This is a genomic window from Streptomyces sp. CB02400, from assembly GCF_001905725.1.
Taxonomy (GTDB): domain Bacteria; phylum Actinomycetota; class Actinomycetes; order Streptomycetales; family Streptomycetaceae; genus Streptomyces; species Streptomyces atrovirens.
Genome location: NZ_LIWB01000005.1, coordinates 1 through 112,894 on the forward strand (window position 1 = coordinate 1; position 112,894 = coordinate 112,894).

Below are 112,894 nucleotides of genomic sequence, written 5' to 3' on the forward strand. Positions count from 1 at the left end.
CGACTGGCCCGGTCCATCGCCCAGAGCCTGCGTGAGATCACCGAACGGCTGCTACCCGCACGGCGGTTACGCTCCAACCCTCGCGTGATCAAACGCAAGATGTCCAACTGGGCCCTCAAACGAGCCAAGCACCACGGCCCACCACGGCCAGACACCCCGACGGTCCGGCTGGTCGAGCCGACCAGAGCCACTTCAACCAGCCGGAAAACAACCTAAATCACCGGTATTGGCACTAGGGGGCGTCTTCGAGGGCCTACGTCTTCCACGGCACCGTCACCACTGCAGCGATCCGCCCATGGCTCCGGCCTCGATCCTCCGACCTCCTTCAGCCGGCGTGGTCGGGGTTCCGGCGCTGCGGCAGTAGCTGGCTGAGGGCAATGAGGAGAAGTCCTGCCAGCAGAAGAGTGTTTCCGCCGAAGAAGCGGACCTCCCAAGAAACGCTCGGCAGGATGTGAAAGTAGAAGAGACTGTGCAGAAGGACGGACGCGCCCACGAGTAGGGCACCGAAGCCGTGGAGCCGGGGCCTGGTGACGTGACGGCGCGCCGTCGGCAGGAGCCACCCTGTCCGGAGCGTGCTGATTCCCGATGCGACCGCCAGCAGACCTATGAGTACGCCCGTTCCTACCACCCACGCCATGGGGCCGCTCCGCTTCCATCAGGTGAGGTCCGGAACGAGAGTAACGTCCGGTCCGAAGGTGCCCACATGCTCGCCGGACCCGGTAGTACCTGACCATGGCGGTACCAGGCAATCCCCGCGCGTCTTCACTGCCGTCGTTGCACCGACGCCGACCGGTGCCCTCAGCCGGTCGCCTCACCGGTGCCTATCACTTGCATGACTCTTGGTCGCACTCCTCACTGTCCTCAGCCGACCCCATTCGGCACAGGGCTCCATCGACTGTCCAAGATCCGCCGGACAGGGTCGGCCAGCAAGAACCCACCGATCACGTCCGGAAGGACAACAGCTACTCACTGGAGTTCGCTGAACCGTTCGGTCGCTCGCGTGCGTCCGGCGACGATGATGGTGTCGTCCGCTTCGACGACAGTCTCGGGAGTGGCGTAGGTGAAGCCCTCCCCCGGGCGCTTGATGGCGACGACTGTGATGCCGTAGCGGGTGCGGACGGCGCTGTTGGACAGGGGGAGGCCGATGATGTCGGTGGGCGGGTTGGTTTTGACCATGGCGAAGTCGTCTTCGAACTCGATGTAGTCGAGCATGCGGCCCCGTACGAGGTGGGCGACCCGCTGCCCCATGTCGTGTTCGGGGTAGACGACGTGGTGAACACCGAGCTGGGTGAGGATGCGGCCGTGGGCCTCGCTGGTGGCCTTGGCCCAGACGCTCTCGATGCCGAAGGAGATCAGCAGCGAGGCGGTGAGGATGCTGGCTTCCAGGTCGGTGCCGATGGCGACGACGGCGCGCTCGAACTCGTGGACGCCGAGCTGGCGCAGGGCGTCCTCCTTGGTGGAATCGGCCCGCACGACGTGGGTGAGAGACCCGGAGAGGGCCTGGACGACTTCGGCGCTCTCGTCGATGCCGAGGACTTCGGTGTCCTCGTCGACGAGTTCCAGGGCCAGCGCGCGGCCGAAGCGGCCCAGGCCGATCACGACGACGGAGCTCTCCGGGCCTGTGCGCCGCTTCTTGGGGCTGGATTTCCTAACCAATGACGGGTCGCTCCTCGGGAAGGTCGTACAGGCGGACGCGACTACGCAGGGCGAGCGCGGAGGCGACAGTGATGGGGCCGAGCCGACCGATGAACATCAGTGCGACCAGGAGCAACTGCAGACCGACAGACAGGCTCGCGGTGATGCCGGTGGACAGTCCCACGGTGGCGAAGGCAGAGGTGGTCTCGAACAGTGACTGGTCCAGGCTGTGGTCGCTGAAGACCACGAAGGCCAGGGTGGAGACGGCGACCGCGGCCACGGACAGCAGCACCACGGTCAGCGCCTGACGCTGGAGGTCACCGTGCAGGCGGCGGTGGAAGATGTTGACCGCGCCCTCGCCGCGGATCTCGGCGTACATCACGAAGAACAGCACGGCGAAGGTGGTGACCTTGATACCGCCGGCGGTGCCGGCGCTGGCCCCGCCGACGAACATCAGCACATCCGTGCCCAGCCAGCTCGCGGGGTTCATCTGGGAGGTGTCGAGGCTGTTGAACCCGGCGGTACGCGGCATGACGCCCTGGAAGAACCCGGCCAGCAGTTTCCCGGGGATGTCGAGGGGGCCAAGGGTGCCCGGGTTCGACCATTCGATCGCGGTGATGAAGGCGCTGCCGCCGACCAGGAAGATCCCGGAAGCCCACAGCACGATCTTGGTGTGCAGGGACCAGGCCCACGGCCGGCGCCAACGGCGGCGCAGCTCGAACAGCACCGGGAAGCCCAGCCCGCCGGCGATGACCGCCAGCGCGATGGGCAGGCAGATCCATGGATCGGTGACGAAGCCCATCAGGCTGTCGGAGTACAGCGCGAATCCGGCGTTGTTGAACGCCGAGACGGCATGGAAGACGCCCAGCCACACCGCCCGCGGCCAGGGCTCGTCATAGGCAGTGGCGAACCGCAGGGTCAGCACCAGTGCGGTGACCGCCTCCAGCAGCAGGCTGACCTTGACCACGCCGGTCACGACCGAGCGGACGTCGCCCAGCCCCAGCGTCTTGGTCTCCGCGGCGGCCGTCAGGCGTGCCTTGAGGCCGATGCGGTGGGAGACCAGCAGGACCAGCAGGGAGGCGAAGGTCATGATGCCGAAGCCACCTACCTGGATGAGCGCCAGGATCACCGCCTGCCCGAACCCGCTCCAGTAGCCGGGCGTGTCCACCACGATCAGACCGGTCACACACACCGAGGACGTGGCGGTGAACAACGCGTCCACCGCACCCGCGCCGCCCGGCCCTGCCTTGGCGACCGGCAGCATCAGCAGACCGGTTCCGACCGCGACAGCGGTGGCGAAGCCGGCCACGACCACCTGCGCCGGATGCCTGAGACGCGGCCACTGGCGCGTCACCACAACAAGCCCTCCGCTCGGCGGGCGGGCACCACGATTGTTCGCACTGGGAGACGATAGACAACACCCACACGGTTCTCGGCAACAGACCCTGTGTCGTGCCCACCCGGTAGAAACTGGCCAGGCAGAAGTGGAGCGCTGCGCTCCTCCTGCGGCGACGGTGACTATCGCCCTACCGACATCAGCTTGACCAGCCGATTCAGAACGGCCGTTGAGCCGATAACAGAGGGCTTGGGCGGTGGAGCAGGGGTGCCGCCTAGCCGACTCACCACCCCGTCCGGCTCTACCGGATGGCCCCGGGAGGGCCGAAACGGATTTCCCGGCTCATCCGTCTCGGCCTCCCGACATCTGGTGCCCGATCCAACCGTCCCTCCGACCACTGGCCGGCTTCGGGCAGCCACGGCCCTGGCCCGTGAGGCTTGTGTGTCAGGCAGTGGCACCGGTGTTGGTGCTCTTGCGGCGGCGCACGATGAACATGGTGCCGACTCCGAGGGCGACGGCGACGCCGCCCGCGAGGGTGATGGCCGGGAGTGCGGAGTTGGAGCCGGTTTCGGCGAGGCGGCCCTGCGGGTCGATCTGGGTATTACCCACCGGCTTGGTCGGCAGCGGCTTGCTGCCGCCCTACGGCTTGGCGTCACCGGTGTCGGCCGAGGTGGAGCCGGCGGCGAGGATGTCGAACTCGTAGTAGCCGTCGTCACCGGAGTAGACGCAGTTGCCCTCGTCGTCGGCGTACATGCCGATGCTGATGGCGAAGCACTCGCCGGAGCGCTTCATCCGTCTCACCTGGAAAAGCAGGCTGCGGACGCAGCCCGCGAACACCGACATCCGACTCCTGAGGTAAGGGGTACCCAGGCGCCGTGGCGACCAGCCCCGCCACCAGCCGGGCATACGCGTGCAGATCCGCATGCAAACAGGGTGGGACGAGTTACGGGAGGCGGCCAGCGCGGTCGTGTCGATTACTTCGCTTCGCGGTTGAACTGCGGCCGTCGACCAGCGGTAGCCGAGCACGGTCGCAAGGGCGACACAACCGTGGCCATATCCCTCTAATGGAGTCGAAACACCTGGATCGTCCTTGGGTAGGCCCTGACCGGCCGAACAGCCAGGGCCTTTGGACCTAGGAGGATGAGCTTGCATGACCAGAAGCGACTTGGATCTTGATGAGCTCCCGCCCTGCGCCCTCGTGGTCGAGAATGGGCAAGTCACCCCGGTCGGGAAAGTGATCCTCGCCAAGACGGCCGAAGAGCTGATCGCCTTCTGCCGACAGGCGAAAGACCCGCAGGCGGCACTCCAGGCGCTTCCGGGACTCATCGCCAAGCACGTGGCGGAGATCGGCAGCCGGCGCGGCAACGTCGCGCCCGGTCAACTGGGCTCGGGGCAGGGAATGGGGGTTCCGGCATGACGCTCGTGTCCCGTGAGCGCCTCTTCGCCACGCCGCTCCACTTGCACCAGGGCGACGCCCGACAGCCGTTGGGCATCATGCCGCGCCGTGACGGGGACCACTTCGTCGCCACCTACGACCCCGAGCGGGCTTCCCTCGACGCTGCGGCCATGCTGGCCCGCGTGCGCCTCTCCTCCGAAGGCATCGCAGTCTCCGAGGTGATCCTCGTAGATCACGACCCGGACCTGACGGCCTTGTACCACGCAGCTTCGAAGCTGCTACTGGACGTAGAAGTCACCAGCGGACCACGGATCACCGAACCCGTCGTAAAGGTGATCAGTCAGGATCCGACGCAGGCGGTGTACGTCATCCCGGAGGACTGGGACCTGTCCGACGCCCTCGACAGACTGCCCATCGCCTTCGCCACCGCTCGGCCAGAGATCGCTCGCTACCTGGAGCGGATCGAGCAGGCGAAGAAGGACACGGAAGGGAAGATCGACGAAGCCCTGGACATGGTGACCGCACTCATCCTGGAGACGGACGACCCGCGCGGCGTCCTCGACGAGGTGGTGCGCATCTGCCGCCAAGTCCGAACCGATCGGTCGGCGGGTGGGGCTCCCGCCGAGGCGGCCTGAAGCAGGCGCACGTTCGCCTGTGTAACGCACCCTGTCAGGTGATGCCGCCGCGCCCCCTCGCTGCCCGTGGGAGAAATCTGGGAGAGGATCTTCTCCCGGAACCCCTCCGAGGCCACCTCAGACCTACGAAGACCGACGAGCTGACCTGCACAATCATCGATGATGGCAGCTAGGGCGCGTGCGTGTCCTTCGTTCGGGACGAAGAGGTCGTGGGTTCAAATCCCGCCACCCCGACGCTGGTCAGAGGCCAGGTACTGAATTCAGTACCTGGCCTCTGTCGTGCGTACAGCGGCCCGGGACGACGAGCCGGCCCGCACCTCGGCATGGAGCAGGACCGCCCCGCGGTTTCCCGGCAGGGGTGATGCCCGGAGGGGAGCGGTCGCGTCCGGACAGCGCACCCGCACGCCCCCGTACGCACCCCCGAGCCGACCCTGAGGCGTCCCTGAGGCGTCCCTTATGCCTCCCCCAGCTTTCCCCCATTCCGGCCCTGAGATGTGTCAGGAATCTTTGACAGGTGCTCGCGGGCACTGTCAGCCTTTTCTGACAGGTACGACGGAAAGGGGCCGCGATGCCCGAGGTCCCACCTCCGGCACCGACGGGCGACGAGTTGCTGAGGGTGCTCTCCGCACTCGGCAATCCGCACCGCATGCGGATCGTCGCGGCGCTGCTGGAGCGCCGGAACTACGTCAGCGCGCTGGCTCGCGAGATCGGCATGAGCCGCCCGCTGCTGCACATGCACCTCCAGCGGCTGGAGGCGGCGGGACTGGTCGTCGGCACGCTCGAACTCGCTGAGGACGGCAAGACGATGAGGTACTTCGACGTCACGCCGTTCTTCTACGAGTTGACCCCCGGCGTCATCGCTCGAGCGGCCGCCACGCTCACCGAGGCCGAGAAAGAGGAGACGAAGTGAATGCGGAACAGGTGACGCTCGCCGACAGCACCGGAACAGTGGGCGCGCTGGTCGGGGCCGTGGGTGCGGCCGGGCTCTTCTCCCTGCTGATCGTGATCGTCTGGCAGATCGCCGCCACTTGGCGGGCCCGGATGCTGGCCGCACGCGAGCAGCAGTACAAGGACCTCGCGGCCAAGTACGCCCGACTCCTGGAGGACACCGTGGAGTTGCAGCGCCGCATGGCCGACGAACAGCGCCAGACCCTCGACGAGCTGACACAGACCCGGCTCGCGGTGTCCTCGATGGAGAAGATGATGCGTGAGATCGAATAGACGCTGACGGCACGCGTACGGCCGGGAGCGGCAACTCCCGGCCGTACCGAGGAAGAACACACCCCGGACACACACCCACCCGCACTTCACGGCAGGTCGCGACAACCTGCAAACGCCGTGACGCGGGCCCGTGCGCCCTGACGCCGGCCGTCGAGACGGACCGGCGGCGCGCTCCCCACCAGAAGGAGACTACTCATGCGTGCGCTGCTCCAGCGCGTCGCCCGTGCGCCCGGCGGGCGACGCGGCAAGTGGCTGGTCCTGGCCGCCTGGCTGATCCTCACCCTCGCCCTCGGCCCGCTGGCCGGCAAACTCGGCGACGTCGAGGAAACCGGCCCCAACGCCTTCCTGCCGCGCGGCGCCGAGTCCGCGCGGGTCAACACGGAGCTGGAGAAGTTCCGTACGGACACGGTGATGCCGGCCGTCGTCGTCTACACCGGCGACGGTGCGAAGGCCCGGGCGAAGGCCACCGCCGACCGCGCCGCCTTCGCTCGGTACGTCCTCGCGGGCCGGGCGGTCTCGCAGCCGATCCCGTCCGAGGACGGCAAAGCCCTGATGACGATCGTCCCGCTGGACGGTGAGGACGGTCTCACCGACAAGGTCGACGAGCTGCGTGACGTGGCCGGTGCCAACGCGCCGCCCGGCGTGGACGTCGCGGTCGGCGGCCCGGCCGGGTCCCTCACCGACTCGGTGGCGGTCTTCGACGGCCTCGACACGACACTGCTGCTGGCCACCGGTCTGGTGGTGGCCGTCCTGCTGCTCCTCACCTACCGCAGCCCCGTCCTGTGGCTGCTGCCCCTGATCTCGGTGGGCTTCGCGGCCGTCCTCACCCAGGTCACCACGTACCTGCTGGCGAAGCACGCCGCGCTCCCGGTCGATCCGCAGAGCTCCGGCGTCCTCATGGTCCTGGTCTTCGGCGTCGGCACCGACTACGCCCTGCTCCTCATCGCCCGCTACCGCGAGGAGCTGCACCGCCACGAGGACCGCCACGAAGCGATGCGCGTCGCGCTGCGTCGCTCCGGGCCCGCGGTCCTGGCCTCCGCGGCCACCATCGCCGTCGGCCTGTCCTGCCTGGCGTTCGCCGACATCAACTCCTCCCGCTCGCTCGGGCTGGTGGGAGCGGTGGGCGTGGTCTGCGGCTTCCTCACGATGGTCACGGTGCTGCCCGCGCTGCTGGTCATCGCCGGCCGCTGGGTGTTCTGGCCGTTCGTTCCGCACGAGGGCACGCCCGCCCGCAAGCCGCGCACGATCTGGTCCCGTGTCGGGGCCGCCGTCGCCCTGCGCCCCCGCTGGTCGTGGCTGATGTCCGTCGCCGTCACCGGTGTGCTCGCGCTCAGCACGGTCGGCATCGGCATGGGCCTCACCCAGGCGGAGATGTTCCAGGACGAGCCCGAGTCGGTCGTGGCACAGGAGAGGATCTCGTCGCACTACCCGTCGGGCGCCTCCGACCCGGCGGACGTCATCACCCGTACCGACCGGACGGCCGAGGTCGAGGCCGCCGTGTCCGCGGTGGACGGGGTGGCCCGCGTCGAGGAGGGCGGCGACCGCACGCCGGACGGAGAACTCACCGCCCTCACCGTGGTGCTGGAGGACGCGCCCGACAGCCAGGCGGCCAAGGACACCATCGACGACCTCCGCGAGGCCGTGAACCCGATGGACGCCCTCGTCGGTGGCACCACCGCCGAAACCCTCGACACCCAGCGGGCCGCCGACCGCGACCTCACGACGGTCGTCCCGATCGTGCTCCTTGTCGTCCTGGGCGTCCTGGTCCTCCTGCTGCGGGCGCTGGTCGCTCCGCTCCTGCTCCTGGCCACGGTCGTGCTGTCCTACCTGGCGGCCCTCGGCGCCTCGAACCTGCTCTTCGAGCACGTCCTGGGCTTCGCGGGCGTCGACTGGTCGATCCCTCTGATGGGCTTCGTCTTCCTGGTGGCCCTCGGCATCGACTACAACATCTTCCTCATGCACCGGGTGAGGGAGGAGACCGGGAGGCTGGGCCACGAGCACGGCGTCCTGGAGGGTCTGACCAGCACCGGAGGCGTCATCACCTCCGCCGGCATCGTCCTGGCCGCAACCTTCGCGATCTTCGCGGGCCTGCCCCTGGTGACGATGGCCCAGATGGGCGTCCTCGTCGGCATCGGCGTCCTCCTGGACACCTTCCTCGTGCGGACGGTCCTCGTACCCGCCCTCGCCCTGGACCTGGGCCGCTGGTTCTGGTGGCCGGGCAGCCTCTTCCGCACCCTGCCCCGCACCGGACGGGACACCTCCGCGAGCGCCACCACGCGAGACCGGGCCCACGAGGCGGTGTGAAGCCCGCCGACGCCTCGGCCGACCGCCTACGACGCGGGGCTGCGGCACGCGGGGGCCCCTCCCGCGCGCCGCGTTCCCCTCCGGTGGAGGGAAGGACAACGGTGATCGGAGCCGGGGCGACGGTCCCGGGCACCGGGCTCCCCGTCCGGTCACCCGTCCGGGTTCGGGGCGCTCCCTTTCGGGGCGATCAGTCCCGTCTCGTAGGCGAGGACGACGGCCTGGACGCGGTCGCGCAGGTCCAGCTTCGACAGGATGCGGCCGACGTGGCTCTTGATCGTGGTCGGGCTGAGGAAGAGCCGGGAGGCGAGTTCGGCGTTGCTGAGGCCCGTCGCGAGCAGGCGGAGCACCTCGAGTTCCCGCGGGGTCAGGGCGGACAGGTCACGGTGCGGGGCGACGGTCCGCGGTTCGTCGTGTCCGGCGAAGCGTTCGATCAGGCGGCGGGTGATCGTGGGGGCGAGGAGGGCGTCGCCCGTCTGCACCAGGCGCAGGGCGGCCACCAGGTGTTCCGGGGAGACGTCCTTGAGCAGGAAGCCGCTGGCGCCGGCCGTGAGCGCGGCGTAGACGTAGTGGTCGAGGTCGTACGTGGTGAGGATGACGACCCGGGTCCCCTGCGGGCCGTCACCGCCGAGGATGCGACGGGTGGCCTCGATGCCGTCCGTCTCCGGCATCCGGATGTCCATGAGGACGACGTCGGGCCGCGTGCGGCGGACCGCTGCGACGGCCTCGGCCCCGTCGGCCGCCTCGGCGGTCACCTCGATGCCGTCCGCGGCCAGGATCATCGAGAAGCCGGTGCGCACGAGGGCCTGGTCGTCCGCGATGACCACGCGCAGCGGTGGCCGGTCCGCCGTCATCCCGTACTCCGTGGGATACGGGCCGTGACCCGGTAGCCGCCGGCGGGTGTCGGCCCGGCCGTCAGCTCACCTCCGTAGACGGCCAGCCGCTCACGCAGCCCCAGGTGGCCGCGGCCGTTGCCCTCCACCGGCGGGGAGTTCTTCACGCCGCCCGTGTCCGTGACCTCGATCCACAGACCGGTGTCGGTGCAGCCGATGGAGAGGGACGCCTCCGCGCCGCGCGCGTGTTTGACGGTGTTGGTCAGCGCCTCCTGCACGACGCGGTACGCCGCGAGGTCCACGCCCGCCGGCAGCGGTTGCGGCGGCAGCGACACCGTGACGCTCACGGGCGTCCCGGCGGCGCGGACCCGCGCGACCAGCGCGTCGAGCTGCGCGAGCCCGGGCTGGGGCTCCAGGTCGTCGGGCTTCTCCTGGTCCGGGGCCGCCAGCAGGCCCATCACATGGCGCAGTTCGGCCATGGCGGCCCTGCCGCCCGCCTCGACGGCCAGCAGCGCCTCCTTGGACCGCTCCGGCATCACGTCCATCACTGTGCGCGCCGCGCCCGCCTGGATCACCATCACGCTCACATTGTGGGTGACGACGTCGTGCAGTTCGGCGGCGATGCGGGCCCGCTCCTCCTCCACGGCCCGGCGCGTGGCCCGTTCCTGAGCCTCCTGCAATTCGGTGACCTCGTCCCGGCTGGAGGCGAGGCGCAGTTGCAGGAAGCGGACGAGGCTGGCCAGCATCCCGGCCACCAGCAGGACGAATCCCGGACTGGACCACCCCGGGAGCACCGGGTCCGCGTTGCGGAAGGCGACACCGGACAGTACGGCGGCGATCACCAGGACCGCGATCGACAGGATCCGGTACCGGCTGTGCACGACGGCGCTGTAGGCGGCGACGACGCAGGCCAGGACGGTGATCCAGGAGGCGGCGGCGCCGACGGCCAGGCCCGCGCCCATCACCGTCGCGAAGACGGCCAGCGGACAACGGCGCCGGAGCACGAGCGGCAGCGTCGACAGGACGACCAGGAACCAGGGCGCGGAGGAAGGGAATTCCTCCGCGGGCACCAGGCCCGGGGCGGGCAGCGGTGGGGCGGGGACCCCGGTGCCGACATCGATCCCGGGCGGGCCGACGGTGATCGGCCCGCCACCGGGGTGGCGGGCCTCGACGGACAACGCGATGCCGGTCAGGACGACCGCCAGCACCGCATCGGCGCGTACCGCCCGCCCGGACAGCGGAGCGGCCTTCGCCTCGGGGCGCAGCGCGTCGATGAGCTGCCGCCGTCTGTCGCGCAGGACTTCCGTCTCCATCCGCACATTGTGCTGGGCTCCGCGTCCGGCCCGCGTCCGCCTGACTGACCAGGGCATCGTCCTCGGGTCCTCGTCCTCGGGCAGGAGTCCGCGGCCGGGTGGTCCGGAGGAAGGGGCCGACAGCGGTCCCGCGGCCGACGCGCTCCGCCGGTGGCGGCTCCTAGGTTCACAGGGCCGACGACGGCATGCGTCTCCCACGACCGTAAGGACGGGCCTCCCGCATGACTCAACTGATCGAGCTGAAGGGCGTGGCGAAGCGCTACGACGGCACCGGCGCGCCCGCGCTCGGGCCGCTCACGCTCAGCGTCGCCAGGGGTGAGGCCCTTGCCGTGACGGGGCCTTCCGGCAGCGGCAAGTCCACCCTGCTGAACCTCGTCGCGGGCCTGGACCGACCGACCGACGGCACCGTGACCGTGGCCGGCCGGCGGATCGACCGGCTGAGCGAGCACGCCCTCGCCAGGTTCCGTCGTGAACACATCGGCATGGCCTTCCAGTTCTTCAATCTGCTCGACGACCTCACCGTCGCCGACAACATCCAGCTCCCGGCCCGGTTGACCGGCACCGGCCGGCGCGAGGCCGCGTCCCGCGCGGACGAGCTCATGGAGATGCTGGGCATCCGCAGGCACGCCCGCGTCCATCCGAGCCGGCTGTCCGGAGGGGAACGCCAACGGGTCGGCGTCGCACGGGCGTTGGTCAACCGGCCCGAGCTGCTGCTCGCCGACGAGCCCACCGGCGCGCTCGACACCGCCTCGGGGCACGACGTCCGCGAGCTGCTGAGGGATCTGCACCGCGGTGGCCAGACCATCGTGCTGGTGACGCACGACCTGTCGCTGGCCGAGACGGTCGCGAGCCGCGCGATCCACCTGGTCGACGGTCGCCTCGCCCGTGACACGCGTGCGCGGGCCGTCCGATGAGCCCGTTCGGCACCGGTGCGCTGGGCCGGGTCGTGCGCTCCGGGGTGAGCCGACGACGCGTGCAGACCGTCGTGATCGCCCTCGCCACGATGCTGGCCGTGGCCTCGGCGGTGGTGTCCGGGTCGCTGATGGTCGCCGCGTCCGCGCCCTTCGACCACGCCTTCGACGAGCAGCGGGGCGCGCACATCACCGCACAGTTCGATCCGGCCGGGGTGAGTGCGGAACGGTTGGCGCGAACGGGGCGGCTCGACGGCGTCACCGCGAGCGCGGGGCCGTTCCCGTCCACGGCGTTCCGCCCGGTGGACGCGACGGGCTTCCCGCTCCCGACGCTGGCCCTGGTCGGGCGCTCCGGTCCGGGCGGTGACGTGGACCGCGTGGAACTGAAGTCCGGCCGGTGGGTGGGCGGTTCCGGTGAGATCGTGCTCGGTTCGTCGTTCGAGAGGCCGGGGGTCGGGATCGGCTCCGTGCTCAGGGCCTCGGACGCCGCGAACGCACCGGCCCTCCGCATCGTCGGCTTCGCCTTGTCGGCCGGCGGGACCGCCGACGCGTGGGTGACACCGGCGCAGGTCGACGTGGTGGCGTCACAGGGCCACCACCCCGTCACACATCAGATGCTCTACCGCTTCGACTCCGCGGACACGGGACGGCAGATCCTCGCCCACCGGGCGGAACTCGTCTCCGCCACGGGCTCCGGGGCGCTGCTGGGTACGCGGTCCTGGCTGGACACCAGGCGCGCCGCGAACCAGGGTGCGGCGGCGACCGTCCCGTTCGTGACGGCTTTCGGCGTGCTGGGCATCACGATGTCGGTGATCATCGTCAGCAGCGTGGTCAGCGGTGCGGTCGGCACCGGTCTGCGCAGGATCGGCGTCCTCAAGGCCATCGGCTTCACTCCGCGCGAGGTCGTCCGTGCCCACATGGGCCAGGCGATGGTTCCGGCCTGCGTCGGCATCGTCGTGGGCGTCGGTCTCGGCAACCTCCTGGCGGTGCCGATGCTGGCGGAGACGGAGGCGGTGTACGGCACCGTCTCCCTCTCGGTGGCCTGGTGGGTGGACGTCGCGGTACCGGCCGCCGCCCTGCTCGTCGTGGGGCTCGCGGCGCTGGTTCCCGCGCTGCGGGCCGGACGGCTGCGCACGGTCGAGGCCCTCGCGGTCGGCCGGGCCCCGCGCACGGGGCGCGGGCGGTGGGCGCACCGGGCGCTGGGGCGGCTGCCGCTGCCGCTGCCGGTGAGCCACGGCCTCGCCACCCCGTTCACGCATCCGGTCCGTGCCCTCGCGACGCTGCTCGCGGTGGCGTTCGGCACGGCCGCGGTGACCTTCGCGGTGGGACTGACCTCGTCCCTGAGCGTGGTCGGTACCTCGCAGGACCCCGAGGGACGTGCCGCGGTCACGGTCACGACGTTCCGGCCGAACGCCGTCGCTCCCCCGCCGCCGCCACCGGGCGTGGGCGGCGGGGCGGGCCCGTCTCCCGCGAGCGGCGGCACTCCCGGTACGTCCACGCCCGAGCGGGCGGACCCGGCGAAGGTCCGGGCCGCCGTCGAGTCCCAGCCCGGCTCGGCGTCCTACTACGGCAAGCTCCGGGCCGAGGTCGTCGTGGCCGGCGCCCCCGGCTCGGTTCAGGCCGACCTCTACGAAGGCGACGCGCGCGACGGCGGCTACGAGCTGCTCTCCGGCCACTGGATCACCGGTAGGGGGCAGGTCGTGGTACCCACCCGCTTCCTGGAGCGGACCGGCACCGAGGTCGGCGACACCGTACGGGTGAGCTACGGGAAGGAGCACGCCGGCCTGAAGATCGTGGGTGAGTCCTTCGACACCTCGGGCGACCGGCTGAGGATCCACGCGGACATGGCCGACTTCCCCTCCGCCGAGCCCAGTACGTTCCTCGTCGAGGTGAGGTCCGGCGTCTCGGCGGACGATTTCGCCCGGCGGCTCGCGTCGGTCGTACGGCCGCTGGGGGGTGACGCCACGACCGTCCCCCCGGCGGAGCGGGAGGGCGTCATCCTCGTCATGAGCGCGATGGCCGTGCTGCTCACCCTCATGCTGGTCGCCGTGGCCGGCCTCGGCGTCCTCAACTCCGTGGTCCTCGACACCCGGGAACGCGTCCACGACCTGGGCGTCTGCAAGGCGATCGGCATGACGCCGCGGCAGACCGTGAGCCTCGTGCTCGCCTCCGTGGCCGCGACCGGCGGGCTCGGCGGGCTGGCGGGCGTGCCGGCGGGGTACGTGCTGCACCGTCTCGTCATGCCGGTGATGACCCGCGCCGTGGGCACCGCCGTGCCGTCGTCCGTGCTCGATGTGTACGGGCCGGCCCGGCTGCTCCTGCTGGGACTCGGTGGCGTCGTACTCGCCGTGCTGGGCGCGCTGGTCCCGGCGGGCTGGGCGGCCGGGACCCGTACGGCCACCGCGCTGCGCACCGAGTAGCACCATGACCGCTCGGCGGCCCGAAGCAGCCGCCCGGCGCCGCGGCGGAGCCGGGCACGGTACGGGGAGCGAGGTGCTTGACCCTCACGTGGCGTCATGCCGCATGGTCGGGGACATGGAGGGACACCTGACCGTGGGACGCGTGGCCGGGCTGGCCGGCGTGAGCGTCCGCACGCTGCACCACTACGACGAGATCGGCCTCGTGGAGCCGTCCGCGCGGACCGCGGCCGGGTACCGGGCCTACTCGGCCGGTGACGTGGAGCGGCTGCGGGAGGTGCTCGGCTACCGGCGCCTCGGCTTCGGACTGCGCGAGATCGCGGCTCTGGTGGACGATCCGGCCGTCGACGCGGTCGCGCATCTGCGGCGGCTGCGCGGCCTGCTGCGGGAACAACGCGATCGCGCTGCCGCCATGGTGGCGGCCATCGACAAGGAACTGGAGGCACGAGCCATGGGCATCAGGGCGACTCCGGAGGATCAACTGAAGATGTTCGGCGCGCAGTTGTACGAGTCCATCGGGTCGGCGTACCCGGCGACGCGGCGCACCGAGCCGCGGATCGCCGCACGGATCTGGGAGGCGCTCGGGGACGCCCGGACGGTACTGAACGTCGGGGCCGGCACCGGCTCCTACGAGCCGGCGGACCGCGAGGTCACGGCGGTGGAACCGTCGGCGGTGATGCGGGCGCAGCGTCCCGCGGGTGCGGCGCGGTGCGTGGCCGCCAGTGCGGAGCGCCTGCCGTTTCCCGACCGGTCCTTCGATGCCGCGATGGCGGTCAGCACCGTTCACCACTGGCCGGACCCGGTCGCCGGGCTGCGCGAGATGCGGCGGGTGGCCCGGCGCGTGGTGGTGTTCACCTACGACGCCAGTACGCCCGGCTGGCTCGAGCGGTTCTGGCTCACCCGCGACTACCTGCCCGAGTTCGCCGGCCTTCTGACCGACTGGCCCTCGCCGGCCGACATGGCCCGCGCGATCGGGGGCCGCGCGGAGCCGGTGCCCATCCCGTGGGACTGCGCCGACGGCTTCTTCGAGGCCCACTGGCGCCGGCCCGAGGCGTACCTGGACGAACACGTGCGCCGCGCGGTCTCGGTATGGACCAGAGTCGGGACGCGGGCCGAGCAGCGGGCGGTGGACAACCTCCGCGACGACCTCTCCTCGGGCCGGTGGGCCGAACGCAACGGGGACCTCCTCGCCCTCGACGAGGCGGAGTTGGGCCTGCGGCTCCTCGTGGCCTGAACCACCGTGCGGAAGCACCGCGAAGGCGCCGGCCCACCGGAGCCGATGCCCCCGCCACGACAGCGACCGGCCTGAAGGTCCCCGCCCTGTCGGACGTCGCCCACGCCGTCCACCGGTTCGCACCGCTGCGGGGGCCGGAAGCCCCGGAGGACCTCGGCCCACCTCAGGGACAAGGCTCCTGGGTCGCCGCCTTCTTCCGCGTGCCCGTGGATCCCGTCCGGGTGCGGGTGAGCCCGTGCCCGTCGGCGTGACGCGCGTCACTGCCCGGGTGCTTCGGGCCGGGCATGCCCGATCATGGCCGGATGGACGCTCGTTTCCTCGGCATCCCCGAGCTGGCCGAAGTCCCGTCCGTGGCGGTCGTGATCGACGTCATGCGTGCCTGCACGGTGGCCGCCTGGGCCTTCGGCCAGGGGGCGGAGAAGATCGTTCTCGCCGGGTCGCTGGACGAGACCCTGGCGCTCAAGGCTCGCCACCCCAACTGGGTGGCGCTCAAGGACGGCGCGCCGGCGCCCGGGTTCGACATGGTCAACTCGCCGGGCCTGCTGCGGTCCGCCGACCTCGGCGGACGGACCGTTGTGCAGAAGACCACGGCGGGGACGGTCGGCGCCCTCGCGGTCAAGGACGCGTCGCTGGTGCTGTGCGCCGGCTTCGTGGTCGCGGAGGCGACGGCTCGGCTCCTGCGGACACGCGGGTGCGACAGTGTCACGTTCGTGGTCACCGGCGAGGACGGGCGGGCCGACGAGGACCTGGCGTGCGCTCAGTACATCGCCCGGAGGGCCACCGAGGCCGGGAGGACGGACGCGGCCGAGTTCCTCCGCCGCGCCGGCGAGTCACGAGCCGCCACCGAGCTGACGGAGGGCGTACGCCGAGGAGCCCACCCCGATGACGTCGCACTCTGCCTCGAACTCGACCGGTTCCCCTTCGCCATGGTGGCGACCTCGGAGGACTCGCTGATGGTCCTGCGTCCGTACGCCGTGCCATCGCCGGCCGACGGGGCTTCGGCTCATTCGCCGGTGGCCTTCGGTGCCCGTCGGCACGGTTGAGGGGTGGGGCGTGACTCGGGGCAGCGATCTGCCGGACCACCAGGTGGGCGGCGTACTCCGGGTGTCGTGTGCGTGGGCAGCGGCGCGGGTTGCCGCCGTGTCCGGGTTCCGCGTCTCGATCGAGTGGCCGCGGAAGGAGACGGGGACGAGGGGGACACCATCGAGCTGCGCTCCGCCGCGCCCATCATGATCGACCGGGTCTCGCACACCGGCTCCTGCCAGGACTGAGCGACACAGCCGGAGAGCGTGTCGGTATCGGAGACCGTCATCGCCAGCGGCATGGCCGTCCTGGGAACACTGCTCGGTTCAGCTGCTCGGCCCTGTCGGCCTCCGGCTCCTGTCGCGTGTGCCCCGCAGGAATCCGGCGGATCGCAGAACACACGCCGGGATACGCTCACAGCCCTGACAAAGGTCAACCGCGTTGCCGCTGGGGGGATTCGTGGGGAACTCGTCGTCTGGTTCCGTACCGCGCAGAGTGACGAGCGCGGCGTTCGCCGCCGTACTGGTCGCTGGGGGAGCGGGGGCCTGCGGAGGTGAAAGCGGGAGCGGTTCCGGGAAGGGGGAGCCGTCCGGGGTGACGCCCGCGACGGCCGTGGCCGAGGCGGCGGCGAACTCCGCGGACATCGTGTCGCTCCACTACCGGATCACCGGGACCGTGCCGGAGACGGGCCGGCTGGAGGCCGACGCGTTCATGAAGACGGATCCACCGGCGATGAGCATGGAGATGAGCGCGGCCGGTCGGGAGGGGAACGGCCCGCTGCCGGTCCGGTTCGTCGACGAGGTGATGTACGTCGGCGAGGCGGTGAAGGGCAAGCGTTGGTTCAGGGCGGACCCGGCCGCGTGGGGAGGCCTCACCGTGGACAATGACTCCCACGGCGTACTGCCCCGTCAGCTGGAGAGCAGCCCGGTCGTGCAGTCCACCCTCCTGACCGGGTCCAAGGATGTGCGGGTGGTCGGGCCCGAGACGGTCGACGGCACCAGGACCACGCACTACAAGGGAACGGTCACCTCCGACGGGCTGCGCGCCGCCCGTGACGCCGCCCCGGACACGGCGACCCGGGAACGTCTGATCGAAGGCCTCGACCAGTTCGTGGGGCTGGGCGTCCCCGACACCCTCACCATGGACCTGTGGATCGACGGCGACAACCGCGCCAAGCGGTTCCGGTGGCAGGCCCGAGCCGACGGCGACGGCGGGCCGCTCGACCTGACCGTCACCTTCCTCGACGTCGACCGGCCCGTGACCATCGAGGCCCCGCCGGCCGAGGACACCACCGCTCTCCCGGACGACGCCCGGGAGGGCTGAGCCCGAGCCGGCGAGGGGCCGCCACGCCGCGAACAGCAGCCAGGGGTCACCTCGTCGGCCCGCCGGTGACCGGAGCCGTCGACCACCGCGTCCGCGAGCGGCCGGGCGGGGCGGGGAAGGCGCCAGGGGACGGAACGGCCCGTGGCCGGCGGAACGCGGGCGGGGACGGGCCGGGTGTACTAGCGTTCGGAGGAGCGGAGGATCTTGCTGGGGGAGAATCGGTGAGCGCTCGGATTCTGGTGGCCGAGGACGACGAGAAGCAGGCCCGGCTGGTCCGGATCTATCTGGAGCGGGAAGGCAACGCGGTGCAGGTCGTGGGTGACGGCCGGGCGGCGTTGGAGAAGGCCCGCTCGTCGAAACCCGATCTCATCGTGCTCGATGTGATGCTGCCGCTGGTCGACGGGCTCGACGTGTGCCGCATCCTGCGGGCCGAGTCCGACGTCCCCATCCTTCTCCTCACCGCCCGCACCACCGAGGAGGACATGCTCCTCGGTCTCGACCTGGGCGCCGACGACTACCTCACCAAGCCCTACAGCCCCCGCGAGCTGACCGCGCGGGTACGGGCGCTGCTGCGCAGGTCGCGGAAGGCCGCCGGGTCGGCGGAGCCCGCGGTGCTGCGGGTCGGCGCGGTGGTGCTGGACACCGCGCGCTTCGAGGTCCGGGTGGCGGGGCAGCCCGTGGTGCTGACCGCCAAGGAGTTCGCCATCCTGGAGGCGCTGGCCCGGGAGCCGGGCAGGGTCTTCACCCGGGCGCAGATCATCGAGCGGGTCTTCGGCTTCGACCACGACGTGCAGGAGCGGACCGTCGACGCGCACGTGATGAACCTGCGCCGGAAACTGGAGGCGGACCCCGGGCGCCCACGCCATCTGGAGACGGTGTACGGCCGGGGCTACCGCCTCAACGACGGTCCGGACCCGGCGTCCTCCTGACGTCCGCACGTCCGCCGCCCGGGGCCATGGGCAGTACGACGGTGAACGTCGTGCCCGCCCCGACGGTGCTGCGCACCTCGATCGTGCCCCGGTGGTCGGTGACGATCTGGCGGGCGATGGACAGGCCCAGGCCGCTCCCGCCGGTCGCCCGGCCCCGGGAGGCGTCCGCCCGCCAGAAGCGGTCGAAGAGGTGCGGCAGGTCCTCCGCCGCTATCCCCTTGCCGGTGTCGCGCACTTCCACGACGGCCAGTTCGCGCCGGGGTGTCAGGGCCAGGGTCACGCTGCCGCCCGCCGCGGTCGCCCGCACCGCGTTGCCGACCAGGTTGCCGACGACCTGACGCAGCCGGTCGGGGTCGGCGGTCACGAACACGGGGCCGGGCGCCTCCAGTTCGAGCGTGACACCCGCCGCGTCGGCCTGCGCGCGGTGGGCCGTGCGGCCGGTCTCCAGCAGCTCCCTCAGATCGACCTCGGTGGGGTGGTAGGTGAGCGCGCCGGCCTCCGCCAGTGCGAGGTCCTGGAGGTCGTCCACGATCCGCTGCTGCAGCAGCGCCTCCTCGTGCAGGGAGGCGAGCAGTTCGGGGGTCGGTTCGACGACGTCGTCCCGCAGTGCCTCCAGATAGCCGCGCAGATTGGCCAGCGGGGTGCGCAGTTCGTGCGCGATGTCGCCGATGAGGCGGCGCTGGCGCTCCTCGCCCGCCTGGAGGGAGTCGGCCATGCGGTTGAAGGCGCCGCCGAGTTGCGCGATCTCGTCCCGGCCGGAGACGGGGACCCTGCGTTCCAGGTCGCCCTCCCCGAGGCCCTTCGCGGCCAGTGTCATGGCCCGGACGGGGCGCAGTACGGCCCTGCTCAGGAGCAGGGCGCCGAGGACGGCGGCGAGGGCGACCCCCATGGCGACGGCCACGGTGGGCGCGGCGGCCAGGGTGGGCGGTGACTCGTCGCGGACGCCGAGGCGGATCTCCAGGCGGGGCGGGGCGACGGAAGCGGTCCGTTCGCCGAACGCCCGTTGCAGACAGGCGGTGGGCCGCCGCTCGGTCCCGCACGGCTGGACCGCGTCGACGTCCCGTGCGGTCGGCGGGTTCTCCCCCGGCTTCGGCTCGGGGCACTGCGCGGGCCGCCGGCCGGTGCTGATCCGGGGGACGCCGATGTCGTTCGCGGTGGCCGTCAGCTCCGCTCCGGCCCCGGTCAGACAGGCCGCGTACGCCACCGTCGCGCGGTAGTCGGCGATCGCCGTGGCGGTGAGTTTCACCGAGGTCCGCGGCGCCTGGCCCTCCGGGAACCGCAGGACGGGGCGCGGGTCGACCAGGACCGCGGGCCGGCTGCTCGGCGGGCGGGGGTCGCGGCCGGCGAGGGCGTCGGAGTCGGCGAGCAGGACGTCCGTCTCCGTGACGACCCGGATGCGCTGGCCGGTGTCCCGGGCGAGCCCGGCCACCGTGGGCGACAGCCCCTCCCAGGTGCCGTGCGCGAACCCGTACGCCCGCAGTGCGCCGGTGATCCGGGAGACCTCCTGTTCCCCGGCCGTGACGGTCTCCTGGACCTGACGGTTGGCCTGACGCAGCGTCAGCCATGCGGTCGCGGCGGTGGCGGCCAGCGCCACCAGCATGAGCATGCCGAGGACGCGAAGCCGAAAGCTCACCGTGCCTCCCTCGATCGTTTCCGGAATTCAAGAGGGCGCCATCGGCCAACGCCCATCAGGAATGGCTCATTCCTATCAATTTGATGCTTTTGGGTCCCTCGTAAGCGAAAAGCGGCCACTCCACAACGGAATCATTTCTTCACCTTAATTCGGGTGTGATCGTACATACGGCCGCTCGCATCCCTGCCGATGCAGAGGCCACCGCCTTCGCTCCGGCCTCGTCCGGCGGCGAACGCGGCAGTGACAACACGACACACAGGGGGTACATCATGAAACGACTCGCGGCATTCGTGCCCGTGCTCGCGGCCGTCGCCGTGGCGGTTCCGCTGTCCCTGGCGACGCCGGCCGCCGCGCACGCCTCGTGCGGCACGAACGTCTCCGACAAGGACGGCAGCTCGTGGGGCAAGACGGCCAACGGGGCCAACGAGCGCAGCGGTTCCAGCACCGGCTGCACCATCAAGGGCGTCGCCTACAACACGCAGTCGCTGGACTACCACTGCTACACCGTCGGCAACGACGACTACACCTGGACGTACGTCAGAAACGACTCCACCGGTGTCACCGGCTGGATCCGTGACGACCTGCTGAGCGACGGCGGCAGCTTCGTCTACTGCGGCTTCTGACGGTCCCTTCGTCACACCGGGCACCACGCAGTGATGCGCGCCGCCGGGTGTCCCCGACCGGGGGCACCCGGCGGCTTTCATGTGCCGGCCAGCGCCTCCGTCGGGGACAGCCTGCTCGCGCGGACCGCCGGGTACAGGCCGGCGATCATGCCGATGGCCAGGGTCGAGGCGATGCCCGCCAGGCTCGCCCACGCCGGGACCACCGTCGGCCAGCCGCGGCTGAGGGCGTATCCCGCCGTGATCAGTGTCCCCAGGACCGTTCCGCCGAGGCCCCCGATGAGGGACAGCAGCAGTGACTCCGTCACGAACTGCGTACGGATCTGGCCCTTGGTCGCCCCGAGGGCGCGCCGCAGTCCGATCTCGGGACGCCGTTCCAGTACCGAGATGACCATGGTGTTGCCCACGCCCACGCCGCCGACGAGCAGGGCGACCCCGCCCAGACCGAGCAGCAGCCCGGTCAGCGCCGACTCGGTGGCCTCGCGGGCCGCGAGCGCGTCGGAGGGCCGTGAGATCCGTACCTCGCCCGGCTTCTCCGGGTACGCCGTGGCCGGGAGCACCGCCCGTACCGCCGCTACCCGGCTGTCCTCCGCGCGGACGTACACCGTCGACGGATGCCCGTCGAAGTCCAGATAGGTCCGGGCCGCCGACCATCCGACCAGGGCGGCGCCGTCGAGCTCCGGTGCCAGCGGTACCGGATCGAGGACGCCGATCAGCGAGAACCAGCGGCCGCCGAGCCAGACCCGGGTGCCGGGCGTGTACACGTCGAGCCGCTGGGCGGCGGTGGCGCCGAGCACCACCGCCGGGTACTCGTCGGTCGCGGAGTCCAGCCAGCGGCCCCTGCGGACCTGCCCGCCGACGGCCGGCAGGAGATCGGTGCCGGCCGCGAGCACGGTCAGGGAGCCGGTCCGTCCGATGGCGATGTGGTCGTTGCGGTAGACGTGCGCGTCGGTCGCGCCGGTGGCGGCCACCTGCCGCACCGGCGGGATACGACGGACCATCGAGACGGCCTCGTGGGGCAGTTCGGCCTTCTCGCCCGTCAGGGACTCGCCCGGGGCCACCCGCAGCAGATTCGTGCCGAGGGCGTCGAGCCGCCGGTCCACCTCCGCCTGTCCGGAGCCGGAGATGCCGACCACCGCGATCATCGCGGCGACACCGATGGCGATGCCGAGCGCCGAGAGGAAGACCCTCAGCGGACGCGTCCGCAGCCCCGTACCGCCGAGCCGTACGACGTCCGCGGGCCCGAGCCGGACGGCCCGCAGCCGGTCGCCCGGTTCCCGCCGGGAGAGGCCGGGGGTGCTGTCCGTCATCGGGTCACCCCGATCGACGGACCGGCCGGCGGGCCGGTCGACGTGTCGGCGGACGGGCCGGTCGACGTATCGGCCGACGTGTCGGTGACCACGCGTCCGTCGCGCATCTCGATGCGTCGCGGGAGCTGCGCGGCTATCTCGCGGTCGTGCGTGATGACCACGACGGTGGTGCCGGCCGCGTGCAGTTCGCGCAGCAGGGCGAGTACGGCCGCGCCCGACGCGGAGTCGAGGTTGCCGGTCGGCTCGTCCGCGAGCAGCACCGAGGGTCCACCGACCACGGCACGGGCCACGGCGACCCGCTGCCGCTCACCGCCGGAGAGCTGGTGGGGCAGGTGCCGGACGCGGTGGCTGAGCCCGACCCGGGCCAGCGCCGCCGCGGCCCTGGCCCGGCGCCGCCGCATCGGCACGCCCGCGTAGAGCAGTCCGTCCGCCACCGAGTCCAGGACCGGTACCCCGACCGCGAGGTGGAACTGCTGGAAGACGAAGCCGATCCGGGTGGCCCGCAGCGCGGAGACCTCGCGGTCGGACAGTCTCGCCACGTCGTGGCCGTCGACCAGGACCCGGCCCGAAGTGGGCCGGTCCAGGCTGCCCATGAGGTTGAGCATGCTGGACTTGCCGGAGCCGGACGGGCCGACCACCCCGACCAGTTCCCCGCGTCCGATCCGCAGACTCACGTCGCGGACCGCGGCCACCGGGCCCGGATACGTCTTCGAGACGGCGTCGAACTCGACGACGGCCCGGTCTCCGCCGCTCATTCGGGAATCCTCACCTTCAGTCCCGCGCGCACCGCGGAACCGCTCACTTCCACCTTGCCGTCGGCGAACAGTCCGGTCTTCACGGCGATGAAGCCGCCGTCCGCCGTCTCCAGCCCGTGCCCGCCCTCCGCGAGCGCCACCAGCGCGGCGACCGGCACGGTCAGCACGTCCTTGGCCTCGCGTCCGACGTACTCGACGGTGACGGGGCCGCTCTCCAGCCGGCCCACGGACTTCTGGTCCTCGATGGTGACGGTCACCGGCACGGTCGCCCCGCCCTGCCCCGAACCGTCCTCACCGGAACCGCCCTCGGGCGCACTGGCCTGCCTGCCCACCGACGCCACCTCGCCCCGTACGGTCCTGCCGTCGGGCAGCCGGACCCGGACGGCCGCGCCGCGTACGGCCCAGGAGGCGTCGGCGGCCGAGGCGTCGACGACGACCTTGCGTGCCGTACCGGTGTACGTGAGGGCGTTCTCGGCGACGGTTTCGCCCAGCCGGACGCCCGGCCGGCCGATCCGCACCTTGTCGGCGGAGTAGATGACGTCCCCGATGCCGACCCTGCCGGTCTCGGGCATCCCGAGCGACTTCTGCCACCGCTCGACGGCGTCCGCCGTCCTGGCTGTGAACGTCTCGTCCACCGTGAAGCCGGTGTAGCCGAGCGCGGCCAGGTTCGTCTCGAACTGCAGGACGTCCATGCCCTTGAGTTCCGTCACCGCGGCGGCCCCCGTGTCCGTCGGCGTCGGCTGCGCGGAGGGGCTCGCGGCGGCGCCGCCACCGGTCCCGCCGTCCGTCTTGCCCTCGCCGGAAGCCGCGGTGTCACCCCCGGACGTGGTGGCGGCCCCGGGCGCGGTGGCGCCCCCGGACGCGGTGGCGGTCAGCCCCAGGTCCCGGTACATGGGCAGCGACCCGTACAGCAGCACCACCGGGCGGTCGTCGACACGCAGCAGTGTGTCGCCGCGCTTCACCGTGGTCCCCGCCTCGGGCAGCCCGGTCACGGTCCCGGTCGCCTTGACCGGCAGGGGTATCTCCGTGCCGTACCCCAACTGACCGTCCACCTCGGTGCGTTCGGTCAGCGTGGCCCGGACCACCTCGACCAGCGAACCGGTCCGGGGCGGTGCGTCCGCGCCCTCGTCCTCACCACCGCCGAGGCCCAGGGCGCCCACCACGGCGACCGCCGCCACGACGACCACGGCCAGGGCGATCAGCGCCGTACGCCGTCCCCGTCCGCCGCGTGGCGGTTCGGACACCGCCTCGGACTCGTCATCGATCCGTGTCACCGTATCCGCCACGGTCAGCCCTTGCCGGGGCCCGGGTTCTCCGGAACACCCACGATCGGACCGCAGATCCGGATGGCCCGCTTCGCACCGGCGGAGCTCTGGTCCCATTCACCCTGTCCGAGGCCGTCGGGGCCCGGGTCGGGGAAGTCGGCGGCGCCGTTCTCCTGCATGCACTTCGCGTACTGCTGCTTCACCTTGATCTGCTCGGCGGTGAGCTTGGCCTGGTTGCCCTTCTCGATGCTCTCGGGCACGGCCGCCAGGTACTCGGCGCACTTCTCCGTGGCCGCCCGGAACTTCGCGTCCTTCTTCAGGTCCAGGTTGTCACCGAAGTCGATGGTCCCCTTCTCGTCCGGGTCCGGGGCGTCGACCCCGTTCTCCCGCAGGCACTTCACGTACTCGCGCTGTGCCCGCACATAGGCGGCCACGTCGTCCCCGCCGCCCTGCGCGTCCGACCCGGCGGACGGCGTGGCCGCGCCGCCGCTCGCGGCCGTCGGGATGTCCGAGTCGCCCTCGTCGCCCCCGCAGCCGGTCAACGCCAGCGCCACGACCGAGGCCGCCGCGGCCAGCAGTACCCGATTCGCCCTCACCGGTTCTCCCGCTCTCCTGCCGAACCCGTCCGCGGACGCGGCGGGCAGACCGACCGTAGGACGGCACCGATGAAGAACTCTTGAAGAACCTGTCAGCCGTTCATGCGACCGCGGGCGGGCATCACGGCCGGCCCGCTCAGCGCGCCCCGCGTTCCTCCAGGACCGTTCTGAGGCTGCGCAGGGCGTAGTGGACGCGGGACTTCACCGTGCCCTGGGGGACGCCGAGGGTGGTGGCCGCCTGCTGGGTGCTGCGGTCGGCGAAGAAGGTGGCCTCCAGGACCTCGCGGTGGGCGGGGGACAAGGCGCCCAGGGCGTCACGCAGGACGATGGACGACAGCACGCGGTCGACGTCGTCCGCCTCGGCGCCCAGTTCGGCGAGCCAGGTGACGCCGCCGATCTCCGCGGGCCGGGCCGTGCGCATACGGTGCGCGTCGATCACGATGTTGCGGGCGACACGGAACATCCAGGGGCGTACGGCCATGCCCTCGCCGTCGGCCAGGTTCCGCTTGGCCCAGCAGCGCAGCAGCGTCTCCTGGATGACGTCCTCCGTGTGGTGCGTGTCGCCGCCCAGCATGCGCAGCACGTACGCGTAGAGCGCCGGACCGTGTTCCACGTAGAGGTCACGCATCGCCCGCTCCTCGGGTGAGGGCGCGTTCGCCGACCCGATGACCGTCACGTTCATGGTGTGCTCCCGCTCCTTGGGGTGTCCGGGCCCGGTCATGGGGGGACCGCGGGCCGGGGCCTCCATGGGACGGAGTCTCACTGGGAACGTTCCACATTCGTTTGACGTGCGGTTTACGACCCCGTACATCGGGACGTCAGCTTCTCCAGCCGCCTGCGGACCCGGCGGGCCAGGTCGGCGTGGCCGGGAGGCAGCAGGCCCTCGCCGTGCAGGCTGTCGCACAGGCGCAGGAGTTCGCGTCCGTGGGTGACAGCGGTTCGGTCGTCGTCCAGCCGTCGCCAGGCGGCGGCCGCCCGCGCCACCGCCGCGGGGGCCTGCGCGTCGCCGGTCCGGCACAGGGTCCGGGCCACGTCCAGGGCCAGCACCGTGGCCTCGCGGTGGTCACCGCGCAGATGGGCCAGGTACGCCTCCATCGCCCGCGCCTCCAGGGTGTCCGGGTGCTCGGCGCCCAGGGAGGCCGTCAGGTTCTCGCGGAGCGCGGTCGCGGCGGCGGACGCCTCGTCGAGCCGGCCGTCGGCCGTCAACGCGTTGATACGGGTGATGGGTTCGGCCAGGTCGGCCGGCAGCGGAGCGGAGGGCGGCGCCCCCGTGGCGGGCCGGTCCGAGGCCGGATCCGTGGGGATGACGACTCGGCTGGAGCCGTCGGGGGCGACCTGGAGGACGAAGTGGGTGGTGCCGGGTCCGTCGTTCACCGTTGCCTCGACCGGGGCGCCCCGCTGCTCCGCGTACTGCCGCAGCCGGTCCAGCACGGCCTCGTGCACGGACCGGCCCGCGTCGGGGACCAGGGGCTCCCCGTCGATGCCGGCGAACCCCTCGTCGGAGATGTGCACTTCGAAGCGGACCATGGCTGCTGTCCTCCTCACACGGGCGGAGCGGAATCGATGGGAGACGGGCCTCCCCATACCCGGAGCAGCGGGAGCAGCAGGACACCGAGTCCGCCGACGACGCCTCCCGTACCCGCGCTCATGGGTGCCCGCCTCCTTCCTCTCGCCTTGAACCGAAGTGACCGGACAGCCCGTTGTGGCGTCCGAGCGATGTCCGACGGGCTCGACGGAATCCGAAGGATCCAACGAGTCCGGGGGCGCATTGGTTCACGCCGATGGGAAAAATGCGTTCATACCGACGCCGACAAGAAGATACCGGGGCGGCCGAGGCCGCGCCGGACGGCCCCCCGCGACGCTTCGGCCCGGGAGTTGAACCTTCCTCACCCGCCTCCCGTTGTACGGGTGCCCGGCCGCTGCCTTCCCCCTATGCCGCGGCCGGGTCCTGATCGAAGGAGAATCGAAGGAGACGTGTGTCGGACGGTGCGGACTCAGCCCAGTCGGGCGAGTCGCTCGCGGACCTTCTCGGCGTCCGCGTGGTCGCACTCCGAGAGGATCGCCAGCGCCTCCAGCCAACTGCCGCGCGCCGCCTCGGACTCCCCGGCACCGAGCTGGGCGTCCCCGAGGTTGCCCAGGGTGTGGCCCTCCCCCCACCGGTTGCCGATGTCCCGGTGGGTCTTGAGCGCCTGGTGGTAGTGCTCGACCGCCTCGTCGTAGCGGTGGAGCCGGCGGTGCACCGTGCCGAGGATGTCCAGGGTGATGCCTTCGACCCAGCGGTTGTCGTGGGCCCGCAGGATGGCGAGCGCCTGCTCCAGGCAGTCGACGGCCTCGTCGAACCGGCCGAGCCGCTGGTAGGCGTCGCCCAGGTTGGACAGTGCGATGCCCTGGCTCCACACGTTGCCGGTGGCCCGGGCGATGGCCAGTCCCCGGCGCGTGTACTCGACGGCCTTGCGGAGGTGGCCGGCCTGCAGGTACGCGTCGCCCAGGTTGGCCACGGTGGACGTCCGGCCCGCCGCGTTCCCGAGGTCCCGGAAGATGGCCATGGCCTCGCGCAGCGGACCGATGGCCTCCTCCAGTCTGCCGGAGTCGCGCAGCGCCGCCGATCTGTCCGCGAGTGCCTGGGCCTCGCCCTTGCGGTCGTGGGCGGCGCGGGCTGCGGCCAGTCCCGTGGTGGCGGTGTCGAGCCATTCGTGCGTATGACTGCGGAGGTAGAAGAACCCCCACAGGACGGCGGGCAGCCGCCATGCGATGCCCGGCTGCCCGGACCCGGCGGCCTGGTGCACCGCGCCCACCAGGTTGGGCCGCTCGGTCTCGCACCACTCCAGGGCCTCCTCGCGCGTGGTGAACACCAGCGGCCGGCACCCGTCCGGCAGCGGTTCCAGCGGGATCCGGCGGCGGTTGGGGGTGATGTGCGGGTAGGTGGCGTCGGCGGTGTGCAGGTACCAGGTCAGCAGCCGCTCGACGGCGTCGTCCCGCTCCCGCGCCGTCTCCTCGGCGCGGGCCCGTTCGGCGGCGTAGACGCGCAGCAGGTCGTGCAGGGTGCAGCGGCCCGGGAAGTGTTCCGTGAGCAGGTGGGCGCGGGTGAGTTCGCCGAGCAGGCCGCGGGCCTCGCGCGGCGGGAGCCCGGCGAGCGCGGCGACGGCGGGTACGGAGATGTCGGGCCCGCAGTGCAGGCCCAGCAGGCGGAACAGCCGGGCGGCCGGGGCGGACAGCGCCTTGTACGACCAGGAGAAGACGGCCCGTACGTCGGTGGTGATGTCGTCGCCCCCGGCGAAGGCGTCGAGGCTGCCGTGGCTGTCCCGCACCTCCTCGGCGATGGCGCTGAGCGGGAAGCCGGGGCGGACTCCGGCGTGGGCGGCGACGATGGCCAGCGCCAGCGGCAGCCGGCCGCACCGCGCGATGATCTCGCCGGCCGCCCGCGGCTCCTCCGCCAGCCGGTCGGTGCCGAGGCGGGCGGCGAGGAGGTCGAACGCCTCGGTGGGCGTCATCTGGTCCAGCGTCAGCGGGTGCGCCCCTTCCCCGGCGATCAGGCCGGACAGCCGGCTGCGGCTGGTGACGATGACCAGGGAACCCGGGGAGCCGGGCAGCAGCGGGCGGACCTGCTCGGTGTCGCGGGCGTTGTCGAGCAGGACCAGTACCCGCCGCCGCGCGAGCACGCTGCGGTACAGCGCCACCTGGGCGTCGAAGTCGCCGGGGATCCGCTGCGGGGGGACACCGAGCGCGTCGAGGAAGACACGGACGGCTTCGTCGGGCGTCATGACCGAGCCGGTCGGGTCGAAGCCGCGCAGATTGATGTAGAGCTGCCCGTCGGGGAAGCGGTCGGCGACCTCGTGGGCCCAGTGCACGGCCAGGGCGGACTTGCCGATGCCGCCCATGCCGCCGATCGCACTGATCACCAGAGTCGCCGGCGGGCTGCCGTCCTCGGGCAACAGGGCGCGTATCCGCTGGAGTTCCGCCTGCCGTCCGACGAAGGCCGGCAGGTCGGCGGGCAGTTGCGCCGGGCGGGTGGCCGGGTACTCGACGGGGTCCGGGAAACCGCGCTCGGCCGGGGGGTCCGGTCGCGGGGACGGGTCGGTGGCCGGGGACGAGCCGGCTGCCGGGAACGGGAACGGGCCGCCTGCCGGGAACGGGGCCGGCGTCGGACCGGGGAGAAGGGACGGGTCGGCCGTCAGGATGCGGTGGTGCAGGTCCTTGAGCGGTGCGCCCGGTTCGATGCCCAGCTCGGTCACCAGGGCGTCCCGTGTCCTGCCGTAGGCCTCCAGTGCGCCGGCCTGCTGGCCGGACCGGTACAGCGCCAGCATGAGCAGCCGGCACAGCTGCTCGCGCAGCGGGTGTCTGGCGGCCAGCGAGAGCAGCTCGGGAACGACCGTGTCATGGCGTCCGAGCGTGACGTCGATGTCCAGCCGGGTCTCCAGCGCGGTGAGCCGTTGCTCGTCCAGCCATGAGCACTCCGACTCCGCCAGCGGGCCGGGGAGGCCCGCCAGTGCCGGCCCCTGCCATGCGCCGAGCGCCGCGTGCAGCAGTTCACCGGCGGCGGACAGTTCGCCGGCGGCGTACCGTCTCTTCGCCTCCGTGACCCGCTGTTCGAACACGGCCAAGTCCAGGGAGTCCTCCGGGACCCGGATCGCGTAGCCGTCGCCGACCGAGACGATCAGTGCGGGCGGCCGGCCCGGCTCCCGTCCGGGTTCCAGAACCTTGCGCAGGCGCGACACATAGGTCCGCAGGACGGACACGGCGGCCGCCGGAGGCTCCTCGCCCCAGACGGCACGGATGAGTTCGCCGAGGGCGACCGGACGCCCCCGGCCCAGCAGCAGCGTCGCGAGCACCACGCGCTGCTGCGGCGATCCGAGGTCCAGCTCCTGTTCACCGCGCCACGCCCGAACCGGCCCCAGCACGGAAAAACGAACGGAAGTTTCATATGCAGGCACACTCGGACTCTATTGACCGACCACTCCGCCATAACCGCTTTGACGGAATGCGCCATTCCATGCCGAATGCCACTTCCGTAAAGATTTCCGCCGCAGGATCCTGCTTCCTCCCGGGCATCGAGCCCCGCCCCCTCAGGGAACGGTGACGACGACCTTGCCGCGGGCGTGCCCCCCTTCCACCTCACGCACGCCCTCGGCCGCCCCGGCCAGTGGGTACGTCCGGTCGACCACCGGCGTGAGGCGGTCGGACTCGATGAGCGCGGTGACGGCGAGCAGGTCCTCGTGGACGGGACCGGCCGGGGCCGCCGGGAGGATCACCCGGAGCCGCTGCCGGACGACCGTGTTGACCGCGAGGAGTTTCAGCATGGCCCCCATCGCACCGAACACATGGCCGGGTGAGCCGCCGCCGTTGCCCACCAGGGTCCCCGTCGGGGTGAGCACCCGGCGCAGCCGGCCCAGCGGGTGGTTGCCCACGTTGTCCAGGATGACGTCGTAGCGTGCGCGGCCGTCGGTGAAGTCCTCGCGCGCGTAGTCGATGACGTGCTCGGCGCCCAGTGAGCGCACCAGGTCGGTGTTGCGGGCGCTGCACACGCCGGTGACCTCGGCGCCGAGGGACGCGGCGATCTGCACGGCGAACGTGCCCACGCCGCCGCCGGCCCCGTTGACCAGCACCCGCTGCCCCGCCCGCACCTGCCCCACGGTCCGGATGCCGCGCAGGGCCGTCACCGCCCCCACCGGAACGGCCGCGGCCTGTTCGAAGGTCAGGTGCGCGGGCTTGGGGACCAGGAGGTCCTCGGCGGTGCACGCGTACTCGGCGAAGGCGCCCGGGCAGAAGCCCAGCACCTCGTCGCCGGGCCTCAGCCCCCGCACACCGGCGCCGACCGCCTCGACCCGCCCGGCCGCGTCGATCCCGGCCACACGTGACTTCGGGCGGGTCAGCCCCACGTCCCCGGTCAGCCGGGCCGCGTACGGGTCACCGCGCAGCATGTGCCAGTCGTACGGGTTGACCGCGGCGGCGTGCACCCGCACCAGTACCTGCCCGGCCCCCGGCTCGGGGCGGTCGATGTCTGCCACTTTCAGGACGTCCGGCGGGCCGAAGCGGTCCTGGACGATCGCCTTCATCCGGATCTCCCCTCACGGATGTACAGGTGTACGGCGTACACCCACCATCATGGGTGTACGCCGTACACCTGACAAGGGCCAGGAAGGATGTCAGGGCAGCAGCCGGGCCAGACCGTCCAGCGTGAGATCCAGGGCGAACTCGAACTCGTACTGGTCGTCGCAGCCCGAGCCGACGACGGACCCCTCGTCGTGGGTGACCGCCATGGCCAGTTCGGTGATGTGGGGGTAGCGCGCGGCCATCTCCTCGGGCGGCAGCGCGTCCGGGTCCGGCTCACGGCCGGCACCGTCCTCGAACAGCTCCTGGGAGAAGCCCAGCAGCCGGCTGCCCATGACGTGCATCGCGTGATGGACCAGGTCGAGCGAGAAGCCCCCGGCCCGGAAGATCCCGATCATCGAGTCCAGGTACTCCATCACCACGGGGGTCGGCGCGGCCCGCGCCTTCATCCGCGCCTCGATGACCCCGGACGCCCACGGATGGCGCAGCAGCATGCGGCGGGCGGAGAGCACCCGCAACCGGACGGCGGTCTTCCAGTCGGCGTCCGCGACCGGTGGGTCGATCTCACCGACGAGGACGTCGATCATGCCGTCCAGCAGCTCGTTCTTGTTGGCCACGTGCTTGTACAACGCCATGGGCACGACACCGAGCACCTGCGCCAGCTTCCGCATACTGAGCGCGTCGACCCCGCCCTCGTCGGCCAGGGCGACGGCGGCGGACAGGACCCGCGCCCTGCTCAGGGGGGTGCGGGTCCGGTGGACGGCATCGGCTTGCCTGGCGATCTCCACCATCCCCTCTCGTACGGACCAGTACGGATCGGTACAGACCGGTGCGGGCCAGTACGGACCAGTACGGGCCGGCCCCGGTGTACGGCGTCCACCCTAGGCGCCCGCGCCCGCCCCCACCTCGTCGGGGGCCGCCCACTCCACGAACTGGACGACGATCCCGTTGGGGTCGGTGACCTGGAAGAGCCGCTCCCCCCACGGCTCCTTGCGCAGCGGCATGGTGATGGTCACCCCCCGCTCCCGCAGCCGCCGTTCCTCGCCCTCGATGCCGGTGACCGTGAAGGCCAGGATGATTCCGGCGGCGTGTCGGTCGCGCTGGTCCGCGGGCAGGACATCGGTGCCCCGGCGCAGCAGGACGATGTCGACGGCCGCGTCGCCCCGGGTCAGTGAGGCGAATCCGTCGGCGGCGGCGATCTCCTTGTAGCCGAGGTGGGCGGTGAAGAACTGCCGCGAGGCGGCCACGTCGTCGACGGTGAGCGACACGGTGGAGACGGTGATCTGCACGGCTGGGGTTTCGGTCATGGGTGCAGCGTGCCGGTGCCGAGGACTGGTGCGCTTGTGCAGGGTGCGGCAGTGTTGTGGCCGGTCACGTTGCCGACCGCGGTCACCGTCTGGTGTGGTGGTTCGGGGGACCGAGGCTCGGGAAGGATCGACGACATGATCATTTTTGGCACCAAGGGGTACCTGTACCAGCTCGCGATACTGACGCTGGTGTGCGCGCAGTGCGGGAACCCCGCCGCGCACACGCTCAGGAAGCGGGTCACCAAGTTCACCCTGTTCTTCGTCCCGCTGTTCCCGGTCTCGACGAAGTACACGACGCAGTGCACCTTCTGCGGCGCGGAGCAGAAGGTGACCAAGGAGCAGGCCGAGCAGCTCCAGGCGCAGGCGATCGGCGGCGGACAGGGCGGGCAGGGCTACGGACAGCAGTCGCAGCAGCAGCCGTACCAGTCCTAGCCGGCCGCGCGGTCCTGTCCGACCGAGGTCCTAGCCGCTCCACGCCTCGTCGTACGGGTCCTGCGGGACCGGGACCGGTTCGGCGCGGGCGACCTCGAAGTACGGGACGGGGCCGTCGTTGACGGGATCCTTCGTACGGCGCGGGGTGTAGCGGCCGGTGACCTCCAGCCAGGTGTCCGGCTGGAGGACCGGAGGGATCTCGCCGGTGAGGGCGATCTTGACCGGCTGGGCGTCGGCAGCGCAGCAGTTGAGGCCCATACGGACCAGATACGGGGTACCGGTGCCGTCCAGGGCCACGAAACCGGTGACGGAGATCGAGCGGTCGCGCAGATGACGGCCGTGGTCGTAGACCGCGCGGGCCGCGTACTCCCCGACCCCGAGACGCAGCGGCCCCCGCTCGGGCAGCTCCGGATAGCCGAGGGGTTTCTGCAGGGCCGTACCGGTGTGGGTGGCGCTGTAGGAGCCGAGGGCGGGCGGGGCGACCAGGATCAGGGCGAAGAGGGGGAGGGTCAGCAGCCAGGAGACACGGGGTTCCCGATGCGCCTCCTTCGAGTCCTTCGATTCCTTCGAGCGCGGTCCGCGACGCCACTCGTACCAGACCGTCGCCGCCGCCGTCGCGATCAGTACCGCGCCCGACAGCAGGAGCAGCGGGCGCAGGCCCGCCTTGACGTACCGCAGGTGCAGATCGGTCAGGCCGGCGTGCAGCACGGTCGCGCCGAGGAGGAACAGCAGGGCCGCCTGGGCCTGGTGGTTCAGGGCCGGCTTCACAGCAGCACCGCTCCCGTCAGGGCCGATACGACCACCGCCAGGGCGAAGGTCGCGGGGGCGAAGCGCAGGGCGAAGGCGCGGCCGAACGTGCCCGCCTGCATGGCGAAGAGCTTCAGGTCGACCATCGGTCCCACGACCAGGAAGGCGAGCCGGGCCGTCAGCGAGAACTGGGTGAGCGACGCCGCCACGAACGCGTCCGCCTCCGAGCAGATCGACAGCAGCACCGCCAGGACGGCCAGGGCCAGCACCGACAGCACCGGGCTGCCGGCCGCCGCGCGCAGCCACTCCGCCGGGACCACCGCCTTCAGCGTGGCCGCCGCCATCGCGCCGACCACCAGGAAGCCGCCCGCGTGCATCACGTCGTGCCGTACCGAGCCCCAGAACGCCGCGCCCCTGCTCCGGCCGTCGTACGACGAACGGGAGGGCGGGCGCAGCCAGTCGGTGCGGCCGAGGCGCTGCCACAGCCAGCCCATCGCACACGCCACCAGCAGGCTCGCGACGAAACGGGCCGGCACCATCTCGGGGTTGCCGGGGAAGGCGACCGCCGTCGCCGTCAGCACGATCGGGTTGATCGCGGGGGCGGAGAGCAGGAACGCCAGGGCCGCCGCAGGGGCCACTCCCCTGCGCACCAGCGCGCCCGCCACCGGCACGGACGCGCACTCGCAGCCCGGCAGCACCGCCCCCGCCGCGCCCGCGACGGGTACGGCCAGCGCGGAGCGCCTCGGCAGGGCGCGGGCGAAGAACGACGGCGGGACGAACACCGCGATCGCCGCCGACAGCAGGACGCCGAGCACCAGGAAGGGGAGGGCCTGGAGGACCACCGCCACGAACACCGTCATCCAGCTCTGCATCACCGGCGCGGCCAGGGCGCGGCGGACGGGGTCCTGGAACATCACGGCCGTGAGGAGGACGAGGGTGAGGAGGAGGGGGGAGGTGAGGTGGCGGGACTCCTCGTCGTGCGTCTTCTTCTCCCGGCCGCCGTCGGGTTCTTCCGCTCCGCGCGGGGGTGATGTGGTGATGGCCACGGGCCGGGTGCACCTCCGGATGCGCGCGAGAGAGCGGGGCCACGCTCGGGTCCCTCCCCCCTTGGTACGGAGGGCGGGACGCGGCCGTTCAGAGGTGACCTGGAACCACCCGTTACCATGAGGCAGTCTCTTCCTCTGTGGTGAGCCTCCTTCCCAACCCGGCCCTGCCCAACGACCCGTCGGCGCACATGGTGGTGTGCGGCGACGACGGGCTGGCGCACCGGCTCGCCGCCGAACTGCGCGGGGTGTACCGCGAGCAGGTGACCCTCGTCGTACCGCCGTCCGGGCGCAGCGGCCGGCAGCCGATGGCGGGACGGGCCCGCGCGGCCTCCGCCGCCCTGCTCGACCGGGTCGTGACCGCCGTCAACCGGGGCAACGGCGGGTCCGACGACACCTTGGCGCCCGGCGAACGGGTCGTGGAGGCCGCCGAGCCGACCGAGGCCGTGCTCGCCGAGGCCGGGGTGGAACACGCCGCCGCGCTGGCGCTGGTGTACGACGACGACGAGACCAACATCCGTGCCGCCCTGACCGCCCGCCGGCTCAACCCCCGGCTGCGGCTCGTCCTGCGGCTCTACAACCGGCGGCTGGGGCAACACATCGAGGAACTACTCGATCAGGCAGCCGAGTTGGCGGGCGGTGGCAGTGGCGGCGGTGGTGCGGCGGGACGTGGCGGGGCCGACGGTGCCGGTGGGGCCGACATCGCCACGACCGTGCTGTCCGACGCCGACACGGCCGCGCCCGCGCTGGTCGCCACCGCGCTCGTCGGCACCAGCAAGGTCGTCGACGCGGAGGGGCTGTTGCTGCGGGCGGTGGAGCGCCGGCCTCCGGGGCCGGGCGAGGTGGCCGACCCGGGGCTGTGCACACTCGCGCTGCTCTCCGCGACCAGCAACGACCCCGCCGGGGCCGAGGGTTCGGAGGACAGCGGCGAGCAGGGACCGCAACTGCTGCCCGACGCGGCGGCGGTGGCGGCGGCGACCGGACGCGGGACGGTGGTGCTGGAGCAACTGTCCTACTCCGGCCCGCCGTTGCCCGCCGGTCGGGGCGGACCGCCGTTCGCCTCGCTGTTCTCGCGGCGGCTGCGGTGGTCGCTGGCGGGGCTGGTGGCGGCGGTGATCGCGCTCGCCGTCGCGCTGACGGTGGTGACACAGGACAATCCGCTGCACGCCACGTACGTCACCCTGCTCGACCTCTTCGCGATCAACGAGCCCGCGCACCACGAGACCACCGGGCGGCAGGTGCTGCAACTGCTCTCCATGCTGGTGGGGCTGCTGCTGCTGCCGGTGCTGCTGGCGGCGGTGCTTGAGGCACTGGGGACGTTCCGCACGGCGTCGGCGCTGCGGAAGCCGCCGCGCGGGCTGGGCGGGCACGTGGTGCTGCTCGGACTGGGCAAGATCGGGACGCGGGTGCTGACGCGACTGCGGGAGCTGCACATCCCGGTGGTGTGCGTCGAGGCCGATCCGGAGGCGCGGGGGATGGCCGTGGCGCGGCGGCTACGGGTTCCGGTGGTGCTGGGGGACGTCACGCAGGAGGGGGTGCTGGAGGCCGCGAAGATCCATCGTGCGGACGCGTTGCTCGCACTGACCAGTGCGGATACGACGAATCTGGAGGCGGTGCTGTACGCGCGGTCCGTACGGCCCGATCTGCGGGCGGTGCTGCGGCTGTACGACGACGACTTCGCGAAGGCGGTGTACCGGACGTTGCGGACCGCGCATCCGTCGGCGCTGACGCGGAGCCGGAGTGTGTCGCATCTGGCGGCGCCGGCTTTTGCCGGGGCGATGATGGGGCGGCAGATCCTGGGGGCGATACCGGTGGAGCGGCGGGTGCTGCTGTTCGCGGCGGTGGTCGTGGGCGGGCATGCGCAGTTGGAGGGGCGGACGGTGGGGGAGGCGTTCCGGGCAGGTGCCTGGCGGGTGCTGGCGTTGGACACGGCGGGGTCCGCCTCCGGCGGGGAGGAAGTGCCGGGTTCCGGGCTGGTGTGGGACCTCCCTGATACGTATGTGCTGCGTGCCGAGGACCGGGTGGTGCTGGCTGCCACCCGGCGGGGGCTGGCGGAGTTGCTGGGGCGGCGGGCGCGGCCGCGGAGCGCGACGTAGCGCGTGCCGCGTGCGGTTGGGCGGGGGTCGGCTTCACTTGCCCGCGTTCGCGAGGTGCCCGGCGCTGCCGCTGGGCGGGGGGGGGTGGGCTTCACTTGCCCGCGTTCGCGAGGTGCCGCTGCGCCCACCCGTGCCGCCCCAGCGGCACGATTGCCCGCAGCTGCGGAGGCACGGCTTCCCGCAGCTGCGGAGGCACGGCTTCCCGTAGTCAGGCGGGGAGGTATTTCGATGCGAACTCGAGTTCCAGGTGGATCTGTTTGATGCGTTCGTCCACTACCAGGGAGCCGTGGCCCGCGTCGTAGCGGTAGACCTCGTGGACGGCGTCGCGGGACTCCAGGCGTTTGACGTAGTTCTCGATCTGCTGGATGGGGCAGCGGGGGTCGTTGACGCCCGCCGAGATGTAGACCGGGGCCTTCACACGGTCGACGTAGGTGATGGGTGACGACGCCTCGAAGCGGTCGGGGACCTCCTCCGGGGTGCCGCCGAGCAGCGTGCGGTCCATCGCCTTCAGCGCTTCCATCTCGTCGTGGTACGCCGTGACGTAGTCGGCGACCGGTACCGCCGCGATGCCCAGCGCCCACGCGTCCGGCTGCGTACCGAGGCCGAGCAGGGTGAGGTAGCCGCCCCAGGAGCCGCCGGTGAGGATCAGCCGGGCCGGGTCGGCGAGACCGGAGGTGATCGCCCACTCCCGCACCGCCGCGATGTCCTCCAGCTCGATCAGGCCCACCCGGTGCTTCAGCGCGTCGGTCCAGGCGCGGCCGTAGCCCGTGGAGCCCCGGTAGTTGACGCGGACCACCGCGTAGCCGTGGTCGACCCAGGCGGCCGGGCCGGCCGCGAAGGAGTCGCTGTCGTGCCAGGTGGGGCCGCCGTGGATGTCGAAGACGGTCGGGAGCGGGCCGGTCGCGCCGGCCGGCTTCTGGACGAGGGCGTGGATACGGCCGCCGGGCCCCTCCACCCACACGTCCTCCACCGGGACCGACCCGGGCGACTTCATCCCGGGCGGGTCGAGGACCACTCCGCCCGCCGTGGACCGCACCGCCGGCGGCTGGGCCGCCGACGACCACAGGTACTCCACGCTGCCGTCGGGCCGGGCCGTCGCACCCGAGACCGCGCCGCGCGGGGTGGGGATCTCCACCAGCCGGCGCCCGGCCAGGTCGTAGCGGAACAGCTCGCCGCGGGCCTCGAAGCCGTGCGCGATGAGCAGCCCCGTGCCGTCCGGGTACCACTCGGCGCTCACGTCACCGGGCAGCTCCAGCGCGAGGTCGGTCTCCTCCCCCGTCGCCACGTCCCACACCAGCGGCTCCCAGCGTCCGCGCCGCTGGTGACCGATGAGCAGCCGGGTGTCGCCCGTCACCGGCGCGAAGCCCAGCACCTCCAGTCCCAGCTCCCGGGTGCCGCCCTCGGTGTCGTCGAGCTCGGCGACCGTCGTACCGTCGGGCCGCAGCACCCGCAGCGCGGAGTGCATCGCGTCACCGTGCTCGGTGTGCTCCACGGCGATCAGCGAACCGTCGTGGGAGAGGTCCCCGACGCCCGCCGACTCACGGTGCCGGTAGATCTCCACGGGCCCCTCTCCCGTACGGGCCAGGTGGATCGTCGTACCGTCCTCGTCCGTGGAACGGCCCACGACCGCCGTACGGCCGTCCCGGCCCAGCGCGAGACCGGCAGGGTACGAAGGGTCGAGGCCCGGTGCCGCGAGCTCGTCCTCGCCGCCCGAGAACCGCTGCCGGCGCCACACGCCGAACTCGTCGCCGTCCTTGTCGTCGAACCACCAGATCCACTCGCCGTCCGGCGAGAGCACGCCGTCCGTCGTGCCGTTGGGCCGGTCCGTCACCTGCCGCTGCTCGCCCGTCGCCCGGTCCCAGGCGTACAGCTCGTACGTCCCCGTCGCGTTCGACACGAACAGGGAGCGGTCGGGGGCGTCCTCCGCCCAGTCGGGCAGGGACACCCGGGGCGCCCGGAAGCGCTTCTCCCAGTCGGGCATGCCCGCGCCCTGTTCCACTCGCTCGGTCTGGTGGTCGGCCCGGCCCGGCGCGTCGGACCCGTTGCTCTCAGTCATGACCCCATACTGCCTGTCCGGAAGGGCATCGCGCCGCCGAGGTCCCCAGCCTGTGGACAACTTCTTCCCGATCCTTCACCGGCCCCTCGTGGAGGGCGCCCGCCGCACGGTTACCCCGCGGGCCGGGAACCACCCGGGGACCCGTACCGTTGAAGGCGTGTACCGGTTTCTGCTGACGCCCCGCTGGTGGGGGATCAACGTCTTCCTGCTGCTCTCCATCCCCTTCTGCGTCTTCATGGGGTCCTGGCAGCTGGGCCGGTTCGAGGACAGGGTGGACAACCACCGCGACGCCGAGGCGCGCATCGCCACGGACAAGCGGGAGGCGGCCAGACCGCTGGACGACCTGCTGCCCGTGACCAAGGCCACCTCCGGCAAGCAGGCCACGGTGAGCGGCCGGTACGACACCCAGCTCCTCGTGCCCGACCGCAAGCTGGACGACAAGGACGGCTACTACGTCCTGACCCTGCTGCGCACCGACACCGGCCGGGTGCTGCCCGTCGTCCGGGGCTGGCTGCCCGGCACCCCCGACCCGGCGAAGACGCCCGCGGCGCCCACCGGTGAGGTCACCGTCACCGGCGCGCTCCAGGCGTCCGAGACACCGGGCAGCAACGGCGTCAGCGCCCGCGGCGGCCTGCCCGAGGGACAGACGGCGGCGATCAGCTCGGCGTCGCTGGTGAACCTCGTGGAGTACGACGTGTACGACGCCTGGCTCACGCTCAACCGCGGCGACTCCGGTATGAAGGCCGTGCCGGCGACCGCGCCGAGCGGCACCGGCCTCGACCTGAAGGCGTTCCAGAACCTCGGCTACACCGCCGAGTGGTTCGCCTTCGTGGGCTTCGTGATCTTCATGTGGTTCCGGCTGTTCCGCCGCGAGCTGGAGTTCGTCCGCGACGCGGAACTGGGCCTGGTCCCGGACGAGGACGGGGACAGGGACAACGGGAACGAGGACGGGAAGCGGGAACCGGAGCGGCCGAGTCCGTCAGCGGTCTGACAACAGGCCGACAACGGACCGGGGCCCGGAGTCCCGCCCCCGCCGTAGGGTCACACCGCCGACAGCAGCCCCGTGAAGTACACCGTGCCCGCGCACGCGTTGCTCACCGTCGTGGTGGCCGAGCCCGAGCCCGTGGACGACGTGTACGTCACCGCCACACTGCCCTCTCCCGTGCCGTCCTCCCTGACCAGCTGGGTGACCGTGCCGCCGTCGGTGCCCGCGGACGCGCCGGTCGTCGTGGTCGGTTCACCGGTCGGTGTCGGGTCGGGCGAGGGGCCGCCGGTGCCGCCGCCCGTGCTGTCGCCCGGAGCCGCGCAGGTCTCGGAGGGCACCCAGGCGAACTTCACCTCGTACGCCGCACCCGGCTTGAGCACCAGCTCCGCGACCTCCAGGGAGGGGTCGGGCAGTCCGGCCGCCGCGTCCCCCGCCACATGCCGCGCCGAGCTCACCTTGGTGACGTCGGCCGCGCCCTGCGGGGTCGGGGTCACGGTCCCGGCGCCCTCGACGGTACAGCTCGCGGTGGAGACGTTGACGACCCGGAAGGAGCCGTAGACCGCGCCCGTGGACTCGGGAGCGGCACTGGACGCGGTCGCCGGGCCGAGCTGGGCGGCGGTGCAGGCGGGCACCCCGGCGGCGAGGCTGGCCGAGGGGTCGGCCCCCTCCGTCGCACCCGTGCCGGAGCCGGTGTTCGTGCCGCCCTTGTCCTGTTCCTTCTTGTCGCCCTTGTCGGTCCCCTCGACCTGGTCCGAGGCGCCGCCCGCGGTGCTCTCCCCGCTCTCCGGGTCCTTGCCCTGACCGGTGCCGCCCTGCGCCTGCGCGGCGTGGCCGACGGCGGAGGGGCTGGCGTCGGAGTCGGTGACGCCGGAGACGTGGACGAGGGCGGGGACGGCGGTGCCGAGGAAGAGGGCGGCGGCGGCCACGCCGACGAGGGCCTGGCGCTTGCGGGCCCGGCGGGCGGGGACGGCCCGGCGCAGATAGTCCAGGGTGCCGTCGCCCGGCTCCACCTCCCGCACCGCGCGGTGCAGCAGGGTGCGCAGTGCCAGCTCGTCCGCGTCGAGCCCCTCGGAGCCCTGTTCGTCCAGGCCGTCGTTCACAGTTCCGTTCCCAGCGTGCGTGTGCTCCGGCTCGTTCCCGTCGCCGGTTTCCCGTACGTCCTCGGGCGCGGGCACGCCCTCGGACTCCCGCGCGGCGTCGGACGGACGCGAGCCCTCCGGCCCGCGCTCCTCGCGCCGCGCGCCCCTGCCCTCGCTCATGCCGGCGCCTCCATGGCCAGCCGCAGCGCCGCGATACCGCGTGAGCCGTACGCCTTCACCGAGCCCAGCGAGATGCCGAGGGTCTCGGCGACCTGCGCCTCCGTCATGTCCGCGAAGTAGCGCAGCACCAGCACCTCGCGCTGGCGGCGCTGGAGGCCCTTCATCGCCTTGATCAGCGAGTCGCGCTCGAGCTGGTCGTAGGCGCCCTCCTCCGCGCTCGCCATGTCGGGCATGGGCTTGGAGAGCAGCTTGAGGCCGAGGATGCGGCGGCGCAGCGCGGAGCGGGACAGGTTGACGACCGTCTGGCGCAGATAGGCCAGGGTCTTCTCCGGGTCCCGGACGCGTTTGCGGGCGGAGTGGACGCGGATGAACGCCTCCTGCACGACGTCCTCGCAGGAGGCGGTGTCGTCGAGGAGGAGTGCCGCGAGGCCCAGCAGCGAGCGGTAGTGCGCGCGGTAGGTCTCGGTGAGATGGTCGACGGTGGTGCCGGCCGCCACGACGTCGTCGGTGCCGTCACGCTGTCCTGGTATGCGGGCGGGGCGCGCTGCGGGCATGGGCGCGATCACCGGCATGCCGCCGCCGGACGCGCCGGGCATGCGGGGTCGGCGAGCCTGACGGGGCGGCCGTAGGGCCGTGCCGCGCGGCGCTGTGAAGTCGAGTACCTCAGCCACGCCAGTTGGACACGCTTCCCCTCGTAAGGGTTGTACGTGCCGGGCGTCACTTTTGCGGCGGCCGGTGTGGCCGGCCGCCCGCCCGCGTCAGGCAGCACCACCGACAGCACATCAAATGCCCTCATGCGTCCCGCTCTTCCCCTGTGTCCCATATGAACGGACGTCCCCACGCCCGGTTCCGGACGTCCCCACGTCCGGAGAGCAGCGCCCCCACGCCCCCCGGTAAGGGCGACCGCAAAGACGCTCCCCGCCCTCCGCGCGGTTGCGGAGAACGGGGAGGTGAATCCTCGTACAAGCCTCGTACGGGCCTTGCTCAATCCTCCGTCGCCGAAACGGCCTGATCAAGAGGCATCCGACCGGGAATCCGGCTCACAAGACTTACACAGATCCTACAAACGAATCCTGTGCGATCCAGAACTTTTTACCGTTCAACCGCCACGAGTTCGGCGATCTGAGCGGTGTTCAGCGCCGCCCCCTTGCGCAGGTTGTCCCCGCACACGAAGAGCTCCAGCGCGGTGGGGTCGTCCAGGGCCCGTCGTACCCGCCCGACCCAGGTCGGATCGGTGCCGACGACGTCGGCGGGGGTGGGGAACTCCCCCGCGGCCGGGTTGTCGAACAGGACCACTCCGGGCGCGGTGGCGAGGATCTCGCGCGCCTTGTCGACGGTGACCTCGCCCTCGAAGCGGGCGTGCACGGTGAGGGAGTGCGTGGTGACCACCGGGACGCGTACGCAGGTGACCGCCACGGGCAGGGAGGGCAGGCCGAGGATCTTGCGGGACTCGTCCCGGACCTTCATCTCCTCCGAGGACCAGCCGTCCTCGCGCAGCGACCCGGCCCACGGTACGACGTTCAGCGCGACCGGCTCCGGGAACGGCCCGGTGTTGTCCCCCACGGCCCGCCGTACGTCACCGGGGTGGGTCCCCAGCTCCGTGCCGGCCACCAGGGAGAGCTGCTCGCGCAGGGTGCGCACGCCCGCGTGCCCGGCGCCGCTGACCGCCTGGTACGAGGAGACCACCAGCTCGCGCAGCCCGAACTCGGCGTGCAGCGCGCCCAGCGCGACGATCATCGACAGGGTGGTGCAGTTCGGGTTGGCGACGATCCCGCGCGGACGCCTGCGCACGGCGTGCGGGTTGACCTCGGGGACGACGAGCGGCACGTCCGGGTCCATCCGGAACGCGCCCGAGTTGTCGACCACCACCGCGCCCCGCGCGGCGGCGACGGGCGCCCACCGCTCGGCGACCTCGTCGGGTACGTCGAACATCGCGACGTCGACCCCGTCGAAGGCCTCCTCGGTGAGCGCCACGACCTCGACCTCCTCACCGCGCACGGCCAGCTTGCGGCCGGCCGAGCGCGGGGAGGCGATGAGCCTGATCTCGCCCCAGACGTCCGCCCGCTGGGACAGGATCTGGAGCATGACCGTGCCGACGGCCCCGGTCGCTCCCACGACCGCGAGCGTCGGCCGCCCGGAACGTCCGGATCCCTCGGTCCCGGCCATCAGCGGCCGGTGCCTCCGTAGACCACGGCCTCGTCGCTGTCGGAGTCCAGACCGAACGCCGAGTGCACGGCGCGGACGGCCTCCGGCACGTCGTCCTTGCGGGTGACGACCGAGATGCGGATCTCGGAGGTCGAGATCAGCTCGATGTTCACACCGGCGTCGCTGAGCGCCGTGAAGAAGTCGGCCGTGACACCGGGGTTGGTCTTCATGCCGGCGCCGACCAGGGAGATCTTGCCGATCTGGTCGTCGTAGCGCAGGGAGTCGAAGCCGATGGCGCCCTTGTTCTTCTCCAGCGCGTCGATGGCCTTGCGGCCCTCGGTCTTCGGCAGGGTGAAGGAGATGTCCGTCAGGCCCGTGGACGCGGCGGACACGTTCTGCACGACCATGTCGATGTTGATCTCGGCATCGGCGATCGTGCGGAAGATCGAGGCGGCCTCGCCGGGCTTGTCCGGCACACCGACGACCGTGACCTTGGCCTCGGAGGTGTCGTGCGCGACACCGGAGATGAGAGCCTGCTCCACCTGCTTGTCCCCTTGCTTCATCGGCTCGCTGCTGACCCACGTGCCCTGCAGTCCGCTGAAGGACGAACGGACGTGGATCGGGATGTTGTACCGGCGGGCGTACTCCACACAGCGGTGGAGCAGCACCTTGGACCCGGAGGCCGCGAGCTCGAGCATGTCCTCGAACGCGATCCAGTCGATCTTCCGGGCCTTGCTCACCACGCGCGGGTCGGCGGTGAACACGCCGTCGACGTCCGTGTAGATCTCGCACACCTCGGCGTCGAGCGCTGCGGCGAGGGCGACGGCGGTGGTGTCGGAGCCGCCGCGGCCGAGCGTGGTGATGTCCTTGGTGTCCTGGCTGACGCCCTGGAAACCGGCGACGATGGCGATGTTGCCCTCGTCCACCGAGGCCTTGATCCGGCCCGGCGTGACATCGATGATGCGGGCTTTGTTGTGGACCGAGTCGGTGATGACACCTGCCTGGCTGCCGGTGAAGCTCTGGGCGTTGTGGCCCAGGTTTTTGATCGCCATGGCCAGCAGGGCCATGGAGATCCGCTCTCCGGCGGTCAGCAGCATGTCGAGCTCGCGCCCGGCAGGGATCGGGGAAACCTGCTCGGCGAGATCGATCAGCTCGTCCGTCGTGTCGCCCATCGCGGAAACCACGGCGACCACCTGGTGGCCGTTCTTCTTGGCTTCCACGATCCTCTTGGCGACGCGCTTGATGCCTTCGGCATCGGCTACGGAGGAGCCTCCGTACTTCTGCACGACAAGGCCCACGTGCGCTCCTCGCTCAGTCCGTCGTTTTCCACAGTCCGCCCACATATGTGTGCGCTGCGGTCGGCTCAGTCTATCGAGCGCCCGAAAAACCCCTCCGCGATATCGCATGGTGAGACTCCCCGGCGCCCGTGCAGGGGGCTCATGCCCATCCCGACGCGCCCCACTCGGAAAAGTGCCCCGCGTCACACACGGGCTCAGTCGACGAGGTCCTTGAAGGTTCGGTGTCCGAGGTGAGACCGGGCGTGCCGCCGGGTGCCGGCACCGCATGATCACTCCATGGCGGAACCCGTGGAGAGATCGGACGAACTGCCGCAGGCGGCGAAGGACAACGACCCGGCGCTGGTGACGCGGCTGCTGGAGGCGGGCGTCGGCGTGGACGCGATCAGCCGGGAGGGGCGGACATCGAGGACCGGGACTTCAAGGGTAGGTCACCCCTGGAGTGGACGGCCGCATCCGGTCAGGTGGCGGCGGTGCGCCTGCTGCTCGGCCGCGGCGCCGAACCCACGGCGAGGGCCTTGGCCGACGCGAGCGCGAGCGCGGAGAGGCGCCCGGAGCGGGCCGAGGACTACGTACGCGTCCTCGACGCCCTGCGTGCCGCCGGAGCCGTCGACTCCGAGGGGCGGTGAACCACTGACCCCGTTGCTCCGCACCCCGCTCAGGCCGCGCCCACCGTTCGGTCGCCGTACTCGATCGTCGCCGTACGAGCGGCCCGCTCGCGGGATCCCCACTCGGCGTCGGACGCCTCGGGCCGGCTCTCACGGATCCGACGCTCGACGTCGGCCCAGCCGCTGTACTGGCTGGTCACGCCTCCGTGCCCTCCGCCACCGCGTAGCCGGGCACGGACGGCCACCGGACGGTCAGCACCACCGACTCCTCCTCCGCGAACCAGGAGTGGTCGACTCCCCGTCCCCACACGACGTAGTCGCCCTGCTCTTCCAGGAGGACACTGCGGCCGGGGAGTTCGACTCGGAAACGGCCGCTGACGAGGACCAGGAGGGCCGTGCGTTCCTCGCCCCTCACCCACCGCGTTCGCTCGTCGCCACGGGGGTGGACACCCCACTTGATCTCCACCGCCTCGCTGTGGCGAGGGTCCCCGGCGTCCTTGAAGTGCCCGAGGAGCCAGCCCCGGTCCAGCGCCGCGTCCTTGCCCGCGTTGCCCACGTACACGCTGTCGGTCATGTGACCGGGCGGACGCCCAGCGGACCGCCGATCTCCTCCGCCATGACCTGGCCCGCCTCGAACTCCAGGGTGTCGTCGCCCATGCCCTGGTCGGTGTCGAGGCCGTCGAGTTCGGCCAGGGGCTGGTTCAGGCGGACGTGGGCCACCACCGACTGCAACGCCCGCAGGGTCGCGGAGGCCGTGGTGCCCCAGTTGGAGAAGTAGGAGAACTGCCACCACCACAGGGCCTCCGTGGTGCGGCCGGCCTTGTAGTGGGCCATGCCGTGGCGGAGGTCGGTGATGACGTCGGTGAGGTCGTCGGAGATGCGGGCCGGGACCGGGGCCTTGCGGGGCTCGTAGGGGTCGAAGACCTCCGAGTAGACGTCGACCGGCTCCAGCATGCGGGCGAGGTTCTCGCGGAGTTCGTCCACGTCGGCCTCCGGGCCCATGTCGGGCTCGTAGCGCTCCTCGGGGACGATGTCCTCGTGCGCGCCCAGGCGGCCGCCGGCCAGGAGGAGCTGGGAGACCTCCAGGAGGAGGAAGGGGACCGCCGAGTCCGGCTCGTCGCCCTTCGCGACCTCCGTGACGGCGACCAGGAAGCTCTCGATCTGATCCGCGATCTGGACCGCGAAGTCGTCCGGGTTCTGGTCGGTCGCGTGCAGCGTGGCATCAGACATCTAGGAGTCGTCTCCCCTCGAAGGCGCGGCCGAGGGTGACCTCGTCCGCGTATTCCAGGTCGCCGCCCACCGGGAGGCCGCTGGCCAGGCGGGTGACCTTCAGGCCCATGGGCTTGATCATGCGGGCGAGGTACGTCGCCGTGGCCTCGCCTTCCAGATTCGGGTCCGTGGCCAGGATCAGCTCCGTGACCGTACCGTCGGCCAACCGCGCGAGAAGTTCTCGTATACGCAGGTCGTCCGGGCCCACCCCGTCGATGGGGCTGATCGCGCCGCCGAGGACGTGGTAGCGCCCCCGGAACTCACGGGTGCGCTCGATCGCCACGACGTCCTTCGGCTCCTCCACGACGCAGATGACGGCCGGGTCGCGGCGGGTGTCGCGGCAGATGTTGCACTGCTCCTCCTGCGCGACGTTCCCACAGGTCGCGCAGAAGCGGACCTTCGCCTTGACCTCCATCAGCGCGTGCGCCAGACGCCGTACGTCCGTCGGTTCCGCCTGGAGGATGTGGAAGGCGATCCGCTGCGCGCTCTTGGGACCGACGCCGGGCAGCCGCCCCAGTTCGTCGATGAGGTCCTGGACCACGCCTTCGTACAACGGACTGCCGTCCCTTCCTGGTGTTCCTTCAGTACGTACGGTAAAGGCCCGCGGGCCGTCTTCGAAAGGTTCGAGGGTTCGAGGGTTCGAGAGGTCAGAAGGGGAGACCGGGGAGGCCGCCGCCGCCCAGCCCCTGGGCCAGCGGGCCGAGCTTCTGCTGCTGAAGGGTCTGGGCGTTCTCGTTGGCCGCCTGGACCGCCGCGACGATCAGGTCGGCGAGGGTCTCGGTGTCCTCCGGGTCCACCGCCTTCGGGTCGATCACGAGGCCGCGCAGCTCGCCGGAGCCGGTGACGGTGGCCTTCACCAGGCCGCCTCCCGACTGCCCGTCGACCTCGGTCCTCGCCAGCTCCTCCTGGGCCCGGGCCAGGTCCTGCTGCATCTTCTGGGCCTGCTGGAGCAGCTGCTGCATGTTCGGCTGGCCACCACCGGGGATCACGATTCGGCTCCTTGGTCGGTCCGTCGGTAAGGGTTTTACCGTTCGGCACGAGCCTACGTGGTCGCGGGGGCCGCTGCCCCGACACTCTTTCGAGTGAGTCACGGTGGGGGCCCTATACCTGATCACGGCCATCTTCCGGACGAAAAAGAGCCCGAACCCCCGGCGCCGCCACCCATTGGGCGGTAGGAAGGGTCAGGCGCGTGAGCACCTGGCGTCACACTTCATGGACGGACAGTACGCGGAATCAGCAGGGGTCAGTAGGGAGATACCGGGTGGGTCAGCCGGAGATGCAGCCCGAGGGTCGGCCTCAGGACGGGTGGGGCGAAGGGGCGGCCGGGCCCTGGCCGGACGACCTGGAGGGGCGGGAGTTCCCGCTCGGGGACTGGGGCGAGCCGGCGGCCCGGCTGGACGAGCTGTACCGGTGGGTGGAGCGCGGCGCGCTGGACACGGCCGCCTGGTATCTCGCGGACCGGGTGTGGAAGCGGCGGTGCGCGTGGGCGCTGCGGGCCGGGACGGCCGTGGGCGCGCTGACCGGGGCCGCGCTGCCCCTGCTCGACCTGACCGGGGTGGCCGACGGGTCCGCGCCCTGGGGTTATCTGGCGCTGCTGCTCGGGGTGGCCTGTGTGGCCGGGGACCGGTTCTTCGGGATGACGTCCGGCTGGATGCGGGACGTGGCGACCGCGCAGGCCGTGCAGCGGCGGTTGCAGGCGTTCCAGTTCGACTGGGCGTCGGAGTGCGTGCGCGAGGTGCTCGGCCCGGCGGACGGCACGGCGAGCGAGGCGGCCGAGCGGTGCCTGGCGGTGCTGCGGCGGTTCTCGGAGGACGTCACCGAGCTGGTGCGGGTCGAGACGGCCGACTGGATGGTGGAGTTCCGTACGGGGGGCGCGCCGCTGGGCATCCAGACGGCGGTGGCGGGCGCGGGACGCCCGGAGGGTTCCCTCCCGCACGGCCGCTTCCCGTCCCCGCAGGGACCGGCCCGCCCCAACATGCCGCGCCAGCGTCCGCCCGAGCCGCGCTGAGCCGACTGTCCGCCCGAGCCGCGCCGAGCCGACTGTCCGCCCGAGCCGCGCCGAGCCGACTGTCCGCCCGAGCCGCGCCGAGCAGGCTCGTCACGGCGTGTCCCGTGCGCACAGCTCCATCCCCTCCGGGGTCCAGCACGGCAGATGGCCGTGGGTGCGGATCACGTCCTGGCCGACGCCGCGCGTGAGGTACGTCAGGAAACCCGACGCCAGTGAGTTCGCCGGCGGCTGCCCGTAGGTGTAGGCGTACTCGATCTCCCGGTACGGGTAGGAGCTCGTCCCGTGCTCGATGGCGTCGACGGACGGGACCTCTTCGTCGAGGTCCAGCCGGTGCAGTCCCTTCGCCCGGGAGGCGCGGGCGTGTTCGCTGTAGCCGATCGCGCCGGGGATGTCGGCGACGGTTTCCAGCACCTGTTCGGTGGAGTCGAGTTCGCAGCGGATGACGGGGGCGTTCGGGTCGTCCTTGTGCACGCAGTCGACGGAGGAGTGGGCGATCTCGCCCCGGCCCAGCACGCGGCGCTGGAAGACCTGTCTCGTGCCGGAGTTGGCGTCCCGGCTGACGAGGTGGACCGCCAGGTCCGGGCCGCCGAGCTCGCTCCAGTTCGCGATCTCGCCCCGGTAGAGGCGTCGTACGTCCTCCGTCGACAGGTTCCGCAGCCCCACGGCGTCGTTCACCACCAGCGCGAACACCGACACCGCCACCTGGTTCCCGCGCAGTTCGGGCAGCCCGCCCGGCTTGGGTCCGTCCGACAGGACCACCAGCGGCGGCGAGCCGTTCTCCGCCTCCGCCCCGGCCGCCGCCAGGTCCCGTATCCCGGCCGTCGACCCGTGCGGGTCCACCTCGATGCGCGGGTCCTCGTCCGCGCAGTCCCGCTCGTACTTCTCCGCGACCTCCCGCAGCACCGGCGCGAACGCCGTCGATCCGGTGAGGGTCAGGGTGCCGCCCCGGCAGCCGATGGGCGGCGGGCTGTCGTCCTGGGCCACGACGATCACCGCGAGCGCCACCACGCACAGCGTGAGCGTGATGGTGATCAGCCGCGCCGCCCGGCTGAACAGCGGGGCCTTGTCGTCCGGGGTGGCGCTGCGGTTGCGGTGCACGTCGCCCTCGCTGAGGTCGCCGCTCAGCTGGATCCCGTCGCCCACGCGCCCGCCGGAGAGCAGCACCAGCAGCTTGTAGTAGGCGCCCCGGTTCAGCGGGACGCGCGGGAGGCGCAGGGTGCCGTCCTGGTAGCCGAAGCCGCGCTCCTGGGTGAAGTGCTCGAGGAGGTGGCTGGTCTCCGAGGGCTGGGTGACCGAGACGCCGAGGATGGTGCGCTCACTGAACTCCACGGTCAGGCCGTGGCTTCCCGGGCTCTGGTAGTCGTCGCGGACGATGGTCTGCGAGCCGTCGTTCTCGATGCGCAGCAGCACCATGCTGGCGTGCGTCATCCCCGCCGCCGCCGTGTCGAACCAGCCCTCCCGCCGGCTGGTGCGGCTGGACCGCTGGCCGTCACCGATCGGGACGTCCAACTGCACGCGGTAGCCGATGCGTTTGCTGCGCGGCACCCGCCGCTCGTACCAGACCATGACGGCGGAGGCGACGACACCGAGGATCGCCGTCGCCACGGCCACCAGGTTCTCCGCGCTCAGCCACTCCATCGTGCCGCCCCCGCCACCGCCCGCACGTCCGACCGGGCAGTCACCGTACGGCCGTACGAAGCGGTCGGCGGTGTTCGTCCTCGGGAGTTCGCCGAACGTTCAGCCCCGCGTGTAGGTGAGCTGTTCGCCGCTGCCGGTGGTCACGCGCTGGAGCGAGCCGCCGGGGAGCAGGGTGACCTCGCTGGCGGAGCCCGGGGTGCAGGCGCCGCTCGGCTGCCCGACCGTCACGGAGGACGGGCCGAGCTCCAGCCGGTCTCCGGAGCCGCCGGTGAGCCGGGCCTCGAAGACGCAGTGGTAGGTGCCGTTGCCGGTGGGCCCGTCGGCGACGAGGGACATGACCGTGTCGCCGACCTCGCCCTGCCGGATGGTCAGCCTGCGGGTGTGCTCGCCGCTCGCGTTGTCGATGGTGGTGGACCAACTGCCCAGGTAGTCGGCGGGAACGGTGCCGTCCGCGGGGGCGGAGGCGCTGGGCCGCTGGGTCTCGTCGGGAGTGGTGGGGGCGGAGCTCCGCGGTGCGCCGCTGGGCGACGGGGGCGCGGTGGGGTCGTCGCCGGCGCGGTTGTCGGCGGCGCCGCCGCTCATCAGCCCGTACACGGTGCCGCCGGCGGCGAGCGCGACGACCAGCGCGATCACCACGAGCAGCACGGTGGAACGGTTGTCCCGGCGCGGCTCGGACACCGGCCCGTACGGCGGCGGCCCGTGGGGCGGGGTGTGGCCGACGGCGGGCCCGCTGTAGGGGTAGCCGTACGCGGGCTGCTGGGGATGCCCGTACGGGCCCGGTGCCGAGGGTTGGGCGGGGGCGCCCTGACCGGCCACGAGGGTGGGCAGGTGGTCCGCCCCCGGCTGCCCGGGCGGGGGCGGGGAGGCGTTGCCGGCCACGGGCGGCCCGACGGAGTCGTCGGCGGCACGGGCGTGCTCGGGGGGACCGGCGTGGTGGCCCGCCCCGGGCGGCACCTGCTGCCCGGCGGCGGGCGCACTCGGATACCCCGGTTCGGGAGACACCGACTGCCCGGCGGCCGGCACCGCGGGAGCACCGGGGTGCCCGGCGGGGCCGCCCCGCGCGGGCGCGTCGGGTCCGGTCGGCCCGGGTGGCGTGGAGGGCCACGCCGCCGGTGCCGAAGCGGCGGCGTGGCCGCCCGGCTGCCCGGCGGGCGGCGTACCGGGGGCGGCTGCCCCGCCCGGCCCGGGCGGTACCGGTGGCCAGGCGGTGGGAGGCGTACCCGCCGGTGTGGGTGGCGCCGGGGTTTCCGGGTCCTCCGCGTCCAGGAGGCGGACCGCGTGGCGGCCGAGCTGGGCGACCAGGGCGCTCGGCAGCCAGGGGTCACGGGAGCGGCCACCGACCACGGTGTCCTCCGCGCCGGTGCGCTCCAGCACCCGGTCGAGGGTGGGCCGTGCCGCCGGGTCCTTCTTCAGGCAGTCGCGTACGAGGTCGGCGATCCCCTCGGGCACACCGGCCAGGTCGGGTTCCTCCTGGGCGATGCGGAACATCAGCGCGTGCACACCGCTGTTGGCGGTGCCGAACGGGAGCGTGCCGGTGGCGGCGTAGGCGAGCACCGAGCCGAGGCAGAACACGTCGCAGGCCGGCGTGATGCGGTCACCGCGCACCTGCTCGGGTGCCATGAAGCCGGGCGAGCCGACGAGCGCGCCGGTGCGGGTGAGCCCGCCGTCGGTCACCGTCTCCAGCGCCCGCGCGATCCCGAAGTCGATGACGCGCGGACCGTCGATGGTGACGAGCACGTTGGACGGCTTGAGGTCCCGGTGGATGATCCCCGCGGCGTGGATGTCCTTCAGCGCGTGCGCGAGACCGGCGGCGAGGATGCGTACCGACCGTTCGGGCAGCGCCCCGTGGTCGTGCCCGACCACCTGCTGGAGGCTGGGCCCGGCCACGTACCCGGTGGCCACCCACGGCACGGGCGCCTCGGTGTCCGCGTCGAGGACCGGGGCCGTCCAGTCACCGCCGACCTGCCGCGCGGCGTGCACCTCCTGGCGGAAGCGCGCCCGGAACTCCTCCTGCTGGGCCAGCTCCCGGCGGATCAGCTTGACGGCGACGGTGCGTCCCCGGTCGGAGCGGGCGAGGTAGACCTGCCCCATGCCGCCGGCCCCGAGCCGGGCCAGCAGCCGGTACGCCCCGATTCCCGGCGGATCCCCGGGCCCGAGCTTGTCCATCGCCACGCCGCCTCCCCCCGATGAGCAACATCCCGAGGATAGTGCGGGGCCGGTACCCGGTGAGCTGGGCGATGTCTACGGTTCCGTAACAGGCGGCCCGAGTGTGTCCAGCACCGTGGACAGGCGTTCCAGCGCCTCCACCGCACGGGCGAGTTCCGCCTCCCCGTACGCCGCTCCGTACGCCTCCGCCAGCCGCTCCGCGAAGGCCGCGTGGCCGGGGTCGATACGGCTGATCGCCGTGTGACCCCGCTCCGTGGGGGCGAGGAGTTTGGCACGGCGGTGGGCCGGGTTGGGCCGGTACTCGGCGAGTCCGCGCTCCACCAGCAGGTCGGCGATGCGCTGCACGCTCTGCCGGGTGATGCCCATGGCCCTGGCGATCCCGGAGACCGGCAGCGGCTCGCCGAGGACCGCGCCGAGCACCTGCCACCAGGCGGCGGTGAGCCCGGCGGGCCGGGCCAGCTCCTCGGCGACCGCGAGGAACTGGCCGTTCAGCCGGAAGGTGCCGAGCGCGCCCCTGCTGAGCAGGTCCTGGTGTTCCCCGCTCACCGGGCCGTGGCCTTCGCGTACTCGGCGTACGCCTCGGGGTCCGAGTCGTGGAACAGCCGGTACCAGGCGTCGTTCACCGTGTCGTCGTGGACGCCGAGCAGCCGGAAGATCTCGCGGGCGAAGGCGACGGGCTCGGTCGGCCCGGCGGTGACGAGACCGCCGTCGGTGACCGCGTCGGCCTCGACGTACCGGTCGCCGCCCGCGTAGCCGGTCGCGGCGAGGTAGAAGGAGACGGCGCTGGTGTGCGCACGGGTGTCGAGCAGCCCTTCGCGGGCCAGCCCGGCGGTGGCGCCGCAGATCGCGGCGACGGGCACCCCGGCGTCGAGGAAGGCACGGGCGGCGCGGGCGAAGGGGGCGAGGTCGTCGCCCTCGTCCCAGCGGTCGGCGCCGGGGAGGATCAGCAGCGCGCTGTCCTCGGGCCGCAGTTCGTCGAGCGCGAGGTCGGACAGGACGCGGAGTCCGCCGATGCCGGTGACGGGCTCACCGGCCGGGGTGACCGTGCGCACCTCGTAGCCGGCGCGTGCGAGGTGCGCGGTGGCGTGACCGGTCTCCCAGTCGGCGAAGGTGTCGTAGAGGGCGAGATGCACGGGCTTGCGGGTCATGACCGCTCCCTTGTGAGTACACCGGCAGATGACAGCATATTGTCATTACGACAGCTTCCTGTCAATCACTCCTGTCGACACCCTGTCGCGGAAAGTCCCCCACCGCAGACAGGCCGCCGATGTCGCGGCCCCGCGGCCCCGGCCTACCCTCGGCCCCATGACCCCTCAGCCGAACCCCGAGGTCGGGGCCGCCGTCAAGGCCGCCGACCGTGCGCATGTGTTCCACTCCTGGTCCGCGCAGGAGCTCATCGACCCGCTCGCCGTCGCCGGGGCGGAGGGGTCGTACTTCTGGGACTACGACGGCCGGCGCCACCTCGACTTCACCAGCGGCCTCGTCTACACCAACATCGGCTACCAGCACCCGAAGGTCGTCGCCGCGATCCAGGAGCAGGCGGCGCGGATGACGACGTTCGCGCCCGCGTTCGCCGTCGAGGCACGCTCGGAGGCGGCGCGGCTGATCGCCGAGCGGACCCCGGGCGACCTGGACAAGATCTTCTTCACCAACGGCGGCGCCGACGCCGTGGAGCACGCCCTGCGCATGGCGCGGCTGCACACCGGCCGCCCCAAGGTGCTCTCCGCGTACCGCTCGTACCACGGCGGCACCCAGCAGGCGGTCAACGTCACCGGTGACCCGCGCCGCTGGGCCTCCGACAGCGGCACGGCCGGGGTCGTGCACTTCTGGGCGCCGTTCCTGTACCGCTCCCGCTTCTACGCCGAGACGGAGGAGCAGGAGTGCGCGCGGGCGCTGGAGCACCTGGAGACGACGATCGCCTTCGAGGGGCCGTCGACCGTCGCCGCGATCATCCTGGAGACCATTCCGGGGACGGCGGGCATCATGCTGCCGCCCGCCGGCTATCTCGCCGGGGTCCGCGAGATCTGCGACAAGTACGGGATCGTCTTCGTCCTCGACGAGGTCATGGCCGGGTTCGGGCGGACCGGGAAGTGGTTCGCGGCGGACCTGTACGACGTCGTCCCGGACCTGATGACCTTCGCGAAGGGCGTGAACTCCGGGTACGTACCGCTGGGCGGTGTCGCGATCTCCGGGGCGATCGCCGACACGTTCGGGAAGCGGCCGTACCCGGGTGGTCTGACGTACTCGGGGCACCCGCTGGCCTGCGCCGCCGCCGTCGCGACGATCAATGTGATGGCGGAGGAGGGTGTCGTCGAGAACGCGGCGACCCTCGGCGCGTCCGTCGTCGGGCCGGGGCTGCGGGAGCTGGCCGAGCGGCACCCGAGCGTGGGCGAGGTGCGCGGGACCGGCATGTTCTGGGCGCTGGAACTGGTGCGGAACCGGGAGACCCGCGAGCCGCTGGTGCCGTACAACGCGGCCGGTGAGGCGAACGCCCCGATGGCGGCCTTCGCCGCCGCCGCGAAGGAGGCCGGGATCTGGCCCTTCGTGAACATGAACCGCACGCATGTGGTGCCGCCGTGCAACGCGAGCGAGGCGGAGCTGAAGGAAGGGCTGGCGGCGCTGGACGCGGCCCTGTCGGTGGCGGACGGCTACGTGGAGTGACCACCACGTGAGGCCGGTTCGAACGGGCGCGGGGGGGTTCTCCCCCCGCGCCCGTTCGAACACCCCGGGGCCCGTCCGAACGCGTAAGGTGGCGTGCCCGTGGACATCCGCGTGCACGCCACTCGAACGCGACGAGGGAGACGCCCCGACCATGCCCGGCTTCAGCGGCGGCGGTGCCGTGACCCGCAGCACACTGCGGCAGCAGATCGCGGACGCGCTCCGTGACGAGGTGCTGGCCGGGCGGCTCCAGCCGGGGCAGGAGTTCACCGTCAAGGAGATCGCCGATCAGTACGGCGTGTCCGCGACCCCCGTCCGGGAGGCGCTGGTCGACCTGTCGGCGCAGGAGCTGCTCGACGCCGACCAGCACCGGGGTTTCCGGGTGCACGAGTACTCCGCCGACGACTTCCGGAGCATGATCGAGGCCCGCACCCTGGTGACCGACGGGATGTTCCGCGCGCTGACCGACGGCCACCTGGTCCACCTCCGGCCGGACGAGCCCCGGGTCGCCGCCGCCCTCGCCGGGGTGCGCAGACGCGGCGAGGAGGCGCAGCGCGCGGCCCTCGCCGGGGAGGTCACCGTGCTGATCGGCTACGACCTGCGCTTCTGGCGCGAACTCGGGTCCGTGTTCGGCAACCCGTACCTCACCGACTTCCTGCACCGGCTGCGCGTGCAGACCTGGGTGTGTGTGGTGCAGCATCTGCGGCGGCTGCCCGATCTGCGCGGGCACCTGTGGGCCGCACACACCGATCTGGTCGACGCGCTGTCGCGCCGTGACACCGATGAGGCCCGCGCGGTCGTCGAGTCGTACAACACGCACGCGCTCTCCCTCGTGGAGGGGCTGACGGGCGGCGGGATGGGTAAGGGACCTGCACAAGAGCCGGCACGGGGGGAGCGGCCCGCGCCGGGCGCCGATACGCTTCCCTGACCACGACGACCGTCCCGACGACCGTGCTGTGTGAGGAGCCCTCTTTGGCCTGTGACCTGTGGCTGGTACCGCTCGTCGACGTGTTGTGCCACACGCCCGACAACCCGTTCGCCGAGGAACTCGCGCAGTACAACGCGGTGCTCGCCGAGGCCGGCCTGCCACCGGTGCCGGTGTACCAGTACATGCCGGGACTGACCGGCGAGGTGGCCCCGGTCGCGGGTTTCGACTACGACGCGCTGCACTTCCTGCGGCGGGTGTACCTGCTCCAGGTGTGCGGGCTGCCGGTCACCCCGGTGGACGAACTGGGCGGTGACTACGAGCAGTTGCTGGAGATGTTCGAGGCGACGGCCCAGCAGTCCCACCTGGTCTGGCACTACGACCACGCGGGCGCGTACGTCCCCGTCGACTTCCCGCACCCCCTCGCCAACGACGAGCTCCTCGCGGGCGGCGGCCCCTTGGGCTCCTCCCACGCGCTGCTGCGGGAGCTGGAGCTGGTCGCCCCGTCCATCGGCATCGACCCGGCGAACCCCCCGGCCGCACCCGAACCCCCGCGCGGCCCGACCGAGCTGGAGGAGCCGGCCGTCCCCGCCCCGTACGACCCCAGCCCCTTCGCCCGCGAACGCCACGTCTGGCTGGGCCTGCACGCGGCGGCGACACGGAGCCTGGCGCAGGGGTCGATGATCGTGTTCAGCTGAGGCTCACTGCAGTGCGGAGAGCCCCTTCCGCAGGTCCTCCGCGTTCATGATCGGGGTCACCTCGACGCGGGCGTTCATCTCGGTGAAGAACGGTTCGCCGGCCGGGGGCAGTTCGGAGCTGTCCGCCAGGTCGAAGACCAGCAGGGCCGTACGCTGCCCGCCCACCGGTCCGAAGTACGCCGCTTCCGGCTGGAGCCGGTCGAGCGCGCCCTTCACCACCTCGGGCATCCTCCCGCTGCGGATGAGCTCGTTCGCCTTCTCCGTGTCCATGGTCGCCTTGAGCAGCACGCGCATCGCACTCACCTTCTTCTGGTCGACGCACGCGGCATCCACGGCTTCAGGCTATGCCCGTTCACCGGCGCCCGCGCGGGCGCCGGTGAAGGGCGGGTCCGGCTACAGGAACGAGTTGATCTCGATCGTCTCGTCGCGGCCCGGACCCACGCCGATCGCGGAGATCGGGGCGCCGGACATCTCCTCCAGGGCCTTGACGTACGCCTGGGCGTTCTTCGGCAGGTCGGAGAACGACTTGGCGCCGGTGATGTCCTCGGACCAGCCCGGCAGCATCTCGTAGACCGGCTTCGCGTGGTGGAAGTCCGTCTGCGAGTACGGCAGCTCCTCGACGCGCTTGCCGTCGATCTCGTACGCCACGCAGACCGGGATCTGCTCCCAGCCGGTGAGGACGTCGAGCTTGGTGAGGAAGAAGTCGGTGAGGCCGTTGACGCGGGTGGCGTAGCGGGCGATCACCGCGTCGAACCAGCCGCAGCGGCGGTCACGGCCGGTGGTGACACCGCGCTCGCCGCCGATGCGGCGCAGCGCCTCGCCGTCCTCGTCGAACAGCTCCGTCGGGAACGGTCCCGCGCCGACGCGGGTCGTGTACGCCTTCAGGATGCCGATGACCCGGCTGATCTTCGTCGGGCCCACGCCGGCGCCCGTGCAGGCGCCGCCCGCGGTCGGGTTGGACGAGGTGACGAAGGGGTACGTGCCGTGGTCGATGTCGAGCAGCGTGCCCTGGCCGCCCTCGAAGAGGACCACCTTGTCCTGCTCCAGCGCCTGGTTCAGCACCAGCACCGTGTCGGCGACGTACGGGGCGAGCTTGTCCGCGTAGCCCAGCAGCTCCTCGACCACCTGGTCGACGGCGATCGCGCGCCGGTTGTAGAACTTGGTGAGCATCTGGTTCTTGACGTCGAGGGCCGCTTCGACCTTCTGGGTGAGGATCGACTCGTCGTACAAGTCCTGGACGCGGATGCCGACACGGTTGATCTTGTCGGCGTAGGTCGGGCCGATGCCCCGGCCGGTGGTGCCGATCTTGCGCTTGCCGAGGAAGCGCTCGGTCACCTTGTCCACCGTCACGTTGTACGGCGTGATGATGTGAGCGTTTCCGCTGATCAGGAGCTTGGACGTGTCGACGCCTCGCTCGTTCAGCCCGCTCAGCTCGGAGAACAGGACCGACGGGTCGACGACGACGCCGTTGCCGATGACCGGCGTGCAGCCGGGGGAGAGGATCCCGGAAGGGAGCAGGTGGAGGGCGTACTTCTGGTCACCCACGACTACCGTGTGGCCGGCGTTGTTGCCGCCCTGGTAGCGCACCACATAGTCGACGGAACCACCGAGCAGGTCCGTCGCCTTTCCCTTGCCTTCGTCACCCCACTGAGCACCGAGCAGCACAAGTGCGGGCACGCGCGTACACCCCTTCCGGGCGGGGCATGTCCAAGGTCGAGGGCGCACACGGAGGATCACCGCCGCGTGCACCGCCGCGACCACCGTTGGCCGCCAACCGTCGGACCGGATGCCCCGGAATAGACGAAGCCCCTGGCGCAATAGCGCAAGGGGCTCTTGCACAAAGATGCTACCCGAGGAAGCGAGGCATGGCCGAGGTGGCGACTTCCAGGACCTTTTCCGCGACGTCCGATCAGCTCCTGGTGGTCGTCGATCCGGTCGCCCGACGGGCGGACGGCGAGTCCGTCCGGATCGCGAAAGACGTGCTCAGCGCGGGTGCGGCGGGCACGAAGGTGTGTCTGCCGGACGGCCCGGAGGAGTTCGCTCGGATGCTGGCGCGGCGCGGGTCGCGGCGGCCGGTGGTGGTGGGCGACGACCGGGCCCTGGTGCGGGCGGTGACGCTGCTGCACCGGCAGCGGGAGCTGGCCGACTGCGCGCTGTCCCTGGTGCCGGTGGGGGGCACGGTCTCCCTCGCCCGGTCGCTGGGGGTGCCGGCGGGTGCGGTGGCGGCGGCGCGGGCGGTGCTGGACGGGGCGGAGCGGCGGATGGACCTGCTGGTGGACGACAGCGACGGGGTGGTGCTCGGCGCCCTGCGGATCCCGCCGCTCGGCGGCACGGCACGGGTGCGGGAGGCGGGCGGTGGGGCGGGGCGCCCGTGGCTGCGGACGTGCCGGTCGCTCGTACGGACCCTGGTGCCGGCCAGGCCGTCCGGTTCCGTCTCCGACCCCGAGGCGGGACCGACGCGGCTGCGGGTGGAGGTCGACGGGGAGACGCTCGTCGATCTGGGGCAGCCGGTGGAGGGCGTCTCGGTCGTGCCCGGTGCCTCCGGGGCGGCGCGGGTGGAGGTGCGTCCGGCGTCGGTGGGGGCGGAGGCGTCCCCGCTGTCGGCGGAGGGCCGCACGGTGACCGTGTCGGGCGCGCACTTCCGCTATCGCGCGGACGCGGCGGTGTCGGGTCCGGTGCGGACGCGGACGTGGGTGGTGCGGGAGGGGGCCTGGGGGCTGACGGTGCCGGTGCGGTAGCGGCCGCGTCGGGTCAGGGAGCCTTGAAGCCGGTCGTGTCCAGTACGCAGCCGAACGGGGCGGGGATCGACAGCTTCTCGCCGAACGGCTTGGTCTCGCGGGCCTCGTACCCTGTGGCGGAGGGCATCGAGAAGACCGTGGCCTGCTCCTCCTGCATGTCGAGGATGAGATAGACGGGAACGCCCGCCTTGCCGTACGTCTGGACCTTGTCGGTCAGGTCGTCGTTCCGGGTGGAGGACGAGGTCAGTTCGGCGACGAAGGAGAGAGCTTCCCCGTCCAGGTGATTGCTCGTGCTCCGGCTGACACCTCGGTGCGCCGCGTGGATGTCGGGCCCATACGCGCGCTCCACGCCTGGAAACACGTACAGGAAAGGACCGTAACTGATCCGGTGGTCCTCAGGGAGATACGGCCGAAGCTGCTCACACACCAGCTCCATGACGTCGAGACAGAACGCCTTCGACCACGGCGACACGACGATGTTCCCCCTGATGATCTCGGCTTTGAAGCCATCGCGCAGTTGCAGCTCATCGAGGAGGTCCAGCATCTCCTCGAAGTCGCCGAGCTCGGTGCCGTTTGTCGTCGGTCGCTCTGCCATGACTGTCATGATGCGCCCTCCCCTGGAGACGGACCAGCCACCACTCAGCGCAGCGGATCGACTACTCCCGCCCGAACCGCTCCTCCCGGTGCACCCGCCAGCGCTCCATCATCGTCTCGATCTCCTTCTCCACGAACTCGAAGAAGGCCAGCGTCTCCGCCAGCCGCCGCCCCGCCGGGGTGTCCGCGCCCAGGCTGGTGACGCCCTCCCGGAGGGCGTCCTCCCAGCGCTTGAGGACGGCCTCGCGGTTGGTGAGGGCCTCGTACCACTGGTCGCCGTGGACCCGGTACCGCTCCCGGCGTGAGCCGGGCTCGCGTTCGCGGGACACCATGTGCACCTGGGACAGGTAGCGCACCGCGCCGGACACCGCGGCCGGTGAGACCTTGAGCTGTTCGCCCAGCTCGGCGGAGGTCATGACCCCGGCGTCGGAGGCGAGCAGGGCGCCGAAGACGCGGGCGGGCATGCGCGACATGCCGGCCTCCACCATCTGCGCCGCGAAGTGCTCCACGAACCGTGAGACCGCCTCCGGGTCCCGGGCCGTCCCGCTCGGTTCCGCCATGCTCCGATCATCTCCCCTGCTCAGGCGCCATGGTTGCCGTGGACGCCGTGGATCAAGTCTAGCCGCCGATTTATACGCTTCCTTAACTTCACAAATTTCTGAAAGAAGCGTACGTTCCGAAGCATGACGAAGGCCATCACCGTGTCCGGACTGCACAAGTCGTTCGGCCGGACCCACGCACTGGACGGTCTCGACCTGAACGTCGAGACCGGCGAGGTCCACGGCTTCCTCGGCCCCAACGGCTCCGGGAAGTCCACCACCATCCGCGTCCTGCTCGGCCTGCTGCGCGCCGACTCCGGTGCCGCCCAGGTGCTCGGCCGGGACCCGTGGACGGACGCCGTGGAGATCCACCGTCGTATCGCCTACGTCCCCGGTGACGTGACACTGTGGCGCAACCTCTCCGGGGGCGAGGTCATCGACCTGTACGGGAGGCTGCGCGGGGGCCTGGACCCGCACCGCCGCGCCGAACTGGTCGAGCGGTTCGAGCTGGACCCGACGAAGAAGGGCCGGACGTACTCCAAGGGCAACCGGCAGAAGGTCGCCCTGGTGGCGGCGTTCGCCTCCGACGTCGACCTGCTGATCCTGGACGAGCCGACGTCCGGTCTGGACCCGCTGATGGAGGAGGTCTTCCAGCGCTGTGTCGCCGAGGAGCGGGAGCGCGGGCGGACCGTGCTGCTGTCCTCGCACATCCTCAGCGAGGTGGAGGAGCTGTGCGACCGGGTCAGCATCATCCGCAAGGGGAGCACCGTGGAGAGCGGTTCGCTCGCCGAGCTGCGGCACCTGACCCGGACGAGCGTGAGCGCCGAACTCGCCGGGCCGCCCAACGGGCTCGCCGGGCTGCCCGGCGTGCACGACCTCGACGTGCAGGGGCGGCGCGTCCGGCTCCAGGTCGACACCGACAAGCTGGACGCGGTGCTGCGCTCGCTGAGCGAGTCGGGCGTGCGGTCGCTGACGTCCACCCCGCCGACGCTGGAGGAACTGTTCCTGCGGCACTACCAGGACGAGGTGACCGCCCGATGAGCGCCGCCGCCTTCGCCGTACGGCCCACGAGCTCGCGCCAACTCGCCGGCACCGGGATCCTGCTGCGCTTCGCGCTGCGCCGGGACCGGGTGATGATCCCGGTCTGGGTCGCGGTGAACGCGCTGATGGTGCTGTCCATGCCGAACACGCTCAAGGGGCTGTACGGCACTCCCGCCGAACGCGCCGACCTGGCCACGCAGATGGCCGGCAACTCCTCGCTGCGCGCCATGGTCGGCCCGGTCTTCGGCGACTCCCTCGGCGCGCTGACCGCCTGGCGGGCCGGGGTGTACGCGGGGGCGCTGGCCGCCGTGGTCGGTCTGCTGGTCGTCGTACGGCACACCAGGGACGAGGAGGAGAGCGGACGTCAGGAGATGGTGGCGTCCGGAATGGTCGGGCGCAGGGCCTCGCTGACGGCGGCGCTGCTCGCGGCGGCCGTCGCGAACGGGGTGCTGGCGCTGCTGGTGACGGCGGGGCTGGCCGGGCAGGGCGCGGCGGGCGCGCTGGCGTTCGGGCTCGGGATCGCGGGCGTGGGCATGGTCTTCGCGACCATGGCGGCGATCGTGGCCCAGTTGACGGAGAGCGCGCGGCTCGCGCGGGGGCTGACGGCGGCGGTGCTCGGGGCGGCGTTCGTGCTGCGGGCGGCCGGCGACTCGGCGACCGACGATGGTTCGTCGCCGCTGACGTGGGCGTCACCGCTCGGCTGGCTGACGAACCTGCGGGCCTTCGCCGGTGAACGGTGGTGGGTGCTGGGGCTGTTCGCGGGCGCGGTGCTGGCCCAGGGGGCGGTGGCGTACGCGCTCGCCGGGCGCCGGGACCTCGGCATGAGCTTCCTGCCGAGCCGTCCGGGGCCGGCCGCCGGGCGGCTGGGCGGTGCGGGGGCGCTGGCGTGGCGGTTGCAGCGGGGCGGTGTGCTCGGCTGGAGCATCGGGTTCCTGCTGGCGGGGCTGGTGTACGGCGGGATGGCGGAGGGGGCGGCCGATCTGGTCGGCGACAACGAGGGCGCCCGGGAGATCTTCCAGCGGATGGGCGGTCAGTCCGGTCTTACGGACGCGTTCCTCGCGGCGATGGCCGGGATGCTGGGGCTGGTGGCCGCGCTGTTCATCGTGGCGTCGGTGCTGCGGCTGCACGGCGAGGAGACCTCGGGGCGGGCCGAACCGGTCCTCGCGGGGGCCGTCGGACGGCTGCGGTGGGCGGCCGGGCACCTGGCGGTGGCGTTCGGCGGGGCGGCGCTGCTGATGCTGCTCGCGGGGGCGGGCCTCGCGCTCGGCCACGGTGAGCGGGCGGGCGCGGTCCTGGGGGCGTGTCTGGTGCAGGTTCCGGCGGTGTGGGTGATCGGCGGGGTCGCGGTCCTGCTGTACGGGCTGGCGCCCCGGGCGGCGACGGCGGCGTGGGGCGTGGCCGGTGCGGTGCTGCTGATCGGCTGGGTCGGCCCGGCACTGGACGTACCGCGGGCGGTGCTGGACCTGTCGCCCTTCGGTCATCTGCCGAAGCTGCCGGGCGGGGGCATGGAGTGGTCCCCGGTGCTGATCCTCACGGCGCTCGCGGCGGGGCTGGTGGCGGCGGGGCTGGCCGGGCTGCGGCGCAGGGACATGACGGCGTGACGGAACCGTCAGTCGACGTACCGCTTGAGTTCCTCGGTGTCGAGTTCGATACCGAGGGGCGCCGGCAGAGAGAGCTTGTGACCGAAGGACTTCTTGACGGTGCTCTGGTAGCCGTCGGTCGGGGACGGGTCGCTGAAGAGCGTGACGGAGCAGTCGTCGCGATCGATCAGCAGGTAGTACGGGATGCCCGCGTCGGCGTAACCTGCGGGCTTCTCCTCACGGTCCCGACGGTGGGTGTCCGAGTCGTAGGACGTGACCTCGACCGTCATGATCACGCCTTGTGTTTCGGCCCAGTCCCCCTTCCCGGCGAACGTACCGCGAGGCGCAAGCACGGCGTCCGGGAGAGCACGACCCTTGCGGTACTTCTCGACCTTCAGCCCCAGCTCCCCGCCTCCGTACAGCCACAGGCCGCTGCCCGCCAGAAGGAAGCACTCCTGCAGCCACCGGATGACCTCGCTGTGATTGCCGTCCGTCATGCCCTTGATCCCGACTCGTCCGTTGATGAACTCCAACCTGACGGCGTCGAACCTCTTGGCCACGTGGGCGGCGAGCTCCTCGAACTCCTCCACGGACATCTGAGCCATGTGCTGCGTCATGACCGTCATGGTGCCCTCCTTCGCAGGCGCTCACCAGCCTGCCGGACCACGGACGGGCGCCCGGGCGGATCGGTGACGTGGATCACCCGAACGGGTGATCACCCCACGTCCACGGCCAGCCCTTCGAGCCCTCTGATCACGAAGTTCGGCTTCCGCCGCGGCTCCGCCGCCAGCCGCAGCCCCGGCGCCTTCTCCAGCAGCGCCGTCATCGACGCCGCCAGCTCGATACGGGCCAGCGGTGCGCCGATGCAGTAGTGGATGCCGGCGCTGAAGGAGATGTGCGGGTTGTCGCGGCGGGTGAGGTCGAGGCGGGACGGGTCGGTGAAGACCGCCGGGTCGTGGTTGGCGGAGCCGAAGAGCATCGCGATCTCCGCGCCCCTCGGGATCACCTGCCCGTCGATCTCGATCTCGTCGAGGACCCAGCGTTCGAAGAGCTGGAGCGGGGTGTCGTAGCGCATCAGCTCCTCGACGGCGGAGGGGACGAGGGAGTGGTCCGCGCGCAGGGCGGCGAGCTGGTCCGGGTTGCGGAACAGGGCCCACCAGCCGTTGACCGTGGAGTTCACGGTGGCCTCGTGGCCCGCGTTCAGCAGCAGGACGCAGGTGGAGATCATCTCCTGCTCGGTGAGCCGGTCGTCGTCCTCGTCGTGGGCGGCGATCAGGCCCGAGATCAGGTCGTCGCCGGGGTTCTCGCGGCGCTCGGCGATCAGGCCGCGCAGGTAGTCGGAGAACTCGACCGACGCCCGGACCGCCTTCGTCGCCGTCTCCTCCGGCGGGTTCAGCTCGTACATTCCGCAGATCTCCGCCGACCAGGGGCGCAGCGGCGCCCGGTCGGACTCCGGGATGCCCAGCATCTCGGCGATCACCGCGACCGGCAGCGGCTCGGCGACGTCCTTGAGCAGGTCGCCGCCGCCCGCCTCGACCAGCGCGGACACCAGGTCCTCCGCGAGCCGCGTGACGTACGGCTTGAGGCGCTCCACCGTGCGCGGGGTGAACGCCTTCGACACCAGGCGGCGGATGCGGGTGTGGTCCGGCGGTTCGAGGTCGAGCATGCCGTGGTCGTTGAGGGTGTGGAACGGTTCGTGCTCCGGCGGCGGGGCGGTGCGGCCGAACTCCTCGTGGGTGAAGCGGTGCTGGTACGTCCGTCCCAGGCGCCGGTCGCGCAGCAGTGCCGAGACGTCCGCGTGGTGCGCGACCAGCCACTGGTCCGTCGGCTCGAACCAGTGCACCCGCCCGCGTTCGCGCAGCTCGGCGTAGGCGGGGTACGGGTCGGCGACGAACGCGGGGTCCCACGGGTCGAACGCGAGGTCGTCAAGGGCTGCCATGAACGGACGATAAGTCCTCGGCCAGGCCTGTGCCCAGACGCCCGGGCGGGACGCGTACGGCACAGCCGCACCGAGGTCCGATGCCCGCGGTGCCACGGGATGTGATCGACGAGCCGGCCCAGCGGGTCGGCCCGTGCCCGGGGGTCTCCTCGTACTGATGGTCCTCACGGTGTCCCGGTCACCATTGTGCGGCTCAGCGACGCAACGCCTCCGCCGGCTGGATCCGTGCTGCACGCCACGCGGGATAGAGCCCCGCGATGACGCCCGTCGCCAGTCCGATGGCAGGTGCCGCTGCTGCCGTCACCGGATGGATCACTGGTGTCCAGTTGCGGAACATGGCGACGATCACCACGGTCAAGACCCCCAAGGACGTACCGACGAGACCTCCCAGCGCACCGAGCGCGCCGGATTCCGCGAGGAACTGCACGGTGATGTGGCGTCCGCGCGCGCCCAAGGCCCGGCGCAGGCCGATCTCCCCAGTGCGTTCCAGGACGGCCACCAAGGTGGTGTTGGCGATGCCCACGGCACCGATCACAAGGCAGATGGCCGCCAGGAGGAGGAACAGCTGGTTCAAGTCGTCACCGACCTGCCCCCGCAGCGTCTTGGGGTCCGGCGGTGGGACGGCTTTGAAGTACTCGGGATGATCGGGGCGCAGCGCCGTCGCAGCCTCTTCTGCGATCTGGGGAGCCGCGCCGAGGCTGGTCGTGATCAGCATCTTCCCGCCGCCGGCCTCCGGCCGGCCCCAGATTCGTTCCGCTGTGGTACGCGGTACAACGACCGACAGCAACAGGTCGGCCTTCCGGTCCGTGTCGGCCACGACACCGGTGACGGTGAACGGCTGGCTGCCGATGAAGATCGCCGGGTGGGTCTCCAGAGTGGTGATGCCTAGCCGATCGGCGACTCCCGCGCCGATGACAGCTACCGGCGCCGCCAGTTCCGAGGCATAGGCGTCATAGACCCTTCCCTCGGCCAAGCGAGTACCCGCCGCGGCGAACACTCCGGGGGAGGCGGCCACGACATCGATGGAGTTCTGGGCACCGTCGCTGCCGGCGATGGCGGAGGAGCGTACAAGCTCGCCCGGCGCCAGCCTCACCGGCCAGTACACTCCCGCGTGCTCGACACCGTTCAGCCGCTCGATGCGCGCGTCAGCGTCCGCAGGAAAGGCAAGCCCGGCGAACTCGTCCTGTTCATGGGCTATGTCTTCGACGGTCACCTCAGTCGCGCTCAAGGCGTTGAACCGGGTATCGATCTGCGACGAGGTAGTGGCCGTCAGTCCGAGGACCGCGACGAACGTGCCCACACCGAGGACCGTGCCGAGGGCAGTCAGCGCGGAGCGCCCCGGACGCTGAAGCATTCCGGCGAGGGATTCGGAGAGCACGTCACGCCAGGCGAACACGGAAGGCTTGATACAGCCCGTACGTCGCACGCGCCTCACCTCGCCACCTCAGACATCTCTGTGTCCGACACGCTCAGTACGCCGTCCCTGATCGTCACCGTACGCCTGGCACGGGCGGCGACCAGGGGATCATGAGTAATCACCAGAACCGTCATGCCATCCGCGTGCAGCTCCTCCAGCAGGGCCAGCACCGAGTCGGCATTCGCCGTGTCGAGGTTTCCGGTCGGTTCATCGCACAGCAGCAAGGAGGGCTGAGTCACCAGTGCCCGTGCAATGGCCACCCGCTGCCGCTCACCGCCGGAGAGCCGTGTCGGAAGAGCCTCGATTCGATGGCCTAGTCCCACCTGTTCCAGGGCCTCGCGGGCTCGGGCCGTCCGCTCCCGACGGGGGAAACCGCTGTAGACCAGGGCCAGCTTGACGTTTTCCAACGTGCTGCGCTGCGGCAGCAGGTGGAAGGTCTGGAACACAAACCCGATGCGCAGGCCACGCAGCGCGGTGCGGTCGGCATCCCGGAGCGTGCCGGTGTCGACACCATCCAGTAGATACATCCCGCTGGTGGGCGTGTCCAGCAGACCGGCGATGTTGAGGAATGTGGACTTCCCCGATCCCGACGGGCCCACGACAGCGACGAACTCACCGCGTTCGACGGTCAGGTCACAGGGCCTGAGGGCCGCCACGGGGGGCGGCCCCGGGTAGGTCAGTCCGATTCCGCGGAACTCGATGACCGGATCGGCCGCCGCCCTCTCGGCGACAGTTCCCGTCATGAGGACGTCCTCTCACGAGACACTCCCGTGATCACCTGATCACCCTCGGCGAGCGAGCCGCCCGCACCCGGCGTAACGGCCACGAAACCGTCTCCTGCCGTGCCCGTCCGTATCTCTATACGACGCCGGTCACCATTTGTACCGACCACGGTCACGGTGGTCCGTCCGTCCGCTCCGGAACTGATCGCGGTGATCGGTACGACTAGCGCCTTGTCGTCCGTCGACGCCGCGATGACAGTGACGCGTACATCCTGGCCCGTCAGGTCGGCCTTCAACGGCTCGTCAGGGGTGACCTCCACGCGCCAGCCCACCGCTCCCAAGCCGCCCTGTGCGGTCCCGTCCTTTGCGCCCTGCCCTTCTTCCTCCGACGAGGCAGACGTCAGACGCGTGTCGGAGACGAAGGTGACCTTGCCCTTTGCGGACCTTCCGGTCACCTCCGAGTAGATCTCGGCCGAGCGTCCGGGATGTATGAGGTCCTTCTGATACTCGGGAACGTACGCCTGCACGACGAGTCTCCCTGCGGACAGCGTCATTGCAGTGCTGGCCGCCTCACCACCGACCTTTGCGGCCACCGAGTTCACCCGAGCCGGGAAGCTCTTCAGGAACACCACCTCGGCGACAGGCAGCATCGGTCCCGCGGCGGCCTCGGCGGCAGCGAGTTCCTTCCGCGCGGCTGCCAGGTCCTCCCGCGCGCGGCGCACGGCTTTCCGTGAACTGCCACTGTCGTCGCCGGCTGTCTCCACGGCGGACGACTCGGCCCCTGGTCCCGGCTCCGGTGTCGTCGCCGACGCGTCCTCAGCGTCCTCCAGAGCACGCTCGGCGGCAATGACCCGACTTCGGGCGTCCGCGACCGGGTCACCTTCACCGTCATTCGCGGGCAAGGGGTCGTAACCCACGGATTCGTAGAAGAACGTGAGCGCAGTCTTCGTTCCGGGACCGAAGTAGCCCGCCGCGTCGGGCGCGGTCTCGTGGCCGAGTTCCTCCAAGGCATCCTGCAATTGCCGCACGTCGTCGCCTGTGGTTCCCGGACGCAGGTCACGGTAGGCGGGTAGGTCACCCTCCAAGGTGAACACAGGTCGGCCGACCACCTCCATCAGGACCTGTCCGGCCTTCACTGCGTCCCCGGCCCGCACCGGAATCTTGGTGATCACCGGTCGCTCAGCGCCTCCCCCTGCGGGCGCTTGGGGAATCACTTCGACCGTCTGGTCCGCCACCACATCACCACGGGTGATGACCGATGACCTGAGCACCCGGCGTTCCACGGGTGCGGTCAGCACGTCCGACGGGGGCGCCGCGGCTTCTGCGGCCAACTGCGCGGGGGACTTCACCAACAGTGTCGCCCCCAGCCCTCCCAGAGTCATGAGGGCGGCACCCACGGCAACGACGACCACCCACCGGCGCCTGCTGGCCACCCCGCTGGATGTCGGTTCGGGTCCTGTCGGCTCTGAAGCGTTCAGCTGATCCCCATCTACCGCGATATCCGTCTCCTGAGCCATCGCCGTCCTTCGTCGCATCACTGGTGCACTCGGGTCAGCCGCCGACAATGTCGCTGTCCGCGTCCGCGGAGCACTCTCCTGTGGCAGTCCGGAACCCGGCCGATTTGTACTTCGCTTCCTCGTCACCCACTGGCTCGACGTTCCCCGTCTTCGGATCGAGGTCTGGATGCTCAGGGAAGCCGTTCCCGCGTACGCAGGAACTGAGCTTCTCCGCTTCGGCCACGAAGTCGGCCGGAGCCAACGTGCCGCCGGGAAGCAGGTTCGCGCACTTCGCCTGGGCAATACTCCGGAGGCCGGCCTCGTTCTCGTCCTTGCGTGTGCGGGGCGGTCCGCCGTCGCGTTCCTCCAGAACAACGCCGTTCTCGGGGCAGCGGTAGTAGGCCGGCGTTCGGGGAAGAGGGCTTCTCCTCCTTCGCCTCAGGGGCACCGCCGCCGGGACAGCCGGTGGCGAGCAACGCCACCGCCACGTATCCGAACGTGACCGATTGAACGGGCATGAGGACTCCGATGAGAACCAAGGAGGTAGCAGGCACAGGAACTCGGCCCGTCGGGTGTTCCGCTGGAGAGAGCCGACCGTGAGTCAGCCGCAACGTTCCGGCCGGAGCGTCCGATTTTAAGCCGCCGAAATGTGCTCGTCCACCGCCACTTGTGAGCCGTGGACAGCCAGCCTCGACTGTGATCAAATCATGTCCCTGTCACGAGATACTCGCAACTAGTCAGATGTAGGGGTGGGAGATGAACGGCAATCAGCGCATGAGACGCGTCTCGTCGCTCGCGGTGGCAGCGATCGCGGTCGGTGGGTTCACGCTGGGCGTAGCGACACCGGCGGCTGCGGCAACCCACAACAACGGCACATTGGAGTCGAGTGAGTTCGGCCTCTACTACAACTCAAGTCTAGGCGGATGCGTCTTTGACCTCGGGGCGGCGGAGAACGACTTCGCCGACTTCCGCTTCAAGGACCCGTCTTCCGTCAACTGCAGCGGCGAGGGACAGTCGACGAACGACAACACTGCGTCGTACCGGAACAGGGCCAGCTACACCTGGTACGTCTGGACCGATCACTTCCAGGAGGGCACTCGGGGATCGCTCCCTGGCGGCTACTCCGGTAACGCCTCATCCACGTTCAAGAACGAGATCTCCTCGGCCTCGTGGTACATCTTCTGAACCGATGCCGCATGGTCGCCGTCGGCGCCGTCCTAGCCCTGGCGGGCTGCTCTGCCACTGGCTCCGACGGCGCCGACGGGAGCACCGAACCACGTGTCGATGCCACCCCGACGATGCTCAAAACCGCAGGTGTCAGCTTTCCGTTGGACGCCTACGAGGCTACTCCCGAACAGCACAATACGCTCACTCGGGCGCAAGGCGTCCTCACCAGCCAATGCATGGCACGGTTCGGTTTCACCTACCAGGCCCCAGAGCAACCAACGCCATCCGCAAGCAAGTCGAACGCCCGCATATTCGGTCTGGTGGACCTGGACACTGCCGCCCAGTACGGATACCTCAACCCTGAGATGGCGAACACGCCGGCAGAAGCACCCGCGACGGAGGCGTTGTCCAGGGCAGAGCAGCTGGCTCTCAGCGGCGAGGAAGACCTGGACCCTGCCGACCTTCCTTCGAACCTGGAGGAGGCGGAAAGGACCAGCGGAAGCGATCTGCGGTTCAACGGGAAGCAGGTACCCATGGGCGGATGCGTCCGTGAATCCTTCCTCAAGCTCTACGCACGCAAGGCGAACGAGGTCGACATCCTCTTCGTGTTCAACCTCAAGAGCGAGGCCGAGTCGAAGGCGCGTGAGGACTCCCGGGTTCGAGCGGCCGACAAACGCTGGTCGACGTGCATGGCGAAGGCGGGATACACGGTCACCGACCCCATGAAGGCGGCCGAACAGATGGGCATCGCTGGGCCCGAGCTGTCCAGTCCCAGGGCAGTAACCGCCGCCAAGGCAGACGTGCGCTGCAAGCAGCAGGTCAACCTGGTAGGAGTGCGCTACACGGTGACGAAGGCCTATCAGCAACAGCTGATCGAGGAACACGCGGAGACACTCGCCCTCGTCAGGGAGCAGTTGAAGAGCAGACTGTTGCTGGCTGCCTCGTTGACGAACTGAGTGGCGTCCCTCTTGCTCACGATGCCCCTAGTCGGGAGCCAGCACCTTTGAGAAGTCTCGAGGTGAGCGATTCGCCTGTCGAGTACCGGATGCGACGACTTGTCGGCTTGTGGTGGTGACGGGTCCTGGAAGCAGTGCAGGCACGGCTATCGGTGACCATGTGGGTGTCGAATCCGTATGAGCACCGAGCGAGTCCATGCCTGCCCGCCCGTCTTCCCGCATGCCGTCCTGCCTGGAACAACTGGGGAACGTTTCCGGCCTCGTCACACGGAAACCGCCACTGAACCGCGGACGTAAATGAATGAAGTGCCCGATCCACAAGCGCGTCGCGGGATCCGTCACCCGTGGACGACCCGCTGACCGGCCTCATCCGCCCGCCGCACCCCACAACCATCCTCCTCGGCCTGGCCGCAGTGGACGGTGACGCCCTGGACAGGGCCATCGACCGCTTTCTCCAGGAATGCAACAGCCCACCCACGCGCCGACAAGCGATCGCCATCGACGGCAAGACGCTCCGAGGCTCCCGCATCAAGAACCAGCCGGCACGCGCACCGGCACCAGGTCACCCGTCGGCCGCCAGCAACGGCCCGGATTGGGAAGTCGCCGACCAGCTCCTTCTTCTTGGTTTCCACGCTGATCACCGGCTGGCCGGCGTCCCGGTGATCGCGTGCCTGCTCGTTGAGGTAGCGGAACTGCCTGGACTCAACCGGTTGTTGCAACACCTTGATGATCAGCAGGCCCTTAGGCGCCGTACCTTCTCGCCAAGACCTGCTCCCATGTGTGGGGGTGGCGCCCCTCTCCCGGTTCGGCAACCGGGGCAAGTACGTATGGTGCGAACTCGGTGCCGATCAACCCGGCGTCACCAGCCGCGCCTCGTACGCGAACACCGCCGCCTGGGTGCGGTCGCGCAGGCCCAGTTTCACCAGGATGCGGCTGACGTGGGTCTTGATCGTCGACTCGGCGACCACCAGCCGTCCGGCGATCTCCGCGTTGGACAGGCCCTGCGCGATCAGCACCAGCACCTCCGTCTCCCGCTCGGTGAGGTCGCCGTACGCCGCCTGCGCGGACGGCATCAGGCGCGGGGCCTCGGACAGCTTGGAGAACTCGGTGATCAGGCGCTTGGTGACGGTCGGTGCGAGCAGCGCCTCGCCGGCCGCGACGACCCGTACGCCGTCGGCGAGCTGGCGGGCGGAGGCGTCCTTGAGGAGGAAGCCGGAGGCGCCCGCGCGCAGTGCCTGGTAGACGTACTCGTCGAGGTCGAAGGTGGTCAGCACCAGTACCTTCGCCGCGCCGTCGGCGGCGACGATCTCCCGCGTCGCCTCGATGCCGTTCAGCTCGGGCATGCGGATGTCCATGAGGACGACGTCGGGAGCGAGCTCGCGGACCCGCTCCACCGCCTCCCGGCCGTTGACGGCCTCGCCGACGACCTCGATGTCGGGCATCGCGCCCAGCAGGACCGAGAAGCCCTCGCGCACCATCATCTGGTCGTCCACGATCAGGACACGGATCGTCATGCGTCACCTTCGTTCACCGTGGCGACCGGCAGGAACACGGCGACCTCGTAGCCTCCGTCGTCCGTCGGTCCTGCCGTCATCTCGCCGTTCAGCATGGTGACCCGCTCGCGCATGCCGGTGATGCCGTGGCCCGCGCCGGGCGAGGGTTTGATCAGGTTCGGCGCGGGTGCCGGGTCGTTCACGACGCGCACGCCGAGGCCGCCGAGGACGTACCCGATCTCCACGCGGGCGCTCGCGCCGGGCGCGTGCCGCAGGCTGTTGCTCAGCGCCTCCTGCACGATCCGGTACGCCGACAGCTCCACGCCCTGCGGCAGCTCCCGCACCGCACCGGTCACCACCTTCTCCACCCGCAACCCCGCGTCGCGCACATTGACGAGCAGGGCGTCCAGGTCGGCGAGGGTGGGCTGCGGGGCGTCCGGGGCCTCGTAGTCCTCGGCGCGGACCACGCCGAGGATGCGGCGCAGCTCGGTGAGGGCGGCCACCGCGTTCTCCCGGATGGTGACGAAGGCGCGCTCCAGCTCCGGCGGCGGGTTCTCCACCCGGTACGGCGCGGCCTCGGCCTGGATGGCGACCACCGACATGTGGTGGGCCACCACGTCGTGCAGCTCGCGGGCGATGGTGGTGCGCTCCTCCAGCGCCGTGCGCCGGGAACGCTCGTGCGCGGTGACCGTCTGCTGGGCGGTCACCTCCTGCTGGGCGGTGCGGCGGACGTGCCAGAGACAGACCACGAGCAGGGCGAACGCGGACGTCACCATCATGGGCGCACTGTTCGTGTAGTAGTACGACCCGCCGAGGACTCCGTCCGAGAGGAAGGCGTACACGCCGGTCAGGACCCACATCCAGGCGGCGGTGCGGGGCCGGGTGCGCAGCGCCACGACGACCAGCACCGCCAGGTGGCCGACGAACGCGCCGGGCATCCACGGCCAGTCGCCCTGACCGCTCTTGATCAGCGCGACCACCGGGGTCACCGCCAGGGACAGCCAGAACGCGCCGACCGGCCGGACCAGTGTGGTGAGCACCGGGAGCGCGCACAGCAGACCGATCAACAGGGCCATCACGTCCCCACCGGGCAGGCCGCTCGACAGCGCACCGGCCATCAGGGCGATCAGCGCCAGCACCCCCACCACCGCGTGCGGGAGGTGCTGCGCGGCCGACCGCAGCCGGCCGGACAGTCGACGGACGAACGGGCCGTCCGTGCGCCGGGGTGGCAGCGGGCGGTAGGCGAAGGGGTCGTGGAACAGGTCCTGGCGCAGCCCGCGCAGGGTGCTCCGGGCCGCCTGGTACTCCGGGCTGCGGGTCCCCGCCCCGGCCCCGCGCGGGGCCGCCGGGGGCTGCTGGTGAGTCGTCTCGGTCACGCTCACACGGTAGGCCGACCGGGTGAGTGCGGTCGTCCCCGCTGAGAGGGGTTCCCGGGCGTCCGTCTCAGGTACTACGCGGGCCACGGCGGGTTGCTCCCCCTGTCCCGGGGTCAGTATCCCGAGGGACGCACCAGCCCCGACTCGTACGCGAACACCGCCGCCTGGGTGCGGTCCCGCAGGCCCAGTTTCACCAGGATGCGGCCGACGTGTGTCTTCACGGTCTGCTCGGCCACCACGAGACGTACCGCTATCTCCGCGTTGGACAGGCCCTGCGCGATCAGCGCGAGCACCTCCGTCTCGCGTTCGGTGAGGTCCCCCACGCGCTGCTTGAGGGGGCTGCGGGGGCGGGCGTCCAGCCGGGAGAACTCGGCGATCAGCCGGCGGGTGATGCCGGGCGCGAGGAGGGCGTCCCCGGCCGCCACCACCCGTACCGCCTCGGCGAGCTGGTCGGCGGAGGCGTCCTTCAGCAGGAAGCCGGACGCCCCGGCGCGCAGCGCCTCGTACACGTACTCGTCGAGGTCGAAGGTGGTCAGGACGAGGACCCTGACGTCCGGGGTGGCGGTGGTGATGAGGGCGGTGGCCTCGATGCCGCCGAGTTCGGGCATGCGGATGTCCATCAGGACGACGTCCGGGGCGAGTTCGGCGACCCGCGCGACCGCGTCCGCTCCGTTCACCGCCTGGCCGACGACCTCGATGTCGGGCTGCGTGTTCAGCAGCACGGTGAAGCCCTGCCGGACCATCTGCTGGTCGTCGGCGATCAGTACGCGGATCATGCGGTGCCGTCCTGGGGAGGGGGTTCGGTGGCGGGCGGGGCGGAGGCCGGGAGGTAGGCGTCGACCTTGTAGCCCTTCCCGGCCCAGGGGCCGGCCGTCAGTCTGCCGCCCAGCATGACGGCCCGTTCCCGCATGCCGAGCAGCCCGTGTCCGGCGCCGGCGGACGGCGGTGCCTCCCGGGTCGGGCCGGTGTTGACGACCGTCACCCGCAGCCCCCGCGGATCGTAGGCCAGGGTGACGTGGGCACTCGCGCCGGGCGCGTGCCGCAGCACGTTGCTCAGCGCCTCCTGCACGATCCTGTACGCCGACAGCTCCACGCCGGGCGGCAGCGGTCGGTGCTCCCCGCTGGTCCCGGTGGTCACGGTCAGTCCGGCGGCGCGGGTGTTCTCCACCAGCGATTCGAGACGGTCGAGGGTGGGCTGCGGGGCGTCCGCGCGCTCGCCGGGGGCGGGGTGTTCGGAGCGCAGCACGTCCAGGACGCGGCGCAGCTCGGTCAGCGCCTCGACGGCGTTCTGCCGGATGCCGGCGAGGTTCTCCCTCAGCTCGTCGGGCGGGTCCTGGACCAGGTGCGGGGCGACCTGCGCCTGGATGGAGATCACCGACATGTGGTGGGCGACCACGTCGTGCAGCTCCCGGGCGATCCGGCTGCGTTCCTCCAGGAGGGTGCGGCGGGCGCGTTCCTCGGCGGTGAGGGTGGTCTGCCGGCCGAGTTCGGCGCGGGCCTCGCGGCGACCGCGCAGGGCGGTGCCGAGGACGATGGCGACGGCGAACAGCATGACGGCGGTCTGGCCGGTGGGTGAGTAGTTCCACGCCCCCCAGAGGCCCTGGAGCACGTAGGTGAGCAGTCCCGTGACAGCGAGCGCCTCGACGGACACCCGGGTGGGCACGCGCAGGGAGAGCAGCAACAGCACGAACAGGTGGGCCGCGATCCCCCAGGGGGCCCAAGGCCACGGAAAACCGTCGATCTGACCGGCCATCAGCATGCGGCGCAGCAGGACGGCCCCCACCAGCGTGGCGATGAGCGACAACCACAGCGCCGGAACCGGACGCCGCAGCGCGAGGACGGCCGCACCGCTCTGTCCGGCCGCGACCAGCACGGAGCCGCCCTGGGGGAGCCTTCCGTACCCCAGGAGTTGGTTCAGGTCGCCGAGGAGGATGAGGAACGCGGCCAGGCACACGAATCCGTGCGGTACCCAGCGCAGCCACATCGACGGGGGCAGGGGGTCCGAACGCACCGTCAGCAGGTCGTCCCGCAGCACCCCCAGCCACCGCCGGACGAGCTCCACCCCCATGTTCGCCATGCGGTTCACCCTAGACATGCCGTACGTCCTTCGTCGCCGGCCGGTGGGTGCGGACCACCCGGGACCGCCCGCGTCGCCGCCCGCCCCTGCCCTGCTCCCACGAGCGGAACGCCGCCCAGCAGACCGTGAGGGCGAGGACGAACACCGGCAGCCACAGCAGCCGGGCGGCGACCCAGCCGAGGCCGTCGGGGACGGTGTGCAGGCCGGGGAGACGGCCGGCGAGGAGGCCGGTGGCGGTGGTCGCCATGAGGGCGGTCTGGTGCCAGAGGAAGACCGTCATCGCGGAGAGGTTGACCAGCGCCACCGCCGCCCACGCGACAGGACGCCGCATCGCCGTGCGCAGCCGGTCCCGCAGCAGCAGTGCCAGCCCGCACTGGGCGAGGCCGAAGGTGACGGCGGCCAGCGTCGGCGGGTTGAGGTTGGAGACCCCGGCGCCCGGGACGCCGACCATCGACGCCGGGTAGCCGGCCCAGGCGACGAGCGCGGCCGTGACGGCCGTACCGGAGAGGAGAAGGACCCAGCCGGTCCTACGGCGTTCCAGCTCGCCGCGTGTCCAGGCCGCGCCCAGGGTGTACGGCACCAGCCAGCCGGCCGCCAGGTTCAGCCAGCCGAGCCCGTCGGGGGCGCCGAGGCCGAGGCGGAGCAGGTCGACGTGGAGGACGACGGCGAGCGGCCACAGCGGATGGAGCCGGGCGATGAGCGGGGTCGCGGCGGTGAGGGCGGCGAAGACCAGCAGGAACCACATCGGCGACAGGGCCAGCTTCACCAGCGTGCGCACGGTCGCGTACTCGGCGCCGGAGAGCAGCAGGGCGGTCGCGACGACCGTCCACAGGGTGAGGACGGCGGCGACCGGTGTGAACAGCCGGGCCAGCCGGCCGTGCAGCCAGCGGTGGTACGGGATGCCGCGGGCGCGGGCGGAGGCGTACCCGCGGGTCGCCACATGCCCGCCGACCAGGAAGAACACGGCGAGGGTCTGGAACGCCCAGGAGACGGGTGCCAGCCACGGCAGGTGCTGGAGCGGGCTGGCCGTGTGCAGGGTGCGGCCGTCCGCGACGAGGGCGGTGACCAGCCAGTGGCCGAGGACGACACCGAGGATGGCTCCGGCGCGCAGGGCGTCCACGGCACGGTCACGACGGCCGGGGGTGGCGGCGTCGACGCGTCCGGCGGCGTCACGTATCGCGGTGGTGAGGCGGCTCATGAAGTCACCGCCCGGGTCTCGCCGAGGACGATCCGGGTGAGGTTGGCCAGGGAGGTGGAGCCGGGGGCGAAGTAGTCGCTGTGGCCGCCGTCGCCGGCCGCGAAGACCCGGGCGCCGAAGGCCGGGGAGACGGGGTCGGTGCCGAATCCGACGGTGGTGCCGAGGAGGTCCGCGCTGAGGTGCGGGACGTTCCCGACCCAGTCGTCGGTGCCCCGGGCGGCCCAGATCCTGGCCCGGGTGCGCAGGCCGGCGGCGGTGTCGGAGCCGGTGCCGGGGCTGCCGAGGAGCGCGATGTCGTCGACGTCGAGACCGTCGGCGGCCTCGGCGCAGACGACGGAGCCGTAGGAGTGGCAGAGGAGGGAGATGCGGGCACGCTGCCCGGTGACGTCACGCAAGTCGCTGACGAGCTGCCGCAGTTCGGGGGCGGCTTCCTCCGCCCGGTCGGTGGTGGCGACGGTGGCGCTGACGGTGGCGGGGGTCTCGTAACCGAGCCAGGCCACGACGGCGGCCCGCGTACCGAGCCGCTCGTGCAGGGCGAGGGCGGCGGCACGGAACCGCCCGTAGGTGTCGATGCCGGTGTCGGAGCCGGGGACGAGGACGGCGACACGGTCGGCGTGCGCGAGATCACCGAACACCTCGGTGACCAGCCCGGCCCCCCGCCCGTCGAAGTCCAGCAACTGCCGCCCGGCCAGCGCACGATCGGCCCCGGCCCGCCGCCGGTCCCCGTACTCGGCGGCCATGCGGGCGGCTTCCTCGGCGTTGGCCCGGTTGGCGGCGTAGACCGCGTCGAGGTTCGCCGCGGAAGGCCCGGCGACCACAGCGGGCGGAGGCGCAGGCACCCGCGCCCGAGCCGCCCCGGCCAGCGGCACGGCAACGGCCCCGGCAACAACCAACGCGAGCAACCCACGCAAACCCCGCGATCCGCGCGATCCGCGCAACCCCCGCGACCCGCGGGCAGCCACTGCCGTTCCCCACGTTCCCGCGGACAGCCACGCGCCTCGTTCCCGCGTTCCCGCGGACAGCCGCATGCCTCGTTCCCGCGGGCAGTCGTGCCGCTGGGGCGGCACGGGTGGGCGCGACGGCACCCCGCAAGCGCCGGGCCGCGCAACCCCACTCCCGGCCCGCACCCACGCGGGGCACCCCTCACGCTCACGCACCATGATGGCCGTACCCCCCTCCGCCCGCCCATCGGGCTCACCGGAAAGGGAAGTTACGGAGCGTCGCGGGTAACCCGCGTCCCACCAGGGGACTCACCTGCGGGGTAGCTCTCAGGTACTAGGGGTATGACCGGGCCGAGGCCCGACCCAAGCTCACCAGGCCAGTTGAGCGATCTCCTCCGCCACCACCGCACACGCGTCCGCCCCCGGGTCGATCAGCGGAAAGTGCCCCACGTCCTCCAGCAACGTCACCCCCACCACCTCCCCCGCCTTCGCCGCCGCCTCCGCGTACGTCTCGGCGACCGCCTGCGGAACCACGTCATCGGTACGCCCCTGCACCAGGGTCGTGGCGATCCCGGTGGGCAGCAGCAGCCCGGGATCGGCATGCGGCCGACGCTCGGCGAAGTGATCGTCGCCACCGAGCAACTGCCGCGCCGCGCCCCCGCACACGCCCAGCTTGTCGGCGACCTCGAAGTCCGCGATCGGCGCGAGGGCGACGACGCCACGCAGCGGCGCGGGCCCGTCCGTCCGCCAGGGGGAACCGGCCGGCAGGACGTGCCGCGCGGCGGCCCACAGCGCCAGGTGACCACCGGCCGAGTGACCGGTGAGCACGACCCTCCGCGGGTCGGCCCCCGGCACCTGCTCCCGTATCAGCCCCGGCAGCGCGTCCATCGCGGCGGCGACGTCGTCGAAGGTGTCGGGCCACCTCCCCGCGACCGGATCACCACCGCCCGACTCCCCCGCCCCGCGCCGGTATTCGACACTGGCCACGGCGAAACCCCGCCCGGCCAGGAAGGCCGCGAACGGGCTGATGTGGCGCCGGTCGTACGGCGCCCGCCAGGCACCGCCGTGCAGCACGACCACCACCGGCGCGGGCCCGCCCTCCCCACGCGGCGCGTAGAAGTCGACGATCTGGTCCGGGTCGTCGCCGTAGGCCGCCGTGGCGTCGGGGTCCACGGGCGGATGGGAGAAGGCCGACTCCTCCTCGGCGGCGGCCCGGGCGGCTGCGACGTCGTCCGTCATTGCTCCAACCTCTCAGCGACAGAACACGGGTGACGGACCGACGGGAACGCGGCCGTTTGGCCGGGACGGTATCAGCACGCCCACATGCGCCGACATGCGGATGTCACGCTCGGTCAGCGGGCCCGGGAGGTGACCGCCGTACGACGTCACCCCCCGGCCCCGGGGGGCTACGCCAGCACCTCCGCCAGCACCCGCGCCGCCCGCTCCACGTCCGCGAAGCCGACGTACAGCGGGGTGAAACCGAACCGGAGCACGTCCGGGTGGCGGAAGTCCCCGACCACACCCCGCTCGATCAGCCGCTTCATCACATCCCCGGCGTCGGCACAGCGCAGGGCGATCTGGCTGCCCCGCTCCCCGTGCGCACGCGGCGTCACGCACTCGACCCTGCCCTCGGGGACGTACGTCCCGACGCACTCCAGGAAGAAGTCCGTCAGCGCGAGGGACTTGGCGCGCACCGCCTCGACCGTCACCCCGTCCCAGACCTCGAGCGCCGCCTCCAGGGCGAGCATGGAGAGGATGTCCGGGGTGCCGACCCGCCCGCGCACCGCGCCCGCCGCCGGCTCGTACCCCGAGCGCATCCCGAAGGGCTCGACGTGCGAGTTCCACCCCGGCAACGGGGAGTCGAAGCGGTCCTGCAGGTCCGCGCGCACGTACAGGAACGCCGGTGAACCGGGCCCGCCGTTCAGGTACTTGTAGGTGCAGCCGACCGCCAGGTCCACGCCGTGCTCGTCCAGGCCGACCGGCAGCGCGCCCGCGCTGTGGCACAGGTCCCAGACCACCACCGCCCCCGCCTCGTGCACGGCGGCCGTCAGCGACGGCAGGTCGTGCAGCCGGCCGGTGCGGTAGTCGACGTGGTTGAGCAGCACGGCGGCCGTACGGTCACCGAGCGCACCCGGCACCTCGGACGGGGCCACCGGACGCAGCGTGCACCCGGTCATCCGGGCCGCCGACTCGGCGATGTAGCCGTCCGTGGGGAAGGTGGTCGCGTCGACCACGATCTCGTCCCGCGCCACGTCGCCCGCCCGCGCCAGCCGCACCGCGCCCACCAGCGCCTTGAACACATTGACGCTGGTCGAGTCGCCGACCACGATCTGCCCGGCCGCAGCCCCGACCAGCGGCGCGATCCGGTCACCGATCCGTTCCGGCGCCGTCCACCAGCCGCCCTCGGTCCAGGACCGGATCCGCAGCTCGCCCCACTGCCGGCGCACCACGTCCTCGACCCGGCCGGGCACGGCGACGGGCAGCGCGCCCAGCGAGTTGCCGTCGAGGTAGACCACATCGTCGAGGACGAACTCGGCCCGCTTGGCGGCCAGTTCGTCGGAGGCGTCCAGCTTCTCCGCCTTCGTCGCGAGCTCAGACATAGGACCGCGCCGTCCACAGCTCGGGGAACACGCTCTTCTGCGCCCGCTTCTCCAGCCAGGCCACCCCTGCGGAGCCTCCCGTACCGGCCTTGGCGCCCATCGCGCGGCGGGTGGCGACCAGGTGGTCGTTGCGCCATCGCCACACCAGTTCGGCGACATCGGTCAGCGCCTCGCCGAGACGGGCGACCTCGTCCCGCCCGTCGCCCGCGTAGACGGCCGTCCAGACCGCCTCCACCTCCGCCGACGGCTCGTGCTTCCGTGACACGTCGCGCCGCAGCACGTCCTGAGGGATCGCGTGCCCGCGCCGGGCGAGCAGCCGCAGGACCTCGTCGTACAGGCTCGGCTCGTGCAGCGCCTTCTCCAGCTCGGCGTGCACGCGCGGCGCGCCCCGGTGCGGGACCAGCATGGACGCGGACTTGTCGCCGAGCAGGAACTCCATGCGCCGGTACATCGCCGACTGGAATCCGGAGCCCTCGCCGAGGGCACCGCGGTAGGAGTTGAACTGCGCCGGGGTGAGTCCGCTCAGCGGCTTCCAGGAGGCGTTCAGCGCCTCCAGCTCCCGTACGGACCGCTTCAGCGCGTCGACCGCGACCGGGACGTCGTCCTGGCGCAGCGCCTTCGCCGCGGTCTCCCACTCGTGGACGATGACGGTGAACCACAGCTCCATGACCTGGGTGGTGACCAGGAAGACCATCTCTCCGGGATCGTCGGAGAGGGTGTGCTGCAGGTGGGTGAGGACATCGGCCTTGACGTAGTCCTCGTAGGGGGTCGTCCCCTCGAAGTCGAGATGCGGGGTCTCGGGCTGCTCGTGAGCCTCGTGGGACATCGCTGTCTCCTGTACATGTACTCCGGGTAGCGGTCCGCCCCTGCCGTTACCGGCACGGGGGCCCCGGTCCCCACGGTGCATCCTGCGCAACCGTCCCCCACGACCGCAAGGCCCGCCCGCTCACGGACGGGCCCCGGAGACATCACAGGTCAGCCAGTCAGCCGATCAGCCGGTCAGCCCAGGACCTGGGCCGCCGTCGGCGAGGAGTCCTTCAGGAACTGCGCGCAGCGCTCGTGCTCCTCCTGCTCGCCGATCGACTGCGCGGCGCGGGCGAGGGCGTGCAGGGCGCGCAGGAAGCCGCGGTTGGGCTCGTGCTCCCACGGCACCGGGCCGTGGCCCTTCCAGCCGTTGCGGCGCAGCGCGTCCAGTCCGCGGTGGTAGCCCGTACGGGCGTACGCGTACGACTCCACGACGCTGCCCCGCTCGAAGGCCTCGTCGGCCAGCCGGGCCCAGGCCAGCGAGGAGGTGGGGTACCGGGCCGCGACGTCGGCGGGCGTGGTGCCGGACGCGAGCAGCTCGCGCGGGCCCGGGTCGTCGGGGAGGTGGGTCGGGGGCGGACCCCCGAGGAGGTTCTCGTGAATCGACATGGGTCCAGTCTCGTACATCAGCGGGGCCGGCTCCCGTCCTCCTCCCCCGCCTCCAGCGGAGGCACCGCCACGCTGCCGTGGGTGTGGCACTCGGGGTGCTTACAGTCGGGTGCCGGGCGGCGTACGGTCGTGAAGGCGATGGCGGAGCCCACCACCAGGACGGCCGCGCACAGGACCATCGCCCGCCGGAACGCGTCGTCGAAGGCGCCGGGGAGCCGGTACGCCTCCGGGCCCATCCCGGCGAGCAGCGGCAGCGCGGCCACCGCGACCAGGCCGGCCGCGCGGGCGGCGGCGTTGTTGATGCCGCTGGCCAGGCCCGCCCGCGCGGTGTCCACGGAGGCGAGGACCGTCGCGGTGAGCGGCGCCACCAGGGTGACCATGCCGAGACCGAGCACCAGCAGCGCGGGCAGCACCTCGGTGGCGTACGAGGCACCGGGCCCGACCCTCAGCATCAGCAGCATCCCGGCGGCGCACAGCAGCGGCCCGACGGTGAGCGGGATGCGCGGGCCGATCCGGTCGCCCAGCTCACCCGAGCGGGCGGAGAGCAGCAGCATCAGGGCGGTCGTGGGCAGCAGGGCCGTACCGGCGGCCAGCGCGGACCAGCCGACGACGACCTGGAGCTGGAGCGCGGCGAGGAAGAAGAACCCGCCGAACGCCGCGTACACGCACAGCGTGACCACGTTGACCGCCGAGAACTGGCGGGAGGCGAAGATGTCCGGCGGCATCATCGGGGCCGGGCGGCGCTTCTCGACGAGGACGAACGCGACCGCGGCGGCCGGCCCGGCGACCGCGGAGACGGCGACCAGCAGGGACCCCTCGTCGGCCTCGATCAGCGCGTACGTCACCAGGGCGAGGGCGATCGCGCCGAGCGCGGCGCCGAGAACGTCGAAGCGGCCCTCGGCCTTCCCGCCCGTCGACTCCGGCACATGGCGTACGGCGACGGGGACGCAGAGCAGGGCGAGCGGCACGTTGAGCAGGAACACCCAGCGCCAGCCGGGGCCGTCCACCAGCCAGCCGCCGACGAACGGGCCGACGGCCGCGCCGATGCCGCCGAAGCCGGACCACAGGCCGACCGCGCGGCCCCGGTCGTCGGGGTGGAAGGAGGCCTGGATGAGGGCGAGCGAGCCGGGGGTGAGCAGCGCCCCGCCGACGCCCTGGAGGGCACGGGCGGCGATGAGGATCCCGGCGTTCGGGGCGATGCCGCACAGCAGGGAGGCCGCCGCGAACCACAGCACGCCGACGACGAACACCTTCCGCCGCCCGAACCGGTCGCCCAGCGCCCCGCCGAGCAGGATCAGCCCGGCCAGCGTGACCATGTACGCGTTGACGGTCCACTGCAGTGCGGCGAGGTCGGCGTCGAGGTCGCGGCCGATGCGCGGGAGGGCGACGTTGACCACGGTCGAGTCCAGCAGGGCCATGCTGGAGCCGAGGACCGTGGTGAGCAGGATCCACTTGCCCTGCGGGGAGGACAGCCGGACGTCGGGCATGCGGCGAGCATACGGAAGAGCCCGGCACCGCGTGCGGTACCGGGCTCACACTCCAAGAGGTGTTACTTGAGGCGGGTGCCCGTGGAGCGCAGGTTCCGGCAGGCCTCCACGACGCGGGCCGACATCGACGCCTCGGCCAGCTTGCCCCAGGTGCGCGGGTCGTAGGTCTTCTTGTTGCCGACCTCGCCGTCGACCTTCAGGACGCCGTCGTAGTTGCGGAACATGTGGTCGGCGACCGGACGCGTGAACGCGTACTGGGTGTCGGTGTCGATGTTCATCTTCACGACGCCGTTCTCCAGCGCGGTGAGGATCTCCTCCGGGGTGGAGCCGGAGCCGCCGTGGAAGACGAAGTCGAACGGCTGGGAGCCGGCCGGCTTGCCGTACTTGGCGGCGACGCCCTCGTTGAGCTCCTTCAGCAGCTCGGGACGGAGGACGACGTTGCCCGGCTTGTACACGCCGTGCACGTTGCCGAAGGACGCGGCGAGCAGGTAGCGGCCCTTGTCGCCGAGGCCGAGGGCCTCCGCGGTGCGGACCGCGTCGTCGACCGTGGTGTAGAGGGAGTCGTTGATCTCGTGCGTGACGCCGTCCTCCTCACCGCCGGTCGGGGTGATCTCGACCTCCAGGATGATCTTCGCGGCGCGGGCGCGCTCGAGGAGCTCCTGGGCGATGGAGAGGTTGTCGGCGAGGGTCTCCGCGGAGCCGTCCCACATGTGGGACTGGAACAGCGGGTCGCGACCGGCCTTGACGCGCTCCTCGGACACCGCGAGCAGCGGACGGACGTACCCGTCGAGCTTGTCCTTCGGGCAGTGGTCCGTGTGCAGGGCGATGTTGACGTCGTACTTCTCGGCGACGATGTGCGCGAACTCGGCGAGCGCGACCGCGCCGGTCACCATCTCCTTCTTGTGCTGGCCGCCCAGGAACTCGGCGCCGCCCGTCGAGATCTGGACGATGCCGTCGCTCTCCGCCTCGGCGAAGCCGCGCAGTGCCGCGTGCAGGGTCTGGGACGAGGTGACGTTGATGGCCGGGTAGGCGAACTTCTCCGCCTTCGCCCGGTCGAGCATCTCGTTGTAGACCTCGGGGGTTGCGATGGGCATCTGTCCGCTCCTTATGCGTGCGGTGTGGCGTACTGCGTACGGTCGGCCCTGACCTGGAACCTTGGATGCGACGTCATTGTCGGGGCCATCTTCCCAGACTTGTCCGGCCGGTCGACGGCGCAGGTCAAGTCGTTATGCGGCGGGATGCCGGACCCGGCGGCCTCAGTCGAGGCCGAGCTCGTCCTTGTCGTAGGCGAACAGGTACGGCACCCCGGCGCCCTCCTGGATCTTCTCGGCGGCGCCGGTCGCCCGGTCGACGATCGTCGCGACGGCCACGACCTCCGCGCCGGCCTCGCGCACGGCCTCGACGGCGGTGAGCGGGGAGCCGCCGGTGGTGGAGGTGTCCTCGACGACGAGGACGCGGCGGCCCTTGATGTCCGGGCCCTCGACGCGTCGCTGCAGCCCGTGCGCCTTGGCGGCCTTGCGGACGACGAAGGCGTCCAGCTTCCGGCCGCGCGCGGCGGCGGCGTGCAGCATGCTCGCCGCCACCGGGTCGGCGCCCATGGTCAGCCCGCCCACCGCGTCGAACTCCAGCTCCGCGGTCAGGTCCAGCAGCACCTGCCCGACCAGCGGGGCGGCCTCGCCGTCGAGGGTGATGCGGCGCAGGTCGACGTAGTAGTCGGCCTCCAGACCGGAGGAGAGGGTCACCTTGCCGTGCACCACGGCCTTGTCCTTGATCTGCTGCAGCAGCGCGCCACGTACGTCACTCATGACAGCCAGCTTAGAGGCGGGTCCAGGTCCAGGTCGTCGAGGCCTCCAGCGGCTCCAGCGGGGTGACCAGGCGCGGGTGGGTGTTCAGCCCGTTCGGCGGCCCGGTCTGCGGCTCCACGCAGACGGCCTCGCGCTGCTCGTCGTAGACCACGACCCACTCCTCCCGGCTGGTCACCTTCAGCTCCAGCCGCCCCGGCCAGGTGAGGGTGACGTCGACACCGCCGGGCATCCCGAAGCAGTCGTCCCACGGTCCGGGCTTCGGGTCGACGCGCTGCCCGGTCGGCAGATGGTCGTCTCCGCGCTCCTCCTGCCAGGCGGGCGCGAAGTCGATCGCCACGTCCTCGCCGCCGAGGCTGCGGTTGAACCACGGGTGCCAGCCGATCTGCGCCGGGAAGGACGACTCGTACGTCTCCACGCTCATCGTCAGCGTCAGGGAGTCCCCGGTCAGCGCGATCTGCTGGGTGACGCGCCCGGAGTACGGCCACGGCTCGACGAGGTCGTACGTCATCACGGCCTCGTCGGTGCTCGTACGGGCGGTGCGCCAGGCGGCGTCACGGGCGGTGCCGTGGATGGCGTTCGGCGGGGCGTTGAGCGGCATCTGGTGCACGACGGCACCGTCCCGGAACCGTCCGTCCCGGATCCGTCCGCACCAGGGCACCATCGGGAAGCACCCGAACCGCTCCCCCTGCCGCAACAGCTCGACGCCCCCGACCCGCAGCCCTCCGACCCGCCCGCCGTTCCCCGGCAGCACGGTCACCTCCGCGTCACCCGCGGTCAGCGCGATCTCTCCGTTACTCACGCAACGACCCTACTGGGACGATCAAGAGGGCGTCGCCAGCCGCGGCCAGTCGTGCCGCCGGCCGGGGCCCGGTCTTCGCTCACCGGCGCTCACCGGGCGCCGTCGCGCCCACCCGTGCCGCCCTGCGGCACGACTGCCCGCGGGAACGCCGCAGCTGCGGCACGATTACCGCGGAGGCGTCGCAGCTGCGAGCAGTCGTGCCGCTGGGGCGGCACGGGTGGGCGCGGCGGCACCCCGTAAACGCCGGGCCGCGCGAACACCCCCCGCCCGACCCCGACGCAACGGCAGCTCAGCGACGTCGGCGGAGCGCCCTGATCGCGACGACCGCCGAGGCCACCGCCAGCGCCGCCGCCGGCGCGGCCCACCGCAGAGGTGTGCCGGAGGCGACGGTCTGCGGTGCGGGAACGGGCGCGTAGCGGCCGCGCGGCGGAGCGTGGTCCACCTCCTCCGCGCTGCGGCCGATCATCGTCCGCCGGGCGTGCGCCGCCTCGGCGACGGAGTCGTCGTCCTCCTCGTCGAGGGAGGACGACGGAACCTCCACGTCGAAGACGGACGACGACGGCGGCGGAGCGTCGTCCGCGTCCGGCGTGGTGTCGAAGTCGGTCGTGGCCTGGGGTTCGAAGTCCCCCGTCGACAACAGCTCGGGCGACTCCGGCTCGCCGGAGCCCCGCTCCGCCGCATCAACCCCCAGATTCTCCGCGAAGCGATTCAGCAGGCGGGCCACCGCCGAGGCCACCGCGTCCGCCGGGAATTCCGTGACCCGGCCGTCGGCCGTCGCCGTACCCCCGACCGTGAGAGCGGTACCACCCTCCACGGACCGCAGCCGCAACCGCAGCGCGAGCTTCACCGAGCCGCTGCCACGGGCCTCCGCCGCGTCGCCCTCGACGGCATAGGAACCATCATCCCGCGCGGACACCCGTACGGCCCCCCGGTAGGTGACGGAGTGGCTGCCCACGCGGATCTTCAGCCGCCCGGCGACGGGATCCGCCCCGGCGTCGTGCTGGAGCCCGGGCACCGCCCGGGCGACCCGTGCGGGGTCGTCCAGCACCTCCCTGAGCCGCTCCGCCTCGACCGGAACGAACACCTCGTGCTCCATGACTGCGGAGCCTACCCACGCGACGCCGGACCGCACCCCCGTCGGCGGGAAGTCGCGGCGCGTCGGCACGGAACGTAGTAGAGGGGCTCAGCCGGTGTACCGGGGGTGCACCAGCGTGGACGGCGGCAGACCGGTGACCCGGGTGCGCTCCGCCGCCCGCACGTCCGCCGCGAGGGAGGCGTCGGTGAGCGTGCGCGGACGCGGCCCGGCGGGGTCGAGACGCGGTACCGGAACGTTTCGGGCGGCCAGCACGAACCCCCAGTCGCGGTGGACGTGGGCGGTGGCCGTGGCCCCCCGGTCGGGCCCGGCGGCGAAACCGGCCCGCCGGCCGCCCACCTGGTACGCGGCGGTACGCAGCCCCGCCGCGCGGAGCGTCGAGTCCACCGTCCAGAAGTCGCGGGGCCGGGTCGCCACCGCACCCCCGTGCACCACCAGCCGCCCGCCGGGCGCCAGCACCCGCCGGACCAGCCCGTAGAACTCCTGCGAGTACAGCTTCGTACTCGCGGTGATCCCGGGATGCGGCAGATCCGAGACGACGACGTCGTACGCCGCCGGGGGCGCCCCGCGCAGCCAGTCGAAGGCGTCCGCGGTGGTCACCCGTACGCGCGGATCGTCGAGGGCGTGCGCGTTCAGCGCGGACAGCGCCGGATCGCGGCGGGCCAGCCGCACCACGCCCGCGTCGATCTCGACGACGTCGACCCGGCGCACACCGGTGTGGCGCAGCACCTCGCGGACGGCCAGCCCGTCACCGCCGCCGAGGACGAGCACGCGCGCGTGCGGCCCGTGCATGGCGGGGTGCACCAGCGCCTCGTGGTACCGGAGTTCGTCCCGGCCGCTGATCCGCAGCCGCCCGTCGAGGAACAGGTTCAGGGGCCGCCCGTCCCGCCCGCCGGTGAGCAGCACCTCCTGGACGTCCGTCTGCAGGGCCACCCGTACGTCGGAGCCGTACATGGCGTGCCGGGCGGCCCGTTCGAAGTCGTCGACGAGGACGGCGGCCGAGGCGAGGATCGCGAGCACGCACACGTTGGCGGTGACCAGCAGCCGGCGGGCGCGCCGCGTGAGGTCCTGCCGGAACAGCCCGAGCACCAGCGCCCCGCCGACGACCGCGTTGACGGCCCCCGTGATCAGCGCGCCGGTCAACTGGCCGAGCAGCGGCAGGAGGAGGAAGGGGAAGGCGAGCCCGCCGACGAGCGCGCCGACGTAGTCCGCGGCGGACAGGTCGGCCACCGCGCCGCCCGCGTCCTGCCGGCGGATCCGCTGGATCAGCTCCATCAGCAGCGGCACCTCGGCCCCGATCAGCAGCCCGGTGGCGAGGGAGAAGGCGACCAGCAGCGAGCGCGGGCCGCTCGCCCACACGCCGCCCCAGTCACCCGTCCAGGCGAACACGGCGTACAGCGCCATCGCACTGCATCCGCCGACGAGGGCGAGGGTCGCCTCGACGGCGCCGAACCCGGCCGCCGCGTGCCGCCGCAGCCGTTTCGCGGCGAGGGAGCCGATGCCCATCGCGAAGACCATCACGGACAGCACGACGGACGTCTGGGCGACCGAGTCACCCATCAGATACGTGGCCAGCGCGACCAGTTCCAGCTCGTACACGAGTCCGCAGGCCGCACAGACGAACACGCCCGCGAGGACCAGGAACCTCCCCGTGCCCTGCCGCACCGGCAGCCGCAGCGCGCTCCCCGCGTCGCCGCCGGGGCCGCCCGGCCCGTCCCAGGACTGCGCGGAGCCGGGCGGTGCGGGGGCCTGCGGTTCGATCACTCCAGCGACGTTACGTTACGCCTCCACCGCACAACGTCACCCACACGTGTGGTCTTTGTTTACACCTGCCCGATATTGGTACGAGCAATGACTTCCTCGATCCCCGACCCTCGGCCCCGGCCGGCCTCACACCGCCGACCTCACCCGTACCCCCACCCTCGTCCGCGTCGCCACGAGCTGCCCGTCCTGCGGGTAGGCGTGCCAGGTCCGCCAGTGCACCTGGCCCTCATGACTCTGGGCGAGCATCGCCGTGAACGCGTGCGGACTGCCGGGGAAGACCCCGGCGAGACCCTGCGGATGGTCGGAGACCAGGGCCAGCAGCTCCTGGGCGCGGCCCGCGAAGGACCCCGGGGAGAGCATCTCCACCCGGGCGGCGAACTCGTACTCCCAGTCGTCCACCCGCTTGGCCACGCCCAGCGGAAGCGGCGTACTGCTGCCCGGAATACACGCCACCGTCTCCGAGCAGAGCCCCCGCTCCTCCTCGAGCAGCACCTGGTGGGACGCGCCGAGCAGTCTCAACTGAACCTTTCTTCCGGCCAGTTCGAGATCGAGGGTGGCCAGCGCGGGAAGCGGCTCGCTTCCCAGGGCCCAGGCGAGGTCGGCCGCGCGCGTGTCGGAATAGGAGGTGTTCAGGGTCGTGAGCATGGATCGGCTCCGCTGGCACACAAGGAGAGGGAGATAGGGGGTCGCGCACCCCGGTCGCGCCGGGGGACTCGGCCCGTCAGCCCGGTCGCCCGGCCGGAAGAAGGGTCCGCGGGGAGTCCGAGGGCTGCGTCGGTGATTTATAGGCAATCATGAACTGTGGTGCCACCACAGCGTTTTTACCCAACTTCGTGGCCTTTCCATCCCTTGGGGGGCTCCCCAGCTCAACTGTTCAACCCCGGCGTGCGCCCCGAGGTGACGGCGTACGCCGGTGGACCGCGCCCCGGAACGGCACAGCGGGGCCCGCCCCAGGTGCGGACCCCGCTGCCGCGGATACGTCATCCCCCGATGCGGAGGCGGGCTGCCCCGTGTCAGCCGCCCCCTCCACCGCATCCGCCGCCCCCGCAGGACGACCCGCCTCCGCAGGACGAGCCACCACCGCAGGACGATCCCCCGACGGAGCCCGACGAGCAGGACCCGCCGCTGCCTCCGCCACCGCCCGCCCACCAACTGTCGCGGCCCCTGCCGCGACGGACGGCGCCCACCCGCCGCGCGGGCCTGCGCGCCGCGCTCACGACCGCGACCAGCAGCACGAGAAGCACCACCAGGATGATGCCGATGACCATGGCGTCACCCTCCTTTCGTTCCCCCGTGATCCCCCGAAGCGGCCCCCCGTGGGCGCCTCGCTCACGCGTGTGACCGGGAGATGCCCTCCACCCGCGCGGCCCAAAGCAGAGTTGAGGAACTTCTGAGGGTCCTGTCGGAGAAACGACTTCTGACCTGCGGGGAAGGGCAGTTCGGGGACCGCCCGGGTCTCACCGGGCCGGTCCGTGGCCTCCGCCGTTGGGGTGGGATGTGTGGCCCCGCCCGGCACGACGGGTTATCCATCCGTGCGGGTGTCCCGAGATGCCCGCGTGCCGAAGAGAACGGAGAATCCCTCATGCGCGTTGCCCTGCGCCTGGTCGTCCCGGTCCTGCTCGCCACCGCCGGTGCGATGGCCTCGACGGCTCCCGCCACCGCGGTGGCCGACCCCGTCGCGACGATCGCCTGCCTGACCGAAGCTCCCGCCGCCGCCACCGCGCTCGTCGACCCGGCGGCCCTTCGCGACCCGGCGGCCCTCCTCGACCCGGCCGGGGCGCCCGGGGTGTCGTGCCTCGCCCCCTGACCCGCCCTCCCGGCGGACACCCACCCGCGAAGGCGGGTTGAGGAACCCCGGGGCTTCGGCGCAGGATGGCCGCCATGACCTCCAGCGCGCGCCCTCTCCTGAACCGCCGGCTCGCCGAGTTCGGAACGACGATCTTCGCCGAGATGTCCGCCCTGGCCCTGCGGACCGGATCCATCAACCTGGGCCAGGGCTTCCCCGACACCGACGGCCCCGAGGAGGTCAGGGAGGCCGCCGTACGGGCCCTGCGGGACGGCCGCGGCAACCAGTACCCGCCGGGCCCCGGCATCCCCGAACTGCGCACCGCCGTCGCCGCGCACCAGCGACGCCGTTACGGCCTCTCGTACGACCCCGACACCGAGGTCCTGGTCACCGCCGGCGCCACGGAGGCCATCGCGGCCGCCCTGCTCGCGCTGCTGGAACCCGGCGACGAGGTGATCGCCCTGGAGCCGTACTACGACTCCTACGCGGCCTGCGTCGCCATGGCCGGCGGCCGACGCGTCCCCGTCACCCTCCGCCCCCACGAGGGCCGCTTCCACCTCGACCTGGACGAACTGCGCGACGCCGTCACCGACCGCACCCGCCTGCTGCTGATCAACACCCCGCACAACCCGACCGGCACGGTCCTCACCCGCGAGGAACTGACGGCGATCGCCGAGCTGGCGGTGGAACGCGACCTGCTCGTCGTCACGGACGAGGTCTACGAACACCTGGTCTTCGACGACGCCGAACACATCCCCCTGTCCACCTTCCCCGGCATGCGCGACCGCACGGTGACCATCTCCAGCAGCGGCAAGACATTCTCGTTCACCGGCTGGAAGGTCGGCTGGATCACGGCACCCCCGGAACTGGTCACGGCGGTCCGCTCGGCCAAGCAGTTCCTCACCTACGTCTCGGCGGGCCCCTTCCAGTACGCGATCGCCGAGGCCCTCGCCCTCCCCGAGTCGTACTTCACCGGACTCCGGGACGACCTGCGGTCCAAGCGCGACGTCCTGGCGGCCGGCCTGGAGGAAGCGGGCCTCACGGTCCACCGCCCCTCCGGCACCTACTTCATCACCGCCGACATCCGCCCCCTGGGCGAAACCGACGGCATCACCTTCTGCCGCGCCCTCCCGGAACGCGCGGGCGTCGTAGCCATCCCCACGTCGGTCTTCTACGACCACCACGAGATGGGCGCCCCCTTCGTCCGCTTCGCGTTCTGCAAGAAGCAGTCCGTGTTGGAGGAGGCCACCCGCCGCCTCAAGGCCGCCGGAACCCGCTGAGCACGGTCACTCGGCCTCGGGCGATCCCCTCTTCACGGCCAGGTGCGCTCGATGCGGTCACGTCGTACCGCGTAGGCCGCGGGACCGCCCCTGGCCACGGCCCGGTGGATGGCCTCACGGTGTGCGTCGAACCGCCCGACCATCTCGGCGCTGGGCAGCTGCTGGTTGTCGAGGTAGAAGAGCACCGCTTCCCGTTCGAGCACCGGTCGGATCTCCAGGTCCCGGCTCTTGATCCGGCCGTCCTTCGAGATCGGCACCCATGACTGGTCGAGGCCGTGAGCGATCCAGTCCTCGTCGGCGATGTCCTGCGCGTCGTCGGGGAAGACGTCCCCGATGCGGTGGACGGTCCAGCCGCACGCCCTCAGCCCTTCCGCGACGCGACGTCCGAGATTGCGGTCGAGGAAGAACTCAGGCGGCAAGGCGCACCACTGCCCTGCACAGCGCGTCCACCTGCTCGGGTGTCATGTCGAAGTCGTACGCGATGTCCTCGACGCTCTCCCCGGCCTCCCAGAGGTCGGTGATGGCCTTGACCGCGACGCGGTTGGCGGCCACGACGGGCCGCCCGTGCCCGAACCTCGGGTCGATCACCACGGGGACGGACTCCGGGTACTGCCTGAGCCGCAGACTGGAGGGGAAGTCGTCGTCGGGCTCCCAGTTCAGGTAGCGGAGGTAGCCGGAGACCACCTCGTGGATGGGCGCCTGACCGTCCCGGGCCCTGCGGAGGTCCCCCAGCCCGTGCTCGACGAAGATGTCCACGCCGTCCGTCGCGATCCGCTTCGAGACAAGGCCGTAGGGGGTGTCGAAGGCGTCCCGTACGGCGGTGGCCGCTTCCCTGATCTCGCTCATCCGCAGCCCCAGGGTGCGGAGGGAGCGGAGAACGTGCGCCTCGGCCACCGCGATGAACGGCACCGAGGGCTGTCCCTTGCGAGGCAGTGGTTCCACCTGGTGGACCAGCGGTGCCCCGGCGGCCCTGCCCTTCAGCCACGAGGTGAGCGTCGACTGCGGGATCTCCAGGTAGGAGGCCGTTTCCGTGGGGGTCAGAAGTCCGTCCCTGAACCGGTCGGTCATGCCCCACCTCCTCCGTCTGTCGAGTCCGCTGCTCGATTTCGCATCGTCGCACATCAGGTTTCCCGTCCGGAGGCCGATCGCACACCCGCCTGTCGGCTCAGCAGGCGGCATGGAGACGGCTCTCCGGCCGGCAGCCTCGGCACCGGCCGGGTTCCGGTGCGCGGAACGCCTTGTCGCAGCCGTCGCAGGTCTGGAAGGGGAGGACGGCCGGGCGTTCGTCACGGTGTGTCGGCGAGAGGGGGGCGACGGGTAGTGGTGTCTCGCGCAGGCGGTAGGCGAGGATGCCCGCCGGACGGGTCAGGAAGTGACCGGGGAGGCCTTCGGTCAGCAGCTTGACGATCCGCACCGTTCCCAGACCCGCCGCGAGCCACCGGGAGACGGCCGGCGCCAGCCGTGCGGCCTCCTGTACGGACAGGACGAGGCGGGGGTCGACCCGACACAGTGCGGTGAGTACGGCGAGGGCCTGGGGGTCGGCGCCTCGTCGCCCCCTGAGCAAGACGGTGTGGGCGGAGGTGTCCACGGAGGCGCCGGCTCACCTGTGAAAGCCGGCCCGTCCACGCCGAAGTCGCGTAGGCGCGAGGCGTCTTCGGCGTACTAGGTGCTGTCGCCCTGCCGGTGAGTAGTCGTACTCATGCCGGAACGAGCCCTCCGGGTCACTGTGGTGATCACCGATCCGTACCGGCTTGAAGGGCCTTCGATGCCGACTTCCTCTCGCTCACGTCTGCGGCGACTTCCCGTGCTCGCCACGGACGGTTGGCTCGCCCGGGGCTATCTGACCGTGTTCGCCTTCGGCGTCCTGGTCATGTTCCTCTTCCCGGAGAGCCCTTACGCCATGGGACCCATGCTGCTCACGGCGCCCCTCTCCTTCCTGCCCGTGCTCCTCCCCTTCGGGCCCGGTACCGGGGGAAGCCCGCCGGTCGAGGTGCTGGCCACCGGCCTCTGGTTCGCGTGGACCCTCCTGTGTGCCCTCGTGAACGCCGCCGCGCTCGGCGCCCTCGCCAGGAAGTCGGACCGGGCACCCTCCGTACGTCCTCGCCCGCGGGCCCCACGGGCCCCGCGGGCACTGCTCGCGCCCGCCGTGGACAACTGGCTCGCGCGCGGCTATCTCGCCGTGGTCGCGGCGGCGCTGGGAACCTTCCTGTACGCCGTGTTCGTGTCGTCGGACCCGGGGTTCGCGGGGATATGGCCCATCATGGCCGCGGCACCGCTCAGCTTCCTCGCCCTGCTGGTGACGGCACCCGTGGAGTACTCCTCGCCCACCTGGCTGAGCTCACTGGTCTTCTCCGCCGGTGTGGTCCTGTCGGGACTGGTCAACGCCGTACTGATCGGCCTGCTCGCACACAGGCTGAGGGCCCGCCCCGCAGGGAGGTGAGGCAGAAAAGAGCCCGGTCCGGACAGTGGCTGTCCGGACCGGGCTCTCGTCACGCCATGCCTGAGGACGGACTACTCGTCGTCCTCGGGCTTGTCGTCCGTCTCGTTGATCTCCTGCTCCAGGCCGAGCTGCTCGACGAGCCACTTGTCGAACTCGATCGCGGCCCGCACCCAGCTGACCGTCGACGAGACGAAGTGCTCCAGGCTGACGCCCATGCCGATCAGCATCTGGGCCTCACCGATGAGACGGACCGTGCCGTCGTCGTGGGTGTGGGTGTAGACCTTGGGCCACAGCGTGCGCCGGTTCCAGTCGTCGACGGACTCGAGGAGCTGGGGCTTCTCGTCGATCTGGTGCGGCCGGTCGTAGAACGTCCGGACGGAGAAGATCTGCTGGTCGCCCTCGCCACGGAACATGAAGTAGGTGCGGAACTGCTCCCACGGCGCCGCGAGGTCACCCTCGTCGTCGACGACGTACTTGAGCTCCATCTGGTCGAGGAGCTGCTTCACGAGGTCCTGATCCGGGACGACGGGGCCCGCCGGTCCTTGGGGCTGCGGCTCGGGCTGGCCCCCGAAACTGGGAATCGAGGACGGGTCGATGGACATACTGGGACACTCCTACGTCGTCTGGCGTCCGGCCGTCGCTGAGACCAGACGTACCACCCACCCTCTCTCTCTTGCCCCGTGCCGGGCAACCTGCCCCGGCCGACAGCCGCCGTCGAATCAGCCGTCGGTGGGAGGGCAGGGGTCCCGACCCGGCCCCTCGGCCGGGTCGGGACCCGCGGGCTACAGGGTCTTGCCCGTCGCCGGGCCCACCAGGAGGCCGTCCTCGAAGCGGTCCACGCGCACCGTGTCGCCGTCCTTGATCTCGCCGGCCAGGATCTCCTTGGCGAGACGGTCGCCGATGGCGGTCTGGACGAGGCGGCGCAGGGGGCGGGCGCCGTAGGCGGGGTCCATGCCCTCCTCGGCGAGCCACTCCAGCGCCTCGGGGGTGACGTCCAGGGTGAGGCGGCGTTCGGCGAGGCGGCGGGAGAGGGACTCCAGCTGGAGCTTCGCGATGCGTGCCAGTTCGGGCCCGGTGAGGGCCGAGAAGACGACCAGGTCGTCGAGGCGGTTGAGGAACTCGGGCTTGAAGGAGGCCCGGACCACCTCCAGGACCTGCTCCTTCTTCTCCGCCTCGGTGGTCACCGGGTCGACCAGGTACTGGCTGCCCAGGTTGGAGGTCAGGACGAGGATGGTGTTGCGGAAGTCCACCGTGCGGCCCTGGCCGTCGGTGAGGCGGCCGTCGTCGAGGACCTGGAGCAGGATGTCGAAGACCTCGGGGTGGGCCTTCTCGACCTCGTCGAGGAGGACGACGCTGTAGGGGCGGCGGCGGACGGCCTCGGTGAGCTGGCCGCCCTCCTCGTAGCCGACGTAGCCGGGGGGCGCGCCGACGAGGCGGGCGACGGAGTGCTTCTCGCTGTATTCCGACATGTCGATGCGGACCATCGCCCGCTCGTCGTCGAAGAGGAAGTCGGCGAGGGCCTTCGCCAGCTCGGTCTTGCCGACGCCCGTCGGGCCGAGGAAGAGGAAGGAGCCGGTGGGGCGGTCGGGGTCGGCGATGCCGGCGCGGGACCGTCGTACGGCGTCGCTCACCGCGCGTACGGCCTCGGTCTGGCCGATGAGGCGCTTGCCGAGTTCGTCCTCCATGCGGAGCAGCTTCTGGGTCTCGCCCTCCATCAGGCGGCCGGCCGGGATGCCGGTCCAGGAGGCGACGACGTCGGCGATGTCGTCGGCGCCGACCTCCTCCTTGACCATGGTGTCCCTGGCGGCCTCCTCCTCGGCCTCGGAGGCGGCCTCCAGGTCGCGTTCCACCCCCGGGATCTCGCCGTAGAGGAGTTTGGAGGCGGTGTCGAAGTCGCCGTCGCGCTGGGCGCGTTCGGCCTGGCCGCGGAGTTCGTCGAGCTTCTCCTTCAGCTCGCCGACCCGGTTGAGGGACTGCTTCTCCTTCTCCCAGCGGGCGTTGAGGCCGCGCAGTTCCTCCTCCTTGTCGGCGAGGTCGCGGCGCAGGCGCTCCAGGCGTTCGCGGGAGGCGGCGTCGGTCTCCTTGCCGATCGCCATTTCCTCCATCCTCAACCGGTCCACGGCGCGCTGGAGTTCGTCGATCTCGACCGGCGAGGAGTCGATCTCCATGCGGAGGCGGCTGGCGGCCTCGTCGACGAGGTCGATGGCCTTGTCGGGGAGGAAGCGGGAGGTGATGTAGCGGTCGGAGAGGGTGGCGGCGGCGACGAGGGCGCTGTCGGCGATCTGGACCTTGTGGTGGGCCTCGTAGCGGCCCTTGAGTCCGCGGAGGATGGCGATGGAGTCCTCGACGGTCGGTTCGGCGACGAGGACCTGCTGGAAGCGGCGCTCCAGTGCCGGGTCCTTCTCGATGCGTTCGCGGTACTCGTCGAGGGTGGTGGCGCCGACCATGCGGAGTTCGCCGCGGGCGAGCATGGGCTTGAGCATGTTGCCGGCGTCCATCGCGGAGTCGCCGCCGGCGCCGGCGCCGACGACGGTGTGGAGTTCGTCGATGAAGGTGATGATCTGGCCGTCGGAGTCCTTGATCTCGGCGAGGACGGTCTTCAGCCGCTCCTCGAACTCACCCCGGTACTTGGCGCCGGCGACCATGGCGCCGAGGTCGAGGGCGACGAGCCGCTTGTTCTTCAGCGACTCGGGGACGTCGCCCTTGACGATGCGCTGGGCGAGGCCTTCGACGACGGCGGTCTTGCCGACGCCGGGCTCGCCGATCAGCACCGGGTTGTTCTTGGTGCGGCGGGACAGGACCTGCACCACGCGCCGGATCTCCTGGTCGCGTCCGATGACGGGGTCGAGCCTGCCCTCGCGGGCGGAGGCGGTGAGGTCGGTGCCGAACTTCTCCAGGGCCTTGTACTGGCCCTCGGGGTCGGCGGTGGTCACCCTGCGTGCTCCGCGCGCCTTCTGGAAGGCGTCCTGGAGCTTCTTCGCGGTGGCGCCCTGCCGGGTGAGGACCTCGCCGGCGGCTCCGCCCTTGGCGGCGGTGCCGATGAGGAGGTGTTCGGTGGAGAGGTACTCGTCGCCGAGGTCGCGGGCGCGGGACTGGGCGTCCGCGATGACGGCGAGCAGTTCACGGTTGGGCTGGGGTGGTGCGACGGTGGACCCGGTGACGCTCGGCAGGCCGGCGAGGACGCGCTCGGCCCCGGAGCGTACGGCGGCCTGGTCGGCGTCGACCGCGGCGAGCAGGTCCGTGATGTTCTCGTTCTCCTGCCCGGCGAGCAGGGAGAGCAGCAGGTGGGCGGGGGTGAGGTCGGGGTGTCCCTCGGTCACGGCCCGGTTCCCTGCGGCCTGGATCGCTTCCCGGCTCCGGTTGGTCAGCTCGGCGTCCACGTGTCCGTTCTCCTCCTTGCGGTGACCCTTCAGCGGCCTTCGCGGCTGACTCGGTCAGCGTACACAAACTTGAGTCTATTCCACTCAAGGTGGCGGACGGGAGTGCGGCGGGGACTAAGTTCCGGTCCATGGCCACCTCGTACTCGGTAGATCCGGGCGATCCGGACGCGTCGTATCTCAGCTTCTGGCGCGAGAAGCACCTGTGCACACTGACCACCCTCCGTCCGGACGGCACCCCGCACGTGGTGCCCGTCGCGGTGACGTACGACCCCGTGGCGCGCCTTGCCCGGGTGGTCGCGAACAAGTCGAGCGCGAAGGTGCGGCACGTGCTGGCGGCGGGGGACGGTGGCGCCCTCGTCGCGGCGTGCCAGGTGGACGGCCGGCGGTGGGCGACGCTGGAGGGGCGGGCGGTGGTCCGTACGGAGCGGGAGCGGGTCGCCGAGGCGGAGCGGCGGTACGCGGAGCGCTACGGGCGGACGCCGCGGCCGAATCCGTCGCGGGTGGTCATCGAGATCGCGCTCACGCGCGCGATGGGGCGCGGGTGAGGCCTGCCCTGCGGTTCGTACACCGAGCGATGACTTCCGGCCATCGCGCGATCGGGTCGATACCCGGAAATGTCCCGGAAAACTGCAGCGGCGTCACCGTGTTCAGGTCACGGTGACGCCGCTGCGGGGGGAAGCACCTGCGCGATCTTTTACGACGGGGGAATCGCGTCAGGCACTGCGGGGGGTGGCCGAGATGGTCCGGGGGACAGGGGAGTCCGACTCCACCTGCCGGTGGTCCCGCTGGTCCAGGTTCACAAAGATCATTCCGTACCGGATGGCACACCGTACGGGCTTCGGTGCCCCCCTGGGCCGCCGCAGGCACCGGTACGCCCGTACGTCCCCGTCCTCGTCGCGGGTGACGACGACCGGCTCACCGAAGACGGTCACCATCAACGAGTCACCGCTGTGGGGGATGGCGGTGACCAGATCGATGAAGTGCCATCCGGACCGGTAGGCGGTCGCCATCTCCCGGCGGAAGGAGCGGTCGTCGGGTGGAGTAGTCATGTCAAGCCCACACGCTGTCATCCGTACGCGCGGGGCCGGCCCACACACTGTCGGCCATGACCGCGTCCTCGGCGACGATCGGCGCGACGATCGGCGGCCACACGCTGTCCGCTCTGACGTCCACCTTCGCCTCGGAGAGGCCGCCCGCTATTCCGAAGGCCACACCGACGGAGAAGGCGGCGACAAGCACCGAGCGAAGCATTTTCTTACTCATAGTCGGCTTCGTCCTCACTTGAAGGTCCCCTCTGTCCCCCGTCCAGTACGACGATGGCTCATTCGGGCACATCATGGCCACACGATCGGTGCATCATGTTCCTGCATGTTCAGGACCCTGTGGGGTGGAGATTTGGGAACGAAACAGACCAAGGCGGCACATCCTCACGCGGTGACCGAGCTGTGCGAGGAGGGGGTGCGACTGTACGCGAATGCCCTCCGCGCGGGACGTATCGCCCGCGCCGACGTGGAGCCCGCGCCCTGCTTGATGGACTTCGCCCTCCTTCATCCCGATCCCGACGACGCGCAGTGGTTGCGTCCGGTGCTCCCCTCCATCGCGCTCTCCCAGCGGTTGAGCCCCATAGAGCGGGAGATCACCGAACGCCGGCGCCTGTCGATAGAACTCGCCGACACTTTCGAGCCTTTCATGTCCCTGAGCGCCCAGGAGATCGCGCCCACCCACTCGATCACCGTGCTCGAGGGCAACGACCGCATCAACAGCGCGCTGGACCTGGCCACCGCCCAGTGCCGGACGGAGATGCTCACCGTCCAGCCGAGCGGGCACCGGCCCGAACGCAGCCTGCTCCAGGGGTTCGAGCGCGACCGGCTGCTCGTCGAACGCGGCGTGCGCATCCGCACCCTCTACCAGCACACCGCCCGCTTCAACCCCGAACGCCTCTCCTACGTCGAGCAGTTCGCCAACGGCAGGGCGGAGTACCGCACCATCGACGAGCTGGTGGAGCGCCTCATCATCTGCGACGAGACGGTCGCCTTCATCCCCGTGCGCGACGACCGCCAGGTCGCCCTGGAGCTGCGGCACACCGGCCTCGTCCGCTACCTGAGCAAGGTCTTCGAGTTCATGTGGAGCCGCGCGGTCCCGCTGACCGCCGGCACCCCCTACGAGACCGCGCCCGACGGCATACCGGAGATACAGCACTCCATCGCCAAGCTCCTGGTGGAGGGCCACGTGGACGAGGCCATCGCCCGCCGCCTCGGCATGAACGTACGGACGTGCCGCGCCCACATCGCCAAACTCGCCGCCACCCTCGGCAGCGGCAGCCGGGCCCAGCTCGGCTACCTCATCGCGGAGTCCGGGATCCTCCACCAGGAGGGAACACCGCAGTGACCTCGCCGGCGCACGCGGAGCACGGGGCGGAGGAGCTCTGCGCCACGGGCGCCGCCCTGTACGAACGCGCCCTGCGCGAGGGACGGGTGACCGCCCTGGAGGCGCGGGCGGTGCCCTGCCCGGCCGACCTGGGCCTGCTGCACCCCTCGGTGGACGACCAGGACGCGTGGGAACCCGTGGCGCCGCACGTCGGCCTGCACCGCCTGCTGCGCGCCTCCGCGGACCGGATCGCCGACGAGCGGCGCCGGGAGGAGCGGCTGGCCGGGGTGTTCGCGCCGCTGCTGGCGGACGGACCCGACGACGCCCGGACGGCACCCGCGCTCACGCTCCACACCACGCGCGAACACATCGGCCAGGCCATCGACGAGGCGATGACCGACGCCTCCGAGCTCCTCGCCATCCAGCCCCGCAGCACGTACGTCCGCGCCGCCCCGGTCTCCGACGAGCCGGCGATCCGGCGCGACCAGGCACTGCTCAGCCGCGGTGGCCGGATCCGCGTCCTGTACCAGCACACGCTGCGGCACGCCCCCGGGATCGCCGCCCGCTACGAGCGGCTGCACGGCGACGTCGAGGCCCGCGGCCTGGACGAGGTCACCGACCGGCTCATCGTCGTCGACCGCGCCGTCGCGTTCGTCCCCGCCCGCGCCGACCGCGCCACGGCGCTGGAGATGCGGCACCCGGCGATCGTCGGATACCTCGCCACCACCTTCGACCGGCTCTGGCGGCTGGCCACCCCCATGTACCCGGAGACCGTCCCGCAGCCCTCCGTCGACGGCATCACGCCCCGCCAGCGTGCCATCGCCGAACTGCTCGTCGAGGGGCACACCGACGCCGTCGTGGCCGACCGGCTCGGGATGAACATCCGCACCGCCCGCGTCCACATCGCCAAACTCGCCGCGCTGCTGGGCAGCCGGAGCCGGGCGCAGCTCGGCTATCTCATCGGGCGGTCCGGGATCCTCGACCGGGCGCGGTGACGGCGGGGCTCCGGAAGCCGTCCAGGCCGGCCTGGGCGATACGGACGCCGAGCTGCGTACGGCTGGCCGCGCCCAGCGTCTCCGACAGGCGGGCGATGTGCGCCCGGCAGGTCCGCACGCTGATGCCGAGGCGTTCCGCGATCACCGCGTCCTGGTGGCCCTCCGCGAGCAGGGCCGCGATGGACTGCTCCCGGTGCGAGATGCCCTCGATGCCGGTGTCGGGCAGCGGGGCGGTCAGCGGGATGGCGAGCCGCCACAGCCGGTCGAAGACCGTGCCCAGGTACTCCACCAGCGCCGGGTGGCGCAGCTCCAGCGCCATGGTGCGTTCGGCGTTGGCGGGGATGAAGGCGACCGTGCGGTCGAAGAGGATCAGCCGCTCGATCACCTCGTCCAGGGTGCGCGCCTCCACCGCGTCACCCATCAGCTCCAGGTAGCTGAGGAGTCCGTGCCCGTGCCGGGCGACATGCGTGTACAGGTCCCGCATGCGCACGCCCCGGCCGCGCAGCGCCGTCGCCCGGTGCAGGCCCTCGGACAGCTCCGCCTCGCGCCGGATGCCGCCCGGCTGGACGGTGAGCACCTCGGTGGTGCACGCCTGGGTCGCCTCGTCCATCGCGGCCTGGATGCGGGCGAGCCCGTCCAGCACCCGGATCGCCGGGCCCTCCGCCGCCGACGGTGAGGCGGGCGTCCGGTGGCCCAGACCGGCGTACCGTTCGAAGGCCTCGACGGCCGAGCCGACCCGGCGCCGGCTCGCGTTCACCTCGTCGTACATCCCGCGCAGCAGCCGGGTCATGACCTCCTGCGGGGAGGTGGGGACGAGCCAGTCCATGTCGTCGGGGTCGGGGTGCAGCAGGGCCAGCTCCAGCAGGCAGGGCACCGGCTCCGCGTCCCGGCGCGGCAGCCGTCCGCGCCGTACGGCCCGGGAATACACGCGATCCCCGGCCTCGCACAGTCGGTCAGCACCGTGTGGATGCCCGTCCGTCCCGTGCCCGGCCATCGCCCATCCCACCCCCGGTTCAGCCACTTTCCGCAGCGCAACTATGCGCGGCCGGAACCGGCTGTGCAACACGGGCAGGACCCGACGCCGGTCGGGGGACCGGCGGGTGGCCGGATATCGACGGGGTGGCGGCTACTTCAGCTTGACCGCTTCGCAGGCCGCCGCGAACTCCGCGGTGCAGATGTCGGAGACGTCGTAGATCCCGTCGGCGACCACGGTGTCCTCGATGTTGTCCTTGGTCAGCGCGACCACGGGCACGAGCTGCGCCGGGATGTCCTTGGTGGTGGGGCTGTCCACCCGCTCGCGGGTGAGCGAGTCGAACTGGATGTCCTTGCCCTGGACCTTCGCCACGGCCATCTCGGCGGCGTTCTCGGCCTCGTCCGGGTAGGACTTGTACACGCTCATGTACTGCTCGCCGGCGAGGATGCGCTGCACCGCCGCGAGTTCGGCGTCCTGGCCGGTGATCGGGGGCATCTCGGTCACGCCGGCGGCCTTGAGCGCCTTGACGATGCCGCCCGCCATGCCGTCGTTGGCGGAGTAGACCGCCTCGATGTCGCCCGCGCCGATCGCGTCGATCGCCTCGGCCATGTTGGCCTGGGCGTTCTCCGCCTTCCAGTCCTTGGTGTCGTAGGACTTGGCGATCGTCACCTTGCCCTTGAGCTCGGAGAGCGCGCCCGCCTTGAACTGCTTGGCGTTGGGGTCGGTCGACGAACCGTTCATCATCACGATCTTGTCGGTGATGCTGGCCTCGCCGCCGAGCGACTCCAGCAGGGAACGGCCCTGCACCTCGCCGACCAGCTCGTTGTCGAAGGAGATGTACGCGTCGATCGGTCCCTCGGCGAGACGGTCGTAGGCGATGACGGGGATGCCCGCGTCCTTGGCCTTCTGCACGCCGTCCGCGATGGCGTGCGCGTCGACCGCGTCCAGCACGATGACGTCGACCTTGTCGTCGATCATCTGCTGCATCTGGTCGGCCTGCTTGCCGGCGTCCGCCTCGGCGTTGGCGTACTCGACCTTGCCCTTCTTGTTGGTGAGCGACTCCACCTTCGTCTTGAAGATGGGGTAGTCGAACTGCTCGTACCGGGTGTTGCCCTTCTCCGGGAGCAGCAGCCCGACGGTGATGTCGTCGCCCTTGGTCGGGCTCGCGTCGTCGCTGCTCCCCGTCGCGTTGAGCGCGCCGCATCCGACGAGCGTGACGGACATGGCGGTGGCGGCCACGGATATGGCGATACGACGCATGCGAGGGCTCACTTCAGGTGCGTTTTGGACGTGGGCACAGCTTTGCGGCCCATGTGACTGAAAAGCCAACGCTTCAGCCCCCACCGGAGTCAAGGTCGGCCACTTAACGAGATGGACACAGCACGGTGCGCCGAACTCGTGAGAGACCTGCGGACGTCCGGCGAGAATCATCTGGACACGCAGCCATACGATAGTCACACACGCAACTGTGCATAAGCCGAGAGGCCCGGAGGTTCGGTGGACCTCCGGGCCTCTCGCGGTTTCCGGGCCGGCGCCTCAGTCCGGCTGCTGCCGCTTGGGCCGCCACACCACCAGCGCGCTGGTCTGCTGCACCTCCTGGTAGGGCACCAGGTCACGGCGGTACGAGGCGTGCACCGCGGCCTCGCGCTGCCGCATCGCCGCGGCCGCCCCGTCCAGGGCGTTCTCCAGTTCGGCCGCACGGGCCTGGAGGGCGGCGACCTGGTTCTCCAGTTCGATGATGCGCTTGATTCCGGCCAGGTTGATGCCCTCGTCCTGCGACAGCTGCTGCACCTGACGGAGCAGTTCGATGTCACGGGCCGAGTAACGACGGCCCCGGCCGGCCGTGCGGTCCGGCGACACGAGACCCAGCCGGTCGTACTGCCGCAGTGTCTGCGGGTGCAGGCCGGAGAGCTGGGCCGCCACCGAAATGACGTAGACCGGGGTGTCCTGGGTCAGTTCATACGGATTGCGTCGACGGCCGTCCATCTGAAATCAAGCTCCCTTCGCGGCCTGGAACAGCTCCGCCCGCGGATCGTCGTCCGCGGTCGCCTCGCGATACGCCTCGAGTGCGTCACGAGCCTTCCCCGACACGTCCTTGGGAACACTCACCTCCACGGTGACCAGCAGATCGCCGCGGGTGCCGTCCTTGCGGACCGCGCCCTTGCCCCGGGCCCGCATGGTGCGCCCGTTGGGTGTGCCCGGCGGCAGCTTCAGCGTGACCGGCGGACCGCCCAGCGTCGGCACCCGGACCTCGCCGCCGAGGGCGGCCTCGGCGAACGTCACGGGGACCGTGACGGTGAGGTTGTCGTCCTTGCGGCCGAACACCGGGTGGGCGCCGACGTGCACGACGACGTACAGATCCCCGGCGGGGCCGCCGCGCTCGCCCGGAGCGCCCTTGCCGCGCAGCCGGATCCGCTGGCCGTCGCTGACGCCCGCGGGGATGCGCACCTGCATGGTCCGCGAGGACTTGGCCCGGCCGCTGCCCTTGCAGATCTCGCAGGGCTCCTCCGCGATCAGACCGCGGCCCTTGCAGTCGGGGCAGGGGTCGGTGAGCGAGAAGCCGCCGCCGGAACCCCGCGCCACCTGGCCGGTGCCGACGCAGGTCGGGCACACGCGCGGTGTGCCGTTCTTGTCGCCGGTGCCCGAACAGGCCTTGCAGGGTGCCTGCGAGGACATCCGCAGCGGGACGGTCGCGCCCTCGATCGCCTCGGTGAAGCTGAGCGTCACCTCGGACTCGATGTCCTGGCCGCGCCGCGGCTGGGTACGCGTGGTGCCCGCGCCGCCGCGGTTGAACAGGCCCCCGAAGACGTCACCGAGGCCGCCGCCGAAGCCGCCGCCGGCCTGCTGGCCGCCGGCGCCCTGACCGCCGAAGAGGTCACCCAGGTCGAAGTTGAAGGAGCCGCCGCCGCCCGCGCCCGGCCCCGGCCGGAAGCCTCCGCTGCCGAAGAGCGCGCGGGCGTCGTCGTACTCCTTGCGCTTCTTGGGGTCGCCGAGGACGTCGTTCGCCTCGGAGATCTCCTTGAACCGCTCCTCCGCCTTGGCGTTGCCCTTGTTGGCGTCCGGGTGGAACTCGCGGGCGAGCTTCCGGTACGCCTTCTTGATCTCGGCCTCGGTGGCGTCCTTGGGGACGCCGAGGACCTTGTAGTAGTCCTTCTCGATGAAGTCCTTGGTGCTCATCCCCGACGTCCCTCCTTCCCTGCGTCAGCTATTACGTCAGCCCTCCTCCGGGCCACCGCTCTCCTTGTTCTCCGACGGTCCGTCCTGCGCCTCGGTGCTCTCCTCGGCCGGCTTGACCGTCTGCGCGCCGGGCTGCGGCTCGGCGACAGCCACCCGCGCGGGGCGGATGGTGCGCTCGCCGATCCGGTACCCCGGCTGCAGAATCGCCACGCACGTCGTCTCGGTGACGTCCGGCGCGTAGCTGTGCATCAGCGCCTCGTGGATCGTCGGGTCGAAGGGCTCGCCCTCCTTGCCGAACTGCTGGAGGCCCATCTTGGCGATGACCGTCTCCAGCGACTCCGCGACGGACTTGAAGCCGCCGACCAGCTCGCCGTGTTCCCGCGCGCGGCCGACGTCGTCGAGCACGGGGAGCAGCTCGCTCAGGAGGTTCGCCACGGCGATCTCCTTCACGGCGATCCGGTCGCGCTCGACCCGGCGGCGGTAGTTCTGGAACTCGGCCTGGAGGCGCTGGAGGTCGGCCGTGCGCTCGTTGAGCGCCGTGCGCGCCTGGTCCAGCTGGGCCACCAGTGCCGCTTCCTGGCCCGTGTCCCCGGCCGGGGCCGCCCCTTCCTCCGCGGAGGGTGTGGAGGCGGCCTTCGGCTCGGCTTCGTCGGAGGGGACGTCGGGCTGCTGCGACTGCTCGTCGAAGCCCGGGGTCTCCTCGGTCACGCCGCACCGTCCTTGCGGTCCTCGTCGACGATCTCGGCGTCGACGACGTCGTCGTCGGCCTTCGCCTCACCGGCACCGGCGGACGCGCCACCGGCGGCCTGCCCGGCCTGGGCGTCGGCGTACATGGCCTGGCCCAGCTTCTGGGAGACGGCCGCGACCTTCTCCGTGGCCGTGCGGATCTCGGCGGAGTCGTCGCCCTTGAGCTTCTCCTTCAGCTCGGCGACGGCCGTCTCGACCTCGGTCTTGACGTCGCCGGGGACCTTGTCCTCGTTGTCGCTGAGGAACTTCTCGGTCTGGTAGACGAGCTGCTCGCCCTGGTTGCGGGACTCGGCGGCCTCGCGGCGGGCGTGGTCCTCCTCCGCGTACTTCTCGGCCTCCTGGCGCATCCGGTCGACCTCGTCCTTCGGCAGCGAGGAGCCGCCGGTGACGGTCATCTTCTGCTCCTTGCCGGTGCCGAGGTCCTTCGCCGTGACGTGCATGATGCCGTTGGCGTCGATGTCGAAGGAGACCTCGATCTGCGGGACGCCGCGCGGCGCCGGGGGCAGACCGGTCAGCTCGAACATGCCGAGCTTCTTGTTGTACGCGGCGATCTCGCGCTCGCCCTGGTAGACCTGGATCTGCACCGACGGCTGGTTGTCCTCGGCCGTGGTGAAGATCTCGGAGCGCTTCGTCGGGATCGTGGTGTTGCGCTCGATCAGCTTGGTCATGATGCCGCCCTTGGTCTCGATGCCGAGGGACAGCGGGGTGACGTCGAGCAGCAGGACGTCCTTGACCTCGCCCTTGAGGACACCGGCCTGGAGAGCGGCACCGATCGAGACGACCTCGTCCGGGTTGACGCCCTTGTTGGCCTCCTTGCCGCCGGTCATCTCCTTGACGAGCTCGGCGACGGCGGGCATACGGGTGGAGCCACCGACGAGAACGACGTGGTCGATCTCGGACAGCTGGATGCCGGCGTCCTTGATGACGTTGTGGAACGGCGTCTTGCAGCGCTCCAGGAGGTCGGCCGTGAGCTGCTGGAACTGGGCGCGGGTGAGCTTCTCGTCCAGGTGCAGCGGGCCCTCGGCGGACGCGGTGATGTAGGGGAGGTTGATCGAGGTCTCGGTGGACGAGGACAGCTCGATCTTCGCCTTCTCGGCGGCCTCGCGCAGACGCTGCAGCGCCATCTTGTCCTTGCCGAGGTCCACGCCGTGGCCCGACTGGAACTGCTTGACCAGGTAGTCGACGACGCGCTGGTCCCAGTCGTCACCACCGAGGTTGTTGTCACCGTTGGTGGCCTTCACCTCGACGACACCGTCGCCGATCTCCAGCAGGGAGACGTCGAAGGTACCGCCACCGAGGTCGAAGACGAGGATGGTCTGGTCGTCCTTGTCGAGGCCGTACGCCAGGGCGGCGGCCGTCGGCTCGTTGACGATGCGCAGCACGTTCAGACCGGCGATCTCGCCGGCCTCCTTGGTCGCCTGGCGCTCGGCGTCGTTGAAGTACGCCGGGACGGTGATGACCGCGTCCGTGACCTTCTCGCCCAGGTACGACTCGGCGTCGCGCTTCAGCTTCTGCAGCACGAAGGCGCTGATCTGCTGCGGGTTGAAGGGCTTCCCGTCGAGCTCGATCTTCCAGTCGGTGCCCATGTGGCGCTTGACCGACCGGATGGTCCTGTCGACGTTCGTGACCGCCTGGCGCTTGGCCACCTCGCCGACCAGCACCTCGCCGTTCTTGGCGAAGGCGACGACGGACGGCGTGGTCCTGGCGCCCTCGGCGTTGGTGATGACGGTGGGCTCGCCGCCCTCCAGAACGCTGACGACGGAGTTAGTCGTGCCCAGGTCGATGCCGACCGCACGTGCCATTTCGATTCCTCCAACTGACTTGAGTGGAACGGACTCAAGCATGCATGACACCCGGCGCGGGGTCAACAGAGCTGAGTCGAGCAGGCTCAACTCTTATCCGTTCCTTACACGCAACCGCTCCCTGACCTGCGGCGATACCTCGGCAGACCGTTGACGGGGACGAAAAACAGGGGTGACGGGAAGGCGTACGAGCGCGAGTACGACCACTGCGGCGACCGCCGCCACCCACACCACCGCACCCCCGGACACCCGTCCGGTGTGCGCGCCCACCCCCACCAGTACCCCTCCCAGCGCGCCGATGCCGAGCAGCACGACCACCGCGCGGGGAGCGAGTCCGAGCCGCCGCAGCCGGTGCCCGAGGTGGTCCGGCCGGCCGCGGGTCAGCGGCCACCGGGACAGCCGCCGCGCGAGGAGCACCAGTACGGCGTCGGCGCACACCACGGCCGTCAGGGCGAACAACACCCCGGCACCGGCCCCGATTCCCTGCCCGGCCCGCACGAACACCGCCGCCGAGGCCACCACGAACCCCGTGAACAGCGAGCCGCCCGCCCCGAGACCGGCCCGCGCGGGATGCCAGTTGTGCAGCAGGAAACCGGCGAGCGCGGCGGCCAGCACGCTCAGCAGAACCGCGATCCCGTCCATCAGCTCGGCCGCCGCGCAGGCCGCCACCCCGAACGCGGTCACCGCCCCCACGGTGCCGGCCAGCCCGTCGGCGTGGTCGAGCCCCCGGAACGCGGCGGTGACCACCACGACCCACCCCACGGCGAGCACCCCCCGCACCACCCCGGTCTCCGCGTACGGCACGACGAGCGCCGCCGCCACGGCCGTACCGGCGAGCGGGACCCACCACCGCAGCCGCCACACGTCGGCGGCCAGCCCGAGTACGCCGATCCAGGCCCCGGCGGCCAGCAGCCGCCCGATCCCGGTGCCGAGCGGGGCATGTCCCGCCCGGTCGCCGAGCCCCGCCACCAGCGCGGTCGTGAGCACGACGGCCGTTCCCCCGGACAGCGGCAGCGCCAGACGGCGTCTGCGGTCCACGATCCCCAGGCGCAGGGCGGGGACCCGCAGCAGTTCCGCGAGGAGGGCGGAGAGGAGCAGGGCGGTGGCGGCGGCGGCGATCCCGTAGAGCACGGATATAAGTTAGGGGCGTATGGACCGATTTAGCGTGAATAACACGATCGGATCCCGGACGCCATTCGGGACACCCCCGGAGGTGCCGCCATAGGCAACCCTGAGCGATTCAGATCACCCCGTGCCCGGCTACAGTGCGACCGGAGATGGGGGTAATCTCGAACGGACTGCATAAGTTACCGCTTAGTAATTTCGGGGAAGCCGTAGTGGAGCCCCCGCAGAAGACCCGAAAAACCCTCTCGAAACCCCTCTCCGAACCCCTCGCAGGCCCGAGGAGCCCCCATGCAACTCGCCGCGATCATCGTGTCGCTGGTCCTGACCGTGGTCGGCGTCGCGCTGCTCGCACGCGCGATCGGCCAGTTCGTCCGGTACTTCAAGCTGGGCCAGCCGGTCCCGGCCGGCGCCCGGACCGACAATCCCTACCAGCGCAGTGTGACCCTGGTGCGGGAGTTCCTCGGCCACACCCGCATGAACCGGTGGGGTGTCGTCGGCATCGCCCACTGGTTCGTCGCCGTCGGCTTCCTGACCCTGCCGCCGACCCTCGCCCAGGCATTCGGCCAGCTCTTCGAGGCCGACTGGGTGCTGCCGGTCATCGGCGGCTTCCTGCCGTTCGAGCTGTACATCGAGTTCATCGGCGTGATGACGATCCTGGGCATCGCCGTGCTCATCGTGATCCGCCTGCTGAGCCTGCCCTCGCGCCCCGGGCGCAAGTCCCGCTTCGCGGGCTCCAAGGCGGGCCAGGCGTACTTCGTCGAGTACGTCATCCTCACCATCGGCCTGGCCATCTACGTGCTGCGCGGCCTGGAGGGCGCACTGCACCACGTGGACCAGTACGAGGCCGCGTACTTCGCGTCGTACCCGCTGGTCCTGGCCTTCAAGGGGCTGAGCGTCGCCGCGCTGCAGAACCTGGTCTACCTGTTCGCGATGATCAAGATCTCGACGTCCTTCATCTGGATGATCGTGGTCTCGCTCAACACCAACATGGGCGTGGCCTGGCACCGCTTCCTCGCCTTCCCGAACATCTGGTTCAAGCGGGAGGCCACCGGCGGGACCGCCCTCGGCGCGCTCCAGCCGATGACGTCCGGCGGCAAGCCGATCGACTTCACCGACCCCGGTGACGACGACGTCTTCGGCGTCTCCCAGGTCGAGCAGTTCTCCTGGAAGGGCCTGCTGGACTTCTCCACCTGCACCGAGTGCGGCCGCTGCCAGTCGCAGTGCCCCGCCTGGAACACGGGCAAGCCGCTCTCCCCCAAGCTCCTGATCATGTCCCTGCGCGACCACGCGCACGCCAAGGCCCCGTACCTGCTGGCCGGCGGCGGCAAGACGATGGAGGGCGAGGAGAAGGCGTCCGAGGAGCAGCTGGCCGGCGTCCCCGCCGCGGCCCTCGCCGAGGCCGAGCGCCCGCTGATCGGCACCGCCGAGGAGAACGGCGTCATCGACCCGGACGTCCTGTGGTCCTGCACCACCTGCGGCGCCTGCGTCGAGCAGTGCCCCGTCGACATCGAGCACGTCGACCACATCGTCGACATGCGCCGCTACCAGGTGATGATCGAGTCGGCGTTCCCGTCCGAGGCGGGCACGATGCTCAAGAACCTGGAGAAGAAGGGCAACCCCTGGGGCCTGGCGAAGAAGCAGCGCCTGGAGTGGACCAAGGAGGTCGACTTCGAGGTCCCGGTCGTCGGCAAGGACATCGAGGACCTGTCCGAGGTCGAGTACCTGTACTGGGTCGGCTGCGCCGGCGCCCTGGAGGACCGCGCGAAGAAGACCACCAAGGCCTTCGCGGAACTCCTCCACATCGCGGGCGTCAAGTTCGCGATCATGGGCGGCGACGAGAAGTGCACCGGTGACTCCGCCCGCCGCCTCGGCAACGAGCCCCTGTTCCAGGAGCTCGGCATGGAGAACGTCATGTCCCTCAACGCCGCCTTCGGCGAGGAGATGGACGACGACGGCAAGATCGTGCCCGAGTCGGCGAAGCCCAAGTCGGCGAAGAAGATCGTCGCCACCTGCCCGCACTGCCTCAACACCCTCGGCAACGAGTACCCGCAGCTCGGCGGCGACTACGAGGTCATCCACCACACCCAGCTCCTCCAGCACCTGGTGGACGAGGGCAAGCTGATCCCGGTCACCCCGGTCGAGGGCATCATCACCTACCACGACCCGTGCTACCTGGGCCGCCACAACAAGATCTACACGCCCCCGCGCGAGATCATCGGCAAGGTCCCGGGCCTGCGCAACGAGGAGATGCACCGCCACAAGGAGCGCGGCTTCTGCTGCGGCGCGGGCGGCGCCCGGATGTGGATGGAGGAGCGGATCGGCAAGCGCATCAACAACGAGCGCGTCGACGAGGCCCTCTCCCTGAACCCGGACATCGTCTCCACGGCCTGCCCGTTCTGCCTGGTCATGCTGACCGACTCGGTCAACGGCAAGAAGAACGAGGGCAAGGCCAAGGAGTCCATCCAGGTCGTCGACGTCGCCCAGCTCCTGCTGGAGTCCGTCAAGACCCCGGCCGACCCGGCGGGCGACGAGGAGAGCGAGAGCGCTCCGGAACCGGAGCCGGTGAAGTAACGCGACACTCCGCCGAAGGGGCCGCCCGGAAGGGCGGCCCCTTCGCCGTACCCACGCGCCCTGCCGGCTCCTCCGGCACTCCCCCGCCACCGCACGACAAGCCCGCGCGGGTCGGGGCACCGGACGGGACCGGGAGCAGAGCCGCGGGGAGTTCGGTGCGGCGGGACCCGCCGCCGTACGACGGGACCGCCCGCCCCCGCCTCAGCCCGTCCAGGCCGTGGGCAGGGGGCCGTGGGGAGCCCGGTCGACGGTCTCCCGCCGCCGTACGACGGGACCGCCCGCCCCCGCGGGTCAGCCCGCGCGGGCCAGGGCACCGGGCGGGACCGGGAGCAGAGCCGCGGGGAGTCCGGTGCGGCGGCCCCCGCCGCCGTACGACGGGGCCGCCCGTCCCCGCGGGTCAGCCCGCGCGGGCCGAGGCGCCGGGTGGGGCAGGGGGCAGGGCCCCGGGCAGTTCCGTGCGGCGGGTGATGCCCAGTTTGCGGTAGGTGGCTGTCAGGTGGGTTTCCACTGTGCGGCGGGCCAGGTGCAGTAAGGCGGCTATCTCCGCGTTCGTACGGCCCTCGGCCGCGAGGCCGGCGATGCGGCGTTCGCTGCCGGTGAGGGCGGCGGGGCCGGTGCGTGGGGCGCCGGCGCGGCGGGCGCCGCCCTCGCGGAGCAGGTCCTCGGCGACGGTGCGCAGCCGGACCGCGCCGAGGCGTTCGGCGCGTTCCACCGCCTCGCGCAGCGACTCCCGCGCGTGGGAGCGCTCCCGCAGAGTGCTGAGCAGCCGGCCGTGGGAGATCAGGGCCGAGACCAGCTCCGTTCCGGCCGGTTCCCCGCGCAGGAGTCCGACCGCGCGACCGGTGAGTTCCAGGCCGCGCCGGCCGCCCGTCGCCTCGCCCAGCACGCGCAGCGCGCGGCCCCGTACGCGCGGGGTGTGCCACACCTCGGCGAGCCGCAGTTCCTCCTCGGCGAGGGCCAGCGCCTCCCGCGGCCGGCCGAGCGCCAGCTCGCACTCGGCGGCGGCGACGCGCCAGGGGGCGACCACGGACCTGAACGCCTCACGGGCCGCCTGGCGCCGTCCGCACTCCAGGAAGTCGTCCAGCGCCGCCGCCGGGTCGCCGGATGCGGCGCGCAGCACCCCCCGCGCGTACAGGAAGCGGTGGGTCCGCCAGGAGTCCGGTGCCGTCCGCAGGTCGAACCCGTCCACGAGACGGGCGGCCTCCTCCAGCCGGCCCGTCTCCACCAGCGCGATCACGGCCTGCGTGTGCGCGCTGGTGGGCCCGGGCCCGGACGGCCCGGCCCCGGACGACCGAGCCCTCGGGTCGGCGAGCACGGTGTCGAAGTCCGCGCGGGCCGCCGCGAGATCCACGCGCAGGTCGAGCAGGACGTGGTGCATGGGGTGCAGCAGGAAGGAGTCCAGCGTGTCCAGGGCACGCCGCACCAGGCGCTCGGCCTCGTCGAGTTCGTCCGCCCAGTGGGCCACGGCGGCGGCCGTGCCGAACAGGAACGGCTCGGCGATCGGGTCGGCCGGCCCCTTCAGGAGCGTGCGGATCTGCGCCATCGCGTCCCGTGCGGAGATCAGGCCGGCCGTCGCCTCGTACCGCACGTTCAGTATCCGGTGGGCCGCGCCGAGCAGGTCCGGGGTGCCCCCGTCCGGCCCGGCCCGCCGCCGGTACTCCTTGCGCAGGGCGCCCAGTTCCTCGTCGGACATCAGTACGGCGACGGCGCGCAGCGTGCGCACCAGGTCGGGCCGGTCCGCCAGCCGGTGCTCCTCCTCCCGGAGCATGCGCAGCGCCGCCCGGGTCTCCCCACTGCGGACGAGTGCCGTGGCCAGGGCCACCATCGCCCGCACCAGGTCCCGGGACCCGCCCGGCAGCCGTACGGCCTCCGCGAGCCGGGCGATGCCGCCGGACGGGTACTCGGCGCACTCCAGGGAGCCGAGCTGGATGAGGACGGTGGCCCGGC

Annotated in this window: 108 protein-coding genes and 1 pseudogene (1 of these 109 cut by a window edge); 32 read left to right on the forward strand and 77 right to left on the reverse strand. The window is 71.6% G+C overall.

What is annotated here, in order from left to right:
- Positions 1-325: 325 nt before the first annotated feature.
- The 5 genes from AMK33_RS13555 to AMK33_RS43790 form a co-directional block, all read right to left on the reverse strand.
- Positions 326-637 carry a hypothetical protein gene (locus AMK33_RS13555; protein ID WP_073933065.1) on the reverse strand — a complete coding sequence of 104 codons (312 nt, stop codon included), beginning with the start codon at positions 635-637 and terminating at the stop codon, positions 326-328.
- 329 nt (positions 638-966) lie between these two features.
- Entirely contained in the window at positions 967-1,656 is a 690-nt protein-coding gene (locus AMK33_RS13560; RefSeq protein ID WP_073933066.1) for a potassium channel family protein, read from the reverse strand.
- Entirely contained in the window at positions 1,649-2,950 is a 1,302-nt protein-coding gene (locus AMK33_RS13565) for a TrkH family potassium uptake protein (protein WP_073933472.1), read from the reverse strand. The genes AMK33_RS13560 and AMK33_RS13565 overlap by 8 nt, the downstream gene beginning before the upstream one ends.
- Before the next feature lie 465 nt (positions 2,951-3,415).
- The gene (locus AMK33_RS43785; RefSeq protein ID WP_235618092.1) at positions 3,416-3,580 is read right to left on the reverse strand and encodes an LAETG motif-containing sortase-dependent surface protein; all 165 of its coding nucleotides are present in this window, start codon (positions 3,578-3,580) and stop codon (positions 3,416-3,418) included.
- 30 nt (positions 3,581-3,610) lie between these two features.
- A complete protein-coding gene (locus AMK33_RS43790) occupies positions 3,611-3,763 on the reverse strand; it encodes a hypothetical protein (protein WP_235618093.1) in 153 nt (50 codons plus the stop codon).
- A gap of 358 nt (positions 3,764-4,121) precedes the next feature.
- Between AMK33_RS43790 and AMK33_RS13575 the strand changes: the two genes are divergently transcribed.
- The 5 genes from AMK33_RS13575 (at position 4,122) to AMK33_RS13595 (ending at position 8,527) form a co-directional block, all read left to right on the forward strand.
- Positions 4,122-4,388: a hypothetical protein gene (locus AMK33_RS13575; RefSeq protein WP_073933067.1), complete on the forward strand. Its 267-nt coding sequence runs from the start codon at positions 4,122-4,124 to the stop codon at positions 4,386-4,388.
- Positions 4,385-5,002 (forward strand): hypothetical protein, encoded by a 618-nt coding sequence (locus AMK33_RS13580; RefSeq protein ID WP_073933068.1) that lies wholly within the window; start codon positions 4,385-4,387, stop codon positions 5,000-5,002. The genes AMK33_RS13575 and AMK33_RS13580 overlap by 4 nt, the downstream gene beginning before the upstream one ends.
- Positions 5,003-5,570: 568 nt before the next feature.
- A complete protein-coding gene (locus tag AMK33_RS13585; RefSeq protein ID WP_073933069.1) occupies positions 5,571-5,912 on the forward strand; it encodes an ArsR/SmtB family transcription factor in 342 nt (113 codons plus the stop codon).
- Positions 5,909-6,223 (forward strand): hypothetical protein, encoded by a 315-nt coding sequence (locus AMK33_RS13590; protein ID WP_073933070.1) that lies wholly within the window; start codon positions 5,909-5,911, stop codon positions 6,221-6,223. Before AMK33_RS13585 ends, AMK33_RS13590 begins: the two co-directional genes overlap by 4 nt.
- 195 nt (positions 6,224-6,418) lie before the next feature.
- A complete protein-coding gene (locus AMK33_RS13595) occupies positions 6,419-8,527 on the forward strand; it encodes an MMPL family transporter (RefSeq protein ID WP_073933071.1) in 2,109 nt (702 codons plus the stop codon).
- Between the two features lie 149 nt (positions 8,528-8,676).
- Here AMK33_RS13595 and AMK33_RS13600 read toward each other — a convergent pair whose 3' ends face one another.
- Entirely contained in the window at positions 8,677-9,378 is a 702-nt protein-coding gene (locus tag AMK33_RS13600) for a response regulator (protein ID WP_073933072.1), read from the reverse strand.
- Complete coding sequence (locus tag AMK33_RS13605; protein ID WP_073933073.1) at positions 9,375-10,670, reverse strand: sensor histidine kinase; 1,296 nt, start codon at positions 10,668-10,670, stop codon at positions 9,375-9,377. Before AMK33_RS13605 ends, AMK33_RS13600 begins: the two co-directional genes overlap by 4 nt.
- A gap of 221 nt (positions 10,671-10,891) precedes the next feature.
- On the opposite strand from AMK33_RS13605, the gene AMK33_RS13610 reads away from it, so the two are divergent.
- The 6 genes from AMK33_RS13610 to AMK33_RS13635 all read left to right on the forward strand — a co-directional run bounded on the left by AMK33_RS13610 (position 10,892) and on the right by AMK33_RS13635 (position 18,507).
- Positions 10,892-11,584: an ABC transporter ATP-binding protein gene (locus tag AMK33_RS13610; protein ID WP_073933074.1), complete on the forward strand. Its 693-nt coding sequence runs from the start codon at positions 10,892-10,894 to the stop codon at positions 11,582-11,584.
- A complete protein-coding gene (locus AMK33_RS13615; protein ID WP_073933075.1) occupies positions 11,581-14,001 on the forward strand; it encodes an ABC transporter permease in 2,421 nt (806 codons plus the stop codon). The genes AMK33_RS13610 and AMK33_RS13615 overlap by 4 nt, the downstream gene beginning before the upstream one ends.
- Positions 14,002-14,116: 115 nt before the next feature.
- Positions 14,117-15,232 (forward strand): MerR family transcriptional regulator, encoded by a 1,116-nt coding sequence (locus tag AMK33_RS13620; protein WP_073933473.1) that lies wholly within the window; start codon positions 14,117-14,119, stop codon positions 15,230-15,232.
- 302 nt (positions 15,233-15,534) lie between these two features.
- Positions 15,535-16,275, forward strand: a complete 741-nt coding sequence (locus tag AMK33_RS13625) for a 2-phosphosulfolactate phosphatase (protein ID WP_073933076.1) — start codon at positions 15,535-15,537, stop codon at positions 16,273-16,275.
- Between the two features lie 574 nt (positions 16,276-16,849).
- Positions 16,850-17,578 (forward strand): hypothetical protein, encoded by a 729-nt coding sequence (locus AMK33_RS13630; RefSeq protein ID WP_107425102.1) that lies wholly within the window; start codon positions 16,850-16,852, stop codon positions 17,576-17,578.
- A gap of 221 nt (positions 17,579-17,799) precedes the next feature.
- On the forward strand, positions 17,800-18,507 hold the full coding sequence (locus AMK33_RS13635) for a response regulator transcription factor (RefSeq protein ID WP_073933077.1): 708 nt from the start codon (positions 17,800-17,802) through the stop codon (positions 18,505-18,507).
- On the opposite strand, the gene AMK33_RS13640 is transcribed toward AMK33_RS13635, so the two are convergent.
- Positions 18,476-20,140 carry a sensor histidine kinase gene (locus tag AMK33_RS13640; protein ID WP_073933078.1) on the reverse strand — a complete coding sequence of 555 codons (1,665 nt, stop codon included), beginning with the start codon at positions 20,138-20,140 and terminating at the stop codon, positions 18,476-18,478. The genes AMK33_RS13635 and AMK33_RS13640 overlap by 32 nt on opposite strands.
- Positions 20,141-20,409: 269 nt before the next feature.
- Here AMK33_RS13640 and AMK33_RS13645 point away from each other — a divergent pair, with 269 nt between their 5' ends.
- Positions 20,410-20,763, forward strand: coding sequence for an SH3 domain-containing protein (locus tag AMK33_RS13645; protein ID WP_235618094.1), 354 nt, complete (start codon positions 20,410-20,412; stop codon positions 20,761-20,763).
- 77 nt (positions 20,764-20,840) lie between these two features.
- On the opposite strand, the gene AMK33_RS13650 is transcribed toward AMK33_RS13645, so the two are convergent.
- The 10 genes from AMK33_RS13650 to AMK33_RS13695 form a co-directional block, all read right to left on the reverse strand.
- A complete protein-coding gene (locus tag AMK33_RS13650; protein WP_073933079.1) occupies positions 20,841-22,070 on the reverse strand; it encodes an ABC transporter permease in 1,230 nt (409 codons plus the stop codon).
- Positions 22,067-22,825: an ABC transporter ATP-binding protein gene (locus AMK33_RS13655; protein ID WP_073933080.1), complete on the reverse strand. Its 759-nt coding sequence runs from the start codon at positions 22,823-22,825 to the stop codon at positions 22,067-22,069. The genes AMK33_RS13650 and AMK33_RS13655 overlap by 4 nt, the downstream gene beginning before the upstream one ends.
- On the reverse strand, positions 22,822-24,099 hold the full coding sequence (locus AMK33_RS44705) for a peptidoglycan-binding domain-containing protein (RefSeq protein WP_268817366.1): 1,278 nt from the start codon (positions 24,097-24,099) through the stop codon (positions 22,822-22,824). The genes AMK33_RS13655 and AMK33_RS44705 overlap by 4 nt, the downstream gene beginning before the upstream one ends.
- 14 nt (positions 24,100-24,113) lie before the next feature.
- Positions 24,114-24,686, reverse strand: a complete 573-nt coding sequence (locus tag AMK33_RS13665; RefSeq protein ID WP_073933082.1) for a hypothetical protein — start codon at positions 24,684-24,686, stop codon at positions 24,114-24,116.
- A 136-nt stretch (positions 24,687-24,822) separates the two neighbouring features.
- Positions 24,823-25,368: a sigma-70 family RNA polymerase sigma factor gene (locus tag AMK33_RS13670; RefSeq protein WP_073933476.1), complete on the reverse strand. Its 546-nt coding sequence runs from the start codon at positions 25,366-25,368 to the stop codon at positions 24,823-24,825.
- A 113-nt stretch (positions 25,369-25,481) separates the two neighbouring features.
- Complete coding sequence (locus AMK33_RS13675) at positions 25,482-26,213, reverse strand: tetratricopeptide repeat protein (protein WP_073933083.1); 732 nt, start codon at positions 26,211-26,213, stop codon at positions 25,482-25,484.
- Positions 26,214-26,680: 467 nt separating this feature from the next.
- Entirely contained in the window at positions 26,681-29,584 is a 2,904-nt protein-coding gene (locus AMK33_RS13680) for an AfsR/SARP family transcriptional regulator (protein ID WP_073933084.1), read from the reverse strand.
- A 165-nt stretch (positions 29,585-29,749) separates the two neighbouring features.
- A complete protein-coding gene (locus AMK33_RS13685) occupies positions 29,750-30,739 on the reverse strand; it encodes an NAD(P)-dependent alcohol dehydrogenase (RefSeq protein WP_073933085.1) in 990 nt (329 codons plus the stop codon).
- 90 nt (positions 30,740-30,829) lie between these two features.
- Positions 30,830-31,525, reverse strand: coding sequence for a TetR/AcrR family transcriptional regulator C-terminal domain-containing protein (locus AMK33_RS13690; protein ID WP_073933086.1), 696 nt, complete (start codon positions 31,523-31,525; stop codon positions 30,830-30,832).
- Positions 31,526-31,615: 90 nt separating this feature from the next.
- Positions 31,616-32,023, reverse strand: coding sequence for a VOC family protein (locus tag AMK33_RS13695; protein WP_073933087.1), 408 nt, complete (start codon positions 32,021-32,023; stop codon positions 31,616-31,618).
- Positions 32,024-32,176: 153 nt separating this feature from the next.
- On the opposite strand from AMK33_RS13695, the gene AMK33_RS13700 reads away from it, so the two are divergent.
- Positions 32,177-32,473 (forward strand): zinc-ribbon domain-containing protein, encoded by a 297-nt coding sequence (locus AMK33_RS13700; RefSeq protein WP_073933088.1) that lies wholly within the window; start codon positions 32,177-32,179, stop codon positions 32,471-32,473.
- Positions 32,474-32,503: 30 nt separating this feature from the next.
- Here AMK33_RS13700 and AMK33_RS13705 read toward each other — a convergent pair whose 3' ends face one another.
- Positions 32,504-33,229, reverse strand: coding sequence for a TIGR03943 family putative permease subunit (locus AMK33_RS13705; RefSeq protein WP_073933477.1), 726 nt, complete (start codon positions 33,227-33,229; stop codon positions 32,504-32,506).
- Between the two features lie 8 nt (positions 33,230-33,237).
- Positions 33,238-34,266 (reverse strand): permease, encoded by a 1,029-nt coding sequence (locus tag AMK33_RS13710; RefSeq protein WP_073933089.1) that lies wholly within the window; start codon positions 34,264-34,266, stop codon positions 33,238-33,240.
- A 188-nt stretch (positions 34,267-34,454) separates the two neighbouring features.
- Here AMK33_RS13710 and AMK33_RS13715 point away from each other — a divergent pair, with 188 nt between their 5' ends.
- Positions 34,455-36,359: an NAD-binding protein gene (locus tag AMK33_RS13715; RefSeq protein ID WP_073933478.1), complete on the forward strand. Its 1,905-nt coding sequence runs from the start codon at positions 34,455-34,457 to the stop codon at positions 36,357-36,359.
- A gap of 208 nt (positions 36,360-36,567) precedes the next feature.
- Here the strand turns inward: AMK33_RS13715 and AMK33_RS13720 are convergent, their stop codons facing one another.
- Positions 36,568-38,415: a S9 family peptidase gene (locus AMK33_RS13720; protein ID WP_073933090.1), complete on the reverse strand. Its 1,848-nt coding sequence runs from the start codon at positions 38,413-38,415 to the stop codon at positions 36,568-36,570.
- A 157-nt stretch (positions 38,416-38,572) separates the two neighbouring features.
- Between AMK33_RS13720 and AMK33_RS13725 the strand changes: the two genes are divergently transcribed.
- Positions 38,573-39,406 carry an SURF1 family protein gene (locus AMK33_RS13725; RefSeq protein WP_073933479.1) on the forward strand — a complete coding sequence of 278 codons (834 nt, stop codon included), beginning with the start codon at positions 38,573-38,575 and terminating at the stop codon, positions 39,404-39,406.
- Positions 39,407-39,456: 50 nt separating this feature from the next.
- Here the strand turns inward: AMK33_RS13725 and AMK33_RS13730 are convergent, their stop codons facing one another.
- The 4 genes from AMK33_RS13730 to AMK33_RS13745 all read right to left on the reverse strand — a co-directional run bounded on the left by AMK33_RS13730 (position 39,457) and on the right by AMK33_RS13745 (position 44,102).
- Complete coding sequence (locus AMK33_RS13730; protein WP_073933091.1) at positions 39,457-40,659, reverse strand: hypothetical protein; 1,203 nt, start codon at positions 40,657-40,659, stop codon at positions 39,457-39,459.
- Complete coding sequence (locus AMK33_RS13735; protein WP_030863114.1) at positions 40,656-41,231, reverse strand: SigE family RNA polymerase sigma factor; 576 nt, start codon at positions 41,229-41,231, stop codon at positions 40,656-40,658. The genes AMK33_RS13730 and AMK33_RS13735 overlap by 4 nt, the downstream gene beginning before the upstream one ends.
- Positions 41,232-41,751: 520 nt before the next feature.
- Positions 41,752-42,825: an aspartate-semialdehyde dehydrogenase gene (locus AMK33_RS13740; RefSeq protein WP_073933092.1), complete on the reverse strand. Its 1,074-nt coding sequence runs from the start codon at positions 42,823-42,825 to the stop codon at positions 41,752-41,754.
- Positions 42,825-44,102 carry an aspartate kinase gene (locus AMK33_RS13745; RefSeq protein ID WP_037933648.1) on the reverse strand — a complete coding sequence of 426 codons (1,278 nt, stop codon included), beginning with the start codon at positions 44,100-44,102 and terminating at the stop codon, positions 42,825-42,827. Before AMK33_RS13745 ends, AMK33_RS13740 begins: the two co-directional genes overlap by 1 nt.
- 470 nt (positions 44,103-44,572) lie before the next feature.
- Here AMK33_RS13745 and AMK33_RS42415 point away from each other — a divergent pair, with 470 nt between their 5' ends.
- Complete coding sequence (locus AMK33_RS42415; protein ID WP_158075121.1) at positions 44,573-44,728, forward strand: hypothetical protein; 156 nt, start codon at positions 44,573-44,575, stop codon at positions 44,726-44,728.
- A 29-nt stretch (positions 44,729-44,757) separates the two neighbouring features.
- Here the strand turns inward: AMK33_RS42415 and AMK33_RS13750 are convergent, their stop codons facing one another.
- The 5 genes from AMK33_RS13750 to AMK33_RS13770 form a co-directional block, all read right to left on the reverse strand.
- Positions 44,758-44,907 carry a hypothetical protein gene (locus AMK33_RS13750; RefSeq protein ID WP_201263022.1) on the reverse strand — a complete coding sequence of 50 codons (150 nt, stop codon included), beginning with the start codon at positions 44,905-44,907 and terminating at the stop codon, positions 44,758-44,760.
- The gene (locus tag AMK33_RS13755; protein WP_073933093.1) at positions 44,904-45,281 is read right to left on the reverse strand and encodes a signal peptidase I; all 378 of its coding nucleotides are present in this window, start codon (positions 45,279-45,281) and stop codon (positions 44,904-44,906) included. The genes AMK33_RS13750 and AMK33_RS13755 overlap by 4 nt, the downstream gene beginning before the upstream one ends.
- Positions 45,278-45,937 (reverse strand): DUF5063 domain-containing protein, encoded by a 660-nt coding sequence (locus AMK33_RS13760; protein WP_073933094.1) that lies wholly within the window; start codon positions 45,935-45,937, stop codon positions 45,278-45,280. The genes AMK33_RS13755 and AMK33_RS13760 overlap by 4 nt, the downstream gene beginning before the upstream one ends.
- A complete protein-coding gene (gene recR / locus AMK33_RS13765) occupies positions 45,930-46,529 on the reverse strand; it encodes a recombination mediator RecR (RefSeq protein WP_030863096.1) in 600 nt (199 codons plus the stop codon). Before recR ends, AMK33_RS13760 begins: the two co-directional genes overlap by 8 nt.
- 94 nt (positions 46,530-46,623) lie before the next feature.
- Positions 46,624-46,965 carry a YbaB/EbfC family nucleoid-associated protein gene (locus AMK33_RS13770; protein WP_073933095.1) on the reverse strand — a complete coding sequence of 114 codons (342 nt, stop codon included), beginning with the start codon at positions 46,963-46,965 and terminating at the stop codon, positions 46,624-46,626.
- Between the two features lie 272 nt (positions 46,966-47,237).
- On the opposite strand from AMK33_RS13770, the gene AMK33_RS13775 reads away from it, so the two are divergent.
- Positions 47,238-47,984: an SLATT domain-containing protein gene (locus AMK33_RS13775; protein ID WP_073933096.1), complete on the forward strand. Its 747-nt coding sequence runs from the start codon at positions 47,238-47,240 to the stop codon at positions 47,982-47,984.
- Positions 47,985-48,074: 90 nt separating this feature from the next.
- Here the strand turns inward: AMK33_RS13775 and AMK33_RS13780 are convergent, their stop codons facing one another.
- The 4 genes from AMK33_RS13780 to AMK33_RS13795 all read right to left on the reverse strand — a co-directional run bounded on the left by AMK33_RS13780 (position 48,075) and on the right by AMK33_RS13795 (position 52,936).
- Positions 48,075-49,622: a substrate-binding domain-containing protein gene (locus tag AMK33_RS13780; RefSeq protein WP_073933097.1), complete on the reverse strand. Its 1,548-nt coding sequence runs from the start codon at positions 49,620-49,622 to the stop codon at positions 48,075-48,077.
- A 99-nt stretch (positions 49,623-49,721) separates the two neighbouring features.
- Positions 49,722-51,788 carry a serine/threonine-protein kinase gene (locus tag AMK33_RS13785; protein WP_073933098.1) on the reverse strand — a complete coding sequence of 689 codons (2,067 nt, stop codon included), beginning with the start codon at positions 51,786-51,788 and terminating at the stop codon, positions 49,722-49,724.
- Positions 51,789-51,863: 75 nt separating this feature from the next.
- The gene (locus tag AMK33_RS13790; RefSeq protein ID WP_073933099.1) at positions 51,864-52,334 is read right to left on the reverse strand and encodes a MarR family winged helix-turn-helix transcriptional regulator; all 471 of its coding nucleotides are present in this window, start codon (positions 52,332-52,334) and stop codon (positions 51,864-51,866) included.
- Positions 52,331-52,936 carry a type 1 glutamine amidotransferase family protein gene (locus tag AMK33_RS13795; protein WP_073933100.1) on the reverse strand — a complete coding sequence of 202 codons (606 nt, stop codon included), beginning with the start codon at positions 52,934-52,936 and terminating at the stop codon, positions 52,331-52,333. The genes AMK33_RS13790 and AMK33_RS13795 overlap by 4 nt, the downstream gene beginning before the upstream one ends.
- Positions 52,937-53,093: 157 nt before the next feature.
- Here AMK33_RS13795 and AMK33_RS13800 point away from each other — a divergent pair, with 157 nt between their 5' ends.
- The 3 genes from AMK33_RS13800 to AMK33_RS13810 all read left to right on the forward strand — a co-directional run bounded on the left by AMK33_RS13800 (position 53,094) and on the right by AMK33_RS13810 (position 56,069).
- Positions 53,094-54,449, forward strand: coding sequence for an aspartate aminotransferase family protein (locus tag AMK33_RS13800; protein ID WP_073933101.1), 1,356 nt, complete (start codon positions 53,094-53,096; stop codon positions 54,447-54,449).
- A gap of 151 nt (positions 54,450-54,600) precedes the next feature.
- On the forward strand, positions 54,601-55,374 hold the full coding sequence (locus AMK33_RS13805; RefSeq protein ID WP_073933102.1) for a GntR family transcriptional regulator: 774 nt from the start codon (positions 54,601-54,603) through the stop codon (positions 55,372-55,374).
- A 44-nt stretch (positions 55,375-55,418) separates the two neighbouring features.
- Entirely contained in the window at positions 55,419-56,069 is a 651-nt protein-coding gene (locus tag AMK33_RS13810; RefSeq protein WP_073933103.1) for a hypothetical protein, read from the forward strand.
- Positions 56,070-56,072: 3 nt separating this feature from the next.
- Here AMK33_RS13810 and AMK33_RS13815 read toward each other — a convergent pair whose 3' ends face one another.
- Both AMK33_RS13815 and AMK33_RS13820 read right to left on the reverse strand, forming a co-directional pair.
- Positions 56,073-56,363 (reverse strand): hypothetical protein, encoded by a 291-nt coding sequence (locus AMK33_RS13815; RefSeq protein ID WP_073933104.1) that lies wholly within the window; start codon positions 56,361-56,363, stop codon positions 56,073-56,075.
- Between the two features lie 99 nt (positions 56,364-56,462).
- Positions 56,463-57,746 (reverse strand): adenylosuccinate synthase, encoded by a 1,284-nt coding sequence (locus tag AMK33_RS13820; protein WP_073933105.1) that lies wholly within the window; start codon positions 57,744-57,746, stop codon positions 56,463-56,465.
- Between the two features lie 188 nt (positions 57,747-57,934).
- Between AMK33_RS13820 and AMK33_RS13825 the strand changes: the two genes are divergently transcribed.
- Positions 57,935-58,807, forward strand: coding sequence for a diacylglycerol kinase family protein (locus tag AMK33_RS13825; RefSeq protein WP_073933106.1), 873 nt, complete (start codon positions 57,935-57,937; stop codon positions 58,805-58,807).
- A gap of 13 nt (positions 58,808-58,820) precedes the next feature.
- On the opposite strand, the gene AMK33_RS13830 is transcribed toward AMK33_RS13825, so the two are convergent.
- Positions 58,821-59,411 (reverse strand): Uma2 family endonuclease, encoded by a 591-nt coding sequence (locus AMK33_RS13830; protein WP_073933107.1) that lies wholly within the window; start codon positions 59,409-59,411, stop codon positions 58,821-58,823.
- A 52-nt stretch (positions 59,412-59,463) separates the two neighbouring features.
- On the reverse strand, positions 59,464-59,961 hold the full coding sequence (locus AMK33_RS13835) for a GbsR/MarR family transcriptional regulator (protein WP_073933108.1): 498 nt from the start codon (positions 59,959-59,961) through the stop codon (positions 59,464-59,466).
- A gap of 123 nt (positions 59,962-60,084) precedes the next feature.
- Here AMK33_RS13835 and AMK33_RS13840 point away from each other — a divergent pair, with 123 nt between their 5' ends.
- The gene (locus AMK33_RS13840; RefSeq protein WP_073933109.1) at positions 60,085-60,981 is read left to right on the forward strand and encodes an ABC transporter ATP-binding protein; all 897 of its coding nucleotides are present in this window, start codon (positions 60,085-60,087) and stop codon (positions 60,979-60,981) included.
- Complete coding sequence (locus AMK33_RS13845; protein ID WP_073933110.1) at positions 60,978-62,582, forward strand: ABC transporter permease; 1,605 nt, start codon at positions 60,978-60,980, stop codon at positions 62,580-62,582. Before AMK33_RS13840 ends, AMK33_RS13845 begins: the two co-directional genes overlap by 4 nt.
- 8 nt (positions 62,583-62,590) lie before the next feature.
- On the opposite strand, the gene AMK33_RS13850 is transcribed toward AMK33_RS13845, so the two are convergent.
- The 6 genes from AMK33_RS13850 to AMK33_RS42140 form a co-directional block, all read right to left on the reverse strand.
- Complete coding sequence (locus tag AMK33_RS13850; RefSeq protein WP_073933111.1) at positions 62,591-63,187, reverse strand: Uma2 family endonuclease; 597 nt, start codon at positions 63,185-63,187, stop codon at positions 62,591-62,593.
- A gap of 89 nt (positions 63,188-63,276) precedes the next feature.
- A complete protein-coding gene (locus AMK33_RS13855; RefSeq protein ID WP_073933112.1) occupies positions 63,277-64,500 on the reverse strand; it encodes a cytochrome P450 in 1,224 nt (407 codons plus the stop codon).
- A gap of 193 nt (positions 64,501-64,693) precedes the next feature.
- Positions 64,694-65,854 (reverse strand): ABC transporter permease, encoded by a 1,161-nt coding sequence (locus tag AMK33_RS13860; protein WP_107425118.1) that lies wholly within the window; start codon positions 65,852-65,854, stop codon positions 64,694-64,696.
- Positions 65,855-65,931: 77 nt separating this feature from the next.
- A complete protein-coding gene (locus tag AMK33_RS13865; protein WP_073933114.1) occupies positions 65,932-66,660 on the reverse strand; it encodes an ABC transporter ATP-binding protein in 729 nt (242 codons plus the stop codon).
- Positions 66,657-68,156: a peptidoglycan-binding protein gene (locus AMK33_RS13870; protein ID WP_235618095.1), complete on the reverse strand. Its 1,500-nt coding sequence runs from the start codon at positions 68,154-68,156 to the stop codon at positions 66,657-66,659. Before AMK33_RS13870 ends, AMK33_RS13865 begins: the two co-directional genes overlap by 4 nt.
- Before the next feature lie 34 nt (positions 68,157-68,190).
- On the reverse strand, positions 68,191-68,583 hold the full coding sequence (locus tag AMK33_RS42140) for a hypothetical protein (RefSeq protein ID WP_143203829.1): 393 nt from the start codon (positions 68,581-68,583) through the stop codon (positions 68,191-68,193).
- 326 nt (positions 68,584-68,909) lie between these two features.
- Between AMK33_RS42140 and AMK33_RS13875 the strand changes: the two genes are divergently transcribed.
- Together AMK33_RS13875 and AMK33_RS13880 are read left to right on the forward strand one after the other, a co-directional pair.
- The gene (locus AMK33_RS13875) at positions 68,910-69,320 is read left to right on the forward strand and encodes a hypothetical protein (protein WP_073933115.1); all 411 of its coding nucleotides are present in this window, start codon (positions 68,910-68,912) and stop codon (positions 69,318-69,320) included.
- Between the two features lie 11 nt (positions 69,321-69,331).
- Positions 69,332-70,258 (forward strand): hypothetical protein, encoded by a 927-nt coding sequence (locus AMK33_RS13880; RefSeq protein ID WP_073933116.1) that lies wholly within the window; start codon positions 69,332-69,334, stop codon positions 70,256-70,258.
- A 543-nt stretch (positions 70,259-70,801) separates the two neighbouring features.
- On the opposite strand, the pseudogene AMK33_RS13885 reads toward AMK33_RS13880, so the two are convergent.
- The 18 genes and pseudogenes from AMK33_RS13885 to AMK33_RS13975 form a co-directional block, all read right to left on the reverse strand.
- A pseudogene (locus tag AMK33_RS13885) lies at positions 70,802-70,959 on the reverse strand (ISAzo13-like element transposase-related protein); the annotation flags it as partial.
- A gap of 147 nt (positions 70,960-71,106) precedes the next feature.
- The gene (locus AMK33_RS13895) at positions 71,107-71,772 is read right to left on the reverse strand and encodes a response regulator (RefSeq protein WP_073933117.1); all 666 of its coding nucleotides are present in this window, start codon (positions 71,770-71,772) and stop codon (positions 71,107-71,109) included.
- Positions 71,769-73,127, reverse strand: a complete 1,359-nt coding sequence (locus AMK33_RS13900) for a sensor histidine kinase (protein ID WP_235618096.1) — start codon at positions 73,125-73,127, stop codon at positions 71,769-71,771. Before AMK33_RS13900 ends, AMK33_RS13895 begins: the two co-directional genes overlap by 4 nt.
- Positions 73,128-73,240: 113 nt before the next feature.
- The gene (locus AMK33_RS13905) at positions 73,241-73,903 is read right to left on the reverse strand and encodes a response regulator (RefSeq protein WP_073933119.1); all 663 of its coding nucleotides are present in this window, start codon (positions 73,901-73,903) and stop codon (positions 73,241-73,243) included.
- On the reverse strand, positions 73,900-75,222 hold the full coding sequence (locus AMK33_RS13910; RefSeq protein ID WP_073933120.1) for a sensor histidine kinase: 1,323 nt from the start codon (positions 75,220-75,222) through the stop codon (positions 73,900-73,902). The genes AMK33_RS13905 and AMK33_RS13910 overlap by 4 nt, the downstream gene beginning before the upstream one ends.
- Positions 75,215-76,402, reverse strand: a complete 1,188-nt coding sequence (locus tag AMK33_RS13915; protein WP_073933121.1) for an acyltransferase family protein — start codon at positions 76,400-76,402, stop codon at positions 75,215-75,217. The genes AMK33_RS13910 and AMK33_RS13915 overlap by 8 nt, the downstream gene beginning before the upstream one ends.
- Positions 76,399-77,220, reverse strand: coding sequence for an alpha/beta hydrolase (locus AMK33_RS13920; RefSeq protein ID WP_443030916.1), 822 nt, complete (start codon positions 77,218-77,220; stop codon positions 76,399-76,401). The genes AMK33_RS13915 and AMK33_RS13920 overlap by 4 nt, the downstream gene beginning before the upstream one ends.
- 492 nt (positions 77,221-77,712) lie before the next feature.
- Positions 77,713-78,582, reverse strand: a complete 870-nt coding sequence (locus tag AMK33_RS13925) for an alpha/beta hydrolase (RefSeq protein ID WP_073933123.1) — start codon at positions 78,580-78,582, stop codon at positions 77,713-77,715.
- 167 nt (positions 78,583-78,749) lie between these two features.
- Positions 78,750-79,943, reverse strand: coding sequence for a kynureninase (gene kynU, locus AMK33_RS13930; protein ID WP_073933124.1), 1,194 nt, complete (start codon positions 79,941-79,943; stop codon positions 78,750-78,752).
- Positions 79,936-80,769 (reverse strand): tryptophan 2,3-dioxygenase family protein, encoded by an 834-nt coding sequence (locus AMK33_RS13935; protein WP_073933125.1) that lies wholly within the window; start codon positions 80,767-80,769, stop codon positions 79,936-79,938. The genes kynU and AMK33_RS13935 overlap by 8 nt, the downstream gene beginning before the upstream one ends.
- A gap of 173 nt (positions 80,770-80,942) precedes the next feature.
- Positions 80,943-81,356: a DUF3151 domain-containing protein gene (locus AMK33_RS13940; RefSeq protein ID WP_073933481.1), complete on the reverse strand. Its 414-nt coding sequence runs from the start codon at positions 81,354-81,356 to the stop codon at positions 80,943-80,945.
- Between the two features lie 17 nt (positions 81,357-81,373).
- Positions 81,374-82,843 carry an MFS transporter gene (locus AMK33_RS13945; protein WP_073933126.1) on the reverse strand — a complete coding sequence of 490 codons (1,470 nt, stop codon included), beginning with the start codon at positions 82,841-82,843 and terminating at the stop codon, positions 81,374-81,376.
- A gap of 62 nt (positions 82,844-82,905) precedes the next feature.
- Positions 82,906-83,937 carry a class II fructose-bisphosphate aldolase gene (gene fbaA / locus AMK33_RS13950; RefSeq protein ID WP_073933127.1) on the reverse strand — a complete coding sequence of 344 codons (1,032 nt, stop codon included), beginning with the start codon at positions 83,935-83,937 and terminating at the stop codon, positions 82,906-82,908.
- 162 nt (positions 83,938-84,099) lie between these two features.
- On the reverse strand, positions 84,100-84,648 hold the full coding sequence (gene pyrE, locus AMK33_RS13955; protein WP_073933128.1) for an orotate phosphoribosyltransferase: 549 nt from the start codon (positions 84,646-84,648) through the stop codon (positions 84,100-84,102).
- 10 nt (positions 84,649-84,658) lie between these two features.
- Positions 84,659-85,447, reverse strand: a complete 789-nt coding sequence (locus AMK33_RS13960; RefSeq protein ID WP_073933129.1) for an aldose epimerase family protein — start codon at positions 85,445-85,447, stop codon at positions 84,659-84,661.
- A 289-nt stretch (positions 85,448-85,736) separates the two neighbouring features.
- Complete coding sequence (locus AMK33_RS13965) at positions 85,737-86,543, reverse strand: SRPBCC domain-containing protein (protein WP_073933130.1); 807 nt, start codon at positions 86,541-86,543, stop codon at positions 85,737-85,739.
- A gap of 87 nt (positions 86,544-86,630) precedes the next feature.
- On the reverse strand, positions 86,631-88,304 hold the full coding sequence (locus tag AMK33_RS13970; protein ID WP_073933131.1) for a polyamine aminopropyltransferase: 1,674 nt from the start codon (positions 88,302-88,304) through the stop codon (positions 86,631-86,633).
- A 126-nt stretch (positions 88,305-88,430) separates the two neighbouring features.
- The gene (locus AMK33_RS13975) at positions 88,431-88,949 is read right to left on the reverse strand and encodes a DUF2617 family protein (RefSeq protein WP_073933132.1); all 519 of its coding nucleotides are present in this window, start codon (positions 88,947-88,949) and stop codon (positions 88,431-88,433) included.
- Positions 88,950-89,886: 937 nt separating this feature from the next.
- Here AMK33_RS13975 and AMK33_RS41360 point away from each other — a divergent pair.
- Positions 89,887-90,111, forward strand: coding sequence for a hypothetical protein (locus AMK33_RS41360; RefSeq protein ID WP_073933134.1), 225 nt, complete (start codon positions 89,887-89,889; stop codon positions 90,109-90,111).
- A gap of 65 nt (positions 90,112-90,176) precedes the next feature.
- Positions 90,177-91,370: a pyridoxal phosphate-dependent aminotransferase gene (locus AMK33_RS13990; RefSeq protein ID WP_073933135.1), complete on the forward strand. Its 1,194-nt coding sequence runs from the start codon at positions 90,177-90,179 to the stop codon at positions 91,368-91,370.
- 32 nt (positions 91,371-91,402) lie between these two features.
- Here the strand turns inward: AMK33_RS13990 and AMK33_RS13995 are convergent, their stop codons facing one another.
- The 3 genes from AMK33_RS13995 to AMK33_RS14005 all read right to left on the reverse strand — a co-directional run bounded on the left by AMK33_RS13995 (position 91,403) and on the right by AMK33_RS14005 (position 92,958).
- The gene (locus tag AMK33_RS13995) at positions 91,403-91,789 is read right to left on the reverse strand and encodes a toxin-antitoxin system, toxin component, PIN family protein (protein ID WP_073933136.1); all 387 of its coding nucleotides are present in this window, start codon (positions 91,787-91,789) and stop codon (positions 91,403-91,405) included.
- Entirely contained in the window at positions 91,779-92,438 is a 660-nt protein-coding gene (locus AMK33_RS14000; RefSeq protein WP_073933137.1) for a DUF433 domain-containing protein, read from the reverse strand. Before AMK33_RS14000 ends, AMK33_RS13995 begins: the two co-directional genes overlap by 11 nt.
- Positions 92,439-92,535: 97 nt before the next feature.
- The gene (locus tag AMK33_RS14005; RefSeq protein ID WP_383455365.1) at positions 92,536-92,958 is read right to left on the reverse strand and encodes a hypothetical protein; all 423 of its coding nucleotides are present in this window, start codon (positions 92,956-92,958) and stop codon (positions 92,536-92,538) included.
- A 177-nt stretch (positions 92,959-93,135) separates the two neighbouring features.
- On the opposite strand from AMK33_RS14005, the gene AMK33_RS14010 reads away from it, so the two are divergent.
- On the forward strand, positions 93,136-93,810 hold the full coding sequence (locus tag AMK33_RS14010) for an SCO4225 family membrane protein (RefSeq protein ID WP_073933138.1): 675 nt from the start codon (positions 93,136-93,138) through the stop codon (positions 93,808-93,810).
- A 71-nt stretch (positions 93,811-93,881) separates the two neighbouring features.
- Here the strand turns inward: AMK33_RS14010 and AMK33_RS14015 are convergent, their stop codons facing one another.
- Positions 93,882-94,412, reverse strand: coding sequence for a YbjN domain-containing protein (locus AMK33_RS14015; protein WP_073933139.1), 531 nt, complete (start codon positions 94,410-94,412; stop codon positions 93,882-93,884).
- Between the two features lie 180 nt (positions 94,413-94,592).
- Positions 94,593-97,190 carry an ATP-dependent chaperone ClpB gene (gene clpB / locus AMK33_RS14020; RefSeq protein WP_073933140.1) on the reverse strand — a complete coding sequence of 866 codons (2,598 nt, stop codon included), beginning with the start codon at positions 97,188-97,190 and terminating at the stop codon, positions 94,593-94,595.
- Between the two features lie 128 nt (positions 97,191-97,318).
- On the opposite strand from clpB, the gene AMK33_RS14025 reads away from it, so the two are divergent.
- Positions 97,319-97,735: a pyridoxamine 5'-phosphate oxidase family protein gene (locus AMK33_RS14025; protein WP_073933141.1), complete on the forward strand. Its 417-nt coding sequence runs from the start codon at positions 97,319-97,321 to the stop codon at positions 97,733-97,735.
- Positions 97,736-97,903: 168 nt separating this feature from the next.
- Here the strand turns inward: AMK33_RS14025 and AMK33_RS14030 are convergent, their stop codons facing one another.
- Positions 97,904-98,239, reverse strand: a complete 336-nt coding sequence (locus AMK33_RS14030) for a hypothetical protein (protein WP_073933142.1) — start codon at positions 98,237-98,239, stop codon at positions 97,904-97,906.
- 1 nt (position 98,240) lies between these two features.
- A complete protein-coding gene (locus AMK33_RS14035) occupies positions 98,241-98,453 on the reverse strand; it encodes a hypothetical protein (protein ID WP_327379183.1) in 213 nt (70 codons plus the stop codon).
- A gap of 105 nt (positions 98,454-98,558) precedes the next feature.
- Between AMK33_RS14035 and AMK33_RS42420 the strand changes: the two genes are divergently transcribed.
- Positions 98,559-99,578, forward strand: a complete 1,020-nt coding sequence (locus AMK33_RS42420) for a helix-turn-helix transcriptional regulator (RefSeq protein WP_079194862.1) — start codon at positions 98,559-98,561, stop codon at positions 99,576-99,578.
- Positions 99,575-100,552: a helix-turn-helix domain-containing protein gene (locus AMK33_RS42425; protein ID WP_073933144.1), complete on the forward strand. Its 978-nt coding sequence runs from the start codon at positions 99,575-99,577 to the stop codon at positions 100,550-100,552. Before AMK33_RS42420 ends, AMK33_RS42425 begins: the two co-directional genes overlap by 4 nt.
- On the opposite strand, the gene AMK33_RS14050 is transcribed toward AMK33_RS42425, so the two are convergent.
- The 7 genes from AMK33_RS14050 to AMK33_RS14080 all read right to left on the reverse strand — a co-directional run bounded on the left by AMK33_RS14050 (position 100,515) and on the right by AMK33_RS14080 (position 108,382).
- The gene (locus tag AMK33_RS14050) at positions 100,515-101,546 is read right to left on the reverse strand and encodes a helix-turn-helix transcriptional regulator (RefSeq protein ID WP_073933145.1); all 1,032 of its coding nucleotides are present in this window, start codon (positions 101,544-101,546) and stop codon (positions 100,515-100,517) included. The genes AMK33_RS42425 and AMK33_RS14050 overlap by 38 nt on opposite strands.
- Positions 101,547-101,678: 132 nt before the next feature.
- Positions 101,679-102,785: a sugar ABC transporter substrate-binding protein gene (locus AMK33_RS14055; protein WP_201263023.1), complete on the reverse strand. Its 1,107-nt coding sequence runs from the start codon at positions 102,783-102,785 to the stop codon at positions 101,679-101,681.
- 276 nt (positions 102,786-103,061) lie between these two features.
- Positions 103,062-103,511 carry a heat shock protein transcriptional repressor HspR gene (locus AMK33_RS14060; protein ID WP_073933147.1) on the reverse strand — a complete coding sequence of 150 codons (450 nt, stop codon included), beginning with the start codon at positions 103,509-103,511 and terminating at the stop codon, positions 103,062-103,064.
- A 6-nt stretch (positions 103,512-103,517) separates the two neighbouring features.
- Positions 103,518-104,702, reverse strand: a complete 1,185-nt coding sequence (gene dnaJ / locus AMK33_RS14065) for a molecular chaperone DnaJ (RefSeq protein ID WP_073933148.1) — start codon at positions 104,700-104,702, stop codon at positions 103,518-103,520.
- 36 nt (positions 104,703-104,738) lie between these two features.
- The gene (gene grpE, locus AMK33_RS14070; RefSeq protein WP_073933149.1) at positions 104,739-105,410 is read right to left on the reverse strand and encodes a nucleotide exchange factor GrpE; all 672 of its coding nucleotides are present in this window, start codon (positions 105,408-105,410) and stop codon (positions 104,739-104,741) included.
- Positions 105,407-107,251 carry a molecular chaperone DnaK gene (gene dnaK, locus AMK33_RS14075; protein WP_073933150.1) on the reverse strand — a complete coding sequence of 615 codons (1,845 nt, stop codon included), beginning with the start codon at positions 107,249-107,251 and terminating at the stop codon, positions 105,407-105,409. Before dnaK ends, grpE begins: the two co-directional genes overlap by 4 nt.
- A gap of 93 nt (positions 107,252-107,344) precedes the next feature.
- Positions 107,345-108,382: an MraY family glycosyltransferase gene (locus AMK33_RS14080; protein ID WP_073933151.1), complete on the reverse strand. Its 1,038-nt coding sequence runs from the start codon at positions 108,380-108,382 to the stop codon at positions 107,345-107,347.
- A gap of 282 nt (positions 108,383-108,664) precedes the next feature.
- On the opposite strand from AMK33_RS14080, the gene AMK33_RS14085 reads away from it, so the two are divergent.
- The gene (locus AMK33_RS14085) at positions 108,665-110,947 is read left to right on the forward strand and encodes a (Fe-S)-binding protein (RefSeq protein ID WP_073933152.1); all 2,283 of its coding nucleotides are present in this window, start codon (positions 108,665-108,667) and stop codon (positions 110,945-110,947) included.
- 397 nt (positions 110,948-111,344) lie between these two features.
- Here the strand turns inward: AMK33_RS14085 and AMK33_RS14090 are convergent, their stop codons facing one another.
- A protein-coding gene (locus AMK33_RS14090) for a helix-turn-helix transcriptional regulator (protein WP_073933153.1) crosses the window boundary here: on the reverse strand, positions 111,345-112,894 show its 3' portion. 1,339 nt of this gene lie beyond the right edge of the window; 1,550 of the gene's 2,889 nt are visible here — the last part of the coding sequence; the start codon falls outside the window, past its right edge; its stop codon occupies positions 111,345-111,347.

Excerpts from the sequence above, each read along its gene's own strand:
- AMK33_RS13555 (WP_073933065.1), bottom strand. The coding sequence starts at position 637 with ATGGCGTGGGTGGTAGGAACGGGCGTACTCATAGGTCTGCTGGCGGTC.
- AMK33_RS43790 (WP_235618093.1), bottom strand. The coding sequence starts at position 3,763 with ATGAAGCGCTCCGGCGAGTGCTTCGCCATCAGCATCGGCATGTACGCC.
- AMK33_RS13575 (WP_073933067.1), top strand. The coding sequence starts at position 4,122 with ATGACCAGAAGCGACTTGGATCTTGATGAGCTCCCGCCCTGCGCCCTC.
- AMK33_RS13580 (WP_073933068.1), top strand. The coding sequence starts at position 4,385 with ATGACGCTCGTGTCCCGTGAGCGCCTCTTCGCCACGCCGCTCCACTTG.
- AMK33_RS13585 (WP_073933069.1), top strand. The coding sequence starts at position 5,571 with ATGCCCGAGGTCCCACCTCCGGCACCGACGGGCGACGAGTTGCTGAGG.
- AMK33_RS13595 (WP_073933071.1), top strand. The coding sequence starts at position 6,419 with ATGCGTGCGCTGCTCCAGCGCGTCGCCCGTGCGCCCGGCGGGCGACGC.
- AMK33_RS13600 (WP_073933072.1), bottom strand. The coding sequence starts at position 9,378 with ATGACGGCGGACCGGCCACCGCTGCGCGTGGTCATCGCGGACGACCAG.
- AMK33_RS13605 (WP_073933073.1), bottom strand. The coding sequence starts at position 10,670 with ATGGAGACGGAAGTCCTGCGCGACAGACGGCGGCAGCTCATCGACGCG.
- AMK33_RS13610 (WP_073933074.1), top strand. The coding sequence starts at position 10,892 with ATGACTCAACTGATCGAGCTGAAGGGCGTGGCGAAGCGCTACGACGGC.
- AMK33_RS13615 (WP_073933075.1), top strand. The coding sequence starts at position 11,581 with ATGAGCCCGTTCGGCACCGGTGCGCTGGGCCGGGTCGTGCGCTCCGGG.
- AMK33_RS13620 (WP_073933473.1), top strand. The coding sequence starts at position 14,117 with ATGGAGGGACACCTGACCGTGGGACGCGTGGCCGGGCTGGCCGGCGTG.
- AMK33_RS13625 (WP_073933076.1), top strand. The coding sequence starts at position 15,535 with ATGGACGCTCGTTTCCTCGGCATCCCCGAGCTGGCCGAAGTCCCGTCC.
- AMK33_RS13645 (WP_235618094.1), top strand. The coding sequence starts at position 20,410 with ATGAAACGACTCGCGGCATTCGTGCCCGTGCTCGCGGCCGTCGCCGTG.
- AMK33_RS13650 (WP_073933079.1), bottom strand. The coding sequence starts at position 22,070 with ATGACGGACAGCACCCCCGGCCTCTCCCGGCGGGAACCGGGCGACCGG.
- AMK33_RS13655 (WP_073933080.1), bottom strand. The coding sequence starts at position 22,825 with ATGAGCGGCGGAGACCGGGCCGTCGTCGAGTTCGACGCCGTCTCGAAG.
- AMK33_RS13670 (WP_073933476.1), bottom strand. The coding sequence starts at position 25,368 with ATGAACGTGACGGTCATCGGGTCGGCGAACGCGCCCTCACCCGAGGAG.
- AMK33_RS13675 (WP_073933083.1), bottom strand. The coding sequence starts at position 26,213 with ATGGTCCGCTTCGAAGTGCACATCTCCGACGAGGGGTTCGCCGGCATC.
- AMK33_RS13685 (WP_073933085.1), bottom strand. The coding sequence starts at position 30,739 with ATGAAGGCGATCGTCCAGGACCGCTTCGGCCCGCCGGACGTCCTGAAA.
- AMK33_RS13690 (WP_073933086.1), bottom strand. The coding sequence starts at position 31,525 with ATGGTGGAGATCGCCAGGCAAGCCGATGCCGTCCACCGGACCCGCACC.
- AMK33_RS13700 (WP_073933088.1), top strand. The coding sequence starts at position 32,177 with ATGATCATTTTTGGCACCAAGGGGTACCTGTACCAGCTCGCGATACTG.
- AMK33_RS13715 (WP_073933478.1), top strand. The coding sequence starts at position 34,455 with ATGGTGGTGTGCGGCGACGACGGGCTGGCGCACCGGCTCGCCGCCGAA.
- AMK33_RS13720 (WP_073933090.1), bottom strand. The coding sequence starts at position 38,415 with ATGACTGAGAGCAACGGGTCCGACGCGCCGGGCCGGGCCGACCACCAG.
- AMK33_RS13730 (WP_073933091.1), bottom strand. The coding sequence starts at position 40,659 with ATGAGCGAGGGCAGGGGCGCGCGGCGCGAGGAGCGCGGGCCGGAGGGC.
- AMK33_RS13735 (WP_030863114.1), bottom strand. The coding sequence starts at position 41,231 with ATGCCGGTGATCGCGCCCATGCCCGCAGCGCGCCCCGCCCGCATACCA.
- AMK33_RS13740 (WP_073933092.1), bottom strand. The coding sequence starts at position 42,825 with ATGGCCGGGACCGAGGGATCCGGACGTTCCGGGCGGCCGACGCTCGCG.
- AMK33_RS13755 (WP_073933093.1), bottom strand. The coding sequence starts at position 45,281 with ATGACCGACAGCGTGTACGTGGGCAACGCGGGCAAGGACGCGGCGCTG.
- AMK33_RS13760 (WP_073933094.1), bottom strand. The coding sequence starts at position 45,937 with ATGTCTGATGCCACGCTGCACGCGACCGACCAGAACCCGGACGACTTC.
- AMK33_RS13780 (WP_073933097.1), bottom strand. The coding sequence starts at position 49,622 with ATGGAGTGGCTGAGCGCGGAGAACCTGGTGGCCGTGGCGACGGCGATC.
- AMK33_RS13785 (WP_073933098.1), bottom strand. The coding sequence starts at position 51,788 with ATGGACAAGCTCGGGCCCGGGGATCCGCCGGGAATCGGGGCGTACCGG.
- AMK33_RS13795 (WP_073933100.1), bottom strand. The coding sequence starts at position 52,936 with ATGACCCGCAAGCCCGTGCATCTCGCCCTCTACGACACCTTCGCCGAC.
- AMK33_RS13800 (WP_073933101.1), top strand. The coding sequence starts at position 53,094 with ATGACCCCTCAGCCGAACCCCGAGGTCGGGGCCGCCGTCAAGGCCGCC.
- AMK33_RS13805 (WP_073933102.1), top strand. The coding sequence starts at position 54,601 with ATGCCCGGCTTCAGCGGCGGCGGTGCCGTGACCCGCAGCACACTGCGG.
- AMK33_RS13815 (WP_073933104.1), bottom strand. The coding sequence starts at position 56,363 with ATGCGCGTGCTGCTCAAGGCGACCATGGACACGGAGAAGGCGAACGAG.
- AMK33_RS13825 (WP_073933106.1), top strand. The coding sequence starts at position 57,935 with ATGGCCGAGGTGGCGACTTCCAGGACCTTTTCCGCGACGTCCGATCAG.
- AMK33_RS13830 (WP_073933107.1), bottom strand. The coding sequence starts at position 59,411 with ATGACAGTCATGGCAGAGCGACCGACGACAAACGGCACCGAGCTCGGC.
- AMK33_RS13835 (WP_073933108.1), bottom strand. The coding sequence starts at position 59,961 with ATGGCGGAACCGAGCGGGACGGCCCGGGACCCGGAGGCGGTCTCACGG.
- AMK33_RS13840 (WP_073933109.1), top strand. The coding sequence starts at position 60,085 with ATGACGAAGGCCATCACCGTGTCCGGACTGCACAAGTCGTTCGGCCGG.
- AMK33_RS13845 (WP_073933110.1), top strand. The coding sequence starts at position 60,978 with ATGAGCGCCGCCGCCTTCGCCGTACGGCCCACGAGCTCGCGCCAACTC.
- AMK33_RS13850 (WP_073933111.1), bottom strand. The coding sequence starts at position 63,187 with ATGACGGTCATGACGCAGCACATGGCTCAGATGTCCGTGGAGGAGTTC.
- AMK33_RS13855 (WP_073933112.1), bottom strand. The coding sequence starts at position 64,500 with ATGGCAGCCCTTGACGACCTCGCGTTCGACCCGTGGGACCCCGCGTTC.
- AMK33_RS13860 (WP_107425118.1), bottom strand. The coding sequence starts at position 65,854 with ATGCTTCAGCGTCCGGGGCGCTCCGCGCTGACTGCCCTCGGCACGGTC.
- AMK33_RS13865 (WP_073933114.1), bottom strand. The coding sequence starts at position 66,660 with ATGACGGGAACTGTCGCCGAGAGGGCGGCGGCCGATCCGGTCATCGAG.
- AMK33_RS13870 (WP_235618095.1), bottom strand. The coding sequence starts at position 68,156 with ATGGCTCAGGAGACGGATATCGCGGTAGATGGGGATCAGCTGAACGCT.
- AMK33_RS13875 (WP_073933115.1), top strand. The coding sequence starts at position 68,910 with ATGAGACGCGTCTCGTCGCTCGCGGTGGCAGCGATCGCGGTCGGTGGG.
- AMK33_RS13880 (WP_073933116.1), top strand. The coding sequence starts at position 69,332 with ATGGTCGCCGTCGGCGCCGTCCTAGCCCTGGCGGGCTGCTCTGCCACT.
- AMK33_RS13895 (WP_073933117.1), bottom strand. The coding sequence starts at position 71,772 with ATGACGATCCGTGTCCTGATCGTGGACGACCAGATGATGGTGCGCGAG.
- AMK33_RS13905 (WP_073933119.1), bottom strand. The coding sequence starts at position 73,903 with ATGATCCGCGTACTGATCGCCGACGACCAGCAGATGGTCCGGCAGGGC.
- AMK33_RS13910 (WP_073933120.1), bottom strand. The coding sequence starts at position 75,222 with ATGTCTAGGGTGAACCGCATGGCGAACATGGGGGTGGAGCTCGTCCGG.
- AMK33_RS13915 (WP_073933121.1), bottom strand. The coding sequence starts at position 76,402 with ATGAGCCGCCTCACCACCGCGATACGTGACGCCGCCGGACGCGTCGAC.
- AMK33_RS13925 (WP_073933123.1), bottom strand. The coding sequence starts at position 78,582 with ATGACGGACGACGTCGCAGCCGCCCGGGCCGCCGCCGAGGAGGAGTCG.
- kynU (WP_073933124.1), bottom strand. The coding sequence starts at position 79,943 with ATGTCTGAGCTCGCGACGAAGGCGGAGAAGCTGGACGCCTCCGACGAA.
- AMK33_RS13935 (WP_073933125.1), bottom strand. The coding sequence starts at position 80,769 with ATGTCCCACGAGGCTCACGAGCAGCCCGAGACCCCGCATCTCGACTTC.
- AMK33_RS13940 (WP_073933481.1), bottom strand. The coding sequence starts at position 81,356 with ATGTCGATTCACGAGAACCTCCTCGGGGGTCCGCCCCCGACCCACCTC.
- AMK33_RS13945 (WP_073933126.1), bottom strand. The coding sequence starts at position 82,843 with ATGCCCGACGTCCGGCTGTCCTCCCCGCAGGGCAAGTGGATCCTGCTC.
- fbaA (WP_073933127.1), bottom strand. The coding sequence starts at position 83,937 with ATGCCCATCGCAACCCCCGAGGTCTACAACGAGATGCTCGACCGGGCG.
- pyrE (WP_073933128.1), bottom strand. The coding sequence starts at position 84,648 with ATGAGTGACGTACGTGGCGCGCTGCTGCAGCAGATCAAGGACAAGGCC.
- AMK33_RS13965 (WP_073933130.1), bottom strand. The coding sequence starts at position 86,543 with ATGGAGCACGAGGTGTTCGTTCCGGTCGAGGCGGAGCGGCTCAGGGAG.
- AMK33_RS13975 (WP_073933132.1), bottom strand. The coding sequence starts at position 88,949 with ATGCTCACGACCCTGAACACCTCCTATTCCGACACGCGCGCGGCCGAC.
- AMK33_RS41360 (WP_073933134.1), top strand. The coding sequence starts at position 89,887 with ATGCGCGTTGCCCTGCGCCTGGTCGTCCCGGTCCTGCTCGCCACCGCC.
- AMK33_RS13990 (WP_073933135.1), top strand. The coding sequence starts at position 90,177 with ATGGCCGCCATGACCTCCAGCGCGCGCCCTCTCCTGAACCGCCGGCTC.
- AMK33_RS14000 (WP_073933137.1), bottom strand. The coding sequence starts at position 92,438 with ATGACCGACCGGTTCAGGGACGGACTTCTGACCCCCACGGAAACGGCC.
- AMK33_RS14010 (WP_073933138.1), top strand. The coding sequence starts at position 93,136 with ATGCCGACTTCCTCTCGCTCACGTCTGCGGCGACTTCCCGTGCTCGCC.
- AMK33_RS14015 (WP_073933139.1), bottom strand. The coding sequence starts at position 94,412 with ATGTCCATCGACCCGTCCTCGATTCCCAGTTTCGGGGGCCAGCCCGAG.
- AMK33_RS14025 (WP_073933141.1), top strand. The coding sequence starts at position 97,319 with ATGGCCACCTCGTACTCGGTAGATCCGGGCGATCCGGACGCGTCGTAT.
- AMK33_RS14030 (WP_073933142.1), bottom strand. The coding sequence starts at position 98,239 with ATGACTACTCCACCCGACGACCGCTCCTTCCGCCGGGAGATGGCGACC.
- AMK33_RS14035 (WP_327379183.1), bottom strand. The coding sequence starts at position 98,453 with ATGAGTAAGAAAATGCTTCGCTCGGTGCTTGTCGCCGCCTTCTCCGTC.
- AMK33_RS42420 (WP_079194862.1), top strand. The coding sequence starts at position 98,559 with ATGTTCAGGACCCTGTGGGGTGGAGATTTGGGAACGAAACAGACCAAG.
- AMK33_RS14050 (WP_073933145.1), bottom strand. The coding sequence starts at position 101,546 with ATGGCCGGGCACGGGACGGACGGGCATCCACACGGTGCTGACCGACTG.
- AMK33_RS14055 (WP_201263023.1), bottom strand. The coding sequence starts at position 102,785 with ATGCGTCGTATCGCCATATCCGTGGCCGCCACCGCCATGTCCGTCACG.
- AMK33_RS14060 (WP_073933147.1), bottom strand. The coding sequence starts at position 103,511 with ATGGACGGCCGTCGACGCAATCCGTATGAACTGACCCAGGACACCCCG.
- dnaJ (WP_073933148.1), bottom strand. The coding sequence starts at position 104,702 with ATGAGCACCAAGGACTTCATCGAGAAGGACTACTACAAGGTCCTCGGC.
- dnaK (WP_073933150.1), bottom strand. The coding sequence starts at position 107,251 with ATGGCACGTGCGGTCGGCATCGACCTGGGCACGACTAACTCCGTCGTC.
- AMK33_RS14085 (WP_073933152.1), top strand. The coding sequence starts at position 108,665 with ATGCAACTCGCCGCGATCATCGTGTCGCTGGTCCTGACCGTGGTCGGC.